Genomic DNA, 92,617 nt, shown 5'->3' with positions numbered 1-92,617 from the left:
TTTATTTGATGTAGTGGTCGGGAAACCAACTATATCTTATCACGAAGAGAGGCCTTTTTTAATTTTAATACCACGCTATAAGCTCTCCGGAACCCCCGGCATAGCCAGGGGTTTTCAAATGACACAAAAAAAGCAATCCCAATTTTTATAATTAGGATTGCTTTCTTCTTTTATTCTAAACTATCACTGATTTCATTTACCATTTCCTCAACAGAGACTAATCCGCCTCCAGATAAGTACCAGAAATCAGGATTTAAATAGACAATGTTATCATTTTGGTATGCTTTTGTATTTTCAACTAATTTATTTTCTACAAGTTGTTTTGCAGTACTATTACCTTCAACTGCTGCACTGCGGTCAATAACATACAGCATATCTGGATCCTTCTCCACTACATATTCAAAGGATACATTCATACCATGTGTAGAAGCTTCAATATTTTCATCAACAGGCTTAATACCGAATACATCATGAATTAAACCAAATCTTGAATTAGCACCATAGGCACTAATCTTATCATCATTCGCTAGAATAATTAAACCATTCACATCGCTAGCTTTTGCTTTTTCTTGTAAGCTTGCAATCGAATCTTCAATTGCTGCTAGTTGTGTTTGAATTTCCTCTTCTTTACCCCATATTTTGCCAATTACATCAAGGTTTTCTTTAAATGAATCCATGTAGCGAGTCGTATCTACACCAAGATAAATAGTTGGTGCTAATTCCGTTAATTGGTCATAAAGTTCAGCCTGACGACCAGAAATAATAATTAGGTCTGGATCAATTTCTGCAAGCTTATCAAAGTCTGGCTCTTTCAAAGAACCAACATTTTCATAGTCATCACTCTCAAACTTCGATAGATATTCAGGAATAGATCCTCCTTGAGGTACTCCCGTTACATCAATACCTAGCTTGTCTAAGCTATCTAAAGTACCAAAGTCAAATACTACTACTTTCTCCGGATTTACTGGTACATCCGTTGTATCCAGCTCATGCTTAATACTAATCGTTTCTGCTTCAGCAGATTGCTTCGACCCTGTATCCTCTGAATCACCACATGCTGCTAATACGGTAAACAATATACTAATACTAAATAGTATTAAAATTTTCTTCATAAGGTATTTCTCCTTTTATGTTTATATTTATTAAGCTAATGTTGTATTACTTAGAATGGAGAAGAATTACGTCCCCCAAAATTGTTTCTATTTTTTTACCGCTTCATTATGTAAATACGTGCATTCCAATAATTGGCAGATGAGCCACTAACGGAAATTGGAGCGCTCTACAATTTCCCAAAATAGAATCATTGGAATGAAACACGAAATCTGGGCATAATCATTTACCAACCAAAAAATATAAGGTATGATGAATTTGTGAGTTCCCTTTATAGTGGTTTGGTGATAAATGTTACCCTTCCATTATGAAGGGCTTTTTTATTTAGCGTAAAAAGATTCTCTCTATTCTTTTCACACAACATTAGATCTTAACCAATTAGTAATAGACACAGATTCGCTTATCGCCAACTTCTTGAATTTCAATATCCATGTCATATAGTTCCTTCAGGACACATGCGTCAATAACATCACACGCACGTCCCTGTTTCACAATCTTCCCATCCTTAAGTGCGACAATATTGTCTGAATAGCAGGATGCGAAGTTGATATCATGAATTACAATTAGAATCGTTTTTCCTAATTCATCTACTAACCTTCTTAAAATCTTCATGATTTGTGTCGAATGGCGCATATCTAGATTATTCAGTGGTTCATCCAGGAAGATATACTCTGTATCCTGAGCAATAACCATAGCAATATGAGCTCGCTGTCTTTGACCACCACTAAGTTCATCTAAATATTTATTTTCCAATTCCATAAGCTCCATATAGTTAAGAGCTTCGTCAATTTTCTCTTCATCTTCCTTCGTTAGTTTACCTTTTGAATACGGAAATCTTCCAAAAGAAACTAATTCACGAACCGTCAACTTCAGGTTAATGCTGTTCGATTGCTTTAATACAGAAATTTTCTTTGCTAGCTCGTTACTATCTGTTTTTAAAACATCTTGACCATCGATTTGAATGTTTCCGGAATCTTTTGCTATCAATCGAGTAATTATCGAAATCAAGGTACTTTTACCAGCACCGTTAGGACCGATAAACGATGTCATTGTACCCTTTTCAATTTTCAGGGTAACATCATCGACGACCTTTTTACGGTTGTATGTCTTTAACAGATTTTTAACCTCTACCATGATCGATTCTCCTTTAACAAAAGATATAGAAAGTACGCGCCACCAATAAAGTTAATAATGACACTAATAGTTGTTTGGAAGGTAAATATCTTTTCGACAATAAATTGCCCTCCAACAAGTGCAATAATACTAATGAATACAGATGCTAGTAAAATATATAAATGACGGTATGTCTTCAAGAATTCATATGTTATATTGACTACTAATAGTCCTAAGAATGTTATCGGGCCAATTAATGCAGTTGCAACAGCTGTTAGAATGGAAACAATGATTAGAAGCCGCTTAATGACATAATCATAGCTTACCCCTAAATTAACCGCATCATCTTTCCCAAGCGCTATAACATCTAAATATTTATAAAACCTTATAAAGTAAAGTAATACGAGAACAATAATCCCAATAGAGAGATAAACTAAATCTTTGTTAACGTTATTAATACTTGCAAATCCTCTATCCTGGGCTACCATAAATTCATTTGGATCAATCAAAACCTCAAAGAATGATGTAAAACTATTAAAGAACGTCCCCAAGATCATTCCGATTAGTAGGAGGAAGTATATATTATTTTTCTCTCCCTTGAAAAGGAACTGATACAGTAATAATGAGAATACAATCATTGCAGCAATAGAAACTAGGTAGTTAATACTGCTGTTCATCATAATAAGAGAATTAGATCCAAAGACAAAAATAATAAAGGTTTGGATTAGCATATATAATGAATCTAATCCTAGTACGCTTGGTGTGAGTATTCGGTTGTTTGTAATCGTCATAAATACAGTTGTGGCAAACGCAATAGCTCCACCCGTTAACACGATTGCCAAGACTTTTATAATTCTTCTTGGCAATATGTAACCTACATTGCCTTTTAAATCATAGAGAACATACAATACGGTTAATGCGATTGCTACGATAGCGAGAATGATTGTTTTTTTCTTATAGGCCATATTTCTTTCTCCTTAATAATAGGTAGATAAATATCGCACTACCTATTACACCAACCGTTAGGCTAATTGGAATTTCATATGGATAAATAATCGTTCGACCAACAATATCACAAATCAGTACAAAGATGGCACCAAGAAATGCCGTGTGTAGTAGTGTTTTCTTTAAATGATCACCTTGATAAATCGCCACGATATTCGGAATAATTAGTCCTAGAAATGGTATCACACCAACGGTTAGTACGACAGATGCTGTTACAAGTGCCACAACAACCAATCCAATATTAACTACTTGCCGATAATTAAGCCCTAGATTCTTTGAGAAATCCTCACCCATACCGGCTATAGTGAATTTATTAGCGTAAAGGAACGCTATCACTAAGATCGGAATACTAATATAAATAGCTTCATAATTCCCACTCATAATCATGGAAAAATCGCCTTGCATCCAAGAAGACATATTTTGTATCAAATCATTCTTATACGCAAGAAACGTAGCCATGGAGCTGATAATATTCCCAAACATTAACCCAACTAACGGAATAAAAATAGCATCCTTAAATTTGATTCGGTCTAGTAGCTTCATAAAGATGAATGTGCCAATTAATGCAAAAGCAAATGATACTAGAATTCTTTGTAGCGGACTAGCCGCAGTGAATACTAATAATGAAACTAGAACACCTAATCTAGCAGAATCCAATGTACCTGCAGTAGTTGGAGAAACAAACTTGTTTCTACTAAGCTGTTGCATAATAAGCCCTGCAACACTCATGCTCATACCCGCAATTAAGATACTTACTAACCTTGGCAGTCTGCTAACTAATAGAATTTGAGCCTGCTCTTCAGTCAGACTAAACAAGTCTAATGGCGTAACATCAGAAACTCCGATGAAAACCGATATAATAGACAAAACAATAAGCACGATAACCAAGTAACGTAATTTCATATGAAAAATCCTTTAATAATAATCATTATTATATTTAATTGATTCTAAATAAGAATGAGATTCATTATCAATTAAAAACCTCTATGTCGAGTATAGCACATATGGATAATCCGTCAATAAAAATAGAGCTACATTTTTCAACATTATATAGAAAAAAAGCCTGCTAGATCTTTAGCAAGCTATAAAACAAATATTAGTCTTCTACTTCACAACCCTCGCCTGTGCAATAAGAAGTCTTAGATCCTTTTGGATTGATATTTTGTAAGGTCGGTTGTTTACTTTCTTCTTCCCATACTTTTTCTAATACTTCTTGAAACACTTCTTTAGGTTGGGCACCAGAAATAGCATATTTTTCATTAAAAACAAAGAATGGTACTCCACTAACCCCAATTTTCTCTGCAAGTTCTTCATCATCGCGTACACGTTTGGCATAGCGATTGGTTAATAGCAACTCCTCGACCTCTTCCAAATCCAATCCAACTTCGGTTGCAAGCCTTTTCAATGTAGAATAATCACTAATTAATTCACCATCAGTAAAATACGCATGTAACAGCTTTTCGGTTATTTCTTTACCTAAATGCTTCGTGTCCGCATACTTAGCCAGTCGATGGGCATCAAATGTGTTCGCATGTTGCATCGTTTCAAAATTATAGGTTAAGCCAACAGACGCTGCTTGTTTACCTACATTTTCATTTAATTGCTTAGCTTGTTCTACAGGCATTCCTTTCTTCGCTGCTAAAAATTCATGAATACTTAACTCTGTCTTAGCATCTGCATCCGGATACAACTCGTAGCTTCTAAATACAATTTGCACATTCTCACGGTATTCAAACTCATGTAAGGCTAACTCCAGCCTTCGCTTTCCTATATAACAAAAAGGACAGACAAAATCTGACCAAATTTCTATCTTCATTTATTACCGCACCTCTTTCCACTTACCAGTATTTTAGCACAACATTATTTTACATCGTAATGTTGTGCTTATCGTACTTAAATGTATTTCCCATAATCTGGCACAGCAACCTGATCAAAATTCAGCACGAGCTCATGTAATCCCTCTGTTAATTCATCACCTTGTAGAGACACACCATGACCAGGGATAACCATTCTAGGGTTTAGCGATTGTAATCTTTCGACTGAGGTTTTAGCAGACAGCCAATCTGTTGTTAAATAGCGAGGTGGTCCACATACCTCAGGCTTTTGGGTAAGTACCTTATAAAAGGAATCCTGTCTAACACTAACAAATGCATCCCCAGAAATTAACAGGCCATCTCGTTCACGAAAGAGTGAAACATGACCAGGGCTATGTCCAGGAGTGTGAATCCATTTCCATTCCTCTAGCCCAGGTAGCTGACCCTCTTTTGGTAATGGTTTCAAGTAGGGTTTAATATTGATCGGCTCATTCGGGTAGATGGCAGATAGTTTAGCAAGCATTCCACCTTCTACTGTAGAATCTGGTTCTGGATAGCTTAGCTCCCCAGTCAAATACGGAAATTCCGCTTCATGTGCATATACCGGAACATGCCAGCCTTCTAATAATTCCACTAATCCTCCTACATGGTCAAAGTGGCCATGGGTTAAAATAATAGCTTCCGGTTGACTACCCTCACCAAACCGTTCCGCTGCTTGATTGATAATTTCCGGTGCGGATTTAGGCATTCCAGCATCAATTAAATACCATTTCCTATTGCCTGGATCGCCAAGGAAAATAATGTTTACAATTTGGTTGGTATAATAATAAACATCTGTCGCCATCTCATGACCAATCCTACTCTGTAGCGATGTCATCGGAATATACTTAGAGTCACTGCTTTCAAAAATATCCTTATCCATTCAAAAGCTCCTTTTATCTAGTTTAAGATTAGTATTTGTTCGAGAGCTAGAACTATATAGGAAATTGATGGAAAAGGGGAAATTCCTGAAAATGAGTAGTGAAGTCCTGAAGTTAACCTGTCAAATCCTGAAAGAACATCAAGAAATCCCAAAGAATATGTCAACCTTCCCTTTCAACATATAAAAAAAACAAGACTAAACGATCATAATCGCTCAGTCCTGTTCCTCCAATAAAGATTTACCCATAATCGTAACTCGTTTCGTGTTCTTAAGCTCATTTAGATTCTTAACTCCGATACCGAACATCGTAATTTTTAGCTCAAATTCTATTTGTTCCATTACCTTAACAACTGCTTCAACCGAATCTGTTGCCGCTTGTAGAAGAGATCTAGCAAATCCGATCATATCTGCACCAATCGTAATTGCTTTTGCAGCATCCAGCCCTGTTTTCATTCCGCCACTTGCAACTAATGGGACTTCAGCTAATTCACTTCGTACAGACACGATACAATCCTTCGTCGGAATTCCCCAGTTATTAAATGCTTCTGCTGCTGCCTTACGTAATGGATCTTTCGAACGAAGCTTTTCTACCTGGCTCCAGGAGGTTCCTCCAGCACCTGCGACATCCACGAATGCTACCCCAGCATCATGCAATTTCTTAGCAACGGTGCCATCTATCCCAAAACCTACTTCCTTTACACCAACCGGGACTGTTAGCGATTTACATACTGCTTCTATTTTGGGAAGTAACTGTTCAAAGTTTAAATCCCCTTCATCTTGTATCACTTCTTGTAGTGTATTTAAATGAAGATATAGCGCATCAGCTTCTGTCATGTCTACAATCCTTTGGGCATGCTCTACACCATATCCATAGTTAAGCTGTACTGCTCCAAGATTTGCAATCAACGGTACAGTTGGCGCTTGCTTTCGTATTAAAAAGGACTCTTGATGCTTATCACTTTCTAACAATGCCCTAGTAGATCCAAGTGCAATTGCCCATCCCCTCTGTTCTGCCGCTAGTGCTAAGTTCTGATTTATTTCAGTGGCAAGCTCCGAACCACCTGTCATTGAGCTTACAAGAAACGGTGCACGTATTTCCTTTTGTAAAAAGGACGTATTAATTTCTATATTAGAGAAGTTAATTTCTGGTAAAGCATTATGTATAAAAGAAATTCCTTCTAATCCGGTAGATTTATTCACACCTTCGACTTGATCGGTGAGACATAATCGAATGTGTTCTGTTTTACGTTTATTAATACCTTGTTCAGCCATATCCACACTTCCAATCCACGTTATCTATTTACAGTTTACTTGTTTCTTACTTTGAATGAAAGTAAAGTGATGATGATGTAAAATGCTCCTTCGATTCTTTATAATGAAGAAAAAGGGATTTTGAAAGGAGATATATTCATTGAAAAAGAAAGCAAGAGAATTCGCAACACTTGCCCATGCAGGACAAAAGCGGAAAAATTCTAATGCCGACTATATTACCCACCCAATCCGAGTTGCAGAAAGACTTGAAAAAGAAGGATTCTCTGATGAATTAGTATGTGCAGGTTACCTTCATGATGTTGTAGAAGACACCATTTATGAAATAGAGGATATTGAAAAGCATTTTGGTAAAAGGGTAGCCGAAATCGTGGCTGCTCATACTGAAAATAAATCAAAGTCATGGAAAGAACGTAAGCAGCATACAATTGATACAGTAAAGCATGCTGATAAGGAGATTAAATATTTGATAGTCGCTGATAAACTAGATAATTTACAAGGGTTAGAAAAAGACCTTAAGGAACAAGGACCAAAAGTGTGGGATAGCTTTAATGCAGGAATAGATGAGCAAAAATGGTATAACGAATCGATTGTCCAAAATATGCGTATCGGTCTAGCTAATCATGAAATCCCAGATTATTTCCAGGAATACGAGCAATTAGTCCGTCGCTTTTTCCAATAACACCCAACTTTATTACTACCAAGTAATGGTAATATTGAATCATTCTTCCATAAACCGACCAATTCCGACTAAATGTTTCGTATTATGAAGGTATAACAATTTATGGAGGCTAGATTTATTATGGAAAATGAAGTAAATACGGATAGTGTAGTAGATGAACAGAAAAAGAAACCAAAGTCGGGACAAGTCGATAATTATTTTCAATATGTCTTCAATACATTAAAAAATCCTGACTCTATTCTTACCGAGGAAGCAAAGGGAAAACATCAATTTGGACTTATTACGATAATTGCATTTCTTGTTCTAATTTTACTTAGTAATTTCTTAAGTATTTTCGAATACTTAGACCTGGCAAGATATTTTGGATTTAGTGATTACTTTGGCTACTTCCACCGTACTATATCTTATGCAATTGCTCTTGCCCTATTAATTTTAGTGTACCAAAATGTCGCTAGTAAAAAGGGGCTTAAATATGATTGGAACTTTTTCTTTGAAAAATTAGGAGCCTGGTTGATTTTACCAAGTATATTTTTGCTCCTATCCATACCATTCGATCTCTTAAATATTACCATTCACTCATGGATTAGTTCCTTAGCAACTATTTTCTTAAATATAGCTGTATTCATGATTTCATATCTTTATGTTGCACGTCATGATATCAAAACAGCTGTACTTTTCCTAACCGGATTCTATGTTGTGTACCGATTAATTTTACTTATTCTGTAGGAAAAATTACAAGGGCGCTGGCTACTTAGCCAACGCCCTTTATCACGATTACCGAGCTCTATGTTTATAAGAGTCCTTTTGCTGTTTGCTAATTTTCTTCCATTTACTCTTTTCTTCTAATTTCGCCTTTTGATTTTGTTTTCGTTTTTCAAAGGCAATTTCTCGCTGAAGCTTCAAATAACTGGCATATCGTTCTTCGGAAAGCTCTCCCGTTTCCAAAGCCTCTTGAATTCGACAACCTGGCTCTGTTTTATGTGCGCAATCGGAGAAGCGACATTCTTTTTCCAAGACTTCTACATCCTGAAAAGTCGTCTCCATTGCAGATTCCCCATCCCATAGCTGAATCTCGCGCATACCAGGAGTATCAATTAACATCGCACCATTAGGCAGCATAAACATTTCTCTGTGTGTCGTAGTGTGACGGCCTTTACTATCATCTTCGCGGATACCTTTCGTCTCTTGAACCTCATACCCGACGATAGCATTAATCAACGTAGACTTTCCAACACCGGAAGAACCTAATAAGGCACCTGTTTTTCCTGTTGATAAATGGTTCATCAATTCTTCTATACCCTCACCTGTTAGGCTGCTTATAGCAAGAATTGGTACTCCGATTGCCACTTCTTTAACAGAAGAAATAGCCTCTTCGATTTCATCTTCTGTTGCCTGATCTTTCTTCGTTAATAACATGATTGGCATTGCGCCACTATCATAAGCTAGCAAAATATAACGTTCTATTCTTCTTACATTCAAATCATGGTTCAGTGAATTCACTATAAAAGCGATATCAATATTTGCTGCCACAATCTGAGGGTCTGTTCGCTCACCGGCAGCTTGCCTAACAAATTGACTTGCCCTAGGTAAAACACGTTTGATTACCGCTTTTCTCTCTTCTGATAACTTCTGAACCTCTACCCAATCCCCGACTGCAGGAAAATCTAATGGACTTGTTGATTCATTTAAAAATTTCCCACTTAAATGGGCTTGATAGTCTAGTTCACCGTCAGAAGCTCGATAGCTATTTTTCTGCACGGTAAGAATACGAACCACGTTCTCTTGATCTACATTAAATTCATTCTTCCAACCTAGCGTTTCTAGATTATGCAATATAAAATTCCTCCTTGAAATAGACGGAGGATACGAGCATTACACCGACCGTTCCTCCAATTTAAAAGTTTTACTAAGATTTCGTTTAGGCATTTTCATTTCTCTCATAAAACATCACTCCTTTTAAAATGGATGAACCAAGTTATTTCTTTTTTAGTTTACTACATTATCTATAAAATAGTTACTATTATTTTAAAAATCTTATAATTTAAAATCCAACTACTTTATCTTACTTTCATAAAAGAAAACTATACTAGTATACAGCTGAGGCTATTACATGGTCCGTTCTGCTGAAAAAAAATAGAGATGCAAGGATGGTCTCCCTGCATCTCGTTCTTAATTATTTTACATGAAATTCAGCTGGATCTGCTCCGCTTCGAAAATCTTTATTTAAATCAGCAATTTTGTTCATATCAGCTTCACTTAACTCAAAATCAAACACATTAAAGTTTTCTTCAATTCGGGAAGGCGTTACAGACTTCGGAATCACGATATTATCATATTGTAGGTGCCAACGAAGAATAACTTGGGCTGGTGTTTTTCCATGTGCTTCCGCAATTCCCTTAATTACTTCATTTTCTAACACTTCTTTACCATTCATTAGTGGGCTCCAAGCCTCTACGAAGATATCATGCTCCTTACAGAAAGCCTTTAATTCTGCTTGCTGTAAATACGGATGGCATTCTACTTGGTTCAGAACTGGAACGACTTCACACTCATCTAAGAGACGTTGCAAGTGCTCAATATGGAAGTTACATACACCGATTGATTTCACTTTACCATCTTTGTATAACTTTTCTAATGCCTTATATGTTTCCACATATAAATCATCATTTGGCATTGGCCAGTGAATCAAATATAAATCCACATAATCAAGGCCTAATCTTTCTAGACTAGCTTCAAATGCTTTTATTGTACTATCATAGCCTTGATCGGAGTTCCACACTTTTGTTGTAATAAATAATTCCTCACGTGGAACACCTGCTTCAGCAATTGCTCGACCTACGCCTGCTTCATTTTGGTAGATCATTGCTGTATCAATAGAGCGATATCCGACTTTAATAGCTTCTTTTACAGCTTTTTCCGCTTCATCGTCTGATACCTTCCAAACCCCAAATCCGAGTTTCGGCATTTGTAAACCATTGTTTAATGTTACATAATCCATACTCATCGCTCCTTTATGTAGAAATATATACCATTTTAACATAACCAATTTTCCTAGAAAAATATCCTGATTTCAAAAAAGGATTTCATGAAATAATGTCGAATTTTTATTTAAAAGTGAAAAGATCTCATGGTAAGGTGACAATGGATGACGAACGAGAAAAAGAGAATAATCCTACAAGCAATCGAATATATGAATGATCATTTAGATGAGGAAATAACCTCAGAAAAATTAGCAAATCATGTCGGTTATAGCCCATTCCATTTCAGCAGAGTATTTAAAGAGGTTACAGGTGTTCCACCTCGTCATTATCTTTCTGCACTACGGATTGAAGCAGGAAAGGAAGCGCTAGTAAATCCTTCTGACTCCATCATCAAAGCTGTACTTGGTGCTGGATTTCGTAGTGCTGGATCTTTTAGCTCTAAGTTTAAACAATATGTTGGTTTATCACCAAAACAGTTTCAGAAAAATATAAAGCCACTCCATCGCTTCATGAACGAATACGACGTCTCAACTAATCTACTACCATTAGAAGCGTTAGAACCATCTGTTACATGTAGAATCATAGTACCACCTTCTTTTAACGGGCTTATCTTTATTGGACTTTTTTCTAAACCAATACCTGATCAAGCTCCCATTATCGGAACCGCCATAAACCATCAGCAGACAAGCTGTACATTCTCAAACGTCCCAAAGGGAAAATATTATGTCCTTGCTGTAGCGATAGCCAAAAGTTTAAATCCATTAAGCTATTTCTTATTGTCCAATGCGTTAAGAGGGATTGCAGAAAAACCTGTCGATACAGAACATCATCGTACTTCCTTTACAGAGGTCACCTTAAGAGAAGCCCTTCCATATGATCCACCCATTTTAATTAATTTGCCTAAACTTCTCTTTGATACAACAAAAGCAAACCAGGAGAAAAATAAATGATTACTTCATGTTAATGTTGTAGAAACACTTTTACTTTGTCATAGAAGACTGGTAATTAAATTGAAATTGTAGAATTTAAAGAGAAGGAGTAGATGTATAATGGAAACATTAGACTTACAATCATAGATTAAAGCATTGGAAAAGGAAATTCATGAAAAAAAGATTAAATTAATGGAACTAAGAAAAACAGTTCCTCGACATGAAGTGAAAGACTATCAATTCCTTGATTCCTTAAACCGAAAAGTTAGCTTACTAGAATTATTTGGTGAGAAGGATGAACTGATTGTTATTCAAAACATGGGGAAATCATGCTCTTACTGTACCATGTGGGCAGATGGCTTTAATGGTATATACCATCATATAATCGAAAAAGCAGCCTTTGTCGTAGCTACTCCTGATTCACCAGAGATTCAGAATGCTTATGCTGCAGAGCGTCAATGGCAATTTCCAATGGTGTCAACAAAGGATACGACCTTTAAGGAAGACTTAGGCTTTGTTAAAGATGGCTATCAATACCCAGGAGTTTCTACGTTCCAAAAGGATGAAGAAGGAAGAATCTATCATATTGCTGATGCACCGTTTGGACCTGGGGATGAGTTTTGCTCTGTATGGTATCTATTCGACCTACTTCCTTCTGGTCAAAAAGGGTATCATCCAAAAAGGAAAATTAATAAACGATCCAATTTTGATTTAACGAATAATATCGCCATCCAAGTAAATAGCCAATCAGAAGCCATAGCGTTTTATACAAATGTTTTGGGCATGGAAAAGGTCTACTCATCTAATTCCGAAACACAACTAACTTTTGGTGGATGGAATTTTTACCTGGAGGAGAATGAAGAAAATAAAGTCTTTTTCGAGTTAGCCGTTAAAGACTTCGAAAAAACGAAAGAACTTCTTGTATCAAATGGCTGTTCCATCACTAAAAATTATAATGAGAAAAGCCTATTGATGACCGATCCATATGGGTTACATTTTCACATTTTCGAACAAGTGTAATCTTTTTTAAAACTACTAGCGAGACTATAGGAGGATACCGATGACAAAACCTATTACGGAAGCAACTGTATTAGAATTACAAGAGGCAATGGAAAATGGCAGCTTAACAGCTAAAGAAATTACATTCGCTTTTTTAGAACAAATTGCTAAGTACAATCAAGATGGTCCTAAGTTAAACGCCATTATTGAGATAAACCCTGATGCCCTGCATATTGCCGAAGCACTTGATTTGGAGCGAAAGGAAAAAGGTAGCCGGGGCCCATTACACGGTATCCCTGTTTTAATTAAAGATAATATTGATACCGCAGACAACATGCACACAACTGCAGGTTCGATTGCTTTAGCTGACCATTTTGCAAAAGAGGACGCTTTTCTTGTGAAGCAATTAAGAAAATCTGGGGCAATCCTCCTGGGTAAAACGAATTTAACCGAATGGGCAAACTTCATGACAGTGGGGATGCCGAATGGCTATAGCTCAAGAGGGGGACAGGTTTTAAATCCATATGGTCCTGGAGAATTTGATACAGGTGGCTCTAGTGCTGGTACTGGTGCTGCTATTGCGGCTAACTTTGCTCCATTAGGTATAGGAACTGAAACGAGTGGTTCCATTCTAAGCCCGGCAAGCAGTAATTCTATCGTTGGAATCAAACCAACAGTTGGGTTAATTAGTCGGACAGGGATTATTCCAATATCCAGTTCTCAAGACACTGCAGGCCCAATGACAAGAACAGTCTCAGATGCTGCGTTACTACTTGGAGCATTAACAGCTTTCGATATAGAAGACCCAGCAACAGCAACCAATCCAAATCGCATCCAAGATTACACCGCTTATTTAAACCAAGATGGATTAAAAACTAAACGAATCGGCGTATCACGAGCTTATCTGGAAGGACTGCCAGAGGAAGAACTCCAATTAGTGGAAAAGGCGCTAGAAGATATACAGGCACTTGGCGCAACCGTTATTGACCAAGTAGAGCTACCAACAAAATTCCCTCCTATAACAGTTATGCTTCACGAATTTAAAAACGGCCTGAACGCCTACTTGAAAAATGTTAATCCGAGTTTACCAGTGCATAATTTACTGGATGTTATCCAATATAACCAAAAGCATGCAGATACGGCACTGAAATATGGTCAAAAGATTTTACTTGAATCCGAGGAAAAAACTGGAAGGTTAATCGAAACAGAATATATAAAAGATCGCTTAGAGGATCTTAGACTATCACAAGCAGATGGCATTGATAAAGCCATGATCGAACACGACTTGGATGCATTAATATTCGCAAATGATAATGGAGCCGGAATTGCGGCCAAGGCAGGCTACCCATCCATCACCGTTCCATGCGGCTATACCGATGCCGGCAAGCCAGTTGGTATTACTTTTACAAGCAAGGCCTATACGGAGGCAGAACTGATAGAACTTGCCTTTGCCTATGAGCAAGCAACGAATCATCGAAAATCACCACAGTTGAATTAAAATATGAAAAGCAATCCTATATTGGGTTGCTTTTATACTTGCTCCCAAAGAGTTACGTTATCTGGTTAGTGCACAACCTCGTTTAGTTTGGTATTGGGGATAGAGAGGTTACTCTTCTGTTACCTATTTTTCCTTGTTCTACTGAAAAGGGGCGCTGACTCCTTCTCTCTGTTACCTTTTTCTCATTGCTCAACCAAAAAAGGGCACTGATACTCTTCCTCTGTTACCTTTTTCGCATCTCTCAACCAAAAATGGGCACTGACACTCTCCCTCTGTTACCTTTTTCGCCTCACCCACCTGAAAATGGGCTCTGACTGCTCCTCTCTGTTTACCATTCTCTAATGATAAAAAAAATAAGACTACTATCCATTCTAAGTAGTCTCACATCTATTCTTCATTCCATACAATTTCTCCACATTCTTCTTCATGGTCAATTTTGACGTCAAAATTATGCTTTTCATAGAAATGCTGTAATCTGTCGACATGGTCAAAATCTCTCTTCACTAAATCACCAGTTATATACTGTACATTTTCTTTCTTCGCCATTTCTTTTAAGTGATCCATTAGCACTGATCCATATCCTTTGTTTTCCTCGCCTTTAATAGCTGCAATATGAATCGTACTGTCATCCTTTATTTCCGCTTGAAGTGCAGAGTTCCAACTTCCACGGTATGGACGCTTACAGCTGTGCAGCATAAGCTGCCATGTATCCTGTTCACGATCAGCATAAACAACTACCCATTCATCCTGTGGTGTTTGGTCTATGCTAATTACTTCTGACTTTTTGGCAATTTCTTTTATATTATGTTGCATACGAAATAACTGTAATTCTAAATTATCTAGCTCTTCCTGCAGTTCTTCCTTATCTTTTACTTCTTGTAAAAACGCAGATTCCATCATCCATCTCCACCTCCTGTTTTGTTATAACACGTAAAGAACACACAGTCTGCTATTTTACTAGAAAAGCTAATCGAATTCAACACGCGAAAAAAATTGTCGATTATTTTCTAATAATACTTTAGAGTTAGAAAATACAACCGATATAATGATATAAGAAAAGGGCGCACAGTTTTTACATACAAAAATCGAGTGGAGTAGTAGGAGAGGAAATCATTTTCAACTAAAATTTGCCTTTGGACTGTATAAGGCTAGATATCAATACGATATAATTTCTTTTTATATATTGGAACATATCTATAATTGGGGGATATATATGAAAAAAAATAAAAAGATAAAACTACCAAAAATAAAAAGAGAGAAAAAACAACATAAGCCAAAAACTAATAGGAAAACTCTTTTTAACTTCCAAAACGTTAACATTAGTCGTAAGTATTTATTAGTGTTTTTAACTACAGTGGTTCTTTTCTTATTCTCAAGTGTATTAATATACCTACAACTCCAAAAGAGTTCTGCCGATGTGGAAGCAATTGACGAATATAGTGCTCGTGTCAATGATATGGCAGACTTATCCGCATTGATTCAAGTGAAGGATGTTCAAATTGCGGATTACTTGCTTTCTGGTAGAAGCCGATTTGCTGACGCCTTTAAAGAATATGAAGCTCAGTTTGAGGAGTTAAAAGCAAAAATTGAACCTTCCTTAGTTACAACTGAACAAAAAGAATTATTCCAACAAATCTCCGATAACGATAAGAAAATAAATGAAATGTTCTACGGGGATATTACAGACGCTATAAATAGTAATCAGGAATACATGGCGATGTCGATTAGAACACGTTCATCCGAGCTTCGTTCCGAAACGGTAGAACTTGTCGACCTACTAATGGAAACAGTCATCGCTGACCAGCAAGAAGTGGTAACAACTTCTAAAGGTGGAATTAAAGCTAGTACCAACACCTTAATCATCTCAAACATAATAGCAATTATTCTTGGTGTTGTTCTGTTATTACTAGTAAGTAAGCGAATCGCTACTAACTTACAAAAAGTGGTTGACCTAACAACAGAAGTAGCAAATGGTAACCTACAAGCTAAATCGATTGATTATAACGGAAAAGATGAAATTGGACAACTTGCTACTGCAGTTAACCAAATGAAGGATAATATTCAAGGGATACTTTATAAAGTTGCATCAGCTGCCAATACTCTTTCGACTAGAAGTGAAGAATTATCCCAATCAGCGGATGAAGTGAAAGAAGGTAATGAACAAATTGCTTCCACGATGGAAGAGTTATCTTCTGGATCTGAGAACCAAGCAAATAGTGCATCAAACCTTGCTGAACAGATGAATGATTTCGTTCAAAAGGTACGAGTATCAGAACAGAACGGTCAGCAAATTTCCGGTACATCTCAAGATGTTCTTGTCTTAACGAACGAAGGACAGGAATTAATGAAGTCATCTGTTGTTCAAATGAAGCAAATTGATTCCATTGTATCGGAAGCAGTAGAAAAGGTTAGAGGTCTTGATAAGCAATCAACAGCCATTTCAAAACTAGTATCGGTAATTAAAGATATTGCTGATCAAACAAACCTTCTTTCCCTTAACGCGGCAATTGAGGCTGCAAGAGCTGGAGAACATGGTAAAGGTTTTGCGGTTGTAGCAGAAGAAGTTAGAAAGCTATCAGAGCAGGTTGCTAGTTCCGTAGGGGAAATTACTACTATCGTAAGTAAAATCCAAAGTGAAACAGCACATGTTGTTACCTCATTAAACAGTGGCTATACCGAGGTAAAAGAAGGTACTGCTCAAATTGAAGAAACAGGAAATAACTTTACAACGATTCATAACTCGGTAACAGATATGGTTAACAAAATCACGGATATCTCGGCAAACCTACGAGAAATTGCTAATAATAGTAGTGATATGAATAATTTAATTGAAGAAATCGCGGCAGTATCGGAGGAATCTGCAGCCGGTGTGGAACAAGCAGCAGCATCTGCACAACAAACGTCAGCTTCCATGGAGGAAGTTTCCCATAGCGCAGAAGAATTAGAAAAAATTGCTGAACAATTAAATAATGAACTAAAAGTGTTTAAACTATAAAAAGAAAAGCTACTTTCCAATAGGGTGAAAGTAGCTTTTCTTTTTATCCTTCATATAAATAACAATCCACTGTATGATCATGAACCATGCCTGTTGCTTGCATATAGGCATAACAAATCGTAGGTCCAACAAACTTAAATCCTCTACGCTTTAAATCCTTACTCATCGCTTGAGACTCCTTCGTCTCCGCCGGTACTTGGCTCGAGCTTTCCCATCTGTTTTTCAATGGTTCTCCTCCAACAAAGCTCCAAATATAAGAATCAAAGCTACCGAATTCCTTCTGTATAGCAAGAAAAGCCTTAGCATTTGAAATGACGGAACGGATCTTCCCTTCATGTCGAATAATCCCTTCATTTTCTCGTAATGACTGGATTTTTGCTTCATCATAAGTAGCAATAACCGTTGGATCGAATTGATCAAATGCCTGTCGGTAATTCTCCCGTCTACGTAGAATCGTAATCCAACTTAGACCAGCCTGTGCCCCTTCTAACGTAAGCATTTCAAATAGCTTTTGATCATCATGTACAGGTCTTCCCCATTCATAATCGTGATAATTGCAATATAATTCATCATTCTCAGGTGCCCATGCACATCGCCTTTTACTCATTGGTTTCATCCTTTGTTTCAATACTGTTTTCCTCATAAGAAATCCAATCACTATAACTACCAGGATATAGCTTCACATGTTCAAATCCCGCCATTTTAAGCGCCATAATATTTGGCGTCGCTGATACCCCTGAGCCACAGGAAACGATAATTTCTTTATTCTTATCTAACTTAGCGAATTGCTTTTCTAACGATTGCCTATCCTTCCAGTTACCATTTTCATCTAAAACATCCATCCAAAAATAATTCTTCGCACCTGGAATATGTCCGGCCTTTTGATATAATGGCTCTGTTTTTCCTAGATAGCGGTCTTTACTTCTAGAATCGATAAGGACAGCCTGTTTATTATCTTTTATCCCTCTGACAAATGCAATATCCACTACTTGATTTGGTCGAACATTAGGAATAAATGTTTTTTGTTTCTTCACAGGGATATCAGCAGTTACAGGTTGTCCTGCTTGAACCCAAGCTTCAAATCCCCCATCCAATACATAAACATCTTGATGACCAAGGTAATGTAAAAGCCACCAAAATCGCGGTGCAAACATATCATTTCCTTTATCATACACTACGACAGTTGTATCTTGGTCAATACCATTCTTCCCTAATTTTTCTGCTAGTGTGGTTATATCAGGAAGTGGATGGTTCCCACCATGTTCACCAGCCTCACTAGAAAGGTCCCGTTCTAAATCAAAATATACAGCCCCTGGTACATGGGACTCCTCATAAGCATTTCTTCCTGCTGTTGGGTCCCCTAATTGAAAACGTGCATCAACCAAAACTATTTCCTCAGGATTAGCAGTTAATTTATGTATTAATTCTTCCACTTTCATAATATAGGTCATGAATTGTCCTCCTTTATATACCCCATACTATATCATTCGCCACAATCTTAATATTTTCCTTTCTAACCAACTTTTTAAATTTCCTAATTATTTCGAGTTACGGTATAATTATTTCATATTTCAATTACTATTCACAATAAGGAGAGGCTAAGAATGAAGGAAGATATCATTAAACGATTTACTACATATGTAAAAATGGATACACAGTCCAATGAAGATAGTGAAACAACACCATCTACACCAGGACAATTAGAATTAGCCAACTTACTGGTTAACGAGCTAAACGAAATCGGAATGCAGGAAGTGACCATTGATGAGAATGGTTATGTATTCGCAACACTTCCTTCGAACACAGATAAGGAAGTACCAACTTTAGGCTTCCTTGCCCATTTGGATACAGCAACTGATTTTACGGGTAAACATGTTAATCCCCAACTAATTGAAAACTTTGACGGCAATGACATTATACTGAACAGTGAACGAAATGTTGTGTTATCTGGTAAAGAATTCCCTGAACTATCTAGCTATAAAGGACATACACTAATCACAACAGATGGTACAACCTTACTAGGTGCTGACAATAAAGCAGGTATCGCTGAAATTATGACCGCAATGGATTATCTGATCAAGCATCCAGAAATTAAACATGGCAAAATCCGTGTGGCCTTCACACCAGATGAAGAGATTGGTCGTGGCCCTCATAAATTTGATGTCCAAGCCTTTAACGCTGACTTTGCCTATACAATCGATGGTGGACCACTTGGTGAGCTTCAATATGAAAGCTTTAACGCTGCAGCTGCAAAAGTGACCTTCAAGGGAAACAGTGTGCATCCTGGGACAGCAAAGAATAAAATGGTCAACGCTGGTAAAATGGCAGCAGAATTTGTAAGTAAGTTTCCGGAGCAAGAATCACCAGAGCAAACGGAAGGGTACGAAGGCTTCTATCATTTAATCTCCATTACTGGTGACGTTGAAAAAACACGTGTTTATTACATCATTCGTGACTTTGACCGCGACAGCTTTGAAAATAAAAAAGCAACCATGACGAAATTCGTAGAAGAAATGAAAGCAAAATATGGGGAAGATAATGTTGTACTTGATATGAAGGATCAATATTACAACATGCGTGAAAAGATTGAGCCTGTTATGGAAATTGTCGACGTAGCAAAACAAGCTATGCGAAATCTGGATATTGAGCCTGTCATCGAACCAGTACGTGGTGGAACAGATGGTTCCCAACTGTCCTACATGGGATTACCAACACCAAACATTTTCACCGGTGGCGAGAACTTCCATGGAAAATTCGAGTATATTTCTGTCGATAACATGGAAAAAGCTACGAATGTAATTGTAGAAATTTGTAGACTATTTGAATCCAAATAACTAGTGTTTATACCAAAAGCAGCTTTCAAGGAGTTAATTTTCTCTTGATAGCTGCTTTTGGCATTAGTCGAAGCTCTAGGAATCCTAGCTTAGGCGATGAGACTTAAGACAAAGCTAAAAGTAATAGATGGGAACCTGAATAATGCATCACACTAGCTCCGGAAATATACGTAGACGAAAACGGGGAGGAAAGGGTATGGTTAAACCCCTGGATGCACCTGTGTCTAATAGCAAAGCTACGAAGCGGGCTTCCTCAGTGCAAGGAAGCAAGGAAGATTATCAAGTATCGTTGCTCTTTACCACTATACCCGTATAAAAATCGAAAAAATGAATGCCAGAACTAATAACAAAGACAGTGCTAACAATGTAACGAAGTAAGTAGTAAACGTCATGAATGAAATAGCAACAATTGGGCCTAGCATTGCACCAATAAAGAGAATAAAGGCATAGAAGGCATTAGCAAGCGCCCTTCTATCTCCACCTAACTCTCCAATTAATACCATGATAGCAGGAAATATTAACGAGATTCCAAACACATAGATAATGCTCATCACAATAACAAAGGTTATATTACTTCCAATTCCAAGTAGTAATAAGCCCACGGTAGCTAATGACAAGCCTACCCGAAGCGTAGTTAACACGCCTATTTTCCCAACAATCCTACCGACAAAAGGTGACACGAGCATCCCGATAATGCCAATAGCTCGAACACCTAATATTTCCCTATCATTCAAATAATAAGGCTCTCCCTTTAAGAAGCTTCCTAGCAAGGTATACATTCCCATAAACGTTAATAAGAGCATTATCGTAATGAGGTAAATGAACACAAAATTACGCTGCTTGAAAATAAGCTTGCTATGGTAAAGGTAAAAGCTAATACCCTCTTTATGCCCTGGCTTTTTGGGATTCGGAAGGAATAACAACACTGTTAGGAACGTAATAAAATATAAACCACCAAAGAATAGGAAGACCATCCGCCAGCTTCCCCATTGAGAAAATGCATCGCCAAGCACTTGCCCGAAAATGCCAGATGTTACATAGCCAAAACTGATAAAGCCAATCGTCGTAACAATTTTCTTAGATGGAATAACATCAAACGCATAAGCAAGTGCTGATGGGGCAAACGTTGACGCAACAAACCCTTGAATCCCTCTAAGTACAACAAGACTCCAGAAGCTGCTCGCCATCGCTATCAATGGGGTTACAATCGTTAATGAAATCATGCCAAATACAATGACTTGCTTTCTACCGATTCGATCCGCTAATGGTCCAAATAATAGAAAACCAACCGCATAAAAAAAAGAAAACGAGCTGCTAGTCCAAGCAGACATCGTTTTCGAGACGTCAAACGTAGTTTCAAAGATAGAAAAGAGAGGTGTCGTCACATAAGCACTGGAAACAACAATTAATGCACACCAAAATAACACAAAATTTATCCATCTGTGACGGACACGTACTGCTTGTTCCACCAATACCGTTTCAGCCATCTTCCCCACCCCTTCATACGATCTTCTAAAAAGATATGAAGAGATATGGGAATGTGTGCTTGCCTAGTCTAATAGTTCTTCAATCGCAACCATAATCGAATAAGCACCTTCACTCTTGTTTGAAGCAATTACGACCTCTACTCCATTCGCATAGACTGCAGCATGAAAGCTTACACCAGGATCATATCCCATTACATGGTACTTGGTAATCTCATCCGCCTGCTTATCCATCCAAATTCCATAGCCATAGAACTCGTCATCTTCTCCCTCAGCTTGAACGGATACCAGTCTTTCCGTTGTGCTCTTGGTCAATAGCTTTTTACTAAACAAGGCGTCAAATAAGCGTACCATATCATGGACGGTAATAAATGCTCCTCCATCAGCTCCACCTTTTATAGGGATAGAATACATATTACTCTTCCAAGTTCCAGCTGCCACATCATCTATATAGCCTACTGCTGTATTTGCTGGAAGCTGGTCAAGTGAGAAATAACCAGAATCCTTCATGCCCGCTCTTGCAAACACCTTTTGTTCTACGAAATCAGTAAAGCTCATCCCGGCTAGTTGCTCAATAACCAATCCTAGCACAATGAATCCTGCATTATTATAATGGAACTGACTCCCTGGCTGAAACATCATGTCCCGATGTTGAAACATAGGAAGGAAATCCTTTAACTCACGCATTGAATACATCGGCCTTGTTTTCCACAGCTCTTCGAAATCATCCATAACCGACTCATCGAAGTAATCCGGAATACCAGAAGTATGGGATAAAAGATGATGAATTGTTATTTCGTCTGAAAAATTAGAAAACGGAATATCCAAGCAATCACTCAATCTAGTGTCAAAGGTAATTTTTCCTTCGTCTACTAGTATCCCTATGCTAATCGCTGTAAATAGCTTACACCCGGACGCGATACCGAATCTAGTATGCACCGTGTTTATCAATTGATCCGAACGATTAGCATAACCATATGCGGATTCATGAATAACTTCCCCATTTTTCCGAACTAAAATTGCCCCTGAAAATCCTACCTCTGTGACCGCTTCCTTCACTTTACTATCTAATTGTTGCTTCATTCTGCCTCTTCCTTCCCTTTAGAAAAAGCACAATTAAATTCCCTGCAATTGTAGTATAATGTATATATACCAAAAATATCCAGTAGCACTAACGAACTATTTTTCTCATTTTATACTGCGTTCATTTTTCATCGTAGTATAATAAATAGGGTATTTAAGTTTCAAAAGGGAGAGAACACCAATGAAAAACTACAAATCTATTTATTTATTAACCCTTATAAGCCTTTTTCTATTACTTTCAGCTTGTAGTGACAGTACGCCTACAACAGGGGATACGTCTGAAAAAACAAGCGAAGAAAAGGTACAAGATAATTCTAACCCAACAAAAGAGGATGAACAGAATGCAGAAAGTCCTGAGGCTGAAGAAGGATTCGTTCTCCCAACAGAGGATCTCCAAAAAGGTGATCAAAATGATAATGTGATAGGACTACAAGAAGCCCTAATCAAAATTGGGTATGAGATTCCCACTACTGGTACGTATGACAAAGAAACCGTATGGGCAATTACCGATTTACAATTACAGTCAGAGGATCTGATGATAACAGGAAAATATGATGAAGCGACAAGGCTTGTTATAGAGGATTATCTAGATCAAGAGAGTAAAGTAACTTCCGGTGAAGGTTTAGCTTACTCGGAGGATACGTCTTTAGATGAGGAAACTGTTGAACTAAGCAATCCATTTGAAGTACTTGCCTTAATTAATAAGCAACACGCATTGCCTGCAGATTATGTGCCAGCGGACCTGGTTTTCCCAAATGTACCATTTCCATTTGTAGAAGATTTACCGAAAAAGCAAATACGTCAAGTTGCTGCTGATGCGCTTGAGGAATTGTTTGCCGCGGCAGAGCAAGAGGGGCTTGATTTATATGCACAATCCGGATTTCGTTCCTATGAAACCCAGGAATATCTGTTTGCATCCTATGTGAGCAATCATGGCGAGGAAGAAGCTAATAAATTCAGTGCACGACCAGGTGAAAGTGAACATCAATCTGGTCTTGCAATGGACGTTACAAGCCCACAAGTCAATTTTGACTTAGTTACAGAATTCGGAGATACAAAAGAAGGAAAATGGTTAAAGGATCATGCAGCGGAGCATGGCTTCATCATTCGCTACCCTAAAGGAAAAGAAGACATTACAGGATATCAGTATGAACCTTGGCACATACGGTATGTTGGTGTTAAAACAGCTACCGAAATCATGGAACGTGATATAACGTTAGAAGAATACCTTGAAGAATTACAAAGCTAAAGAGAAGCAGGATATCTCAGGGGACCCTTATGAGATATCCTGTTTCTTTATTTCCACAATCTAGTAATCTCTGGCTCTCCATTAGAATAGGCAATGACAAACACATCTGGATTGGTAAGATTCTCCCAATCCTTAAAACGAAAGCTAGGCTGGAAATATTTTAAAATCAATGAGGTTAGTCCTCCATGCGTAGCTAATAGAATATGCTCCTCATCATTTTCCAGTAATTCTTTAATGACTTCAATCCCACGCCTCATAGCTTGAGCACTAGATTCTCCTCCCTCAAATACAAGGTCCAAGTCATCAAAAGTCTGTTCTAGTCTTTCTCGCCAATCATGAAAGAACGTTGTGCTTAATACACGTTCAGATAGTCGATCATCAATCTCAATTGGAATATCCTTTTCTTTAGCAAGTGGCGTGACGGAATCAATGGCACGATGATATGGACTGGAGATAATCCGCTCAACTAGAACATCCGCAAAGAATTCTACTAACTCTAGAGACTGGTTTATACCCGCTTCAGTTAATGAAGCTGTCAATTCCTGACCATTCGCTTGGCAATGTCTTACAAGATAAATCTTCTTCCCCATCGTTATCCCCCTCCTTATCGCTTTCGGACCTCTTCTTCTGCAACTTGTTTTACCCGCTCTACAAATTGCACCACTACTTTATCGCTATTTACTAATTTAAGAAGTAATTTTGTGAACCATTTTAATGGATTATTCGTTGTTGTATATCGGAAGTATGTTTTATGATCTTCCAGCTTTTTCGCTTCATATGATGTCGTAATTTCAAACATATTCGCAAGGGTAAAGGTTACTTTTAACTTCTTAAAATCCGCTTCATTCTCATATTCAATGGTTTCGACATCATATTCTTGCATCCTCTTTCCCTCACGATACTTCTGACGATACACTGCTCCAACAGCATTTTCTGTTCCTTTAACCAATGTGTTTTCGACTACATTTGGCATTATTTTTTGCATATCCTCAAGTGTCCCATCTAGAAGTTTCCATACTTGATCAATTGGTGCATGAATTTCAATATCTCTTGTCCATGTTTTCATCATTTTCCCTCTTTGTTTGCATTTTTCTCTATTTTATCATAGGAATAAAGCAAACAGGATAGGCTCGCCAGTTAAAAATACGGGAGTTTACATATTCTTCAGGACTTCAGCACCTAACTTCTGGATTTACCCGCTGTCTTTCAGGATTGATCCAATCATAGAAAAAAGCGCCTCCACAAGAGAGCGCTTCACTAAAAAGGCTTTATGATCATTAAGGCAATAATAACGAGAAAAATGACATTTTCAATTCTCTCTACGAAGAATAGCTTCTTTGCCATTACATCGTATTCTGCTGGTATCTTCTCCCCTTCTGTATGCTTTAAAAGCTCCTTGATTGGTTTTGATCTTGGTGAAAGTAATAACGGCCCAAAGGCTAGTGCAATAAGGAAAAGGACAAGACTAGTAATATACCATCCCTGTTGGGATAGATACGTATTGATAGTCCCCATTAAAATACCTGTAATTAGCAGCAATGTACCACCAACCATCGTGTAACGATGCATTCTGTTTCGTATTACATAAGCATGTCTTAATTCTGTTAAATTGGTTGCCTTCGATACAATCATCATCATCATGAATCCTGGCCCCATGCCTAAAATTGCTGAAAATATATGTACAAAGACTAAAACATCATAAAATGACATGATATGACCCCCAATACTATATCTACCTCTATCATACACTTTTTCAGCAAAAATAGATGTGATATAAATCACTGACAAAATCCTATATGTTGATCAAGATAGGTTTGCTTTTCCTATTCAAATCATTTACTATTTAAATCAATGAAAACGATTATCAGTCGGAAGTATAATAACAACACAAAAGAGGTGTTAACGATGCAAGTGATAAAGCAACAATCGGAGCTAGCAAAGTTAATTCGGGAACGTCGCTCTATAAAAAAAGGATATAACAATAAAATGGTAAAGGAAGAAACCGTTACTCAATTATTAGAGGATGCTATATGGGCACCAACACATGGGATGAGGCAGCCTTGGAGATTTATCTTTGTTGGAGAAAATCAAAAGCGTGAATTCGCCAAGAAAATAGCAAGTACTTATCCAGAAGAAAAACAAGAAAACCGAGAGAGCTATTTAAATGAGCCGAACGCTATTCTTGTTGTCATTATGGAAAAAGGGGACAACCAAAAGAAGCAAGATGAGAACTTTGGTGCCACTGCTTGTTTGATTCAAAACTTCCAACTTCTCGCATGGGAACAAGGACTTGGTGTTGTTTGGAAAACCAATCCTCATATTTACGACCCAAATGTAGAGGAAATTCTTCAGGTTCAGGAAAACGAACGGATCGTTGGATTCCTGCATATGGGATACTTTGATGAGCAACCAGAGAAAAAAGAACGGATCCCATTAAGGGAAAAATTCACCACATTTCATGTCGAATAACAGATTAATTTTCGTTTTTATGAAAAAAATTGTCTACCTAGATTGTTCCAAGTAGACAATTTTTTTAATGAATGAAAATTTTCTACTAGAAATGCATCAAATAGACAACTTTCTCCATGTGTGGTGATTTTTGTCTGATAGGTGAAACGATTAGACAATATGATACAGCTTGATCATAATTTGTCTAATCGAATCAATCTTTGGCTTTGTCTTGTCCATCAGTCAGAAAAGTCTCGCCCACTGGACGAGACTTTTCTTCATTATTCCCAAACGGTATTCTTTAGCTTAGCATCATTCTCACTGCGTTCTAATGCCAAATCAATTAAGCGACTGATTAATTCCGAGTATGGAATACCACTAATCTCCCATAGCTTCGGATACATGCTAATCTTTGTGAAGCCCGGTAGCGTATTTATTTCATTAATGTACAATTCCCCATTTTCCGTTAAGAAAAAGTCAACTCGAGCTAATCCTTCACATTCTAATGCCTTAAACGCTTCAACTGCAGTCGTTTGTACCATTTTCACTTGCTCTTCAGTAAGCTCGGCTGGAATTGCTAGTTCTGCGCCTTTTTCATCAATATATTTAGACTCATAAGAATAGAATTCCGTATTCGGTAAAATTTCACCAGGAATTGAGGCGATTGGATCATCATTTCCAAGTACAGCACATTCAATTTCACGGCCAACAATATTTTCCTCGATGACCACCTTATGATCATATTGGAATGCTGCATGTAAGGCCGCATAGAATTCTTCTTCATTTTTCACTTTGCTAACACCTACAGAGGAGCCTTGGTTAGCCGGTTTAATAAACATTGGAGTCCCTAACAATTCTTTAACATCTTCAAAGTTTACCTTATCCTTATTCGGGCGCTTCACCGTAATCCCTTTGGCTACCTTTATTCCGGCAGCATTTAGTAGTCTTTTTGCAATATCTTTATCCATACATACAGAAGAACCTAGAACACTAGGTCCGACGAAAGGAAGATTTGCCATACGAAGCATTCCTTGTAAACTGCCATCCTCCCCAAGCGTACCATGTACAATTGGGAAGATGACATCCAATTGCTCTAAGCTTACGGCATTTTCAACATGGATTAATTGATTTGTTGCAGAACCTGGTACAATCGCAACATTATCATCCGATTTATTCAACGCAATTAATTTAGGATTCTCTGAATTTAATAAATAGGAAGATTGATCATTTAAATGCCATTTTCCCTCTTTATCAATTCCAATTAATGTAACATCATATTTTTCTTTATCGATTGCATCAACAATATTTTTAGCAGACTGAAGGGAAACTTCATGCTCTGCAGATTTACCACCAAAGATAATACCTACTTTTGTCTTCTTCAATTTAGACGTCCTTTCTAATAGAAGGTAAATAAAATTCCATACAATTAAAATAGCATAGTTTAGCTTGTTTGTAATAGTACTAACGTAAAAAAATATAGAGGCACCTGACCCACCCCTTAGGCAGCAATCATAATTCCTCCCTCAGTCGAATACATTCTAAAGGGACAATCAATCATCTTTTATAGGAGCTGGAAACATGTCATTTATATTAACTACGATATTAGTAATTTGTACATGTCAAATACTCAGTATCATTATCCTCAATGCCCTTCATCGAAAGCACTTATCTAATATGCATGGAATGCTTACATCGATGGCACTTGGAATGCTATCAGGCATCCTTTTTGGTACGGTCATTAGAATACTTCAAAATGGTGACTTATTTATGTCTACCTTTCTTGCGATTCTTATTGGACTTTCTATTGGTTTTATAGCTGGATTACCGTTCAACCTATTCGCCGTCATTGATGGTAGTATATCCGGCATGATGGGCGGTATGATGGGTGCGATGCTAGGCGAAATGATTCCGATGTTCAACCCAGATGCAACCATCAAATTATTGGCATTCTTTACGATTATGCTCCTACTTATTATGACCTATCTAACTGAAGAATCTATTAAGGGAAATCGGATGATATCTGTTCGTACGCATCCTTTTTTCTATACGATTACGATCGTCTTATTATTTTTTCTCATTAAAGATATCCCGATCATAAACATAGAGCAATATCATAATCACTCCTTCTTTGACTTCCGATAATAGAAGATGAACCAAATCGCTAGTAAGACAATGCCAATAATAACGACATCATATAGTGAGCCTGGTATCGAATTCTGTTTAAGCTCTGCTACCTTTAAATGATGGGACAAATTTATTTCCGTATCAGTAAATGATGGCCACTCCCTATCGATAAAGAATCGTTTATTGTTATTAGCTAGTTTCCTAAACGCTTCCCCATCTAAATAAATTGGTGATACTTCCTTACCATCGCTTTTGAAATGGTCAAATCCATAATCCAATAATGCAACCGTATCCTGGTAGGCACTTTCCTGGGTTGATGCATCAAGCGTAATCACAATTAGATCAAGATTTTTTCTACTTGCTGTAGTAGCTAACGTAAAGCCTGCTTCTGGAACATAACCCGTTTTACCACCATTTACACCAGGATATGGTGCTTCCCTAAGAAGCTTGTGATGTGTATATAATGTTGTCTGCCACTTCTTTCCTTTCCATTCTAGCTCTGTTAAGCCAAATATCTCTCGGAAATCCTCATTATTAATTGCATATTGGGTTATCATGGCAAGATCCTCTGCACTAGTAACATGCTCCGCATCATATAACCCATGAGGATTGCTGAAATGGGTGTTCTTAACACCAATTACTTGTTCCAAATATTTATTAAGCTCATCGGAGAAATGTTCCACATCTCCACTGAGATGCTCGGCAATTGCTACTCCTGCATCATTTGCTGAGTTAACTAATAACCCCTTTATTAATTGCCTTAAGCTAAGCTGTTCCCCTTCTTCCAGAAACACGGATGACCCTTCTGTACGATAAGCATGTTCACTCACCGTTACTACATCATCTAATTCACCTTGCTCAATAGCATAAATGGCCGTAGCAATTTTCGTTAAGCTTGCTGGATATAGCTTTTTTGACGAATTTTTCTCATATATCACGGTACTTGTATTCGCATCTCCTAAAATAGCTGCTCCACTATTAATACGTGGTGGTTGACGCTCTTCTGCTGCAGCAAATGTAGATCCAAAAAGTAAACTATGTAGACAAAATAGTATAAACATACTCAAACAGACTCGTATTCTCATAATCTTCCCTCACTTATTGCTTGTTCACTTTCTCTATTTTAAAAGAAATTATTAACATAGATGGCAAAATCAATGAATTGTAAAGTTTATTTAAAAGTTGTTATATCTATGTAATCTATTACCAAAAATAAAGAACCAGCTAGTTGAACTGGTTCCTTTTTCATGGGTAGGGCTAAAATCTATTAGCTCCCATGTGTAGAGTTAATTTATACATAATCCGCTAACCCCTTGTCGGTGTTGGCTTTTGACATGATGAACCAACACATATTCTTCCTTTTGTCAGGATATCTGAATCATTTTTAATAGAAATAGACTAGTAAACAACCATGATATCTGAATTAACATAGATTATAGTGTATAAAAAATTCATATGAAAAGGAGAGATAATAGCATGAGTTGTTGTTCACATGGAAAACACTCAAGTGAATGTGTCTGTGACGTGGTTCGTAAAATTGTTCTCGCTCAAAACGAAGTAGCCGCAGCTCAAGATGATTGCTGTACTACAGGGTGCGAGAATGCAATCGAACAATTACTTTCACCAACTACGGTTCCTGCTAACGGACCAACGACAATTCCGTTTTTGTTATATTGTAAAGGGGATTGTGATTTGTTCTTTGCAACAGGGATTGCGCAAAATAACTCTGGATTTGACTGTGTGGAAACTCCAGTGTTTAAGGCAAAGAAATTTAAAAAAGGTTGCTGTGTTGAATTAGAATTACTAGAATTCGATACACAAGGTAGCGGGAACTTATTATGTCATTCCAAAAAAGATTTGTGCCACTTCATCCCAAACAACGCTACTGGTGAATTCGTCGAGACTGGTATTTGTATAACCGTAGACTTGAATAACTTTACTGGAATTCAATGTCTAAACCCAGTTACACCAATTGTAGCTCCTGCTTCGAAAAGCTGTTAGAAAATATGCCTCGAGTCTAAACTTAGTAGACTCGAGGCATTCTTTTATGAAGAGGCTGGGACAAAAGAATTTATCTTAAAGGAAAAACCGAATGATGAGCAATGACCACGCTCCGGAAATATACTTGCGGTTGCTTCCAGTACAGGGGCGACATCTGCTCGAGAGAACCTCGCAGTGTCTTCTTTACACTTTATCACAGCATAAGTGCGACATCTGCTCGAAAAAACCTCGCAGTGTCTACTTTACCGCCGGGCGGCTGGTGAGACTCCTCGCGCTACTTCTTTAGGGGTCTCAACCTTGCCCTATCCTCCCCGCTTTCGTCTACGTATATTTCCGGAGCTAGTATCGTGTATCATTCGGTTTTACATTTAATTCTTTTTGTTATGTCCCAGCCTCTATCATTACTATACTTCCCTACGCATTGCTCGTAGTACGTCAATTTGAGTAGCACGTTTTGCTGGCCCTGTTCCTGACAGAATTGTAACCACTAAACAAATGGTAACCGCAATAACAACTAGACTCCACGGGATAGCAGAGAATTGTAATCCCTCAGGCATCTCTTGTGAAAATGCCATTTCCAAAATCATCGGTAATGCAATATTCACGACTATACTAATCACATATGCTACGATTGTCCCAATGATTGCACCGATGATACCGATATAACTACTTTCCAACAAGAAGATTTGTTTAATAGTCTTCGGATTGGCACCAATAGCCTTCATAATTCCAATATCCGGAGCTCTTTCGGTAACCGCCATCGTCATCGTATTATAAATTCCAATCGAAGCAATAACTAATGCAATTGTCCCAACAAGAATTAATCCTGCTTTTGCAATGGTGAACAGAGTATTAATTTGATTCATTTCACTAACAACCGAGTACGATGCATAATTCTCTTCATTAAGCGTATCCACGATTCCTTGTACCGCTTCAAGGTTATCCGCATAGACGTTTACTTCATCATAAGAAGTAAGAGAAGTAGTCTCTAATATCTCAGAATCCACGCCTAGCTCTCCACCTGGCGTTCCCGTATAAGCTTCCACCTGTTGGAATACTTCTTGAGAGATAAATACATCGGTATTTGTCAACCACTCTCTTCCAGGCTCCTTTAGGATACCTACAATCGTTAATGGAATCTCCTCCGCTTTGTCTTCTTCGGCACTTTTTTGAACGGACATCGTAATGGTCTTTCCAATAATACTACCAGAATAACGTAATTCCTCTTTTATTTCTCCCGTATCTTCATCGTATGGATTTTCTTCTGTTTCTAAATGTAAGTTATTCGCAAAATGATACCCGACTACTACTTCATTTGCTTTTTCAGGTAATCTTCCTTCATCTAACTCCAATCCAGCAGCTAACTCAGAAGGGAAGTGAGTCGACACTGCATTTGCACTTATTTCATAGTCATCAAGGGAATAAGTTGGATACTGTCTTAATTGCATTCTTCTAGTTACAGACCTAACATTATCTAATTTTTCCAAGGACTGTACATCTTCCATTGTTAGAGATTGATAATTACCATCTACTTCTTTAGCATAAATATCAATTTTTGTTACTGTTTGATCCTCCAGTGTATCTTTTACAACACTTTGCTGTAGCCCATATCCAATAGAGGCTAACACGATTAAGAATGCACATCCCATTGCCGTTGCTAAAATAGTCATATAAGTACGTGCTTTATTCTTTTTAATGTTTTGTCTTATAAAGCGAAACTTATCCTTTAATCTCATATCGTTTCCACCCCTTCCATTAAACTACCATCTTTAATCGTAATAGAACGATGGCCGATACGAGCAACCTCTTCATCATGCGTAATAATAAGGAACGTAATACCCAAATCTTGATTAAGATTTTGAATAATGTCTAGTATTTCCGCTTCTGTTTCACTATCTAGACTTCCTGTTGGTTCGTCAGCAAGGATTAGTGCTGGTTCCAGTACTAATGCCCTTGCTATACTAACTCGTTGTTGTTGACCACCTGACAATTCGCTAGGATAATGGTCCTGATATTCTATTAATCCTACTTTCTCTAACAATTGGTTAACCATTTTTCTTCTATTTGATTCATTTTCCCCTCTTAAAATCAGCGGAAGTTCAATATTTTGATACGCGGTCATACTAGGTATCAATTGAAAGCTTTGAAAAATAAAGCCTATATTTTCAAGACGAAAATCGGCAAATTTTGCCTCAGAATAATCAGATACTAGATTCCCATCAATCCAAATCTCTCCTTCTTTAGCACGGATAAATCCACTAATTAGATTTAGTAGCGTGGACTTTCCCGAACCACTCTTCCCAACAACAGAAACAATTTCTCCTTTGTGTACTTCCATTGAAATATTCTTTAATACTGGTACAATCGTTTTCTTTCCTTTTTTACCCAGTTCAAATTGGTGGCTTAGCTTCTCTACTTTTATCACAATATTTCCTCCATGTTTAATTCATTATTAATCGATAGAACCGCAATTCGTGTTCTTCGTTTTCTTCATCTGGGTTTTCCATACCTATTTCCCCTTCAAACAGTACCTCTCCATTGTGAATTGCACCAACGAATACTTTGCCAGAGTTAACATCATCCTTATTACCTATCGCATACATTTTATCGTTTACTATTGTAAGATTCGACAAACCCCGAAATCCTGAATCATCTAGGTTAAACTTTGCTTTGGATTGTACAGATAGATCCTGTTCATTAATCTCTAGTATGGTAACTGTATTTTCTAACTCATAGACCAGATACACTTGTCTATCCTGTACAAATCCCCACGTACGCGCATCTAATAATTCGTTCGCTATCTCTTTATCGAAGATAACTTCTTGGAGTTCTTTACTTTCCAAATCATATAAATAGAAGGACCTATTAACCACGCTGATTTCAGTTGGTTCATTATCTACTATCTCCGTTTCCAGTTCAGTACCCTCTACTTCTCGTCGGTTCTGATCCTTTTGCAAGAAGTAGAATTTCTGCTCTGAAATATCTTCTGAGTCATTTAAGAACATAATATCCTCCCAGTTATTAGCATCTTCAACGCTCTCACTTACTAGCAGGGGATCATCTGCACTAATCTTATGAGAGGAAATATCAATCGTGTATACCATTAACTCACGAACATAACGACCAGCATTTCCATAATGATTAGACTCTGTTAATACTTTTAATTCTCCATTAACTAATTGAACATCTGACACTACGATATCGTAATAAAGCCCTTGACCAGGTATCTTTATTTCAAATGAATTAGACTTGTTGGTCTCCTTGTTTAAAACATCTACGTAAAAATAGTTCTCAGCATCCTCGTAGTGTAATCTCGATGATGTTGACTTAACCGTGACATAAGCGACAAATTCGTCATTTTCAAAGAAATTTCCTGTATAAATCCATTTCCCTCTCATAAAGTTCCGATACTTTTCCTTTAACTTAGTCGCATTATTGATGGCAAAGGGGGATTCTAAATTCTCAAAGAAGGACATTTGCCCTCGATAAACAGATCCTTCTGTACTGACCGTGACAGTACTATAATTACTTTTTCCATCATATTCCCCTACTAGTAAGACGTCGTTCATGACTGATTTATCCCCGTCAATTGTCTTCAGTGTTAATTCAGGAAATTGTTTGGCAACCACTAATGATGTATAAATAAAGTACGTTACAAGTACTATAATAATCACGAGACTTAGCGCTATAAGCTTCCAAAATCGTTTCAATATCATTTCGTCACACCCTTATCTTCTTATTTAACAAGTAATGACTCATCCAAATGGCACCGCTAGTTACAATTAGAGCTGCTACTACCATTAGAATGAATATTTCAGTTGGATAGAAGAATCCCTCCACTAAAAACTCTTGAATCAATAATGGAGATATAAATACAAAGAATGAAAGAACCGCAAAAACCACACCTAATATAATTCCCTTCCAACGAAAACACCTTTCAAATAGCACACCAGTAAATGCAACCAATACCGTCATCAATCCAATTCCATAATGAATGAAGAACTGGATAAACGAAGTGGGATATAGCACTCGTAAAGAATCAAAGCCGTATAGTATTTCATTTAGTGTGAGATCTTCCCTCAACTGACTTGGGACAATTAGCTTCATTACTTCATTTTCTATCATGATGAAAATAAGCTGAATAGCAACGAGCCCAAGTACCATTAAAAAGATGGCAGTTGCCTTTGCAAAAAATACATTAATTCTAGCTGTCGGTAACATTAGTAATCGGTAGGCAAATGTGTTTTTTCCGAACCAATCCCGATACCATATGAAAAACACATAGATTAGCAAGGTAACAACACATAATGAGATAGGTGCTGTAAACCATAATGACCTTGAGATTATACTAAAAGAGAAAATCCCCCACCCCATTAAAGCCTGTTCTACAGAGTTACCTTCTGAAATAAGCTTCTCTATATCACCTATATAATTATTCGAGATAAACACTACACCTATTAGCTGCATAATGAGCGTAATTCCAATTAACACTACATATATTTTGAAGAAGCGATTCAGTTCAAAGTTAGTCAATTTTAAATAGCGCATCATGGCTGGTACACCTCTCTCATTACATCGATTATCGATTTTCCTTCTATTTCTCGTACTTCTTCCGCATTGAACTCTCGTAAGACAACTCCCTCATTTAAAATAACTGCCTTGTCGATTAAGTGTTCAATATCATTGATTTCATGTGTTGTTATAATGACGCCTCTGTCCTCTACTAGATGGCTAGTAAAAACATTGGCAATTTGTTCTCTACTAAATATGTCAATCCCCGAAAATGGCTCATCCATTAATAGATAATCAACATCCAATGCAAGACCAAGTAGCATATTCACTTTAGCTGTATTCCCTTTTGACAGAGAAGAAATGCGGTCATTCGCGTCCAACTTAAAGAAGGTTAGCAAATCCTCTGCTCGCTTTTGATTCCATGACTGATAAAAATCCGCCATAAATGTCATCGCATCGGAAATTTTCATGTTAGGAGGCATAGTAATTGCATCTGGAATAAAGGTCACCTTTTCAAAGCTACCTTTGTGAAGCTTCTCACCATCAATTAGTATTTCACCACTATTAATAGGTGTTAGATTCATAATCGCATTTAAGATAGTCGTTTTTCCGACACCATTTATTCCAATTAAACACGTAATCTCACCTTTATTTGCAGCAAAGCTAACCCCTTTTAACACCGGTTTTCTACCAAACTTTTTGGTAATACCCTTTATCTCAATCATGCTTCTCCCTCCTGTTCTTCCAATCTCTTTTCGTAATTTTCCTTCACTAGATGAAGCACTTCATCAAGTGGTACATTAATCGTTTGTACAGAAGCAATAAATGAATGGACTGCTTCTAGAATCAATTCCTCTCTAACTGCTTTAATCACATCTGCATTATTCGTAATACGACTTGGTAAATTTCTCTCCGTAAATATCAACCCTTGTTCCTCCATTTCCTTATACGCCCTTTGCGCTGTATTAGGATTAATTTTCATTTGATTTGCTAGTTCACGTCGAGATGGAATCTCCTGACCAGGTTCAAAAATACCGGTAGCAATTTGCTCCTTAAAATGTCGAATTACCTGAACATAGACAGGATCTCGGTTGTTAAACTTTATATTCATAGCTACAACTCCTATATTTACTTGGTAACTGTTCCCTTACTGTATTAACCCCTTAATACACACTTGGCAAAAAAAACATGTATTAAGGGCTTAATACACCACTCAAGTGTATTATACGATTAATACACCAATAGAGTCAACCTTATTTAAAAAATAGTTTTCCCAAAGACGCCTTTCATGAACATTTCTGCTGAAGGTGATATGATGAGTACAAACTAAAAAGGTTGTTTCTACTGAGGACTAGCTTACTTTGTTTCGAGCTAAAAAAACAACCACCCTACAAAACAAAGAAATTACGAGGAGATATTATGCGATTAGTATCATGGAATGTTAATGGATTGCGTGCCTGTGTTCGCAAAGGTTTTTTAGATTACTTTAATGAAATAGATGCTGATATTTTTTGTGTTCAAGAAACGAAGCTACAAGAGGGGCAAATTAAGTTAGAGCTAGATGGCTACTTTCAATATTGGAACTATGCAGAACGCAAAGGCTATTCTGGTACTGCTGTATTTACGAAACAGAAGCCTCTATCGGTGAAATACGGAATCGGGGAAGAAGATACACAACCAGAAGGTCGTATTATTACGATGGAGTTTGCGGATTTCTTTTTAATCAATGTTTATACCCCTAATTCACAGCGTGATTTAGCTCGATTGGATGTTCGATTAGAATGGGAGGATGCTTTGTTTCAACATATAATGGAACACGATAAAATTAAACCCGTTATATTATGTGGAGACCTGAATGTTGCCCATCAAGAGATCGATATTCGTAATTACAAAACAAACTATGGTAATTCCGGATTTACGGATGAAGAAAGAGAAAAGATGACACGCTTTCTGAATGCAGGTTTCATTGATACGCTTCGCCATTTCTATCCCGATGAGGAAGGTATTTACACTTGGTGGAGCTATATGAAAACGGTGCGCGAGAGGAATATTGGCTGGAGAATTGATTATTTTATTGTCTCCGAAAGGCTGAAGGACAACTTGATTGACTCTAATGCACATTCCGCTATCCTAGGTAGCGATCATTGTCCAATTATATTGGAAATCAAAATCTAACAGCAAATAGGGAATAATAGGTATCAAATAAAAAGAACGGAAGTAAAACTTTACCATTCATAGCTATTACACCCCGGAAATATACAAAAGCTAATCTTCCGTTACCTTACGTATATTTCCGGAGTGCGTTATACACCTAATTCTTATTGCTTTAACTTTTGGAAGTAATCAATAATTCCCAATGCACTAACCTGCATATCCAGATTGATTACTATATAAACAGGATGATCATCAGGCACACCAAGTTCCTTAAGGTGCTCTTTTACACGTGTAAACAGTCGTCCAGATAATACATCATAGCCTTTACCTTCTTTAAAAACTTTCTCGCCTTCCTCTACAAAAATATCTAACCACTCTGACACCTGATGCAATGCTGCAGTAGTTTTCAATGTCGCACCAAAATGCCCAAAGTAAATAAAGTCTACATTCATTTCCATAAAGCGATCAATGGACTCGTGCATGGCTGTCGGGTCAAAATGATTTGGTGATGTGGAAGGTAAGAAAAAATCAATCCCTAATGGATCCAGCTGTTCATATTTTACCCCAGCAGTATCTCCTGTGAATAACCCATTACTTACAGGGTCATAAATACTAATATGGTGTCGTGAATGACCGGGTGTATCTAAAAATTGCAATGTACAATTTGGTCCTATTGGTAGTGTATCTCCTTCACTCTTTTCTATGATTGCTTCTTCTGGGACTGGTTCAACAGGATCAAAGAATTCGGCAAAACTATCTCCATAAATTGCTCTAGCACCACTAGTTAACCTTTTTGGATCAATTAAATGCCTTTTACCGCGCGGATGGACAATTACCTTCGCATTTGGACATAATTTCAGTAGTACACCTACACCACCTGCATGGTCCAAATGAATATGCGTAACAATTATGTATTTCACTTCACTTAATGTGTGACCTAAATCCTCTAAGCCACGCTTAATATACTTAATGGACGGACTTGGTCCTGTTTCAATAATAGTTAATTCTTCTTCATCCAATACATACGTACCTGTTCGAGACGGTATTCCCATATCAAACCCATCAATTAAGTGAATTCGATCATGAAGACGAATTGGTAATCTTCCTTGCATGATTAATCCCCCCTATTCTAACTACCATCATCGTAGCACGTATTCTAAATAAATTCATGTTCTTCGCAATCGTTTTCTTCTTTTTAGTGTTCTCCATATCTCTCAAAAAAAGAATGCCAATCAAACGCATTTTAGCTAATTTATGGCTAGGATATTTCCAGTGAAACAGATAATAATAAACCTGATTCTTCTTAAGGAGGTTATTAATTTGAATATGAACATGAATAACCAAATGCAAAACCAACAATTAACTGGCACTTCACAAATGCCTGCAGAAGTAAGCCATGGTGGTCACGAGCTTTTTGATGCACATGAAGCCATCGGTGGTTTAGTTGGTGGTATGGAGCAATATATGATTTATGAGCAATATGCACAGGATCCGCAGCTGAAATCCATGATGAACCAACATAAAACATTCCTAACGCAGTTATATAATACTGTGGTAGAAACACTTAAAACAGGAAATGAGCCCACCGTTAAAACGCAAACGTACAATATGGCTGAGAGTAATGATGTGTTGTATGGAATGACACCATCACAACCGAAAAAACCTGCACAGTCTCCTCAAGAGATTAATGATGAATGTGTGACTGGCTTTCTGATGGGAGTTCTAAAGTCAAATGCATCTGCCTTTACAATGGCAGCTCTAGAAACCACTAACCCTGTCTTAAGAAGAGTATTTGCCGATAGTGTTCCAAATATGATTGAGATGGCATATGAAGTGTTCCTATATCAAAATAAACATCAATATTATCAAGTACCACAGTTAAAGCAAGAGGACATGCAAAACTATATAAACAGCTTTGCTCCTATTCAAGGAACCATGCCTCATTAATTTGGGGTGCTATCTATTAAAGGATGCTCATTACGGGCATCCTTTTGCTTTTGAATGATTCTATACATTAAGATGGAATAAAAATTAGCGGAATAATAAAAAGAAGCTGGGACAAAAGAATTTATCTTAAAGGAAAAACCGAATGATGAGCAATGACCACGCTCCGGAAATATACTTCGCTTTCACTTCCAGTACAGGGGCGACATCTGCTCGATAAAACCATCGCAGTGTCTACCTTGCCGCCGGGCGGCTGGTGAGCCTCCTCGTGCTTCGCACTGCGGGGTCTCACCGATGCCTTTCCTCCCGCAGGAGTCTACGTATATTTCCGGAGCTAGTATCCTGTATCATTCGGTTTTACATTTAATTCTTTTAGTTATGTCCCAGTCTCTTTATCGTTACAGCTTTTGCCCATAGTATTTATCTATCGAGAATCCTCTTCCTAATATTTCGGATGCATTTAGGAAAATGACGAATGATGTCGGAATTTCTTGCTGAAGCATCCCTTTTAATTTTACAGCCTCTTGCTGCTCGGCTACACATAATATTAATGTCTTATCCATATTGGAGTAGCCTCCAACAGACCTTACCTTTGTTAAGCCACGATCGATACCGGTTCGTATCAATTCCTGAACCTTTTCTTCCTCTTCTGTAATAATGACAATTAACTTAGTAGCAGAGGTTCGCAGTTGAACAAAATCGATTGTTTTACTCGAAATATAAATAGCCATTAGTGCAAAAAGTGTCAGTTCTAAACTAAAGACAAATATAGAAGATAACACTACCACTCCATCAACAATTAACTGTGTATAACCACTGGATTTTCCTGTGAATTTCTTCAGGATTTGTGCTATTGAGGCAGTTCCACCTGTCGAACCTTTTCCAATATAAACAATACCTAGTCCGATTCCTAATACAATTCCACCATAAATGGCACCTAGAATCGGATTGGTAATGGTGATTGGTGTATTTGCCGTTAAACCAATTATAAATGGCACCCAAAAAGTCCCAAGTAAGGTTTTCCCACCAAAGTCCTTTCCTAAGACTAACCAACCAATGATAAATATTGGTATATTTATCACAAATTGCGTCATTGCTGGACTAAATCCAAATAATTCATATAAAACAGTACTAATCCCAGAAATACCACCAGCAGCCAATTTTGATGGTAATAAAAATACATTATACGATAACGCGACTAATGTAGCACCAATTAAAACAAGTACATATTCTTTTAATACGGTTCTATGTTGTTGTTTCATCGTTTTGTGTCCTTTCTATAACAAACAAGCAAATATTATTCTATCATAGTTTCTATTTAATTGAATACAATCAATAATGTCTGAGCGCAATATGGACAAGCCTTCACCATACTTTCCCAATAGTAAATTTTGGAAATTCACTTGATTCATAGATTAATTTGAGTTAAAATCATAACTTGATAACTTTATTTTAGATTTCATCACAAAAAGAAATCTATCAGTTGAAGCAAAAAAAGATGGGGGAAATAAGATGAAAAAACTATTAACATCAAAAATGTCCTTCTTTTTTGTAGCCGTGTTACTAATCTGGTTAAAATCGTATCTGATTTACTTAACTGAATTCAACCTAGATATAAAAAATGGGACACAAGAATTTTTACTTTTCTTTAACCCGCTGAGCTCAGCCCTCATTTTCCTAGGAATAGCATTATTTGCTAAAGGAAAACGGGTAGGATTATGGATTATTGTAGTTGATACATTAATGACCATACTATTATATGCCAATGTCGTGTACTATCGTTTTAATAACGACTACATTACACTTCCAACCTTAACACAAACAAGCAACTTCGGAAGTTTAGGAAGCAGTATTGTAAGTCTTGTACAATGGACAGACATATTCTTTGTACTTGATCTAATAATCCTTATCGCCTTATTTATTTGGTTTAAAAAAGGCTGGAGCACAGAAAGAATTAGTCGTAAGAAGCCTATACTGGTGCTTATTATAGGACTAATTGCATTTTCATTGAATTTAGGTCTTGCTGAAGCAGATCGACCAGAACTACTAAAAAGGACATTTGACCGCAACTATATTGTAAAGTATATAGGACTTTATAACTTTGCAATTTATGATGCAGCACAAAATATTAAATCATCATCACAACGAGTACTTGCGGATAGTGATGATATTACAGAAGTTGAAAACTATACGAAGAATAAATATGCAGAGCCAAATCCAGAATTATTTGGTGTTGCTAAAGGTAAGAACATTATTAAAATTCACTTAGAGTCATTCCAAACGTTCTTAATCAATTATGAATTACATGGGGAAGAAGTTACTCCTTTCCTAAATTCATTAGTAAATGATCCTGAACAAGACTTTACGTATTTTGATAATATATTCCATCAAACCGAACAAGGTAAAACAGCTGATGCAGAGCTAATTACGGACAACTCTATTTATGGGTTACCACAAGGATCTGCATTCGTAACTAGAGGTACTAACACGTACCAATCATTAACTGCGATACTGAACCAACATCAAGATTATACTTCAGCCAATTTCCATGGTGATTATAAATCATTCTGGAATCGTGATGAAATTTATAAACAATTTGGTGTAGATGTATATTTCGATGCTAGTTATTATGACATGAGCGAAGAAAATGTTATCAACTATGGCCTAAAGGATAAGCCTTTCTTCGAACAATCTATGCCAATGTTGAAGTCATTAGATCAGCCATTTTATGCACATATGATGACTTTAACAAACCATCATCCGTATATTATAGATGATGAAGAAGCTTCACTTGCACCTGCGGAAACTGGAGATAAATCTGTTGATACGTATTTCCAAACCGCTCGTTATCTTGATGAATCGTTAGAGCAATTCTTTAATGATTTAAAAGAAGCTGGTCTATATGAGGATTCTGTGATTTTCCTATATGGAGATCACTATGGTATTTCTCAAAACCATAATCGTGCAATGAAAGAAATTACTGGTGAAGAAATTACACCATTTAAAAATGCTCAATTACAACGAGTTCCATTCATTATAAAAATTCCTGGTGTTGAAGGAATGGGAACTGTTCACAAATATGGTGGATTAATCGATGTAATGCCAACTTTATTACACTTAGTAGGAATTGATGCACAAGATTATATCCAATTTGGAACAGATCTATTCTCTGATGGCCATAAGGAATTCGTTCCATTCCGTAATGGTGATTTAATTACTCCGGAATACAGTGTTGTTTCTGGTACTTTCTATGATAATGACACTGGTGAGGAAATCGAGCCTACGGAAGAAATGATTCAAGTAAGAGATGAGGCTCTTCGTGAGCTTGAGCTCTCCGATAAATTGTTAAATGGTGACTTATTACGCTTCTATACACCAAATGAAGATTGGACACCTGTTGATCCGACTCAATATCGTTATGGAAATGAAACTGGTATTGTTCCTTTCCAACTAGAAGAACAACCAGAGAAACCAATTGATCCAAGAGAGCCTTCATTAGAAAAATAAACAAACGAGTAATCATTAGGAATTTTTTCCTTTTGATTACTCGTTTTTATTTGCCGTTTTCGTTCATACTATGACATGAATACTCCAGAAAGAGGTGAACGTTATGGGACGTGGTGACCATAATAGAGCAACAGGTAAGAACTTCTTTGCTCAGACTCCGAAAAATCAATTATCTGATGGTATTGATGTAGAGTATTCAGAGGAATTTGCCGATCACGATGATAAAGTAGCTCAAGCGAGAAGTAGAGCCGCTGACAGACGTGCAAAGGAAAAATAAATAGGTGGCCTTACACTAGGCCACCTATACTTATAGCACATAATAATGGTGCACCAAAGTAAGTACGCATCACTACATAACCTGCTAATGTAGGCTTTAATATGTATTTAACTAGCTTGTTTTGAAAGTAAATAGCCAGATAAGATATAACATAGTTGATATAATTATTACGCCAAGCAGTATTTCCTGCATGATGCGCTCCCTCCCTCTTACAAATTCTACAACTTAGTGAAAAACTCCTCTTTTCTTTGCCAGCAGTGCCTGTTCTCATTTACAATTAGGATGAAAAGCGAGGTATTCAAAATGAGTAAGAAAAACGTTGAGGACTATCTTACAGAAGGTATATATGGTACTCGATTACCCAAGCAGGAAGAAAGAGATTATTTCCTTGGTACATTACGGGAGCGAATTGTCATCGCCTTAACAATTGGTCAGGTAATGACGGATAAAGGGATACAAATCCTAGAAGAAAATATGAAACATAATCCCGATGCCAAGCTACTATTTAATGGAAAAATTGCATCCAGATTTCTTAAAGCTGAGAAGGAATTAGCAACTAAATATAATATTTCTTATACGGTCATCAATAACGAAGCAGTAGAAACTGATATTGGTGCTGTTCTAACCTATGACTATGCCATAGATAAAGAAGAAATTTTTATGAATGAAAATAATGAAGATACCCCTTCTGAAGAAGATACAGCTGAAAAGGAAAAGATTGGTTTTCTATCTAAGCTAAAACGATTTTTTTAGCTTTCCCCTCCTCGTATAAAAAAGCATGTTGGTTTCATACTAACAATGGGGGTGTGAAAGATGGCACAAAAATATCGATGCCCCAATTGCAAAACCAATCGTTCACGCTTTAATATCATTGAACAAATAGCAAAACCGGTTAAATTAGACCCGCAAACTGGTGCGGTAATAAACGATTATTCAACTAGTGAAGTCGAGCCATTTCATACTGTGTATAACGGACCAAAATACCGAATCCAATGTGGTTCATGTGGATTAGTAGAAGATGAAAATACATTTGCTAAGTTTGGAGAACGGCCGGTGTAAAACCACAGACGCATCTGTGGTTTTTCTATTTCATATAAGTACATATAATGCTCTTTTTTCTGTTAAACTAATCATGGAGGTGTTTTGATGCGGTTAGAAAATAAGAAGGTTATTGCTCTTATTGAAGATGATTTTGAAGATTTAGAGCTTTGGTATCCTGTGTTACGTTTACAGGAAGAAGGGGCAACTGTTCATCTAGTAGGAAAAGAAGCGAAGAAAAAATATATAGGCAAATATGGTGTTCCAGCAGAATCAGATTACGCATTTCACGATATAAAGACAGATGACTATGATGCCATCTTAGTCCCCGGTGGATGGGCTCCAGACAAGTTAAGACGCTACCCTGAGGTTCTACAGTTTGTAAAAGAGATGGATGAGGCAAAGAAACCTATTGGGCAAATTTGTCATGCAGGATGGGTGTTAATTTCAGCCAACATTCTTCAAGGTATAAAGGTTACAAGTACTCCTGGCATCAAGGACGATATGACAAATGCTGGTGCCACATGGTATGATGAAGCCGTTATCGTGGATGGACATATTATATCAAGTCGCCGTCCACCAGATTTACCACCTTACGTTAAGGAATTTGCGGATATACTAGCAGGAAATTAAGACAATCCCTACCCCGTCTGGTAACGTGAAATTTCACACCAAGACATCTGGGTAATTTGGGATTGCAATATTAACTGCTAGATAGAGATTTTCTTTTAAATACAGAGGTCGGGACAAAACTAAAACAAAGGGAATAAAAATCGAACCATCACTATCATTACCCAGAAATATACAGAGACTCCTGTGGGAGGAAAGGGCACTGCCTGAGACCGGAAGAGCTTTAGCTCTGAGGAGGCTCACCAGCCGCCCGGCGGCAAGGTAGACACTGCGATGGTCTTTTCGAGCAGATGTCACCCCTGTACTGGAAGTGAACGCGTAGTATATTTCCAGGGCGGGTCTGATGCACTAACTTTCATGTTCGGTTTATCCTATGTTAGAAATAGTTTCGTACCAGCCTCTTCTCTATGTTTGTACCATAACTGGTCCATTCTTTACACATAGAAACCGTTTTCATATAATGAAAGTAGTTATGAAAATCGGGGGAGGATTTACATGAAACAAGTTCAAGAAGGTACGTTACTTTGGAAGCCAACGAAAGAACGTATCGACCAAGCCAATATTATTACCTATATGAACTGGCTGAACGAGAATAAAGGCTTTTCAATGGCGGACTATACATCCCTTTGGGAATGGTCCGTTGAACATATAGAAGAATTTTGGGAAACCATCTGGGAGTACTTTCGTATCCAATCGTCTACGCCGTATCATCATGTACTATCTTCCCATGACATGCCTGGTGCTAAGTGGTTTAAAGGTGCTTCTATTAATTATGCAAAGCATATCTTTCGTAATTATAAGAAGGATAAAACCGCTATTATTCATACATCAGAAGTACGGCCTAACCGTGATGAGGTAACATGGGAAAAGCTATATGAAGATACAGCAGCACTACAACAAACATTAATCAATCTTGGTGTCAAACAAGGTGACCGCGTTGTAGGGTATATTCCAAACATATATGAATCAATCGTTTCCCTACTAGCAACAGTAAGCCTTGGTGCGGTTTGGTCAAGTGCTTCACCCGATTTCGGTAAACAAAGTGTCATTGACCGATTTAAACAAATTGAACCAAAGGTCATGATTACTGTAGATGGTTACCGTTATGGTGGAAAAGCATTTAATCGAATGGACGTTGTGAAGGAAGTACAGGCTGAACTCCCTACTTTAAAAGCAACGATTGCCATACCATATCTCCATACAACAGAGCCATTTTCAGATTTACTGTCCGTTACATTGTGGAATGATGCAACCCATTATACAGGGCAGGAGTTAATATATCATGATGTAGAGTTCAATGATCCGCTTTGGATATTATTTTCTTCCGGAACGACAGGCAAGCCAAAGCCAATCGTTCACAGCCAAGGTGGTATATTAATCGAGCACCTAAAAGCACTGACATTCCATACAGACTTACATGAAGAGGACCGTTTCTTCTGGTTTACCACGACTGGTTGGATGATGTGGAACTATTTAGTGAGCGGATTATTAACTGGAAGTACAATTATCCTTTATGATGGAAATCCTACTTATCCAGATAAACGAATGCTATGGAAGTTAGCAGAAGAAACGAAAATGACGATATTCGGAACATCTGCAAGCTATATTACAGCATGTATGAAAGAGGGTTTCTCTCCTTTAGAGGAATTTGATTTAAGTCATTTGAAGACGATTAGTTCCACAGGTTCTCCACTTCCACCAGAAGGGTTTAAATGGTGCTATGATCACGTTAAAGCAGATCTATCCATCGCTTCGATTAGTGGTGGAACCGATGTATGTACAGCCTTTATTTTAGGTGTACCAATACTACCTGTCTATGCTGGGGAATTACAATGCCTGGGGCTAGGGGCTAAAATCGAAAGCTTCGATGATGATGGTAATCCGAAGATAAATGAAGTTGGGGAATTGGTTTTAACGGAGCCTTTCCCGGCTATGCCAATCTACTTCTGGAATGATGAAGATGGTAGTAGGATGCATCATAGCTATTTTGATATGTATCCAGGAATTTGGCGACATGGTGACTATATTAAAATTACGGAGCGAGGTACATGTATCATATATGGTCGCTCTGATGCTACAATTAATCGTGGTGGGATACGAATTGGTACAAGTGAAATCTATCGCGCGGTAGACCAGATCAAAGAAATCAAGGATAGTTTAATAGTTGATATTCCACTTGAAAACGGCGACTCTCTTGTTCCATTATTTGTCATCATGACAGATCATCAACAGCTGACAGAGGAAATTATTGATGCCATTAAGTATCAAATTCGAACCCAGTGCTCACCAAGACATGTTCCAACGGAGGTCATTCCTGTTCGAGACATACCAAAAACATTAAACGGGAAGAAACTAGAGATACCAGTTAAAAAGATATTAATGGGTCAGCCACTGGAAAAGGTAGCTAATAAAGGTTCGTTAAGTAACCCTGAATCCCTTGTTTACTTTGAGAAATTTGCTAAGGAACGACTTTAAGCTATGACTTTTATACGTTACACAAAGATGATGAGAAGATTTCTCGTCATCTTTATTATCTTTATCACTTCTGTTTAGAAGGCTTTTGATACACTTCTTCTTATTTGCATCACGATGTTCATAATCCGAGAACTACATAAGAAATAATAAGGGAGGGATTAGATGAAAAAAAAGTATATTTATATAATAATAGTTATGGCAATAGTAATAGGTTTGTTTAATATAGTCTTTTATACTACTTCTACTTTTGGAAGTTTTGAAGTGATGGATAAACAAAGATCCGACAATAATTTTGAAGTAGTGATTGACCTAGTAGATGAAGGGCGAATTCAAGCAATTACAATAAATAATAATACTAAGTTTATTTATAAGGATAAAGAATACAAATTGACAAACGAAACTTGGGACAGAATAACTTCTAATACAGAATATCAAATGGAAATCCAAGAAAATAGATTTCCTTTATCAATGTCTAAGGGGGAATATAGTTTAAATCTCTTTTATCTAGATTAACGAGTTTGAACTTTATTATAAGGAAAAACCAACCATAGTAAATTATATCCAGTTAGAAAAAGTTTCCTATCATTGGATATCAAATGAATTCAAGCCCTCATACATTTTCAAGAGTTCCTAAGAATCGTTACGAGAATAACTAGCACTAAGTTATCCACCTAATCATGCACAAATCTTCCCCATCAAAAAAAGAAAGAGACAATTCTCTTCCTTTATGGATTCATAATTGATGATTTTTCTGTGTATAGTTCTGCATTTCCAGAACCAGTACGGATGCGAACCAGATTATCTCCATGACCAGATTTACCTATTATATGATGTTTCTCTCGTTGTTCTACCTGCATAGGGAGATTCGTAACAATACTACCTGACCCCGTTTTAATATCAAATACGGAATTTAGTTCATATTCGTGGAACCCTACGCGAATATTTCCACTTCCAGTTTTTAAATCTAAGCCAGCATTCTCCGAAACAGATAACATGATATTACCTGAATAAGCTTTAGCCTTTACCGCTCCACTAAAGTCACGAAAGCTGATTTTTCCAGAACCTACATGGGCATTAGTTGTCTCGCCATAGAAGTTTTTTGCTTCTATCATCCCGGAATTGGAACGAACCGTAGCTTGCTTCATATAGACTTCTCTTAGGATCAATTTTCCAGAACCCGCTTTTAATTCTAACTCTTCTCCCTTAGCTTCCGTTAACCGTATACTGCCTGAACCAACACTCCCATAGATATTCCCATAAGATGAATGAATTTCTGCTATACCAGAGTTTGCTACGAAGGATAGCTTCTCGGTTTTTAATTCTTTCGCTCTTATTTTCCCTGATGTTGTATTTAACGTCAGCTTACTAGCAGTTACCTTTGCTAGATTGACGGTACCAGAGGTTGCCATTACTCGAACTGTATTGGCAATTAGGTGGGTTAAAGCTATTTTTCCTGATGTCGCTGTAATGTCTACATTATCTGCTATATCAACAGGGATATGGAGTTGTAGTTTACACTTCGTTACATTTCCCCATAGAAAAACGATACCCTGTCGTTCTCTTTTTGCTGTAATCATTAATGTGTCATCTGTTTTAGTAGTCTGTAAAACCGGCCCACCTTCAAAGGTCTCAAGCTTTATATCTACTGACGGTGATTCATGTGGAATAACCTCCACATCTGCCGAATCAACCGAAATAATCAAGTCACTTAATTTGTGAATAGCAATGGATTCCTCTTGTACAACCGTTTGTTTCGTACTACCCCATATCCTACTGATAATATCCGTAACCATACCCGTATCCTCCTGTGAACGATTTACTATCTCTAGTTTAATACAGGGTGCAGATTACACAACGTACTAATGAAGTAGTGAAGCTCCGTCTCAAGGCTGAATTATCCATCTAAAAAACGTTCCCGCTGCTCAGGGGTTGGTATCATGCACGCCTCTCGTTTACCGAACCATTTATAGCGATTCTTAGCAATAACTCCATACACTAAATCCCTTATCGGTCTAGGTACGACTATCAATGCATACATGAACTTCCAAGGTCCCTTTAACCCTTTACATACTTTCAATGCTGCCGTCGATTTATAATAAACTGTATTTCCTTCTAAATAGATAAAGCTATCCAATTCATCTGGAATCTTATTCTCTTTTAATAGCTCTTGGCCAATGTGACTTTGTAATGAGGTAAACTTGTAGCTCCCTTTTGTATCTCTTTTAATAATAAATTGGACACTAGAATTGCAAAAATTACAAACCCCATCGAATAGGATGATTCTTCTCATTTACAAAACCTTCTTTCCCTTTAGAAAAAGACCGGGTTAAGGATATTGAAGAAAACCCAATAAAGACTTCATTCAGTCTTACATTTAGTTTTACTCTCTCCCCGGTCTATTCCTTTTAATAAGTTGGTTTTAATTCATTTGGTATCGATTTCTTTGTAATTAAGCTAACAATGACATAGGCAAAGAATGACACAACAACTGGGACTACTACAGCATGGATACCGAAAGGCTTGAATATGACCTCGAAGGTATCACTGTACGATGGTAATAGTGTTGGTAAAAGATCGGACAACAAATAAATTCCTACTCCAGTAATAATGGAGGCAATCGCACCATATTTATTTCCGTTTTTCCAGTAAAGACCTAGAACAATCGGCCAGATAAACGCCGCCTCTAGCCCTCCGAAGGCAAATAGGTTTAGCCAAATAATCAACTCAGGTGGATTAAGAGCCATTATAAAGACAATAACACCTAGTATCGCTGTAACCGATAGACTCATCCTTTTAACGGTCTGTTGTGATGCATCTGGTTTAACATAATTTATATATACATCTTTAATGACCGTAGAGCTAACTAGAATAAGCAATGAATCTACTGTTGACATAATGGCAGCCATTGGAGCGGCTAGTACAATTCCCGCTAACCATGCTGGCATCGTTTCTAAAGCAATTAACGGCATTACTTGATCTCCAATTTCTATCCCTGGAAGAATGGCTCTAGCAAATACACCAATTAAATGCATATTCAGCATGATGAAACCTACAACAATTGTGCCAATAATCAAAGCACGGTGCATCGATTTAGCACTTTTATACGACATCGCTCTAACAGCGATTTGTGGTAATGCCACTACCCCTACACCAACTAAAATCCAAAAAGATGATACATAGGCAGGTGATAAGGTTCCTTCTGCTCCAAAAGGAGAGATAAGATTTGGATTTTCAGCAGTTAAATCCGCAATAATGTTAGGAATGCCCCCACCTGCAATGATGGTTGCAATAAGCAGGATTAACGTCCCTACAAACATGAAGCTTCCTTGTATGGCATCCGTTAATGCCACGGCACGGAATCCTCCAATGGTTACGTAAACAAGTACGGAAACCGCAAAGATAAATAAGGCTGTGGTGTACGACATACCGGTTAACGACTCAATTAATCTAGCCCCACCAATCCACTGTGCGGCCATTGCAGAGAATAAAAAGACAACAATACTAATTGCCGAAAGTACGACGACAACTGGTGATTTATAACGTCCCTTTAAGAAATCTACCATTGTTATCGCTTTATATTTCCGCGTTACGATAGCAAACTTTTTCCCTAATACCATTAATACAAAATATCCAGTAACAACCTGGGACATTGCAAGTAGAACCCAGCCAAGCCCTTGTGTATAGGCTGTTCCTGGTCCACCAATAAAACTACTTGCACTTCCATATGTAGCTGTCATTGTCATCGCAAGGACAAATCCTCCTAGACTACGCTCCCCTAGAAAATACTCCTGCATAAACGAATTAGACGACTGCACAAATCGGCTAGCATACAACCCAATTAGAAAAATAAGTACTAAAAATATAAATAATGGTATGATTGCAACTAAATTCATCGTTCATTACCCCCCTCTTCATCTTCGTCCTCGAAGGGAACCTCTACAAAGAATGCCTTGACAACAATGATGACTAAAACTACCATTACAATAAATCCCACTACACAACTATAAAAAAACCAATCTGGTAAACCAAAAATAAACTTATATTCCGCAGGGTCCTTACTTCCTAAACCATATGCAAAAGCATACCACCAAATAAAATTAATGACGGCTAACCCAACACCTATTAATGCCTCTCGATTAGCAATTTTATTTAAATCATGTTTATTGTTCTGCATTGTAATCCCCCCTAATCTTATGTAAAGCTATATACTTCTTCAATTATATAGATAACTGCAATGAAATAGCAATACAGCGTCATTATATCAATAATAGGATAATCGTTAGCTAGCCTATTTTTTAAAAAGATCCGAGTAAAATGCAATTTATTTCTCTGTTCTACGTCTAATTTATTGAAAACCAGGAGGTGATGGATTGTGTCGCATAATGAGATTATATCGGATTGGTTTGAACAGTATGGAAATGATATCTATCATTTTTTACTATACAGGATCGGCCCAAGAGATGCTGAAGACTTGCTGCAGGAAGTCTTTATAAAAGCATTGAAGGGGTTTACGAGCTTTAAAGAAAATGCTACACCGAAAACATGGCTATTTAGTATCGCGCGAAATCTAGCCATTGATGAAACTAGGAAAAAGAAGGCCAAAAAATACGCTACTACCGTGCCACTTGATCAGGCCAATGAACCTAAAACAGAGAATTCTCCAGAAGCCATACTAGACTTAAATGAAGATACAAAGGCTATCTATGAATGCATTCAACTCTTAAAGCCTAATTACCAAGATGTGATTATTCTACGTGGAATAAAGGAACTTTCTGTACAAGAAACAGCCAATATATTGAAATGGAGTGAAAGTAAAGTAAAGTCGACACATCATCGGGCAAAAATAGCTTTACACGAAGAGTTAAGGAGGTGTTTCTCTTATGAAGAAACTAAATCACCTAGACCAGCTAGATGAACACTTACGTATGATGCCAAAGCCTAACTTAAATAAAGAAAAAGAAATGCAGATAAAGAGAACCATCTTAAATACTAGGGCAGCGAATATTAAACCGAAGAAAAAAAGAAATTATAAGGGTATAGCCGCTACAATCGGTGCATTAGCAGCAGCATTTATATTCAGCCTATTACTGTATGGAACCCTTGGGAAAGAACAGCAGTCCACCTTATTATTAACTAATTTTATAGAGGATGAGGTTTCTAAAATTAGTGGAGAGCTAAATGGTAATACCTACACCTCAGAAGAGCAAGCTATCATTAACTTGTTCTACGAGACGATGGAGGATACGGAACTAATAGAAACTCCAGCCAGCGATACTCAGTTTGCTGAAACACTAGAGGTATACAACAACCAGAATCAGCTATTAGAAGCCTTTCATTTCAGTGATTCCAATGTGGTTATGATAGATGGTAAACAGTATGAGATGGATAAAGCAGAATGGCAAAATTTCAAAGAAGTTTTCTACACCGATGAATATTTAGTAGTAGAAGAATCGGAACAGGAACCAGAAGAGCTGCCAGAGGAAAGTAAAAATGTAGAGGAATTACTAGATCAAGAGTTAGCAAAGGCACCTAGCGAACGAGATTGGGACACTATTTTAGAGCATATACAAGAAGGAGCAAATCCAGATCGTGCTCTACAGCTTGCTGCGAAAGAAAACCTAGATACAGTGGTGGAGTCATTACTTCTTGCTGGAGCTGATCCAAATAGTTTAGATGAAAATAAAGACACGCCACTAACATTGACAACTAGTACAGAAGTCGCTTCCCTGCTTATCGAACATGGAGCGAATATCGAACACCGCAATGCACGTGATTATAACGCACTAGTTCTAGCAGTTTATGGACATCAGACCGATATGGCGAAACTTTTATTAGAAGCTAATGCTAATCCTAATACAACCGTTACATCTAATAGTGATGTGACCGTGCTATGGATGGCTAGTAAATTTAATGATCAGTCCATTAAAGACCTGCTCATTCAACATGGGGCTGATTTAGTGGAAGGGTATGAATATGAAGGATGGATGGCGTCTGAGATTCCAACGCTTGAAGAAATGCTATCGGCTGATTTACTTTCTTATGCCTCGATAGGAAGATTGCCTAATTTAATGACCATTCAGCTTCCAGCGGATTCTTCCATCTTCCCGAATCAGTACGGGGAAGCGTTTGAATCATATACGGTAGATAATGGTGTGGCAGATGTTTATGGGGACCATTTATTTATTAAGTCCGACGGAGAAAATCTATATACGAAATACCGGTATGAATTAAATCCTGGTGATAATGTAACTGTAAATGATATCGAAGCGGCATTAGGGCAGCCAAGTTCCACCTATACGGATGAAGCAAACGGATTACGCTATCTATCCTATAGCTTAGATCATTATGAGCTCCGGTTTTCTTTTGATGGTACCGTAACCTATCCAAAGGAAGAAACAGCTATTTTATCACTGGAGCTACTTTACAAGCAGCCTGGTATTGTTGAACATGCAGAAACCGTATTTGATTTACTTGCAACAAGAAATATGACTGAGCTCGCTAATCATGTTCACCCTGAAAAAGGTGTTGTCCTTGCGCCATTCCTCCAGCTAAATTCAACACCAGTGACAGAAGAGCATGAACCAGTAATCTTCCAAGCTAATGAGATTCCTGGGTTATTACAGAATAAAACGGTTTATCACTGGGGAGACCATGGATCAAGCGGCTTACCGATTGATCTGTCACCTGCCGAGTACTTGGATAACTATGTTTATACCAAACAAGAGCCAGATTCTATCTTTGTCAATCAACAAAACCTAAGTGGTCCAGAGTTTTTTACCGACATTATACGAGGGAAATACCCTGATGCCCACATGGTCCAGTATTCATTCAATGAAACGATACCTGGAGATGATTTAAGCTGGCTTCAATTGACGTTAATCTTTGAACCATACAACAACGAATGGAAGTTAGTAGGAATATTGCACAATGAATGGACACCATGATGAAAATAGGAGGAAGGCTGTTGTGCCTTTCTCCTTTTCCAATTCCACATGCAACCATAATCTATCCCCACTCATTTTTAAGGTATAATGAAAGTACATCACTAGTATGGACATTGTTTTAAGTATGATAGGATTTTTTTACTTAGGAGGTAGTTATGTCCACATTCACAAATGAAGAATTGAAAAGTATTATTAAGGGAAATCCGGTTGGTGAATTTCATCCATATAACTTGGCGGAATATGACCATGAGGCAGTGAATGACTATATTTCTAGTGTAGTTGGATCAATCTCTGCAATTAAGAATCTAGCTATTGAGGCAAACTTTGATAGCTATGGAAGTGGTTATGCTTCTTATGTCGATGTATTCTGCTATAAAAAGGACGGTAGCTCTTCAGAACAAAAGGATTATGAGCTATGGATTGATGGAATTAGGGTATATATTAATCGACTTGCCCCGGTAGCTATATTCGGAGAAAGCGAGATAAAAAGAGTCTTAGAAAAGTTCCACTTCACCATTTTAGATAAGACCTATTTGAATGAACCACTTCCTTTTCAAGCAAAAATCCCAACCATTCTCGCCGATCCACCGTATAAGCTTTTTGACGCGCTATTTTATTGGGAGGACTAACAATAGGGACTTACCAGAAAGCCCCTATTGCAGTTCTTCTCTAATTTTCTTATTAATCTGTTCCAAGTCATCATATGCTACCTGCTCATCGGTAAGCTGATATTTTCCCTTTACAGCTAATATTCTTTGAACACTCTCATTTATTCGTTCTTCACTAATCTCACCATTTTCAACGGCAGACTTAATCGCCTCAATCGAACGAACGATATCGTCATATTCCTTACTAATTAAAATCACATCACTTCCAGCTTTTACAGATTGAACAGCAGCCTCTCCCGGTTCATAATGATCGACTATTGCATCCATATTCATATCATCGGTTACAATAACACCATCAAAATGTAGCTCCTCCCTTAGTAGATCCGTCATAATCGCTTTGGACATTGATGACGGAAATTCTGAGTCTAGTAAAGGAAAAAGTATATGAGCAACCATAACGACATCTACGCCTTCATCAATCGCATCGATAAATGGGATGAGCTCTAATGCATGTAACGCCTCTACACTCTTATTTATTTGAGGAAGTTCTAGATGTGAATCAACAGATGTATCCCCATGTCCTGGAAAATGCTTGACTACTGGTATAATATCATTCGCTTCCATACCCTTCATCGTCTGAATGCCAAGGGTACTTACTAAACTTGGATTATCTCCAAAGGAACGATCACCAATTACGGGATTTTTAGGATTGCTGTTCACATCGATTACTGGAGCATAGTTCATATTCATACCAAATGCGTGTAACGCTTCTGCTAATATACTTCCTATTTGGTACGACAATTTAGGATCATTCTGTAAACCAATCTCTTTATTAGTAGGCAGCTCTTCAAGGCCTGGAAGTCTAGTTACCCGGCCGCCCTCCTGATCGACAGATAAAAACAATGGAATTGGATTGCCCGAATTCGCTCGTTTAATTCCATTCACTAGCTGCAAAGACTGCGAATAGCTAGTTAAATTTTTACGAAAGAATATAATGCCACCAACCTTATAATTTTCGATTAAACGTATTGTTTCTGGTTCTGGCGTTGTCCCCTCCATCCCAGCCATAATCATCTGGCCAATTTTTTCATCAAGAGTCAACGTCTCTAATATGCTTGATTGATTACTGGTTAATTTAGTAGGGTCCATCGATAAGGAAATATGATGGAGTGCTGGATTATCCTCCTTATCTATTGGTCTTGGAAGCACCCATTTTAGTTGGTATGTATCGTTTACTTGATACACGAGAATTATTTGGTCTACTTGATCATCTTCATAATAACGTTGTTCATCTGCTTCACCTAACGAATCGATAATATCAGCAAAGCGTACGTCTGAGAGCCTATCTTCAAAGGAACGGATATCGAATATAATATCCCCACTATAGCCCAAGGCTACTTTCTTATCTGGATAATCGATATATACAGTCTCACCGGAAGGACTTGAATCAGCGGGATCTCCCCATTGATCGGTAACATCATCCAATAGTGTCTCCCCAGCAATGAAGGATACCCCGGGTAGTTTGCCTTCCTTCGCTTGTTCTTGTATTTCAGAAATGAATCGGTATATCGAACTTTGTGGATCAAGACTTTTTTCAACAGGATGATGCCTTGCCTGCTGCGCATCCTTCGCAGAAGAAGTACTTCGATTATCTGCATTATTTACGATAGCTAATGTTATGAGAAGGATTACGGTGATACCAATAATAACTAGAAATCTTTTCATTAAACACACTCCCTCTCCTTTATTCTATCCGTTGATTAGACGAAATATCCGAGAAGTGTCTTTTTCCTTTCACTATACTCGTAATCTAACAGTATTGAAATAAGGCGAAGGAATGATTATAATATTACTAGAACGTTTGGGGCATTAGCTCAGCTGGGAGAGCGTTGCAATCGACTGGGTATTTTAATAGTCCAGTTTGTTTATACCTAAACTAGTATAATTCCTTTATATATATTTTACATTTTTTTATTTCATTAGATATTCAATAGATATATTAACATTCGTTATTATTTCTATGTTTCTATCTACGAGACTCTATGAGAAGGACACAAATATCAAATTAATTCAAAAATAGTTTGGAACAATAGCTTAAATTAAAGTAAGAGAAAGATGACGTTAATTGTCGTCTTTCCCTTATATGTTTTCTACTCTCATTAACTTTAGTATACAATTCCTTAAATTCATTATTAAAGAAGAATGATGAATCAAAATCTTGATCTTTAATTTTAAGGACTAGATTTATTTGGAAATTCCCTTACCTTAGTAGTCAGGTGATCATTACATTCGTTTTTTATTAAAGAACGAGTGAACCACGCTTTTTGTACACTCCCCTTTATATCTTACTTAAATATTCTCTAATTACTGGTGCTGTTAACACTTCATCTATCGGGATGTTTAACACCACAGCAAATCTTCTTGATTCTAAATCTGATAATAATTTAGCTTCCAGATTATAGGTAAGAACTATTGTATTAGCAAGTTAAATATCGCAGCTGTTTCTATGATAGACTTCCCATTTTATCCATATACATTTTAGACCAAGAAGAGTTTAAGAGCTTATATTTCGATAGTAATTACCCATATTATTAGTTTATGTTTAATGGAATCGCCAATAAATATTGGATACAAAATTCAAATCTACTAACTATATTATTTAACCCCTTCTCTTGCTCCTTCGATATCAGCAAGTTGAGGAAAGTTTACCGTGCGGGCTTGTGTGCCAAACATTAATTTATTAGTATTACTAGAATTTTCTAAGTCTGCTAATCCAATAGTATGTCCAATTTCATGGGTAGCAATTCCATTTCTTTCTGTAAGACCATAGTTTGGCATTTTAGAATCATTATAACTTAAGTTCCACCTAGATTTGTGATTATTGAAAACATTACTGCTTACTCTTGCTATTACTGAGGTATTTGGGTCGTTATGGTGGAATATCAGGTTGTTGGAGTTACTAGAATAAGTAATATTCACTACACCTGTCATGTTCCATCTTGATACTCCGGTGCTTGTAATAGACTTATACTCAGACTTTAAATCAGATGAATATCTATATGTGTAGGATTGTGCCCCGATATGACCGTTAGAATAATTATTACAATGTACTTTCCATCCTCTTGACTCACTTCCTGAATTACAAGAACTACTTGAATGAGCAAAAACCGTATATGATTAAAGATCTTCACCTGTAATTATCTTAAATAAATCTGATGAGGTTTGTTCTGATAGCGATACATAATAACTATTATCTCGATTTATAATTTCTAATTTATCACCATTAGGTGTAACCCAAATATGATAAAATTCATTCAATTTATAATCTGGTTCATGTTCCATAGATATATCTGTATTTGTCTCCCATTTAACATTACGTAATATATCAATTATACTCTGTACGATGTCTTTGTCTTGAATTTGGTTTATTACTTCATAATTAATAGAGAATTCATCTCCCAGTCGTTCTTCAACTATAAGTGTAGAATTTTTATTGAAGTTAACAGCATTCTTCTGTTGACTACACCCAACCACTATGATTAATAAAACAATGATTAATATTATCTTTTTCAAAACAATTTCCTCCTTTGAAAGATTAATTTAACGTTACGCAAATATTCTAGCCCATTAGTTTTAACGCTTCTATGCATAATCTAAACAATTTTAATAAAGAATAAATATTCTGTAAATTAATTATAACATGAATCACCAAGAAATTTTAGAAATATTAATTCATTAATAGTAAATGCACAATTTTAAATAGCGGTTGACGTATTCTTTAAGACAAAAAATAAATATCTTGAATTTAATAACTAATCATTAGTATAGTCCTACCTCGATTCCCTAAATCTTTCAACAATTTTTAAACATCTTCAACTCCCTCTTTATCAAAACTATTGGTTGGCTCATCTAGTATTATTATGTTTGGTTTCTCCATTATTGCTTAAGCTATTCCCAATCTCTGCTTCATCCCGAGCCAGTAGTGCTTTACACATATATTTAATGCTTTTCCTCACCCTAGACTAGTAATAGTATCTACAATATCATCTTTTGATAATTCCCTTTGGATTTTAGCAAGAAATTCAAGATTCTGGAAACCAGTTGTATTTTGCAAAACGAAAATACACAAGATTGCAATTGCAATTACACAATGTTGCAACTTGACATTGAGCCTCTGCGGGCATGAGGACAAAGCCATGAAGCCAGCCGTGGCAAGGGCTGGCTTTGCCAATGAAGGTTATCATGCCCGCCTCTCAATGTAAAGTTGCAACACCAAATACCCTTGCAATACTCTGCACTTTTATTTTGCACTATACACCAGTATTATTCGGAAGGAAGCCTGGATTTTCTATTAAAGCACCAAAATTCTTTGGAAATGTCTTTTCTTTATATATATCTATGTACCATTTAACCCTTTTTGTGGTTATCAGTGTCTATAATTGAGATATTAGGAAAGTTCGACAGTCGTATTTATCAGAGAAGAAAACTAAATTAGGAATATCAATTAAAAAGATTGATAAAATGTTTGTAATAGAAAATTCGCTAACTAAAAAGGAAGCGTTAAAGGAAAAATATTGTTTATAAAGATAGGGATATTTGGATCATTTTCAAGAGATGAAGAGACACCAAAAAAAGTGACATTGATATACTTATTGAATTTCAGAGTGCAGTTGGATTTGAGTTTCTAAAAGTTAAGTTTATCATTGAAAATTTGATTGGAGTCAATGTTCATTTAGTAACTAAAGACATGTTACTACCAAGAATTCGTAAACGAGTTCTTAACAAGGTAATTTATATCGAGTAATTTAAAAACAGAATTAGTTCTAATAGGAACTTAGAATTTATAAATGTGGCTATAATTAACAGTACTGGGGAGCTCTTACTTAACTCTTTGAAACCATTAATACAGTATTTTAATTACTTTATTTTTGTCTCTTAAAGCAACGGCTTTTCATATTTCACGACCACGTGCAATACCTTAAAGGTTCACAAAAGTTCACAAAAATTTTTTCCAAAGGTAATTTTTGTATAATCATTTACCTTAAAAAGCACTATTTTAAACCATATTAACACATTTTATTAACCAAAGTTCACTGGCAGTGCAAAGGTCAGCCGTTCGAGCCCGCTATGCTCCATTACTTTTTTACTTCAAGAATCTCCCTCAGTTCCTTTAATACAAGAGTCTCCCTCACTATCCAATCATTCTTATCCAAATAAACCATCAAACTTTCATTCTGCTTAATAGCTTTATCTAGGGTTACCCACTTAAGTCTAAAAGCTTGTTCTGCCTCGTAATCATCCAATTGCTGAGCCACTTTATCATCTCGAAGTAAATCACATAGATAGTAATGAGAAGTCATTTGGAATACGGCTTCCCCATTATCGTTATCTAGTTTGCGCTCGATAACAGTACCAATTTTACGTTTAACCTGACAATGTACATAACCAGTCTCTTCTCTGACTTCCCGAATCAAGCCCTCTATGTGAATTTCTGACTTTCCAACACCACCACCAGGAAATTTATAATCCCCTAGAATTCGTATGTATTAGTAAAATCTTATTTCTTTCAACAATAACTCCTCTTAAAACGGTTCTTTTATGAATCAACTTATATTGTTCTGTTCCTTTCCCCGCTATTACTTTATGAAATACCAAAACTTCACCTCATTTTTCGTTAGAATGATGCTAAGCCCTACTATTCTATGGTATAATAGTATACAGAAAAATCAATTAATTAAAAGGAGCTATATTATGAGATAACGTACACATGCTTAACATTCCATTCGTGGCCCGCCTATATTTTCGTTCAAAACAGGCATTAAACATATAGGAGGGAAAAACAAAATGGAATTTCGTTCAATCACTTGGGACAATTTTGAGGAATGTATTCAGTTAGAACTTACAGAGGAACAGCAAGCGTATCTAGCGACTAATGTTTAGAGTCTTGCTCAGTCCTATGTTGCATTGCTACATGACACGCTTCCAGCCATGACGTATGCAATTTATAATCAGGAGAAGATGATAGGGTTTATCATGATGTATTACGATACTTCTGAAGAAAATGAGTATGGAGATGACCCTTGCTATGGCATACTGCGATTTATGATTGATCGCATTACCAAAATAAAGGTTATGGGAAAAGGGCAATCCAGAAAGCAATAGAATATCTGAAGACTTTTCCTCAGGGTGAAGCGAATGCTATTTTTATTTCTTATGGTCCAGAAAATAAGGTAGCAAGGCATCTCTATCAATCCGTTGGTTTTGTAGAGACAGGCATCATGGTAGATGGAGAAATTGTAGCAAAGCTTATCATGTAACACGAGAAAACGTTCAAGCAAATGAGCTTGAACGTTTTCTCCCTTTACTAATTATTAATAAAGCGAATAACCAATGGAATACGATATGTCTCCCCTTGATATGCTTTAACTGCAGCAATGATAGTTAGGATAAACCACACAATACCAACCACCACAATTAACAAGAATCCAATTAAGATGATCATTAAAATACTACTAACGATCGAGTAAATCGTAAAGGAAATAATAAAGTTAAAATACTCCTTCCCATGATAGTCGACAAAATCTGAACTATCCCGTTTAATTAGCCAAATTAATAAAGGACCAAGCACTGGAAACGGAAAACTTAACACGTACAATAACATGGCAAACAAGCGATCATCTTCAGTAGAACCCATCTTATCTCCTCCAACACTTTTAATTTAAACTGTTTATTATATCTTTATTTATATATAACGTGTATATACTTAATATGATTATTTTTATTTACGATACTCGAAGTTTTTTCCATAATAAAAAGGATTTAAGCCAACTTTCTCGAATATTACTTAAGAAGATATATTACAAGGGGGACAAATATGATAACAGTAAAAAAAGATTCGATTATAGAAGATTACCATGGTACAAAAGTAAGTGACCCATATAGATGGTTAGAGGATGCTAATTCTAGTGACACAGTGGAATGGAGTAACTGGATGGGAGAGCAATGTAACAACTATTTTGCCCCAATCCATACTCGCGATGCAGATAGAAAGAGATTAGAGGAACTGTGGAATTTTCCTAAATATTTTGTACCAAAGAAAATTAAGGACAAGCTATACTATCAAAAGAACGATGGACTACAAAATCAAGCCATCCTTTTCCGTAAAGACGCTGACAAGGAGACAGTCGTGCTAGATCCTAATAAACTAAGTGAAGACGGAACTGTCGCGATGACGAATTACGCCTTCAGTAAAGACGGCAAGTACTTAGCTTACGCAACCTCTACCCACGGAAGTGACTGGCAAGAGATTCGCGTCTTGGATTTAGCGACAGGTACTGATTTAGAGGACCATATCCAACATGTTAAATTTACTAGTATTATATGGTCTCCTGATAGCTCTGGATTCTTCTATAGCCGCTTTCCAGAACCAGGTAGTGTAGCACCTGAGGACGAAAGTAATTATAATAAAGTTTACTTCCATCGTATCGGGGATAAACAAGCAAGTGATCCATTAGTACATGAACAGCCAGAAGACAAAGAGCTTATGTTTTCATCCTTTATTAGTGATGATGATAAATACCTCTGTTTATATGTATTCCTAGGTACAGCTACAGAAAATCGTTTCTACTTACGACCAATTGACTCTGATGAACCTTTCACTAGGCTATTAGATAAATCAGATGCTGAATATCAATATGTGACGAATAAAGATACTACCTTTTATTTTAAAACAGATTTAAACACACCAAATGGCAAAATCATTGCCATTGATTTGGATAATCCTGACCCTTCTAACTGGGAAGAAGTAATACCCGAACAGTCTGATGTAATGGATTTTGTTATTGCTCTTCATGACAAGCTCGTAATTGGATTATTGCATAATGCTCATCATCAATTAAAGGTATATCATCTAGATGGAGCCTACGAAAATGACATCCCATTACCAATCCTTGGCTCTTTGACCGATATTTCACGTAGCAAAGAAGATAATGAGATTTACTTTGGCGTAACCTCCTTCTTAAGTCCAACCGTTGTCTATCAGTATAATCTTGATTCCGAGAAGCTTACTGTTTTTGCAGAATCAACATTGCCAATCGATACATCTGATTTTGAAACGCAGCAAATATTCTATACGTCAAAGGATGGGACAAAGGTTCCAATGTTCCTAACACATCGAAAGGACATAGAATTAAATGGTGATAATCCCGTCATTTTATACGGGTATGGTGGATTCAACATCAATATGACACCTTCTTTTAATCCTGCTATCTTACGCTGGTTAGAAAAAGGCGGCATTTACGCTGTAGCCAATCTTCGTGGAGGAACAGAATACGGAGAAGAATGGCACCGTGCTGGAATGTTAGAAAACAAGCAAAATGTATTTGATGATTTTATTGCAGCTGGTGAATGGTTAATTGAAAACAACTATACACGAAAAGAAAAGCTATCTATTATGGGTGGATCAAATGGTGGATTATTAGTTGCTGCATGTATGGTACAAAGACCAGACCTTTATGGCGCTGTTATTTGCCGTGTTCCTGTAATTGATATGCTTCGTTATCATAAATTTACTATTGGTCGCTATTGGATTCCAGAATACGGTAGTGCAGATAATCCAGAGCAGTTCCCATTCCTTTATAAATATTCACCACTTCATAATATTGAAGAGGGTGTTAAATATCCACCGGTTCTCATTGCCACTGCCGAAAGTGATGACCGTGTTGTACCAGCACATGCCAAAAAGTTTGCAGCAACCTTAATGGAAAAGGCAGACAAAGATTCTACCATTATCTTACGTCTAGAGGCTAAAGCTGGACATGGATTAGGGAAGCCAACTTCGAAGGTAATGGAAGAATGGGTAGATTTTTATGCGTTCTTAGATAAGGAATTACAGTAAAACTAAGACAAGTTAAGCTTCTTATTGGAATTAACTCCAGGAGACTCTATATCGCCACTTTGTAAGTAGCATACGTAAAAAGACTACTAGGAGCAGGGCTACTCAGAACTTTAATAGTAGCCCTCGCTAACCAGCAGTCTATAAAAAAGGATTCCTGTGCAGCTTTAGGGTATGAGCTAATCTTCTCTTCCTAAAAGGATTAAACCCCTAACACTTTAATCCATTTCCTTCTTCTTATAAACAAAGGCAGTTAAAAGCGAGAGAACGACAGCCCATGCTAGTAGAATTACTAAATTCAACCATACATCACCAAATCCTAATCCTGCTTCTACATCATAAGCGATTTCAACTAATTGGATATTGGGTAAGTACTCGATAAACGATAATGCAGGGTATTGTTCCACTAACAGTACTAACAGGGAACCAAAACCGAACAGAAAAATAATTGGTAAGAAAATAACCGATGCTTCTAAAACCGTTCTAGATAATAGCCCCATAATCGTTCCTAGCGCTAAATAAAATAACATAGAAATAACTAACGCCACAGCAATAACCGGTAGATTAGTAGGTTCATAGCCTGTAATCATAGCACATACTACAATCGCAATAATGGATAAAAAGAAGCTGACTAAGCTTTTTCCAGTAAGAATCTCTGTTAAGGAAGCCGGCGAGAGCATGAGTCCTCGCAATGTATGTTTTTCCTTTTCCTCCGCAATAACCGCACACTGAATAAACGCTGTTACGGATGCTAACGTCATGTTAATAACTAGGTAATGTAGCTCTATCGTTACTTCCCCCATATTACTATATAGAAAGGCCAAGACAATTGGCATGATAAGGACAGAACTAACATACATATTTTTAGATAGATCCTTTAAATCTTTGTTAAAAATCGCATAAATTCGTTTCCATGATAATGTCATACTAATTCCCTCCCAGTAATCTCTACGAAAATATCTCCTAATGTTGGCTCATTGGAATGAATAGAAGCAATTTCATTCTTAGACATGTAGCTATAAACCTCATCCGCCCCTTCTGCACCACCTGGAACTTGAAGGACCCTACCATCCTTTAATTCCACTATCAAGGTTCCATCTGCAAACTTCCTGCGTAATGCTTTCGGTTCATCTAATAGTTGGATTTTTCCTTTATTTAAGAATGCCACTCGATTACAAAGGGTTTCCGCTTCACTCATGTCATGTGTAGTCAAGAAGATGGTTATCCCCTTTTCATTTAAGCGACGTAACCCTTCATGAATTTGCTTAGAGTTTGCTGGATCTAATGCAGAAGTCGGCTCATCTAAGAATAACAATTCTGGTTCGTGTAATAATGTTCTTGCTAAAAGTACGCGCTGGGTCATCCCTTTGGATAGCTTGGAAACATTTTTCTTCTTTTCTTCTAGAAGGTTAACTAGATCTAACACTTCATCCATTCTTTTTTTCGGAACATCATATAATTCACAATAAAGCTTCATGTTATCTTCTATCGAAAGTCTTTGATATAAACCACTATTATCCGATAAAACGCCTATTCTTTTCCGGTAAGATCCTTTATTGAGTGCAGAATTCTTTACCCCAAAAACTTCCGCTTCACCAGAAGTTTGCAGTAGCTGACCAGTTAATATTTTTATCGTTGTAGTTTTTCCAGACCCACTTGGTCCCAAAAATCCAAACGTTTCCCCTTTTGCTACATTAAAATTTACATTTTCTAATGCCGTTTGATTCCCAAAAATCTTGGCTAAATTTTTCACTTGAATGATATTTTCCATTTTTCTCCTCCGTGATAGTTATTTTCTCTTGTACTCATAGATTATTGAAAAATAAGGGTTTCTGCACTATTTTTTCCGCGAAAAGAGCATATTTGGGATTGAATGGAGCTTATTTTAGGCCCAACATTTCATTCAGTAAGGCCATTTTTGCCTTCGAAAGTGGAATGGAGGACTTCGGTTTATCATCTAAAACTAAACTATAACTATTTCTTGTCCACGTAATAACCTCACGCACCTTTTGCAAGTTCACAATATAAGAACGATGACAACGGAAAAATCCAAACGGCTTTAACCGTTGTTCTAATTCATTCAATGTAAATACACTTGGGAATGATTCTCCTTTTATAAATACAATGGATTGACCATCATTACTTTCAATAAAATCAATCTCAGGTGGGTCAAAGAGAATGATCTTCTCATTCACCTTAGTAGGAATTTTATTAAAATTAAGAGCAACCTGACCCTCTTCTTTATCTTTAGCCTCTGATCCATCTTCCATTTGTACTTTACTTAAACCCGATTGACCTAATCGGTATACATCATTAGACATCGTAATAGCACTTTCCATATTATTGGTTAATACAAGTATCGCTTTGTCCTTTTCTTTTAATTCCTCAAGAATAGTTAGAAATACTCGTTTTGTTTCCATATCAACATTTAAATCTGGCTCTTCAAATATATACGCAATTGAATCTTGTATGAGGATAAGGGCAAAGTGAACCCGTCTTTTTTCAGAAAAAGTCAGCTGATTTATCTTTTTATTCTTTACAACCCCCAGCTGTACCACATCTAGAATGGTTTCATTGGAAAGCTCTGAACCATAAAGCTGCTTATAAAAATTAATATGATCCAATACCGTTAATCTAGGGTAAAGCCCCACTTCAAAGAAGCATATTCCTAACTTTAGCTCCGTCTCCTTCTTTTTTTTATAGATTTTCTCCCCTAATAGCGTTATTTCCCCTTTGAATATCGGCTCTTTACCAGCTAACATCTCTAATATAGCTACTCTAATATTAAGATTAGAGTGAATGACAACGACTTGTCCCTTCTCTATTTCAATTCCAAAAGCTGGAAATAGCAGCATATCCTTTTCTTGTTTTTCCAAATTATGTATAGTGAGAACACTCATGAAACCATTATCCCCCGTTTTTTCCTAGTAAAATTTCATAACAATCATCGACTTCGTTAACGAATGCACCGTCTTTTATTCTATCGGTCAAGACAGTCTTTAATTAATCTTAGCTTGACTAACCAGAATTTTCTAGTCTTTATTTGTTAATTCATGAAAAGAAGGAAGCATTTAGTAAACTAAGTGCTTCTTTTTATGTATAGTAATTAGCCCATTCTTCCCCAATAGACTCCCATCCTAGTTGTTTTCCCCATATATTAAATGGAAGACATTTTAAGGAGGAATACGAGTTGAATCAATTTTGGCCACCATATGATGATGAGAGGCAATTTAATTTACCTGGATATTTATTAGGACAATTTTTTGGCGGGTTTCCTGGAGGAGGGCAAACTGGAGGATTCTTCCCAGGTGGGCCATTCCCTGGTCAGCCTGGAGGACAATTCCCTGGTGGAGGTTTTCCCGGACAACCTGGTGGAGGGCAAGTAGGAGCTCCAACTACTCCGCCACCGGCGTTTATACCACAACAACCACAATTTCAAACATTTGCTATTGACCCTGGAGCAATTAGAGGCTGCTTATTTCGATTTACCTATATTTGGTTAGAGAACGGTAACGCCTTCTGGTTCTATCCAACATTTGTCGGAAGAAATTCCGTTGCCGGATTCAGATGGCAGTTTAATCGTTGGGTATACTTTGGCATTGACCTAGATCGTGTTGCGTCCTTCCAATGCTTCTAGGACAAATGTAATAAACAATGTCCCCTCCTTCTGCATAACCTATAGTGGAAGGAGGGATATGTATGTGGGATAGACTTGTAGGACTATATATTGCAGCAATTTTAGCAGGATTTGCGCTTGCTAACGTACCTACTTCGACCATCATTACAGAGCAAATTGCGGAAATCCTTCAACTAATAGGTGGACTTGTCATTGTTGTCTTTGCTATCGCAATAATCTACCTAGCACTTCGAGCACTCGTTAGTAAGAGTACGAATTAGTTATATTATTTATCTTATAATAAGTAAGAGGCCATATGGTCTCTTTTTCTATTTTTTATGAAACAATTACCACTTGAATTCGTAATAATAAGTGAGGGGGATTGGGATGGAATATGTATTATTACTTACTCTCATTGTAATTCTTATTGTTTATGGTCTTTTAGCTATCTTAAAGCCAGAGATTGGTTGGGAAAACTCAGAAAAATGGAAGACATTGGACGCAGAAGAAGCATCCGAGGCATATTTATGGCAGGTTCGTATTAGTGGTGTTATCAGTATATTTCTCGCGATAAGTGTACTGGCAGGCATCCTACTTAAAATATTTTACTTTTCATAAACCAAATATCTGTTTTCTTACAAAGAAAAAACCACGACCATTATGCCGTGGTTTTCTAGCTATTTTTTAGTATGTCATCTACGGTTGCTTCTACCTCTTGACGAGATATTTTTTCCTTGCCCATTTTCAACGCATGAAGGGTTCGATTAGCTAAAGCAAGTGGTATTCTGCAGAATAGAATGATGTTTTTCGTCTTAATAGACTTCATATATTCATCTGCTTTCGCTAGATTGGCAGATGCATATTCAAACATATCTTCTCTTGTCCAATTATCAGGGAAAAACTGTACACCGCGCTCTCTATCCTCATCTACATTACGCAATACATTTACAGCTTGAAGACCTCTTCCATAGCCAATTGCCAAGTCTTTATTTGTTTCCGTATTATCATACCATCGCCAAATGTCGGAAAGCATAACACCGACAAGTCCAGCAACATAGTATGTATAGTCATCTAAATCTTCTTTTGTTTTAATATTCCAGTTTTTCTCTACCCAGTCTGCCATTCCTCTCGCCATGATACTAGTTGATTCTAATACTTTATCCACAATATCTTTCGGACAGAAATGGATCCAATCCCCTAAACGCTTGGTTACCTCTGGTAAAATGGATTCATGAGGTTTAATTAATTGGTTATATGATTCGTTATTAAAGTCCCCTTTTAACAATTCACTAGTCGAACGTAATAAATATTGCTTTGAATCCGAGTCCAGCTCTTCATGATCTTCTATTTCATCAATTGCTCGCATACAAAGGTAAGCTGATGCAACCGTTTTTCGTAATGTTGGTTTCAAAATCTTTATAGGTATATAGAAAGTTCTACTAGTTTCTTTAAGCATATGCATTGCTTCTTTTTCTAATCTCGCCACGTCATTCAAGCTGGTAAATCCTCCTTAAAAAACTAAGCCTAAGTTTGTTTGTGTCAAAGGGATTCCTTGAAAGATTACACACTTTCTTAGAATCCCCATTTTTTATACGTTATATCAATCTATTCCCATTTTACTCTTAATATAACTAAAGTATAACAAACTTTTACAGAACTTGCTTCAATTTACGCGCCTACTCTACTGTGATTGATAGTCTTTGCACGACGTTTTTCCCATTTTCTGTATTTACAACTAAATCCCCTTCTAGCTCTTCACCGTTTTCACCGTATGCTTCTACCACATTGATACTTTGATTATTATCCGGTTCAAATGAAATAACTATCTCGTATTCTTCTAAGTCCTTGATTCTATCGTCTTTTTCTGGGTCTACTATATAAATAACAGCTGTTCCATCTGGATTTACTTCACTTGTCCCTTGGAATCCACTTGTAATATAATTTGGTATTTCGGCACGAGCATGAATGGTTGCCTCTTCTAGTAGATTGCTTTCAATATTAAGTACAATATAATCACCTTGTCTTTCTAATGTAGGCGTTATTCTAACATGCTTACTCCCTAAATCATCTGGAATGTTCCATTCAGGCTTTGTAATGGAGAAAGATTGTTTGGACCCATCAATTACTACAATCTGAGCAAAGGATGCCTTATCGAACATCGCTTCTTCAAAAGCGTCATAATAGATTTGAGCAAAATCACCCCTAATTCCTTCTATGTAATACTCTGCTAATTCTTCTGTATATTGGTCCCCCACCTTAAAGGTTAATTCAATATGTAATATACCTTCGTAATCGTCTGGAAGATTCGCTTCTAATTCAAAGGCACCAGATTCCTCTACTTTCCCTTGAGCGCCACCACCGATAAACGTTCCTGCCACTGGGGTTGTCATCAGTTGAAGTTTAGAACCCGGTAATAGATTAGTTGTTCCATTTACTCTCACTTTATCTCCAACAACATGGAAATCCCCTTCAAACCATACGTTTAAATCCCCTTGGTCTTCCGGAGCAGTTGTATCCTTAACTTCAAATGACACTTTTTCAGAATCTTGCTCTTCTTCCTCCTGCTCTTCTATTTTCTCCACTTCACTTGTCTTTATTTCTTCTTCACTTTCGTTACCATTTGTCTGTTCCTCTGAATTACTACATGCAGCTAAAATAACAAGTATTATAATAAGAACAATAAAGCCTTCTACTCTCATTTTCATTATCCCACTCCTATTTTGATCTTAACTATTATATAGACATAGGACATAATCATCATCAACAGGACTTTATACTTAATTTATCAACCTAGCATCATACCTTTTTACTATAAATAGAAATAAATTGTAAATCTTAAATGGCATCTTACTCTCGCTTCCTCTATAATAAAAAGAAAAAAGGAGTCCCAATTCTATGAATTCAGATAATCAATTCATCAAGTTCCTCGGGGGAAAAAACATAGTATTCGTCTTAGCTGTACTAATTTTGATTGGGATAACGGTTTTAATCTATAACAAGATTTCTTTTGTTTTTTATCCGTTAATCGTAATCTTATCGACCATAACACCGCCAATTATTCTAGCTTTTATTGCTTTTTACCTATTAAATCCTATTGTTGATTTACTAGAAAAGCTTAAGATACAACGAATTTGGGGCATTGTGATTATTATCATTGGGATCGGTGGATTAGCAACTGGATTAATCCTATTAATTGCTCCAGCTATCGAAAAACAAATTTCTGACTTAATCACTGCATTCCCAAATTATGTACAAACATTATGGTTGGATATAAACAATTGGATTCAGAATAATACACTTCTTGAACCTTATTATGACGAGGCTTATAACTGGGTTGTGTCTAATTTCAGTAATATTCCAGGTGTTATCGGTTCCTATGTATTAGATGCATTTGCAGGGGTAAGAAGCTTTGCGGGAACCGTTACGAATGTTGTTGTAGCCATGGTAACTTTCCCTTTCGTTCTCTTTTTCCTATTAAAGGATGGTAATCGCTTTAAGGAATATAGTTTAAAATTATTACCACCTAAATATCGAAGAGATGCGAATCAAGTATTAGTCAATATGGATGCACAAGTAGGATCGTATATTCAGGGGCAAATTATTGTTGCAACCTGTATAGGAATCCTATTATATATCGGCTACTTTATCATCGGATTAGATTACGCTATCACATTAGCAATTTTAGCAGGTATCTTAAGTGTCGTTCCATATTTAGGTCCAACCCTATCCATTATCCCAGCTGTCATTATTGCGATAGTTAATTCACCGTTAATGCTATTGAAGTTGGCAATCGTATGGGTTGTTGTTCAATTCTTAGAAGGGAACTTCATATCGCCTAATATTATGGGAAGAACGATGAAAATTCACCCATTAACGATTATGATCGTATTACTAGTAGCAGGTAATTTATTTGGACTAGTAGGTGTCGTTCTTGGTATACCAGGATATGCCATCTTAAAAGTCATTGTTTCATACATGTATCAAAAATTTAAAGAGCGATACAACCGATTTTATGGTGAAAAATACGGTCCTTATCAGATTGATGAAGAATAAATCAGAGGTAGAGTCATTGTTAGTTGGTTAATTAGTTATAAATAGTTAAATTGGCCTTTATTGTTCATTTTAGCTTCATTCTCGCTGCTGATGAATGATAAAGGCTTTCTATTGTTCGTTATCAATTGGATGTTTAACCAATTGATGATCCTTATCGGCCCCTAGTTTAGATTGATTAGTAAACCTACTTATAATTCTCAATATAAACAAGCAGGCTCTAAGGCATTAATCTCCCTCAAGCCTGTTTACTTTCTATCCTTATCTAGTGTTATAAAGAATTCCCCGGGGTACATTGTTTCCTTAATTATCTTTACGCAGCAGCACGATAGATAAAATTCCTAATCCGAACCCTACCGTTCCTCCAGCTTCCATATTATGAAAAAACAACCCAATTCCCATTCCGGTAATTAAAAACCCTAAAAAGGCTAGACCACTTTTTACATTGCTCATAGTGAGGACCCCCAAATATAATGTCATTGTCAGTATATTCGGGGGGATATATATTGGTTAATTGTTTACTTCTTCAGCTAAGATTTCAGTAGCATTTTCTATGTTCAAGTTCTCCGGGACACGGATATAGAAAAAGTAGGATCCAGCATATCCAATGCCTGAGTCATATTCTGATAAGAATTGTACCCTGGTAAACTCTGGATCAGTATAAGCAATTTTTACATTCGTTGTACCTATCACTCGAAGTACATTTTGCTCCACAGTGATATCAACCTCTGGTATATAATCACTAATGTCGACCTTTACCGAACCTGTTTCCATAACATGCCCATTGTCAATGTAATACACCTCTACTTTATCCTTTAGGTCCGAATTCCGCTCTATAATAAACGCTCCTTCATAGTTGGATGAATCGAAAGAAAGGGTATTACCTGTTAATGGGAATTCCCAGCTCTTTTTAATCTCCTTAGAGTCAATTGAGGAAAAATTACCATTAAGCGCTTGTTGATAGTAACTATTCTCCCAGTCTTCATTAAGATTATTATCAACTACTTTTGCCTTAGTTGATGGGAGAAACAAGGAACCAATCGCTGCAACTAACAGAATCGAAACATAACCAATGATAATCTATTTTGATTTCCGAAACGTTACAGGTTTCACTTGAAATCGTTTGTTGAGAAGCACAAAGAAGATGATTATTCCAATTACAATGACTATTGGAAGAACAGACACGATAGCCATCACCGCCTTACCTCCAATCGATTGGATAGTACTAGTATGAAGGCACTACCAATTAGTATAGTTGTTATTACTTTTACGACAAATACAAGAAAGGACTGTTCCAAGAAATAAAATCCGACTATCATTTCTAAACGCTCTAGATAAGTAAAGGTAATAAAGATAGCTGGGATTAATAATAGAAATAGTCTACTAATTTGAATCATCATGCCAATTACGTAGCCTGCTATTGCAAATAGTAAGACATACAAAAACGTAGAAATAAGTCCTACTCCATAATAGGAGATTCCCACTTCACTATTTAGAACCAGAAATACATCAACATCAGCAGTGAAGTATACGAATAAACGGATTATTCCATTGGATAGTAAGGCCGTTATTGCTCCAATGCCACTTATTGTGATGAGAAACAACATATTAGCGAGATTATACGATATTCGGGTTGATACAAACGTAAAGTCATCCTCACGATAAGCCTTTGTTGTAATTAAAATGGCATTCATAAATGCCCAAATAAAGGTGAGAATTATAACAGCGCTAGAGGAGTAACCTTCAAAGTAAATGCTATACAAATTATTCGATATCGACCCGAATGACGTCCCTAAAGTCGCAAGAAATATTCCTAGAACCTGAACAAGAATTAACGCAAGAAATACTCCTATATAAGCTTTCATTTATAACGGAATTGCGTAAGTACTATATTAGACAGACTTGCGCTTGTTAAAGACATCATCAATTCCCCCTTTTGTTTGATTCGTGAGATAGACACATAAATCATTAGGCGTAACCGGTAAAACCCCTATCCCTAATTGTTTCATTTCATCATGAGAAAAATCGTTCCGAACAACAGCATAGCAATTATCAGCGTCTATATTTTGTTTATATAGGACCTCTTTCTTCTCTATTGCTTGTAGAACCGCAACAGATTTCCCACTTAAAGCTACCGCATATTCTTTTAGATCATCGATTGGGAGATGTAAGATATTTTTACCCCCATCAATTAAAAGGACATCCTCTAGTAAATCTTCCATTTCCTCTAAATGGTGACTCGAAATAACAATTGTACGAGGAGAATTCAAATAATCCTTTAACAATGCACGGTAAAAATCCTTCCTTACTGCTGCATCCATCCCTGTAGTAGGTTCATCTAGAATCGTAAGCGGGCATTTGGCAGCAAGGCCCACTATCATATTAAAGGTACTCCGTTTCCCTTTTGATAGACTATGATGATTATGATTTAGATGGAATTGAAAATAATCCATCAATCCCAAGGCCAGTTCATGATCCCAGTTCGGGTAAAACTTCCCCGCTTCATCTAATATCTCTTTCAAGGTTAAGGTATTCGTAAAACTCATCATGTCATCAACAAATATAACGTTCATGGATACATCAAGAGTATTGAACGGACGTTTACCAAATACGCTAACCTCTCCAGCTGTTTCCCTCCAAAATCCTGCTAATATTTTTAGTAATGTAGTCTTACCTGCCCCATTTCGACCGATCAGTCCGGTAATGGTGTTCTCTTTTAAAGAAAAAGTTAATTCATCTAATGCCTTAAAGTTACCATACTGCTTCACAAGACGATTACATTCCACAACTACATTCACAACTAATCCCCCTTTTTCTCCTCCATCATATCTTTCAGCATTTGTAACAGATCATTTTCCGAGACCTGGAGCCGCTTTGCCTCTTGAACCGCTTCAACTAGCAGACCTTTTAATTTCTGATTTTTACGTTTTTCTAAAATAATCTCCATTGCTTCTTCGGAAACAAACTTACCTAATCCCCGCTTGTTATATAAAATCCCTTCTTCATAAAGGAGATTCAAGCCTTTAGCAGCAGTTGCAGGATTTATAGTAAACTTATCCGCAAGCTTATATTGGGAGAATACTTTATCACCTTTTTCGAGATTGCCATTTAAAATTTCATTCTCTAGCCATTCCGCAATCTGTACATAGATCGGAGTTGTACTACCCGAATTTAAAAGCATACCGTACCCCCTCACGAACATAGTGCATTAGTGTTGCAATGTAGTATATATGATTTGTGCTTTTTTGACAAGAAAAAATGCCCTCCATTGAGTGAGAGCATTTTCACTTAACTATTTAATTGGTAAATAACTTGATCTAATCCTGCTGTTAATGTATCTAGTTTCATGGGTACTTAAACGTTCAAAACAACCTACATGTCTCCCCATATCCCCTTTGTATACGCAATCCTTAACCCGAGTCGTTCCATGTTGTTTGAGCTAATACTTGCGAATTTAGCTTGACCCGTTATGTACTCTACATTTCTATCTCTTGCATCTTTTGCCCTTTCTAAAATGAGAGCACGATGAACCCCTTTCCTCCTCAATTCTGGGACAGTTGCTGATGCTGATAGCGTGGCGATTCCATTTTGAATGAATAAAACACCAATACCAGCTAGCTCGCCATCTACCATTGCAACATAAAAGCTCCAAGAATCGAGCGGATATAAGACCTGATTATTTTGAGCAATACCTTGTTTAATAAAGCTAGGTAAACCAAATCCTCTCACATATAAATCTGCAAATAAGTCAAACTCATCTGAATGCAGCTTTCGTACAGTTATGGTAGAATCTACCTCTCCAATTAAATCCATACTATCGCCATATAAAACACTATGAAATCCCTTTTGACAGAGTCCCTTATCGGCTAATGTTCGGAGCAAATCCTCACTACTAGATCCTGGTGCAATTTCAAGTTGAACTCTAATGTTATGTTCCTTGTAATAATCAAGAATTCCATCCAGCTCTTGAATATCTTCAGATGTGAGTCCTCTAATGGTATTAAATGCTGGTCCCGGAATCCCTTTTGCTATAAAAGCAGTTGCTTGACCAAACTGCCTTATATGTATCCCCATCGGATTACCTGGCAACGATTGAATAGCAGAAAGTCTTGATTTAAGTCCTTCAATCTCAGAAACTTCCATTCTTCTTGCTAACTCCTTCGTGAGCACATAAACCATCTCTATCCCCTCCTAATCTACTCCTACAACCTCACTTCTTCTTTCTAAAAATACAACATCTCGCCATACACCATGTAGCTTCCCAACGCGTTTTCTTGTTCCTACTATTTCAAATCCATAACGAGTATGTAGCTTAATGCTATTCGTATTTTCCGGGAAGATTAATGCCTGTAACGTCCAAAATCCTGCCTCCTCACTAGAGCGAATCAACTCCTCTAGTAATAACGAACCAATCCCCTGGCCAGCGCTTGTACTCGACACATAAATACTCACCTCTGCCACACCACGATAAGCTTCTTTATGAGCCGTTTGACTTAAGGCAGCCCATCCAACCACTTGTCCTTTATATCGGGCTACTAACCGACAATCTGTAATATGGCCATGATCCCATTCTTCAAAGCTAGGTGGCTTTATATCGAATGTTGCATTTCCTGTATGTATCCCCTCCATATAAATACTACGAACAAACTCCCAATCTTCCGCTTTCATTTCTTCAATTTCAATATGTGTATTTGTCATCTATCTATTCCACCCTAATTCTTTTAACTTATCCAAAACTTGATGCCTTCTTATCTTAAAAAAAAACAACGAATTAATTATTTTTATCATAATCAATTCGTTGCTTATTGAAAAGCATATTATTGTTTTCTTGCCTTGATATATCCATCTACTACATCCCATACTAATCCAATTAATAGTATGATGAGTACAATATTCGTACAATTAATCCAAATGGCTTCGACAACAGAATATCCATCCGTCCCCTCAGCAACAACTCCTGCTTGCGCCAAGTCACTCATAAATTGAGTATTCCAGAATGCATCTCCGGTGATTAAGAAAATAACAGCTACTATCCCAATCAGATTGATAATCAAAGTATAAGCTACCAGTTTCATCGTCCATTTACCGGAAATTAGCTTTAGACATTCTTTGACAATAAATAAAGCAAGTGATAGCAATATGAATGGTAGATAGTGTGAAAGTGTAGACTCATTTAAAAAAGGAATCACATGCTGAAATGAACCATCCTGAAAAACATATACACCAAAGAAATTACTAGAGAAAGTAAATAGCACCATCATCAAGACGTAAAAAACAATCGCAATTATTGGATCACAACGTTTAATTTGTCGTTTACGATTCGGAATCTCTGGTAGTAATGACGGGCTCCACGATTTATCCAGAGCTAAATCCTCTGCCTTATATCCACCATTGTACTCCACCAATGCAAAGATGAGGATAACCCACCCTACTGCCTGTGGTATTGCCGTAACTAACGAAACAATCAACCCTACAAAGGCATCTAATAAATCAATCGGATTAATCATAGTTTGAATCACGAAGACGATACCAAGTGCAGCTGTCAGCGATATTAATACAATCTTTAAAACAGTAAGAAATGGCTCAAAAAGCTCTGGACCTATTAAATACCTTTTCTTCCCTGTGTATTTTAGTGCCATCTCCCTTGGGCTGCCCAATTCTAATAAAACTTCTTCTACCACTTTTTCATCTGCAGTATCTCCAACACGTTCCTCCACCATGTCTTCAATTAATCCACGAAGCTCAACTGCAATATCTTCTCGTTGGGATTGCGGTAGCTTTTGGGTAACTGCATAAATGTACCGTTCAATCATCTCCATCTTCATTTGCTCCTTTCCTATGAATAAGACTATCCAGACTCTTGACCATACTTTCCCATTCTGTACATAGTTGTTTGTAAACCTTTTTACCCATTTCACTTAGCACATAATACTTCCTGGGCCTTGCTTCATTGGTATCCCAACTGCTAGCCAGTAAACCTTGCTTCTCCAATCTCCTAAGTAGTGGATACAAAGTTCCAGGCTCTACTTGAATTCCCCTATCGTTTAATCTCGTAACAAGTGAATAACCATACTGGGGATTAGATAGCTGGCTAAGAACACCAATGGTGATTGTACCTCTTCGTAATTCAAGCAATAACTTATCAATATGTTCTTGTTCGTTCATCTTGATCAACTCCTGTTTTCATTATAGTGTATGACGCACACTATTGTAAAGTGCATATTATTATAAAATAAAAAACATGATGGATTATACACAATCCAATCATGTTTTTGGATATTCTCCAAGCTAGTTCGATCGCCCTTATCGTCGTTAGGAGTCCATATTAACCTCAGCTATTTTTTCATTAGTACACTACTGAATACCGGTAAGCAAGCCAATCCAACATCTCCCACGAATAAAAAGCAAGAGTGATTGACAAATCATCAATAATTCGCTTTCATGGAAGTAGACACAAAGAAACGGAGAATTAACATGAAAATATATGTAGACGCAGATGCAAGCCCAGTGAAGGATATCGTCATCTCAGTTGCGAAACAATATCAGATACCAGTCGTATTAGTTAAAAGCATTAGTCACTACTCACATGATGAACTTGTGGATGGGGTACAGACGATTTATGTTGATACAGGAGCCGATGCAGCAGACTATCGGATCATGCAGCTGGCTAAACGATTAGATTTAATCATTACCCAAGACTATGGTCTTGCTTCTCTAGGACTGGGGAAGGGTTGTCTTGTATTACATCACAAGGGCTTTGCCTATACGAATGAAAACATCGACCAATTGCTACAAACAAGACACCTTAGTGCAAAGGCAAGAAGAAGTGGTCAAAAAACGAAAGGACCGAAACCATTTACCGATGAGGACCGTAAAAAGTTTAAAGAATTGCTGGAGAAAACAATTAAACAAATAAAAGGGAGCAATACTTAACTGCTCCCTTTCATCCGTTTTTTCGACGAATGTGATGAATGATAAATCCGCTTTTAGGCAAGCTTGGAAATCGTCTCATACTAAATCGTAAATCCTGCTTCGGTACTTCATATTCCACATGATGGATTAAAAAATCCATCGTTTCCTTCATTAACTCAATTGTTAACCATTCCCCTGGACAGCGATGACCTCGATAGTAGTCACCTCCACCTTGGGGTATAAAATCATACAGATTATCATCACGATCCTTAAAGCGTTCTGGGGCAAACATGTCTGGATGCTCCCAAATATCAGGGTCATGATTCGTACCGTAAATATCAAGTAACACGAGGTTTCCTTTACGAAAATCATGTCCATTCCATAGAAAATCATCACGAACTCTTGCAACTAATACTGGGAAAAATGGGTAATAACGTCTTACCTCCTGGACGAACAGTTCAAAATAAACACTAGGTTTTGTTTGAAGCTTCTCTTTTTCTGCTGGATGCTCATATAAAGCTAACGCACCAAAGGTAATGTAAACAGCTATCGCAACAATTGGTCGTAATATATTTAGCAATTCTACTGCAACGATCTGTTCATGTAAAAGCACACCATCTTTATCCTGATACCACGCCATTTTGTATAGCACCGTATTTTGAGGAACCTCTATAGCATTATTGCGGACATCTTGAACAAGACCCTTTAACCAACTTTCTGCACAATTTCTAGCATTTCTGCCTTTCCAATGCCTCCCCCCAAGTGCCCCTGCACTATCAAACATTGCCTCAAGCTCATTCGCTCTTTTGCTCCATTCATTCTCCTTAAGTGGTACACCAGCCCATTCACAGGCTACCTTTGTCAGCAGCTGGCACATTTCACTATATAGCACCACCTCTTGTTGCTTTACCCACTTTTCCGAAGCTCGTTCTAAATGTTTCCTCATAATGGTCTTGATATCGTCTAGACGTTCTCTTGTCATCAAAGACATAAATAATTCCTTACGATGTCGATGACTCTCCCCATCCATCGTCTGAATCGCATGCTCTCCAAATAAGGTTTGTCGAAGTCGCTTCGGCGCTGCCCCTTGCCGAATCAGCTTTTTCTCATCGTAGAACATGTTTACCGCTTCTTTCCCCGCCACACAGATTGCCTTTTGCCCACCAAGCAGCCTTGTTTCAAAAATATCCCTACCAAATTGATTTCTGCGATTCGTTATATAGTTATAGCCTTCCAGTAATAGCTTTACAGTGTTGTCGATACCTGTATCAATTGGAATCTGTTCCCGATATGGCATATGTATCACTCACTTCTCTTAAGTTCTGTTCCTTGTATAGTCTGTTTTCCTTCCAAAACTTTATACACCATTCATTTAATTTCATATAAGGAAGCTCTTAGGGTAATAAGAAACAAAAAAATAACCCGAAAGTAGCTTCAAGTTATTTCATTTGTTGTACTTCCTTTAGTACATTGCGTGCAAAGTGATAATAGGTCGTACGGGGATATTTTTTTAGTATAGCAACGCTTTCCTTGGCTGTTTTTTCCGCCTTCTCTTTGTCTCCTAATTCCATATAGCAGAGCGCTTGATAAGACTTATTCACTTCTCTAAGCGCTACATCCATTGGATGGACCCCTGCATGTGTATCATTCAATAATTCACGGAATAGTGGTAATGCTTTCTCTGTTTCCTTTAACTTCGTGTAGCATCTAGCCTTTAAATCACTAAGCATGTTTTGTAATCTTTGGTCTACCACTTCGTTATATAACGTTAGATTGGACAGTTTACCTTCCAGATTCTGTATCATGTCTAGCGAGAGCTTCGGTTCATCCTCGAAAAATTCCATATAATGAATCATGATAAATTCCTTTTCAATATATAGTTCTTCGTGATGTATGATCTCAAAGAACTTATTGATCTTTCCAACAAATTCTCTCGCCTTTTCAAACTCATTCTCCTGATAATATAGCATAGCTCCTAAATTATGAATCTCGAAGAAGTGATTTAACATCATATATTGATTAGAAAACGCAATCACCTCATGTAGGAGCGTAAACGTCTCATCTGTATGTCCTAGCGCTTCAAGGCAGTATACCTTCAAGAGCATCAGTCGAACCATGTTTGAGATAGTATCTAGGCTATTCATCGATTTAACGATATACAAACTATCATCCACTATTTCAATTGTCCGATGATAATTACCATTAACTGATTCCATTTCTGCTAGTCTGTGTCGGATACCGAGCACTTTACTCTCCATTTTCAAATCAGCATAAATACTTTCCGCCTTTTGCAAATAACGATTCCAATTCTTATCTTCATATAACTTGAATTCTTTTGGATAAAACACATATAAGGCGTACAAACATCGGACGTAACATTCATAAATTTTCGCAGACTCTACATTATGCCCTAAGTCCGGTATCAATTCTTGTATTTCCTGAAGGGTGATTTGCAGTGTGCTCAAGTCTAACTTAACTTCTATTCTTTTTGCTATTGATGTTGCTTTTTTCTGTAGTGATTCCCTGCTAATTCCACCTAATAGGTCCGAAATGTTTACATTCAATACATTAGCAATATGCTTGAGATTCTCTGCAGACGGATTTGACTTTCCATTTTCAATCAGACTTACCATGGCAGCTGACATTTTATCTTGTGCAAGCTGCGCTAAAGTCAGCTTGCGTTCTTTTCTTAACTGTTTGATTCTTTCTCCAACAGTACTCAAATCCATCACCTTTTCCGTGTAATTGCTACATCCATTATACACAAAGTTAAATATAATTAAAAATATATTCACAAAATTTAATATTCTCGTTGACAATTTTATTAAATATACTTAATATTTATTTTAGTTAATTTAATTTTATAGGAGTTGATGGAATGAGACCGATTATTGAGGTAGAAAAATTATGGAAGACATATCAAAAAAGAAAATCCTCCGACGTGATTACTGCTGTGGACGATATTTCTTTCTCAATTTATGAAGGAGAAATAGTCGGACTATTAGGTCCGAATGGTGCTGGTAAATCAACCACCATAAAAATGATCTGCGGATTAATTAAGCCGGATTCAGGAAAAATCTCGATTAATGGGATAGATAATCAACAGAAGCGTCTAAAAGCCTTAACTCACATTAGTGCGGTATTAGAAGGAAATCGAAATCTATACTGGCGACTAACGGTAAGAGAAAACTTAGAGTACTTTGCTGGAAATCGGGGGAAGTCACGAAAAGAAGTAGCGAGTCAGATTGATGATTTGCTAAAGAAATTCCATTTAAAACAGAAAGAACATGAACTAGTGAATCGTTTATCAAGGGGGATGCAGCAAAAACTTGCGATTGCAGTCGCCATGCTAGCAGATACAGAAATTATCCTTCTCGATGAGCCAACTCTAGGTATTGACGTGGAAACCGGATATGAGGTCAGACAGCTATTAAAAGAAATTGCTAAAGAATACAAGCGAACCATTATTATTAGCTCACATGACATGGATGTTATTCAGGACCTTTGCGAACGTACTATCATTATCAATAATGGAAAAATCATTACCAATGACCGAGTAGAGAACCTACTTCGTCTATTTGAAGTTAGAGCTTACACGATTACACTAGCCAATCATCTAAGTGAACAGCAGCAGCTACACTTACAAGAAAAATTCCCACAACTAGAATACACCTTAGACAATCACCAATCGAAAATAGAAGTAAACCTTCCAAATAGTAATGCTATCTATGAGTTATTTGAAATCCTAAATTTAGAAAAGACTCCAATTGAAACGATTGATCGAAAAACCATTAATTTTGAAGAAGTATTTTTGAAAATCATAAAGGGGGAATCGGAACATGAGTTGGTTCAATCTTATTAAGGCAAATACTAGGAAAGAAGTAATCGAGCTAAAACGCTATCTTCCAAACACCATTGCTATGCTCGTTACATTCTACTGTATCTTTTTAGGCTTATTTGCAGGAATTCAACTTATTGGTGATCCAGGATCAAAAGATTTAAATACACAGTTTGTGATTGTCAATTATGTATTTTGGTACTTAGCACTTATCGTAGTTCAGGATATTGGTTACCAGATTACTAACGAAGCTACACAAGGCACATTAGAACAGCTTTACATGTCACCATTAGGACAATGGAAGATTATGCTTTCTCGATTAATCGCCTTAGGTACTGCTCATTTCCTAATTGTTGTCATTCTTTTACTATTGGCGATGCTCACAACTGGTCAATGGCTAAACATTGATCTCCTAACAATCTTGCCAATTTTCATCCTTACTATTGTTAGTATGATGGGATTAGGATTTATCATTGCCGGGATGACACTTGTATTAAAGCAAATCGGCGCATTTTTACAAATACTACAATTCATATTAGCCGGATTAGTTTTTGTCCCTTTGTCCACTGCTCCATTCCTAGCCTTTCTTCCAATAGTCAAAGGTGTCGATCTAATTCGAGCTACGATGATTGATGGGTTATCTTTAGCGGACTTTACAGCTTTTGATTATTTCTCGCTCTTTTTTAATGCGATATTCTACTTCTTACTCGGGCTAATTTTCTTCTTATATTGTGAACGTATTGCTATGAAAAAGGGATTATTAGCACATTATTAATTAAACGAATGGCTAGAAGGTTCCCCCTTTGGTAGAATTGACTTACCTATAATAAAACCTAGGGGGATATTTCTATGAGGATTGTATCGATTGAACCAACACCAAGTCCATACTCCATGAAAATAATTGTCGACGAAGTGATGCCAGATGGTATAACAGAAAACTACAAACTTGGCGATGACTTATCAAATGCCCCTTTCTATATACAAGAATTATTTGCCATTAATGGGGTGAAAGGAATTTACCGCGTTATTGACTTTATTGCCCTTGAGCGTGATGCTCGGACACCTTGGGAGGAAGTTTTACCAGAGGTACGGAAAACGCTTGGTTCTGTAGAAGAAAATGAAAGCGACACAAAAACTTCCGAAGCATCCATTGATGACCATTACGGTGAAGTAAGAGTGTACATTCAAATGTTCCGCTACATTCCGATGCAAGTAAAGCTAGAAGACGGCGACATAGAACAACGATTCGGATTACCTGAGCGGTTTATGAATGCTGCAATGGAGGCATCCGCAGCATCCGATAATATGTTAATGGAGCGTAAATGGGTGGAACAAAGCCCACGTTACGGTGATGTAAAAGAAATCGGAAGTGAAGTAGTCGAGGAAATCTCTGCTTCCTATGATGATAACCGCTTAAAGGAGCTCGTGACGTATGCGTTAGACAATAAAACCGCTCCAACCCCATGGAAAAAAGTTACGCTAGAGATGCTTGAGAATTCGGATTGGCGAGCACGTTATGCCGAACTCGATCGAATGGATCCAACTATCGAAGATTTGCCCGTATTGGATAAAGCATTAGATGATAAAAAAGCCTCTATACGTAGACTTGCGACAGCATACTTAGGCATGATAGATGACAAAAAGGTATTACCATACTTATATAAAGCCTTACAAGATAAAGCAGTAAATGTACGACGAACAGCTGGTGATTGCTTATCAGACTTAAGCTTTACAGAAGCAATGCCCGAAATGATAAAAACATTAAAAGATAAAAGTAGATTAGTACGCTGGCGAGCTGCGATGTTCCTGTATGAGCTTGGTGACGAATCCGCTATCCCTGCCCTTCTCGAAGCACAAGACGATCCGGAATTTGAAGTGCGAATGCAGGTCAAAATGGCGTTAGCTAGAATCCAAGGGGGAGAAGAAGCGAAAGGGTCTATTTGGCATCAAATGACACAATTAATCAATAAAGACAAGCCATAGAGAAAACGGGGGAAAGAAATGAGAATTAGGGAAGTAATTCTAAGTGATGCGCCAAAATTAGCACAGCTGATCCTACAGGTAGATGCAAGCTCTGAGTACATGCTTTGGGAAGCTGGAGAGAGACAAATTTCTTCTGAAAGCCAAAAGAACATGATTGAACGCCTACAAAAATCGGAGAACTCCACTATACTTGTTGCAGAAGAGGAAAAAGAGCTAATCGGCTATCTTTTTGCAATTGGTGGCGAGGCTAAAAGAAAGAAGCACACAGCATATCTTGTAGTAGGCATTCACCATGCCTTTCGTGGTAAAGGTGTTGGTAGATTATTATTTGCCGCATTAAATGAATGGGCATTGGAGCATAACATTCACCGATTAGAATTAACGGTTGTCACCGATAATGAAGCTGGAGTCTCCCTTTATAAAAAAATGGGATTCGAAATCGAAGGCACCAAAACAGATTCTTTATATGTAAATGGTGACTATTTAAATGAATATTACATGGCAAAAATCCTTAGGTAAAATCAACCCCAACCTATTAATTACGGGTATTTAGAAATTTATTCACTAGAACACAATGGGATTTTTGAAGTATAATAGCGCAAAAAACAATCAAAAAGCTAATTATGCAACAAATTTGGTAAGTTTATCAATAGGCATAATTAGCTTTTTATTAGATTAGAGCCATATTATTATAAGACTCTATTGAAATGACCAGGTTGTTTAATTGCATTTTAAAGTGTGCTTTATTTGCAAAGCGATTGAAGATGATATTTTAATGTCTGAATCATTTCATCATGTGTAAAGTGCTCTGGATTTAATAAATGATGCATTGCCATTCCGTCAACTATCGCATGGAGTCGATTAACTTCTAATTCTAGATCAAGCCCGTCTTTTGCGTATTGTAATGATTGTAAGGCAAGAACGACATTTTTCAACCCTTGGTGCATGTCACTGTACACTTTATTGCTTAGCTCACGGAGCGTTGAGTCAACTAAAACTTTCGCCGAAAAAGCAAGCCACACCTCCATTTCTATTTTTCGCTCGTCATTGACGGGTAGTACTTCATATACACCTTCAGTCAAAAACTCTAACGGGCTTATATCCTCTGAATACTCCCTTGCTTTCGCACGCTCGATAACCCGTTCAGAAACCATTTCCATAGAAAAACGAAGCAATTCGGACTGCGATGAAAAATAATGTCTTAGCGATCCAGTAGAGAGTCCTGCAGCCTTAGCAATCTTTCTGACAGATGCTTGTTCGATTCCTTCGTCCACAATAACTTTCCATGTTGCTTCTGCTATTCGAACTTTACGTTTATGGTGATCAATTATTTTTGGCATATTTTTATTATATCACACTTGTGTTAAATAAACAGTTCTAATATTATTTAACACAAGTGTACTAAATAAAGCGAAGCGAAGGATGTGTTTCTTTTGATTGGTTGGTTGATCATAGCATGTGAGATAGGTTTTTGGATATTTGTTCTAGCAGGACTAACTGCTAGATATGTAATGAATAAGAAAAAACTGGGTACATTTTTGCTCATTTGTACGCCAATCGTTGATCTTATATTGCTTATTGTTACCGTATACGATTTGAAAAATGGAGCTGTTGCCTCTATAGTGCATGGAATTGCCGCGATTTATATAGGGGTAAGTATAGCCTTTGGGCATCAGATGATTAAATGGGCAGATGTCCGTTTTAAGTACCGATTTGGAAACGGTGAAAAACCGGTAAAAATTAAATATGGCAAAGAACACGCAAGAAAAGAACGTAAAGGGTGGTACCGTCATTTGTTGTCCTGGTTAATCGGCGGGGGGATATTAATGGGTATTGTTGTTTATATTAATAATCATTCACAGACTGAAGCATTAATACAAACCATTCAGTTTTGGTCTCTGATTTTAATCATAGATTTTATTATAAGCTTTAGTTATACGTTTTTCCCTAAACAACCGGATGAAAAGGTCAACTAAATCTCAAAGTTATAATGAGGAATTACAGTAAGAAGTATAAAGTTGGGTTCCCCGCCGAATAATAAAGGATACTATTGGAAGTTGGAAAATCCAATTTGGACAATGATTTAGAAAATGGCGTTTTTCTATTCTATTTCTTATGCTAAGCGAGGTTTTAACCATGAAGAAATTGATGATGATAATGTTAAGTGTTACTATTTTCAGCTTGGGAATAACCGCTTTTCAAACACCACTAGAGGCGATTTCTACTAAGGAACAAGAGCCCTCCTATGCGAAGTGGGGACGTCTAGCTATGCAAAAGGTAAAAGAAAAGTATCCTGATGCAAACATAGTGGATTACCTTCATGTCGGTAAAAAAAGAGGAATTGAGAATTCAACCGAAACGTTTAAGCTATGGCTTGAGGCGCCTACTAATGAGTTTGGTGTTTTTATTGATATAACCTTTAATAACAATACAGAAGAAATAGTTGATATTTCATTCAGAGAGGTTTCAAGTTAGATGATAAATAAATTCCTGCTCCGGAAATATACATACGGTTATCTCTAGTCAACCAGGACATCACTTAATATAATCGAATCGTATGCATCCGGAGCGGATAGGGATTTGAACCTCTTCTGTATCGCTTACGCTTATCGTATAGGACGGAAAAAATGTCCCTTAAAATTCTTGCTCGAGGTATAGCCACTTTAGGTAATTTATTCATTCAATTCCCATTTCATTTTGTCAAAAGCATAGCCGAGATTAACGCCTGTAATTTGATCATCAAAGTATACAAACGTTAATTGTAAATTGTTTGGATGATCAACATACCCAATTATCGATATCGATTGCTCTTTATCTTCATAGGTAAAATAGTTCTCACCGTAAGTTTCTATCAATTCATTAACAGACGAGCCTCTTTTTATTCCCCGTTCACTAGAAGATGTATTATTGTTTTCCATAATTCCAACTTGTAAAATTTCCTCTGTTTCTCTATTTACACTCACCATAATCTCTTTATTCCAATACTGGTCATAGTTTCTTTGCGCAGCGTAATGTTGATTATCTGGGTGTAATTGAAAATTACCGTGTTTCATTATAAAGCTTTCATCATGGATGTTCATCCCCACTTTAATACCATCAATACTTTCATCAGATAAATCCGTAGATTCAGCTTCTCTCATAACATCTTCCATAGTTTCTGAACTACAAGCCATCAACAAAATGGGGAATAAAGTAAAACAAAATAATAGACCAAAGCGCTTATTTGCCATTTTCTATACCTCACCCTTAAGAAAACCGTCATTTAATTGAATATTCCATCTTATCTATCATTAACAATACACCTGTACGAAAAACGCCTAACTTTATACCACCCATTCTTTCAAAGGGGCTTCTTTATTCGCATACACCTTTCTAATGGCATTAATATATAATTCTTTTTTAAAGTCCGGAAACAATTCATCCACAAAGCATAAATCAGCTGTAGCAGATTGCCACATTAAAAAGTTACTAATACGCTTCTCCCCACCAGTTCGAATGATAATATCAGGGTCTGGTAAGTTCTTCGTATAAAGATAGCTTTCAAACATTTGCTCATCTAATTGATCCATCGAAATTTTCTTGTCCTTCGCATCTTGAATAATACGAGCAATTGCTTGAACAATCTCACTCCTACTACTATAGTTCAGCGCAAAATTCACGATTAAGCCTGTATTATTCTTTGTTTTATCCATGGCCCGTAACACGGCATTCCTTGTTCCTTTTGGTAAATTCTCTACATCCCCTGAAATAAGAATTTTAATATTACGTTTCATAAACTCCGGTAATTTTTGATTAAAGAACTTAATGGGTAAATTCATCAAATAATTCACTTCATCCTTAGGCCTTTTCCAATTCTCAGTAGAAAAAGCATACAGTGTTAGTATCTTAATTCCCATTTCCGCACTCGCATCTATCAATTCTTCCATCGTTTGGGAACCTGCATAGTGCCCTTCACTTCTACTAAGCCCTCTGCGTTTTCCCCAACGACCATTTCCATCCATAATAATAGCGACATGATTAGGAATTGTATTCATAATTGCTCCTCCTTATCTCAATTCAAGCTCCTGAAGTCTTTCTACTACTTGCTCTTTCTTGAAATTAAACGACTGCCATGTGTTTAAACGAAGTTGTTCGATCATTTCTTTACGCTGCTCTAACACCGCTAATAAATCTGGATAATTTGGATCTTTTTCATATAGCGTGATTAAACCATCAATACCAGAATAAGAAAGTAAATCTAAGTAATAGATATCAATTTTTCCGGTTTCTTCATATCGTTCTAGATTTTTCTCCACAATGATTTCTTCTAAATTGACCATATTCAGTCCTGTATAAAATAGTAATCCCACTATTATATAAAAGTGTGCGATAGAAATTCCCTCTATCCATACGCGGACCAATGTATACGCAAAAATTATCATTAAAAACAACATAAAGACATGTGCAAGAATTCGGTCCAATGTAAATCCATAAGCTGCTTCATAGGCACTTAAACGAATAAATGCGGATGCAAGCATGACCCCACTAACTACAATTAACAATGTATACATCGCCTTCAAAAAGTAGCCGTATGCTTTCTTCCCAGCCTTTACTAGCTTCAAGCAAATTAACAATAAGGTCCAGTTAATCACGGTTACTAGTACAAGCTCGAAAAATCCTCTTCTTGCGTACTCTGCATACGTATAATCTGCATGAAGTGCATCACCAAAGAAATACGTAAATTGAATGGCGACAAATAGGACATAAATAATATTAAGCAAGACTAAGACCGTCCCTGCAATCACACTGTCCCAGGTTACCTTCTCTTTTTGAACCGCTTGCCTTCCTAGTGGTAGTACATACCGCTTCTTTAACGTCTGGAAGGCTCCAAAGAATAATAACGACAATAATAATGCAGCTACTACTCGGAAAAAATATTCCAGGAAATTCAGCTTCAACATAAATGCTGGTATTTCCAGCATCATAGCAGCAAATTTCTCATCCGCTGATATTAATAACACCGTTATAACGAAAAGCAACGGTCCCCCAATCAATAACCCCTTTACAATTCTCTTTATGGTTTGGCTGGTTTCCTTACTCACCTGTCGAAATAAGGTTCGTTTAAAAATAATCTTGAGCCATCTTTTTAAATAACTGAATGTTTGAGATACCTTAAAGAAAATTCGCTTAAAGAAGATTAGCGAAACCCAATCCACATGATTCGGTGTCGTAATTAACACAATATGGACAAACACTAAAACCGGAATTACAAAAAGATTTAACGCATAAAAAAACTCATTATCATAGAATACAAATGACGCTGATAAAACCCAGATCATGACCATTAATAATAAGCCAATTCGTCGATGAGATACTTTAAACCCTAGTCGGTAATACAGGATAGCATAAAATGCTGCAATAAAAATTGGGTACGATATCCCTATCACACCATGAAAAAAGCTAAGCTCTGCCAATATACCAAGCACTAAACAAATTACTAAAAATCCAAAAGTCTTTTGACGTTGCTTCAATTATTCCACCACCATTTAGTCATTCTATATACATAGGTTATCTAGGTATACAGACAAAGAAACGCATCGGCACTTGATATCGTAGGGTAAGGTGCTATACCGAAGCCTTCCTCCCCCAGCGATATCCAATCCAGCTTATCGGATACAACATAATTGTTAATAAAATACACACTAGAATAAATCGCCCACTTAGCAGAGGCTGAAACCATTCATGAGGAATCAATTTAAACACAATTAAATACATCAACACAAGATTGGGGATAACGGCATATGTAAATGTCCTACGAAGAATCGTTAAGCCGCCACTACCAAATTCTTTACCAATCTCATAGCCGAGCAGTCCCCAAAATGCCATATACACCATTATAATGATGGAAGGTACTGCAGTTATTCTTTTCCACAGTACTTCAATCCATTCGATATGGTAAACGTTATAAACAATCGTAAGGACTATTCCTCCAAGGAAAATAAGAACATTTAATACAACAAATAATAGTTGCATTTTTTTCGGCGTTACCTTTGCCTCATCTTTCCAAATCGCTGCAATTTCTTCAGGTGTTCCTAACCGTTTTACAATTTCATCATAGACGTTTGCGTCCTGAATATCCTCTTCACGAAGAAGTTCATATACATGGGACCTGTATTCTGCGATGATTTCCTGCTTTTCAGGGTGTTTCCCAAGAACTTGATCAAGCTCTTGGAAAAAACGTTTATCGCCAGTCGTCACGATTCACTTCTCCCGATTAGATTATTCATCACCTGAACATATCGATGCCATTCACTTGTTTTAGCTTCTAATATTTTCTTACCTTCAAGTGTGATACGATAGTATTTACGTGCAGGACCCTTTTCTTGATTTTGCCAATAGCACTCAATATATTCTTGCTTTTCTAGCTTATGAAGGGCAGGGTATAAGGTACCTTCCTTCATTTGCAAATTATGGTCACTGCGGTAATCCATTTCCTTAACAAGCTCATAACCGTACATATCCCGCTCATTTAATAACTGTAGGACAAGTAACGATGTACTCCCTTTTACCAGTTCTCGATCAAACATTTTTTCACCTACCTAGAATTATTAGGTAACTATACTATATAGAATTCCGAGGTATATGTAAAGCCCAAATTTAGATTATTTTACTTTTGCATATATACATGTGTCTCGAAGCTCTTGTCCATAAACATCTAAACTATCTTTATGCAATATCCCTTCTAATTCAAATCCGATTCGCTCGGCAATGGCACGACTCTTTACATTTTTCGCATCACATCGGATTTCAACACGGTTTGCCTCTAGCTCACGGAAGGCAAAATCAGCTATCCCTTTTACCGCCTCCGTCATATAACCTTTCCCACTATAACGGGTATCAATCCAGTATCCAATTTCAAATTTACGCGCATCCCAGTCAATTCGGTGCAATCCTGAATTAGCAATCAATACACCTGTCTCTTTGTGAAAAACTAACAGCCTTAAATCCTCCCTATTCAAGAAGGCTACATGGGCTTGTCGGATATTTATTTCTGTATCCTCTTCCTGCTCCTCATGCTGTGCCCAAGGCATCCAAGGCAAAAGCTCCTTTTTGGAAGCTTGTTTTGATTCGTGAACTGCTTTTCCATCACCAGGCATTGGCATACGGATATGTAATCTTTCTGTTTCAAATTCGCTCGGAAAATCAATTAATATTGGATTCATTATACGTTCCCCTTATAAGTTGTAGTATGGCTGATTTATAGCTATTAGTGCATTTTTCAAGTGTTCCCGGAACTCCTCTTTTTTTCCTATCACCTCTAAATGCAGCAGCAGACTTCTTAAAAATTGTTTGATGTTGTTCCTTTGAATGAACGGTTTCGAACTATGTTGTGAATAGCTTTGCTGCAGCTCCATCACAATTTTATCGATTTTTTCATATAGGAATAATGGATTCATTCCCCTTTCCAACAAGGAAATGAAAGGAACAACCATCCGTTCGTCCTCTTCAAACAAGAAGTAGGCTTTATCAAAGCACATTTTATCCAGAATGAGTAGTGCAATATCTTCTAATCTACTTTCCTTTAATTGTGGTTGCTTCACTAGTTCATCGAGCGCGTCTGCTATATGAGCTATACTATGCGCCCAACCTTTCCCTTCTACAAATCCCCGAACATCCTCTTCCTTCTTTACATAATGTATCATTTTGTTTGTAATGTGATCTATTTCCTCATCGGCTATAAAGGGTTTTTGTCTATTAACAAATAACAGGACAGCAAGGATTAAGGAAGAAAATGAACGCGTAAAGACAGCGTCCTCATCTGGTTCATTTATTTTGTAAAATAAGTGATGATCATCTAAACAAACTGTCACTATTCTGTTTAGCTCTGGGGGAGGAAAATGTCCATTTATTATAAGGTTAGTAAAGCATGGATAAATCAATGAATCCCGTAACTCCGGATCTGTACTACCAATATAATCTAGCATTGCCTTCACTAAGGTTGGTAAAGGTACAGGACCGAGTTGTTGGAAGTTGCTCTCCTTATATTGACTTAGTATCGATTTCAGTTCAGCTTCATTCAATAGTATCCCCTCCTCTTCTTATGGTGCCACGATTTCCACTTTTATCCGATCCGGATCCTCGAAGAACACTGCATAATGGTTAGGACCACCTGCATATGGATGCCTATCCTCATATAAGATTGGCACACCTTTTTCCTTTAAATGGAGCGTAATCACATCAACATCCTCCCTAGAATCCGCATAAAATGCAAGATGATTTAATCCGACTCTTTTCCGATGATATGTACCCTCTAAGAAATGCTCTTCCGTCTGTACAAAAACGATATACGTATCTCCTAACCTCCAGCTTCTTCCTGATTCCCAGGTTTGATAAGGTTGATAGCCTAATTCTTCTAAAAGCTCACCCCAAAAATCAGTAGACCTTTCCAAGTTTGAAACATTTAATTCGATATGATGTAATTTGCCTCGCATGAATAAATCCCCCAGTTTTGTATTAATCTTATATAATTCTATTCCCGAGTATGAAATTCCTTTATTTAAATTGGAATAGATGGTAATGATTTCTTATTTGAGTCAATTTCATAATTGCTCTTTTTAAAAATACAGAATCCTACAGAATTTCTAAAATGTATTTTTAAAAACAGAAATCATGCTACTTGTTGCTGATTTAATTGTACATTAATTCGGTCTGCGGCT

General features: G+C 37.0%; 98 protein-coding genes and 1 pseudogene. 38 read left to right on the top strand and 61 right to left on the bottom strand.

From position 1 onward, the window contains the following. Positions 1–170: 170 nt before the first annotated feature. The 7 genes from AAIB49_RS07560 to fni all read right to left on the bottom strand — a co-directional run bounded on the left by AAIB49_RS07560 (position 171) and on the right by fni (position 7,236). Complete coding sequence (locus AAIB49_RS07560; protein WP_343457672.1) at positions 171–1,112, bottom strand: siderophore ABC transporter substrate-binding protein; 942 nt, start codon at positions 1,110–1,112, stop codon at positions 171–173. A gap of 376 nt (positions 1,113–1,488) precedes the next feature. Next, positions 1,489–2,244, bottom strand: a complete 756-nt coding sequence (locus AAIB49_RS07555; protein ID WP_186869616.1) for an iron ABC transporter ATP-binding protein — start codon at positions 2,242–2,244, stop codon at positions 1,489–1,491. Next, entirely contained in the window at positions 2,238–3,188 is a 951-nt protein-coding gene (locus tag AAIB49_RS07550) for an iron chelate uptake ABC transporter family permease subunit (protein WP_186869615.1), read from the bottom strand. The genes AAIB49_RS07555 and AAIB49_RS07550 overlap by 7 nt, the downstream gene beginning before the upstream one ends. Next, positions 3,178–4,131, bottom strand: a complete 954-nt coding sequence (locus AAIB49_RS07545) for an ABC transporter permease (protein ID WP_343457671.1) — start codon at positions 4,129–4,131, stop codon at positions 3,178–3,180. Before AAIB49_RS07545 ends, AAIB49_RS07550 begins: the two co-directional genes overlap by 11 nt. A 193-nt stretch (positions 4,132–4,324) precedes the next feature. Then, positions 4,325–5,044 (bottom strand): DsbA family oxidoreductase, encoded by a 720-nt coding sequence (locus tag AAIB49_RS07540; RefSeq protein WP_343457670.1) that lies wholly within the window; start codon positions 5,042–5,044, stop codon positions 4,325–4,327. A 77-nt stretch (positions 5,045–5,121) separates the two neighbouring features. Further along, on the bottom strand, positions 5,122–5,964 hold the full coding sequence (locus AAIB49_RS07535; RefSeq protein WP_343457669.1) for an MBL fold metallo-hydrolase: 843 nt from the start codon (positions 5,962–5,964) through the stop codon (positions 5,122–5,124). A gap of 213 nt (positions 5,965–6,177) precedes the next feature. Then, positions 6,178–7,236, bottom strand: coding sequence for a type 2 isopentenyl-diphosphate Delta-isomerase (gene fni, locus AAIB49_RS07530; RefSeq protein ID WP_343457668.1), 1,059 nt, complete (start codon positions 7,234–7,236; stop codon positions 6,178–6,180). Positions 7,237–7,375: 139 nt separating this feature from the next. On the opposite strand from fni, the gene AAIB49_RS07525 reads away from it, so the two are divergent. Both AAIB49_RS07525 and AAIB49_RS07520 read left to right on the top strand, forming a co-directional pair. Beyond that, the gene (locus AAIB49_RS07525) at positions 7,376–7,915 is read left to right on the top strand and encodes an HD domain-containing protein (RefSeq protein ID WP_343457667.1); all 540 of its coding nucleotides are present in this window, start codon (positions 7,376–7,378) and stop codon (positions 7,913–7,915) included. A gap of 120 nt (positions 7,916–8,035) precedes the next feature. Next, complete coding sequence (locus AAIB49_RS07520; RefSeq protein WP_343457666.1) at positions 8,036–8,641, top strand: hypothetical protein; 606 nt, start codon at positions 8,036–8,038, stop codon at positions 8,639–8,641. 48 nt (positions 8,642–8,689) lie between these two features. On the opposite strand, the gene rsgA is transcribed toward AAIB49_RS07520, so the two are convergent. Further along, positions 8,690–9,748 (bottom strand): ribosome small subunit-dependent GTPase A, encoded by a 1,059-nt coding sequence (gene rsgA, locus AAIB49_RS07515; protein WP_343457665.1) that lies wholly within the window; start codon positions 9,746–9,748, stop codon positions 8,690–8,692. Between the two features lie 340 nt (positions 9,749–10,088). Further along, positions 10,089–10,913, bottom strand: coding sequence for an aldo/keto reductase (locus tag AAIB49_RS07510; protein ID WP_186869607.1), 825 nt, complete (start codon positions 10,911–10,913; stop codon positions 10,089–10,091). Positions 10,914–11,060: 147 nt separating this feature from the next. Between AAIB49_RS07510 and AAIB49_RS07505 the strand changes: the two genes are divergently transcribed. The 3 genes from AAIB49_RS07505 to AAIB49_RS07495 all read left to right on the top strand — a co-directional run bounded on the left by AAIB49_RS07505 (position 11,061) and on the right by AAIB49_RS07495 (position 14,322). Then, positions 11,061–11,846, top strand: a complete 786-nt coding sequence (locus AAIB49_RS07505; protein ID WP_343457664.1) for a helix-turn-helix domain-containing protein — start codon at positions 11,061–11,063, stop codon at positions 11,844–11,846. Between the two features lie 135 nt (positions 11,847–11,981). Then, complete coding sequence (locus AAIB49_RS07500; protein WP_343457663.1) at positions 11,982–12,845, top strand: DUF899 family protein; 864 nt, start codon at positions 11,982–11,984, stop codon at positions 12,843–12,845. A gap of 40 nt (positions 12,846–12,885) precedes the next feature. Further along, positions 12,886–14,322: an amidase gene (locus tag AAIB49_RS07495; protein ID WP_343457662.1), complete on the top strand. Its 1,437-nt coding sequence runs from the start codon at positions 12,886–12,888 to the stop codon at positions 14,320–14,322. A gap of 387 nt (positions 14,323–14,709) precedes the next feature. Here the strand turns inward: AAIB49_RS07495 and AAIB49_RS07490 are convergent, their stop codons facing one another. Continuing rightward, the gene (locus AAIB49_RS07490; protein ID WP_343457661.1) at positions 14,710–15,222 is read right to left on the bottom strand and encodes a GNAT family N-acetyltransferase; all 513 of its coding nucleotides are present in this window, start codon (positions 15,220–15,222) and stop codon (positions 14,710–14,712) included. A 313-nt stretch (positions 15,223–15,535) separates the two neighbouring features. Here AAIB49_RS07490 and AAIB49_RS07485 point away from each other — a divergent pair, with 313 nt between their 5' ends. After that, entirely contained in the window at positions 15,536–17,317 is a 1,782-nt protein-coding gene (locus AAIB49_RS07485; RefSeq protein ID WP_339217201.1) for a methyl-accepting chemotaxis protein, read from the top strand. A gap of 43 nt (positions 17,318–17,360) precedes the next feature. Here the strand turns inward: AAIB49_RS07485 and AAIB49_RS07480 are convergent, their stop codons facing one another. Together AAIB49_RS07480 and AAIB49_RS07475 are read right to left on the bottom strand one after the other, a co-directional pair. After that, positions 17,361–17,933, bottom strand: a complete 573-nt coding sequence (locus tag AAIB49_RS07480; RefSeq protein ID WP_445254539.1) for a DNA-3-methyladenine glycosylase I — start codon at positions 17,931–17,933, stop codon at positions 17,361–17,363. Next, positions 17,917–18,768 carry a sulfurtransferase gene (locus AAIB49_RS07475; RefSeq protein ID WP_343457660.1) on the bottom strand — a complete coding sequence of 284 codons (852 nt, stop codon included), beginning with the start codon at positions 18,766–18,768 and terminating at the stop codon, positions 17,917–17,919. Before AAIB49_RS07475 ends, AAIB49_RS07480 begins: the two co-directional genes overlap by 17 nt. Before the next feature lie 153 nt (positions 18,769–18,921). Between AAIB49_RS07475 and pepT the strand changes: the two genes are divergently transcribed. Further along, complete coding sequence (gene pepT / locus AAIB49_RS07470; protein WP_339217204.1) at positions 18,922–20,151, top strand: peptidase T; 1,230 nt, start codon at positions 18,922–18,924, stop codon at positions 20,149–20,151. Positions 20,152–20,453: 302 nt separating this feature from the next. On the opposite strand, the gene AAIB49_RS07465 is transcribed toward pepT, so the two are convergent. Both AAIB49_RS07465 and AAIB49_RS07460 read right to left on the bottom strand, forming a co-directional pair. Next, positions 20,454–21,638, bottom strand: coding sequence for an MFS transporter (locus tag AAIB49_RS07465; protein ID WP_339217205.1), 1,185 nt, complete (start codon positions 21,636–21,638; stop codon positions 20,454–20,456). Positions 21,639–21,701: 63 nt separating this feature from the next. Then, complete coding sequence (locus AAIB49_RS07460) at positions 21,702–22,718, bottom strand: serine hydrolase domain-containing protein (RefSeq protein WP_343457659.1); 1,017 nt, start codon at positions 22,716–22,718, stop codon at positions 21,702–21,704. A 181-nt stretch (positions 22,719–22,899) separates the two neighbouring features. Between AAIB49_RS07460 and AAIB49_RS07455 the strand changes: the two genes are divergently transcribed. Continuing rightward, on the top strand, positions 22,900–23,967 hold the full coding sequence (locus AAIB49_RS07455) for a D-alanyl-D-alanine carboxypeptidase family protein (protein WP_339217208.1): 1,068 nt from the start codon (positions 22,900–22,902) through the stop codon (positions 23,965–23,967). A gap of 47 nt (positions 23,968–24,014) precedes the next feature. On the opposite strand, the gene AAIB49_RS07450 is transcribed toward AAIB49_RS07455, so the two are convergent. The 3 genes from AAIB49_RS07450 to AAIB49_RS07440 form a co-directional block, all read right to left on the bottom strand. Next, complete coding sequence (locus AAIB49_RS07450; RefSeq protein ID WP_339217210.1) at positions 24,015–24,557, bottom strand: histidine phosphatase family protein; 543 nt, start codon at positions 24,555–24,557, stop codon at positions 24,015–24,017. A gap of 14 nt (positions 24,558–24,571) precedes the next feature. Further along, positions 24,572–25,033 carry an SRPBCC family protein gene (locus AAIB49_RS07445; RefSeq protein ID WP_186869594.1) on the bottom strand — a complete coding sequence of 154 codons (462 nt, stop codon included), beginning with the start codon at positions 25,031–25,033 and terminating at the stop codon, positions 24,572–24,574. A gap of 191 nt (positions 25,034–25,224) precedes the next feature. Beyond that, entirely contained in the window at positions 25,225–25,677 is a 453-nt protein-coding gene (locus tag AAIB49_RS07440) for a DUF2269 family protein (RefSeq protein WP_343457658.1), read from the bottom strand. 195 nt (positions 25,678–25,872) lie between these two features. On the opposite strand from AAIB49_RS07440, the gene AAIB49_RS07435 reads away from it, so the two are divergent. Then, a complete protein-coding gene (locus AAIB49_RS07435) occupies positions 25,873–26,436 on the top strand; it encodes a nitroreductase family protein (RefSeq protein WP_343457657.1) in 564 nt (187 codons plus the stop codon). Positions 26,437–26,696: 260 nt separating this feature from the next. Here AAIB49_RS07435 and ddlA read toward each other — a convergent pair whose 3' ends face one another. Further along, on the bottom strand, positions 26,697–27,797 hold the full coding sequence (gene ddlA, locus AAIB49_RS07430; protein WP_339217215.1) for a D-alanine--D-alanine ligase: 1,101 nt from the start codon (positions 27,795–27,797) through the stop codon (positions 26,697–26,699). Positions 27,798–27,993: 196 nt separating this feature from the next. Here ddlA and AAIB49_RS07425 point away from each other — a divergent pair, with 196 nt between their 5' ends. After that, a complete protein-coding gene (locus AAIB49_RS07425; protein ID WP_343457656.1) occupies positions 27,994–28,557 on the top strand; it encodes a hypothetical protein in 564 nt (187 codons plus the stop codon). On the opposite strand, the gene AAIB49_RS07420 is transcribed toward AAIB49_RS07425, so the two are convergent. Continuing rightward, positions 28,533–29,624, bottom strand: a complete 1,092-nt coding sequence (locus AAIB49_RS07420; protein WP_343457655.1) for a D-alanyl-D-alanine carboxypeptidase family protein — start codon at positions 29,622–29,624, stop codon at positions 28,533–28,535. The two genes, AAIB49_RS07425 and AAIB49_RS07420, sit on opposite strands and share 25 nt — an antisense overlap. Before the next feature lie 391 nt (positions 29,625–30,015). Between AAIB49_RS07420 and AAIB49_RS07415 the strand changes: the two genes are divergently transcribed. Continuing rightward, positions 30,016–30,540 (top strand): CotY/CotZ family spore coat protein, encoded by a 525-nt coding sequence (locus AAIB49_RS07415; protein WP_339217219.1) that lies wholly within the window; start codon positions 30,016–30,018, stop codon positions 30,538–30,540. Between the two features lie 404 nt (positions 30,541–30,944). On the opposite strand, the gene AAIB49_RS07410 is transcribed toward AAIB49_RS07415, so the two are convergent. From AAIB49_RS07410 to AAIB49_RS07385, 6 genes are read right to left on the bottom strand one after another with little or no spacing between them, the layout of a single operon-like run. Beyond that, positions 30,945–32,276 carry an ABC transporter permease gene (locus AAIB49_RS07410; protein ID WP_343457654.1) on the bottom strand — a complete coding sequence of 444 codons (1,332 nt, stop codon included), beginning with the start codon at positions 32,274–32,276 and terminating at the stop codon, positions 30,945–30,947. After that, positions 32,273–32,965: an ABC transporter ATP-binding protein gene (locus AAIB49_RS07405; protein ID WP_343457653.1), complete on the bottom strand. Its 693-nt coding sequence runs from the start codon at positions 32,963–32,965 to the stop codon at positions 32,273–32,275. Before AAIB49_RS07405 ends, AAIB49_RS07410 begins: the two co-directional genes overlap by 4 nt. Before the next feature lie 16 nt (positions 32,966–32,981). After that, positions 32,982–34,256, bottom strand: a complete 1,275-nt coding sequence (locus tag AAIB49_RS07400) for a hypothetical protein (protein ID WP_343457652.1) — start codon at positions 34,254–34,256, stop codon at positions 32,982–32,984. A 4-nt stretch (positions 34,257–34,260) separates the two neighbouring features. Further along, entirely contained in the window at positions 34,261–35,091 is an 831-nt protein-coding gene (locus AAIB49_RS07395) for a hypothetical protein (RefSeq protein ID WP_343457651.1), read from the bottom strand. Continuing rightward, positions 35,088–35,777: an ABC transporter ATP-binding protein gene (locus AAIB49_RS07390; RefSeq protein ID WP_211742318.1), complete on the bottom strand. Its 690-nt coding sequence runs from the start codon at positions 35,775–35,777 to the stop codon at positions 35,088–35,090. Before AAIB49_RS07390 ends, AAIB49_RS07395 begins: the two co-directional genes overlap by 4 nt. Next, positions 35,774–36,163, bottom strand: a complete 390-nt coding sequence (locus AAIB49_RS07385) for a GntR family transcriptional regulator (RefSeq protein WP_339217222.1) — start codon at positions 36,161–36,163, stop codon at positions 35,774–35,776. Before AAIB49_RS07385 ends, AAIB49_RS07390 begins: the two co-directional genes overlap by 4 nt. A gap of 308 nt (positions 36,164–36,471) precedes the next feature. Here AAIB49_RS07385 and AAIB49_RS07380 point away from each other — a divergent pair, with 308 nt between their 5' ends. Beyond that, on the top strand, positions 36,472–37,227 hold the full coding sequence (locus tag AAIB49_RS07380; protein WP_339217223.1) for an exodeoxyribonuclease III: 756 nt from the start codon (positions 36,472–36,474) through the stop codon (positions 37,225–37,227). Between the two features lie 143 nt (positions 37,228–37,370). Here AAIB49_RS07380 and AAIB49_RS07375 read toward each other — a convergent pair whose 3' ends face one another. Further along, positions 37,371–38,318, bottom strand: coding sequence for an MBL fold metallo-hydrolase (locus AAIB49_RS07375; protein ID WP_339217224.1), 948 nt, complete (start codon positions 38,316–38,318; stop codon positions 37,371–37,373). A gap of 214 nt (positions 38,319–38,532) precedes the next feature. Between AAIB49_RS07375 and AAIB49_RS07370 the strand changes: the two genes are divergently transcribed. Beyond that, positions 38,533–39,153: a spore coat protein gene (locus AAIB49_RS07370; RefSeq protein ID WP_339217867.1), complete on the top strand. Its 621-nt coding sequence runs from the start codon at positions 38,533–38,535 to the stop codon at positions 39,151–39,153. 395 nt (positions 39,154–39,548) lie between these two features. Here AAIB49_RS07370 and AAIB49_RS07365 read toward each other — a convergent pair whose 3' ends face one another. Beyond that, complete coding sequence (locus AAIB49_RS07365) at positions 39,549–40,412, bottom strand: YitT family protein (protein WP_339217226.1); 864 nt, start codon at positions 40,410–40,412, stop codon at positions 39,549–39,551. A gap of 250 nt (positions 40,413–40,662) precedes the next feature. Between AAIB49_RS07365 and ltaS the strand changes: the two genes are divergently transcribed. From ltaS to AAIB49_RS07330, 7 genes are all read left to right on the top strand, one after another. Then, positions 40,663–42,657 carry a lipoteichoic acid synthase gene (gene ltaS, locus AAIB49_RS07360; protein ID WP_343457650.1) on the top strand — a complete coding sequence of 665 codons (1,995 nt, stop codon included), beginning with the start codon at positions 40,663–40,665 and terminating at the stop codon, positions 42,655–42,657. A gap of 103 nt (positions 42,658–42,760) precedes the next feature. Further along, positions 42,761–42,934: a YfhD family protein gene (locus AAIB49_RS07355; protein WP_186869578.1), complete on the top strand. Its 174-nt coding sequence runs from the start codon at positions 42,761–42,763 to the stop codon at positions 42,932–42,934. Between the two features lie 303 nt (positions 42,935–43,237). Further along, complete coding sequence (locus tag AAIB49_RS07350) at positions 43,238–43,687, top strand: YueI family protein (protein WP_339217230.1); 450 nt, start codon at positions 43,238–43,240, stop codon at positions 43,685–43,687. Between the two features lie 60 nt (positions 43,688–43,747). Beyond that, the gene (locus AAIB49_RS07345) at positions 43,748–43,993 is read left to right on the top strand and encodes a DNA alkylation repair protein (protein WP_339217232.1); all 246 of its coding nucleotides are present in this window, start codon (positions 43,748–43,750) and stop codon (positions 43,991–43,993) included. Positions 43,994–44,080: 87 nt separating this feature from the next. Continuing rightward, on the top strand, positions 44,081–44,605 hold the full coding sequence (locus AAIB49_RS07340; RefSeq protein ID WP_343457649.1) for a type 1 glutamine amidotransferase domain-containing protein: 525 nt from the start codon (positions 44,081–44,083) through the stop codon (positions 44,603–44,605). A gap of 492 nt (positions 44,606–45,097) precedes the next feature. Next, positions 45,098–47,077, top strand: coding sequence for an acetoacetate--CoA ligase (locus AAIB49_RS07335; RefSeq protein WP_339217235.1), 1,980 nt, complete (start codon positions 45,098–45,100; stop codon positions 47,075–47,077). Positions 47,078–47,239: 162 nt separating this feature from the next. Then, positions 47,240–47,590 (top strand): hypothetical protein, encoded by a 351-nt coding sequence (locus AAIB49_RS07330; protein ID WP_339217237.1) that lies wholly within the window; start codon positions 47,240–47,242, stop codon positions 47,588–47,590. Positions 47,591–47,802: 212 nt separating this feature from the next. Here the strand turns inward: AAIB49_RS07330 and AAIB49_RS07325 are convergent, their stop codons facing one another. The 4 genes from AAIB49_RS07325 to AAIB49_RS07310 all read right to left on the bottom strand — a co-directional run bounded on the left by AAIB49_RS07325 (position 47,803) and on the right by AAIB49_RS07310 (position 51,251). Next, entirely contained in the window at positions 47,803–48,870 is a 1,068-nt protein-coding gene (locus AAIB49_RS07325; protein WP_343457648.1) for a DUF4097 family beta strand repeat-containing protein, read from the bottom strand. 101 nt (positions 48,871–48,971) lie between these two features. Beyond that, positions 48,972–49,367, bottom strand: a complete 396-nt coding sequence (locus AAIB49_RS07320) for a thiol-disulfide oxidoreductase DCC family protein (RefSeq protein WP_343457647.1) — start codon at positions 49,365–49,367, stop codon at positions 48,972–48,974. Between the two features lie 115 nt (positions 49,368–49,482). Then, positions 49,483–50,970: a sodium/pantothenate symporter gene (panF, locus tag AAIB49_RS07315; RefSeq protein ID WP_343457646.1), complete on the bottom strand. Its 1,488-nt coding sequence runs from the start codon at positions 50,968–50,970 to the stop codon at positions 49,483–49,485. Further along, the gene (locus AAIB49_RS07310) at positions 50,967–51,251 is read right to left on the bottom strand and encodes a YhdT family protein (protein ID WP_343457645.1); all 285 of its coding nucleotides are present in this window, start codon (positions 51,249–51,251) and stop codon (positions 50,967–50,969) included. The genes panF and AAIB49_RS07310 overlap by 4 nt, the downstream gene beginning before the upstream one ends. A gap of 198 nt (positions 51,252–51,449) precedes the next feature. Between AAIB49_RS07310 and AAIB49_RS07305 the strand changes: the two genes are divergently transcribed. The 3 genes from AAIB49_RS07305 (at position 51,450) to AAIB49_RS07295 (ending at position 54,650) form a co-directional block, all read left to right on the top strand. Continuing rightward, complete coding sequence (locus AAIB49_RS07305) at positions 51,450–51,992, top strand: RNA polymerase sigma factor (protein ID WP_339217241.1); 543 nt, start codon at positions 51,450–51,452, stop codon at positions 51,990–51,992. Beyond that, complete coding sequence (locus AAIB49_RS07300; RefSeq protein ID WP_343457644.1) at positions 51,958–54,021, top strand: ankyrin repeat domain-containing protein; 2,064 nt, start codon at positions 51,958–51,960, stop codon at positions 54,019–54,021. The genes AAIB49_RS07305 and AAIB49_RS07300 overlap by 35 nt, the downstream gene beginning before the upstream one ends. A gap of 155 nt (positions 54,022–54,176) precedes the next feature. Beyond that, the gene (locus AAIB49_RS07295; RefSeq protein WP_343457643.1) at positions 54,177–54,650 is read left to right on the top strand and encodes a hypothetical protein; all 474 of its coding nucleotides are present in this window, start codon (positions 54,177–54,179) and stop codon (positions 54,648–54,650) included. A 24-nt stretch (positions 54,651–54,674) separates the two neighbouring features. Here the strand turns inward: AAIB49_RS07295 and nagZ are convergent, their stop codons facing one another. The 3 genes from nagZ to AAIB49_RS07280 all read right to left on the bottom strand — a co-directional run bounded on the left by nagZ (position 54,675) and on the right by AAIB49_RS07280 (position 58,202). After that, the gene (nagZ, locus tag AAIB49_RS07290) at positions 54,675–56,354 is read right to left on the bottom strand and encodes a beta-N-acetylhexosaminidase (protein WP_343457642.1); all 1,680 of its coding nucleotides are present in this window, start codon (positions 56,352–56,354) and stop codon (positions 54,675–54,677) included. A 930-nt stretch (positions 56,355–57,284) separates the two neighbouring features. Beyond that, entirely contained in the window at positions 57,285–57,620 is a 336-nt protein-coding gene (locus AAIB49_RS07285) for a zinc metalloprotease (RefSeq protein WP_343457641.1), read from the bottom strand. A gap of 186 nt (positions 57,621–57,806) precedes the next feature. Then, entirely contained in the window at positions 57,807–58,202 is a 396-nt protein-coding gene (locus AAIB49_RS07280) for a hypothetical protein (protein WP_343457640.1), read from the bottom strand. A 1,063-nt stretch (positions 58,203–59,265) separates the two neighbouring features. Between AAIB49_RS07280 and AAIB49_RS19975 the strand changes: the two are divergent. Then, positions 59,266–59,433 (top strand): annotated as a pseudogene (locus AAIB49_RS19975) (nucleotidyltransferase family protein); the annotation flags it as partial. A 331-nt stretch (positions 59,434–59,764) separates the two neighbouring features. Here the strand turns inward: AAIB49_RS19975 and AAIB49_RS07275 are convergent. Further along, positions 59,765–60,103: an NUDIX hydrolase gene (locus AAIB49_RS07275; RefSeq protein ID WP_343457639.1), complete on the bottom strand. Its 339-nt coding sequence runs from the start codon at positions 60,101–60,103 to the stop codon at positions 59,765–59,767. 544 nt (positions 60,104–60,647) lie between these two features. On the opposite strand from AAIB49_RS07275, the gene AAIB49_RS07270 reads away from it, so the two are divergent. Further along, positions 60,648–60,791: a hypothetical protein gene (locus AAIB49_RS07270; protein WP_343457638.1), complete on the top strand. Its 144-nt coding sequence runs from the start codon at positions 60,648–60,650 to the stop codon at positions 60,789–60,791. After that, positions 60,776–60,946, top strand: coding sequence for an N-acetyltransferase (locus AAIB49_RS19970; RefSeq protein WP_481857850.1), 171 nt, complete (start codon positions 60,776–60,778; stop codon positions 60,944–60,946). The genes AAIB49_RS07270 and AAIB49_RS19970 overlap by 16 nt, the downstream gene beginning before the upstream one ends. A gap of 47 nt (positions 60,947–60,993) precedes the next feature. Here the strand turns inward: AAIB49_RS19970 and AAIB49_RS07265 are convergent, their stop codons facing one another. Then, on the bottom strand, positions 60,994–61,323 hold the full coding sequence (locus tag AAIB49_RS07265) for a DUF4870 domain-containing protein (RefSeq protein ID WP_339217245.1): 330 nt from the start codon (positions 61,321–61,323) through the stop codon (positions 60,994–60,996). Positions 61,324–61,503: 180 nt separating this feature from the next. Here AAIB49_RS07265 and AAIB49_RS07260 point away from each other — a divergent pair, with 180 nt between their 5' ends. Then, positions 61,504–63,525 (top strand): prolyl oligopeptidase family serine peptidase, encoded by a 2,022-nt coding sequence (locus tag AAIB49_RS07260; protein WP_339217247.1) that lies wholly within the window; start codon positions 61,504–61,506, stop codon positions 63,523–63,525. A gap of 215 nt (positions 63,526–63,740) precedes the next feature. Here the strand turns inward: AAIB49_RS07260 and AAIB49_RS07255 are convergent, their stop codons facing one another. The 3 genes from AAIB49_RS07255 to AAIB49_RS07245 form a co-directional block, all read right to left on the bottom strand. Beyond that, the gene (locus AAIB49_RS07255) at positions 63,741–64,448 is read right to left on the bottom strand and encodes an ABC transporter permease (protein WP_186869561.1); all 708 of its coding nucleotides are present in this window, start codon (positions 64,446–64,448) and stop codon (positions 63,741–63,743) included. Beyond that, on the bottom strand, positions 64,445–65,293 hold the full coding sequence (locus AAIB49_RS07250; protein ID WP_343457637.1) for an ABC transporter ATP-binding protein: 849 nt from the start codon (positions 65,291–65,293) through the stop codon (positions 64,445–64,447). Before AAIB49_RS07250 ends, AAIB49_RS07255 begins: the two co-directional genes overlap by 4 nt. A 109-nt stretch (positions 65,294–65,402) precedes the next feature. Continuing rightward, on the bottom strand, positions 65,403–66,422 hold the full coding sequence (locus tag AAIB49_RS07245) for a LytTR family transcriptional regulator DNA-binding domain-containing protein (protein WP_343457636.1): 1,020 nt from the start codon (positions 66,420–66,422) through the stop codon (positions 65,403–65,405). A gap of 290 nt (positions 66,423–66,712) precedes the next feature. Here AAIB49_RS07245 and AAIB49_RS07240 point away from each other — a divergent pair, with 290 nt between their 5' ends. The 3 genes from AAIB49_RS07240 (at position 66,713) to AAIB49_RS07230 (ending at position 67,756) form a co-directional block, all read left to right on the top strand. Beyond that, positions 66,713–67,159, top strand: coding sequence for a hypothetical protein (locus AAIB49_RS07240; protein WP_343457635.1), 447 nt, complete (start codon positions 66,713–66,715; stop codon positions 67,157–67,159). 62 nt (positions 67,160–67,221) lie between these two features. Further along, complete coding sequence (locus AAIB49_RS07235; RefSeq protein WP_186869557.1) at positions 67,222–67,419, top strand: hypothetical protein; 198 nt, start codon at positions 67,222–67,224, stop codon at positions 67,417–67,419. A gap of 106 nt (positions 67,420–67,525) precedes the next feature. Then, positions 67,526–67,756, top strand: a complete 231-nt coding sequence (locus AAIB49_RS07230) for a DUF6199 family natural product biosynthesis protein (RefSeq protein ID WP_186869556.1) — start codon at positions 67,526–67,528, stop codon at positions 67,754–67,756. Positions 67,757–67,811: 55 nt separating this feature from the next. Here the strand turns inward: AAIB49_RS07230 and AAIB49_RS07225 are convergent, their stop codons facing one another. Continuing rightward, positions 67,812–68,600 carry a squalene/phytoene synthase family protein gene (locus AAIB49_RS07225; RefSeq protein ID WP_425516496.1) on the bottom strand — a complete coding sequence of 263 codons (789 nt, stop codon included), beginning with the start codon at positions 68,598–68,600 and terminating at the stop codon, positions 67,812–67,814. A gap of 214 nt (positions 68,601–68,814) precedes the next feature. Further along, entirely contained in the window at positions 68,815–69,843 is a 1,029-nt protein-coding gene (locus tag AAIB49_RS07220) for a hypothetical protein (RefSeq protein WP_186869554.1), read from the bottom strand. A 190-nt stretch (positions 69,844–70,033) separates the two neighbouring features. Here AAIB49_RS07220 and AAIB49_RS07215 point away from each other — a divergent pair, with 190 nt between their 5' ends. After that, on the top strand, positions 70,034–71,191 hold the full coding sequence (locus AAIB49_RS07215) for an AI-2E family transporter (RefSeq protein WP_343457634.1): 1,158 nt from the start codon (positions 70,034–70,036) through the stop codon (positions 71,189–71,191). Between the two features lie 300 nt (positions 71,192–71,491). Here AAIB49_RS07215 and AAIB49_RS07210 read toward each other — a convergent pair whose 3' ends face one another. From AAIB49_RS07210 to AAIB49_RS07170, 9 genes are all read right to left on the bottom strand, one after another. Further along, positions 71,492–71,641, bottom strand: coding sequence for a hypothetical protein (locus AAIB49_RS07210; RefSeq protein WP_343457633.1), 150 nt, complete (start codon positions 71,639–71,641; stop codon positions 71,492–71,494). Between the two features lie 57 nt (positions 71,642–71,698). Continuing rightward, positions 71,699–72,220: a hypothetical protein gene (locus tag AAIB49_RS07205; RefSeq protein WP_343457632.1), complete on the bottom strand. Its 522-nt coding sequence runs from the start codon at positions 72,218–72,220 to the stop codon at positions 71,699–71,701. Positions 72,221–72,381: 161 nt separating this feature from the next. Then, a complete protein-coding gene (locus AAIB49_RS07200) occupies positions 72,382–72,882 on the bottom strand; it encodes a hypothetical protein (RefSeq protein ID WP_343457631.1) in 501 nt (166 codons plus the stop codon). A gap of 198 nt (positions 72,883–73,080) precedes the next feature. Continuing rightward, positions 73,081–73,986: an ATP-binding cassette domain-containing protein gene (locus AAIB49_RS07195; RefSeq protein ID WP_343457630.1), complete on the bottom strand. Its 906-nt coding sequence runs from the start codon at positions 73,984–73,986 to the stop codon at positions 73,081–73,083. A 2-nt stretch (positions 73,987–73,988) separates the two neighbouring features. Beyond that, positions 73,989–74,369 carry a GntR family transcriptional regulator gene (locus AAIB49_RS07190; protein ID WP_186869548.1) on the bottom strand — a complete coding sequence of 127 codons (381 nt, stop codon included), beginning with the start codon at positions 74,367–74,369 and terminating at the stop codon, positions 73,989–73,991. 191 nt (positions 74,370–74,560) lie between these two features. Then, positions 74,561–75,367, bottom strand: a complete 807-nt coding sequence (locus AAIB49_RS07185; RefSeq protein ID WP_343457629.1) for a GNAT family N-acetyltransferase — start codon at positions 75,365–75,367, stop codon at positions 74,561–74,563. Positions 75,368–75,379: 12 nt separating this feature from the next. Beyond that, positions 75,380–75,886, bottom strand: coding sequence for a GNAT family N-acetyltransferase (locus tag AAIB49_RS07180; protein WP_339217273.1), 507 nt, complete (start codon positions 75,884–75,886; stop codon positions 75,380–75,382). A gap of 119 nt (positions 75,887–76,005) precedes the next feature. After that, positions 76,006–77,007, bottom strand: coding sequence for an HAAS signaling domain-containing protein (locus AAIB49_RS07175; protein ID WP_339217275.1), 1,002 nt, complete (start codon positions 77,005–77,007; stop codon positions 76,006–76,008). Continuing rightward, positions 76,994–77,353: a PadR family transcriptional regulator gene (locus tag AAIB49_RS07170; protein ID WP_339217276.1), complete on the bottom strand. Its 360-nt coding sequence runs from the start codon at positions 77,351–77,353 to the stop codon at positions 76,994–76,996. The genes AAIB49_RS07175 and AAIB49_RS07170 overlap by 14 nt, the downstream gene beginning before the upstream one ends. Positions 77,354–77,662: 309 nt before the next feature. On the opposite strand from AAIB49_RS07170, the gene AAIB49_RS07165 reads away from it, so the two are divergent. Then, positions 77,663–78,121 carry a YaiI/YqxD family protein gene (locus AAIB49_RS07165; protein WP_186869543.1) on the top strand — a complete coding sequence of 153 codons (459 nt, stop codon included), beginning with the start codon at positions 77,663–77,665 and terminating at the stop codon, positions 78,119–78,121. A 10-nt stretch (positions 78,122–78,131) separates the two neighbouring features. Here the strand turns inward: AAIB49_RS07165 and cypC are convergent, their stop codons facing one another. Further along, positions 78,132–79,397 (bottom strand): CYP152 family fatty-acid peroxygenase CypC, encoded by a 1,266-nt coding sequence (gene cypC, locus AAIB49_RS07160; protein ID WP_343457628.1) that lies wholly within the window; start codon positions 79,395–79,397, stop codon positions 78,132–78,134. 142 nt (positions 79,398–79,539) lie between these two features. Then, complete coding sequence (locus AAIB49_RS07155; RefSeq protein ID WP_343457627.1) at positions 79,540–80,823, bottom strand: helix-turn-helix domain-containing protein; 1,284 nt, start codon at positions 80,821–80,823, stop codon at positions 79,540–79,542. A 155-nt stretch (positions 80,824–80,978) separates the two neighbouring features. Between AAIB49_RS07155 and AAIB49_RS07150 the strand changes: the two genes are divergently transcribed. The 4 genes from AAIB49_RS07150 to AAIB49_RS07135 all read left to right on the top strand — a co-directional run bounded on the left by AAIB49_RS07150 (position 80,979) and on the right by AAIB49_RS07135 (position 84,440). After that, complete coding sequence (locus AAIB49_RS07150) at positions 80,979–81,962, top strand: ABC transporter ATP-binding protein (RefSeq protein WP_343457626.1); 984 nt, start codon at positions 80,979–80,981, stop codon at positions 81,960–81,962. Then, positions 81,940–82,713, top strand: a complete 774-nt coding sequence (locus tag AAIB49_RS07145; protein ID WP_343457625.1) for an ABC transporter permease — start codon at positions 81,940–81,942, stop codon at positions 82,711–82,713. The genes AAIB49_RS07150 and AAIB49_RS07145 overlap by 23 nt, the downstream gene beginning before the upstream one ends. A gap of 74 nt (positions 82,714–82,787) precedes the next feature. Next, entirely contained in the window at positions 82,788–83,921 is a 1,134-nt protein-coding gene (locus tag AAIB49_RS07140) for a virulence factor (RefSeq protein ID WP_343457624.1), read from the top strand. 18 nt (positions 83,922–83,939) lie between these two features. Continuing rightward, positions 83,940–84,440, top strand: coding sequence for a GNAT family N-acetyltransferase (locus AAIB49_RS07135; protein ID WP_343457623.1), 501 nt, complete (start codon positions 83,940–83,942; stop codon positions 84,438–84,440). 224 nt (positions 84,441–84,664) lie between these two features. Here the strand turns inward: AAIB49_RS07135 and AAIB49_RS07130 are convergent, their stop codons facing one another. Continuing rightward, positions 84,665–85,261, bottom strand: a complete 597-nt coding sequence (locus AAIB49_RS07130; RefSeq protein ID WP_339217285.1) for a TetR/AcrR family transcriptional regulator — start codon at positions 85,259–85,261, stop codon at positions 84,665–84,667. A 93-nt stretch (positions 85,262–85,354) separates the two neighbouring features. Between AAIB49_RS07130 and AAIB49_RS07125 the strand changes: the two genes are divergently transcribed. Beyond that, positions 85,355–85,897, top strand: a complete 543-nt coding sequence (locus AAIB49_RS07125) for a 2TM domain-containing protein (RefSeq protein WP_343457622.1) — start codon at positions 85,355–85,357, stop codon at positions 85,895–85,897. Between the two features lie 160 nt (positions 85,898–86,057). Next, positions 86,058–86,396 carry a YqzG/YhdC family protein gene (locus AAIB49_RS07120; RefSeq protein ID WP_339217289.1) on the top strand — a complete coding sequence of 113 codons (339 nt, stop codon included), beginning with the start codon at positions 86,058–86,060 and terminating at the stop codon, positions 86,394–86,396. A 197-nt stretch (positions 86,397–86,593) separates the two neighbouring features. On the opposite strand, the gene AAIB49_RS07115 is transcribed toward AAIB49_RS07120, so the two are convergent. The 8 genes from AAIB49_RS07115 to AAIB49_RS07080 form a co-directional block, all read right to left on the bottom strand. Next, positions 86,594–87,151, bottom strand: a complete 558-nt coding sequence (locus tag AAIB49_RS07115; protein ID WP_343457621.1) for a hypothetical protein — start codon at positions 87,149–87,151, stop codon at positions 86,594–86,596. A gap of 93 nt (positions 87,152–87,244) precedes the next feature. Continuing rightward, positions 87,245–87,955: an isoprenyl transferase gene (locus tag AAIB49_RS07110; protein ID WP_339217293.1), complete on the bottom strand. Its 711-nt coding sequence runs from the start codon at positions 87,953–87,955 to the stop codon at positions 87,245–87,247. 12 nt (positions 87,956–87,967) lie between these two features. Continuing rightward, positions 87,968–89,431: a DUF4153 domain-containing protein gene (locus AAIB49_RS07105; protein ID WP_339217295.1), complete on the bottom strand. Its 1,464-nt coding sequence runs from the start codon at positions 89,429–89,431 to the stop codon at positions 87,968–87,970. Between the two features lie 94 nt (positions 89,432–89,525). Beyond that, complete coding sequence (locus tag AAIB49_RS07100) at positions 89,526–90,158, bottom strand: HAAS signaling domain-containing protein (RefSeq protein WP_211742296.1); 633 nt, start codon at positions 90,156–90,158, stop codon at positions 89,526–89,528. Then, positions 90,155–90,487, bottom strand: a complete 333-nt coding sequence (locus AAIB49_RS07095; protein WP_186869531.1) for a PadR family transcriptional regulator — start codon at positions 90,485–90,487, stop codon at positions 90,155–90,157. The genes AAIB49_RS07100 and AAIB49_RS07095 overlap by 4 nt, the downstream gene beginning before the upstream one ends. A gap of 75 nt (positions 90,488–90,562) precedes the next feature. Next, positions 90,563–91,123 (bottom strand): GNAT family N-acetyltransferase, encoded by a 561-nt coding sequence (locus AAIB49_RS07090; RefSeq protein ID WP_186869530.1) that lies wholly within the window; start codon positions 91,121–91,123, stop codon positions 90,563–90,565. Between the two features lie 12 nt (positions 91,124–91,135). Beyond that, positions 91,136–91,981 (bottom strand): DUF2785 domain-containing protein, encoded by an 846-nt coding sequence (locus AAIB49_RS07085; RefSeq protein WP_343457620.1) that lies wholly within the window; start codon positions 91,979–91,981, stop codon positions 91,136–91,138. 18 nt (positions 91,982–91,999) lie between these two features. Further along, complete coding sequence (locus AAIB49_RS07080) at positions 92,000–92,392, bottom strand: VOC family protein (RefSeq protein WP_186869528.1); 393 nt, start codon at positions 92,390–92,392, stop codon at positions 92,000–92,002. Positions 92,393–92,617 lie beyond the last annotated feature (225 nt).

The organism is Ornithinibacillus proteolyticus (assembly GCF_039581225.1).
In the GTDB taxonomy this organism is placed as follows: domain Bacteria; phylum Bacillota; class Bacilli; order Bacillales; family Amphibacillaceae; genus Ornithinibacillus; species Ornithinibacillus massiliensis.
This window is presented reverse-complemented; position numbering and strand designations above follow the sequence as displayed.

What these genes read in the sequence shown, in the direction of transcription:
- AAIB49_RS07560 (WP_343457672.1), bottom strand. Translation starts at nt 1,112, where the DNA reads ATGAAGAAAATTTTAATACTATTTAGTATTAGTATATTGTTTACCGTA.
- AAIB49_RS07555 (WP_186869616.1), bottom strand. Translation starts at nt 2,244, where the DNA reads ATGGTAGAGGTTAAAAATCTGTTAAAGACATACAACCGTAAAAAGGTC.
- AAIB49_RS07550 (WP_186869615.1), bottom strand. Translation starts at nt 3,188, where the DNA reads ATGGCCTATAAGAAAAAAACAATCATTCTCGCTATCGTAGCAATCGCA.
- AAIB49_RS07545 (WP_343457671.1), bottom strand. Translation starts at nt 4,131, where the DNA reads ATGAAATTACGTTACTTGGTTATCGTGCTTATTGTTTTGTCTATTATA.
- AAIB49_RS07540 (WP_343457670.1), bottom strand. Translation starts at nt 5,044, where the DNA reads ATGAAGATAGAAATTTGGTCAGATTTTGTCTGTCCTTTTTGTTATATA.
- AAIB49_RS07535 (WP_343457669.1), bottom strand. Translation starts at nt 5,964, where the DNA reads ATGGATAAGGATATTTTTGAAAGCAGTGACTCTAAGTATATTCCGATG.
- fni (WP_343457668.1), bottom strand. Translation starts at nt 7,236, where the DNA reads ATGGCTGAACAAGGTATTAATAAACGTAAAACAGAACACATTCGATTA.
- AAIB49_RS07520 (WP_343457666.1), top strand. Translation starts at nt 8,036, where the DNA reads ATGGAAAATGAAGTAAATACGGATAGTGTAGTAGATGAACAGAAAAAG.
- AAIB49_RS07510 (WP_186869607.1), bottom strand. Translation starts at nt 10,913, where the DNA reads ATGGATTATGTAACATTAAACAATGGTTTACAAATGCCGAAACTCGGA.
- AAIB49_RS07505 (WP_343457664.1), top strand. Translation starts at nt 11,061, where the DNA reads ATGACGAACGAGAAAAAGAGAATAATCCTACAAGCAATCGAATATATG.
- AAIB49_RS07495 (WP_343457662.1), top strand. Translation starts at nt 12,886, where the DNA reads ATGACAAAACCTATTACGGAAGCAACTGTATTAGAATTACAAGAGGCA.
- AAIB49_RS07490 (WP_343457661.1), bottom strand. Translation starts at nt 15,222, where the DNA reads ATGATGGAATCTGCGTTTTTACAAGAAGTAAAAGATAAGGAAGAACTG.
- AAIB49_RS07485 (WP_339217201.1), top strand. Translation starts at nt 15,536, where the DNA reads ATGAAAAAAAATAAAAAGATAAAACTACCAAAAATAAAAAGAGAGAAA.
- AAIB49_RS07480 (WP_445254539.1), bottom strand. Translation starts at nt 17,933, where the DNA reads ATGAAACCAATGAGTAAAAGGCGATGTGCATGGGCACCTGAGAATGAT.
- AAIB49_RS07475 (WP_343457660.1), bottom strand. Translation starts at nt 18,768, where the DNA reads ATGACCTATATTATGAAAGTGGAAGAATTAATACATAAATTAACTGCT.
- pepT (WP_339217204.1), top strand. Translation starts at nt 18,922, where the DNA reads ATGAAGGAAGATATCATTAAACGATTTACTACATATGTAAAAATGGAT.
- AAIB49_RS07465 (WP_339217205.1), bottom strand. Translation starts at nt 21,638, where the DNA reads ATGGCTGAAACGGTATTGGTGGAACAAGCAGTACGTGTCCGTCACAGA.
- AAIB49_RS07460 (WP_343457659.1), bottom strand. Translation starts at nt 22,718, where the DNA reads ATGAAGCAACAATTAGATAGTAAAGTGAAGGAAGCGGTCACAGAGGTA.
- AAIB49_RS07455 (WP_339217208.1), top strand. Translation starts at nt 22,900, where the DNA reads ATGAAAAACTACAAATCTATTTATTTATTAACCCTTATAAGCCTTTTT.
- AAIB49_RS07450 (WP_339217210.1), bottom strand. Translation starts at nt 24,557, where the DNA reads ATGGGGAAGAAGATTTATCTTGTAAGACATTGCCAAGCGAATGGTCAG.
- AAIB49_RS07445 (WP_186869594.1), bottom strand. Translation starts at nt 25,033, where the DNA reads ATGAAAACATGGACAAGAGATATTGAAATTCATGCACCAATTGATCAA.
- AAIB49_RS07440 (WP_343457658.1), bottom strand. Translation starts at nt 25,677, where the DNA reads ATGTCATTTTATGATGTTTTAGTCTTTGTACATATATTTTCAGCAATT.
- AAIB49_RS07435 (WP_343457657.1), top strand. Translation starts at nt 25,873, where the DNA reads ATGCAAGTGATAAAGCAACAATCGGAGCTAGCAAAGTTAATTCGGGAA.
- AAIB49_RS07425 (WP_343457656.1), top strand. Translation starts at nt 27,994, where the DNA reads ATGTCATTTATATTAACTACGATATTAGTAATTTGTACATGTCAAATA.
- AAIB49_RS07420 (WP_343457655.1), bottom strand. Translation starts at nt 29,624, where the DNA reads ATGAGAATACGAGTCTGTTTGAGTATGTTTATACTATTTTGTCTACAT.
- AAIB49_RS07415 (WP_339217219.1), top strand. Translation starts at nt 30,016, where the DNA reads ATGAGTTGTTGTTCACATGGAAAACACTCAAGTGAATGTGTCTGTGAC.
- AAIB49_RS07410 (WP_343457654.1), bottom strand. Translation starts at nt 32,276, where the DNA reads ATGAGATTAAAGGATAAGTTTCGCTTTATAAGACAAAACATTAAAAAG.
- AAIB49_RS07400 (WP_343457652.1), bottom strand. Translation starts at nt 34,256, where the DNA reads ATGATATTGAAACGATTTTGGAAGCTTATAGCGCTAAGTCTCGTGATT.
- AAIB49_RS07395 (WP_343457651.1), bottom strand. Translation starts at nt 35,091, where the DNA reads ATGATGCGCTATTTAAAATTGACTAACTTTGAACTGAATCGCTTCTTC.
- AAIB49_RS07390 (WP_211742318.1), bottom strand. Translation starts at nt 35,777, where the DNA reads ATGATTGAGATAAAGGGTATTACCAAAAAGTTTGGTAGAAAACCGGTG.
- AAIB49_RS07385 (WP_339217222.1), bottom strand. Translation starts at nt 36,163, where the DNA reads ATGAATATAAAGTTTAACAACCGAGATCCTGTCTATGTTCAGGTAATT.
- AAIB49_RS07380 (WP_339217223.1), top strand. Translation starts at nt 36,472, where the DNA reads ATGCGATTAGTATCATGGAATGTTAATGGATTGCGTGCCTGTGTTCGC.
- AAIB49_RS07375 (WP_339217224.1), bottom strand. Translation starts at nt 38,318, where the DNA reads ATGCAAGGAAGATTACCAATTCGTCTTCATGATCGAATTCACTTAATT.
- AAIB49_RS07370 (WP_339217867.1), top strand. Translation starts at nt 38,533, where the DNA reads ATGAACATGAATAACCAAATGCAAAACCAACAATTAACTGGCACTTCA.
- AAIB49_RS07365 (WP_339217226.1), bottom strand. Translation starts at nt 40,412, where the DNA reads ATGAAACAACAACATAGAACCGTATTAAAAGAATATGTACTTGTTTTA.
- ltaS (WP_343457650.1), top strand. Translation starts at nt 40,663, where the DNA reads ATGAAAAAACTATTAACATCAAAAATGTCCTTCTTTTTTGTAGCCGTG.
- AAIB49_RS07355 (WP_186869578.1), top strand. Translation starts at nt 42,761, where the DNA reads ATGGGACGTGGTGACCATAATAGAGCAACAGGTAAGAACTTCTTTGCT.
- AAIB49_RS07350 (WP_339217230.1), top strand. Translation starts at nt 43,238, where the DNA reads ATGAGTAAGAAAAACGTTGAGGACTATCTTACAGAAGGTATATATGGT.
- AAIB49_RS07345 (WP_339217232.1), top strand. Translation starts at nt 43,748, where the DNA reads ATGGCACAAAAATATCGATGCCCCAATTGCAAAACCAATCGTTCACGC.
- AAIB49_RS07340 (WP_343457649.1), top strand. Translation starts at nt 44,081, where the DNA reads ATGCGGTTAGAAAATAAGAAGGTTATTGCTCTTATTGAAGATGATTTT.
- AAIB49_RS07335 (WP_339217235.1), top strand. Translation starts at nt 45,098, where the DNA reads ATGAAACAAGTTCAAGAAGGTACGTTACTTTGGAAGCCAACGAAAGAA.
- AAIB49_RS07330 (WP_339217237.1), top strand. Translation starts at nt 47,240, where the DNA reads ATGAAAAAAAAGTATATTTATATAATAATAGTTATGGCAATAGTAATA.
- AAIB49_RS07325 (WP_343457648.1), bottom strand. Translation starts at nt 48,870, where the DNA reads ATGGTTACGGATATTATCAGTAGGATATGGGGTAGTACGAAACAAACG.
- AAIB49_RS07320 (WP_343457647.1), bottom strand. Translation starts at nt 49,367, where the DNA reads ATGAGAAGAATCATCCTATTCGATGGGGTTTGTAATTTTTGCAATTCT.
- panF (WP_343457646.1), bottom strand. Translation starts at nt 50,970, where the DNA reads ATGAATTTAGTTGCAATCATACCATTATTTATATTTTTAGTACTTATT.
- AAIB49_RS07310 (WP_343457645.1), bottom strand. Translation starts at nt 51,251, where the DNA reads ATGCAGAACAATAAACATGATTTAAATAAAATTGCTAATCGAGAGGCA.
- AAIB49_RS07300 (WP_343457644.1), top strand. Translation starts at nt 51,958, where the DNA reads ATGAAGAAACTAAATCACCTAGACCAGCTAGATGAACACTTACGTATG.
- AAIB49_RS07295 (WP_343457643.1), top strand. Translation starts at nt 54,177, where the DNA reads ATGTCCACATTCACAAATGAAGAATTGAAAAGTATTATTAAGGGAAAT.
- nagZ (WP_343457642.1), bottom strand. Translation starts at nt 56,354, where the DNA reads ATGAAAAGATTTCTAGTTATTATTGGTATCACCGTAATCCTTCTCATA.
- AAIB49_RS07285 (WP_343457641.1), bottom strand. Translation starts at nt 57,620, where the DNA reads ATGACAGGTGTAGTGAATATTACTTATTCTAGTAACTCCAACAACCTG.
- AAIB49_RS07270 (WP_343457638.1), top strand. Translation starts at nt 60,648, where the DNA reads ATGATAGGGTTTATCATGATGTATTACGATACTTCTGAAGAAAATGAG.
- AAIB49_RS07265 (WP_339217245.1), bottom strand. Translation starts at nt 61,323, where the DNA reads ATGGGTTCTACTGAAGATGATCGCTTGTTTGCCATGTTATTGTACGTG.
- AAIB49_RS07260 (WP_339217247.1), top strand. Translation starts at nt 61,504, where the DNA reads ATGATAACAGTAAAAAAAGATTCGATTATAGAAGATTACCATGGTACA.
- AAIB49_RS07255 (WP_186869561.1), bottom strand. Translation starts at nt 64,448, where the DNA reads ATGACATTATCATGGAAACGAATTTATGCGATTTTTAACAAAGATTTA.
- AAIB49_RS07250 (WP_343457637.1), bottom strand. Translation starts at nt 65,293, where the DNA reads ATGGAAAATATCATTCAAGTGAAAAATTTAGCCAAGATTTTTGGGAAT.
- AAIB49_RS07245 (WP_343457636.1), bottom strand. Translation starts at nt 66,422, where the DNA reads ATGAGTGTTCTCACTATACATAATTTGGAAAAACAAGAAAAGGATATG.
- AAIB49_RS07235 (WP_186869557.1), top strand. Translation starts at nt 67,222, where the DNA reads ATGTGGGATAGACTTGTAGGACTATATATTGCAGCAATTTTAGCAGGA.
- AAIB49_RS07230 (WP_186869556.1), top strand. Translation starts at nt 67,526, where the DNA reads ATGGAATATGTATTATTACTTACTCTCATTGTAATTCTTATTGTTTAT.
- AAIB49_RS07225 (WP_425516496.1), bottom strand. Translation starts at nt 68,600, where the DNA reads ATGCATATGCTTAAAGAAACTAGTAGAACTTTCTATATACCTATAAAG.
- AAIB49_RS07220 (WP_186869554.1), bottom strand. Translation starts at nt 69,843, where the DNA reads ATGAAAATGAGAGTAGAAGGCTTTATTGTTCTTATTATAATACTTGTT.
- AAIB49_RS07215 (WP_343457634.1), top strand. Translation starts at nt 70,034, where the DNA reads ATGAATTCAGATAATCAATTCATCAAGTTCCTCGGGGGAAAAAACATA.
- AAIB49_RS07210 (WP_343457633.1), bottom strand. Translation starts at nt 71,641, where the DNA reads ATGAGCAATGTAAAAAGTGGTCTAGCCTTTTTAGGGTTTTTAATTACC.
- AAIB49_RS07200 (WP_343457631.1), bottom strand. Translation starts at nt 72,882, where the DNA reads ATGAATGCCATTTTAATTACAACAAAGGCTTATCGTGAGGATGACTTT.
- AAIB49_RS07190 (WP_186869548.1), bottom strand. Translation starts at nt 74,369, where the DNA reads ATGCTTTTAAATTCGGGTAGTACAACTCCGATCTATGTACAGATTGCG.
- AAIB49_RS07185 (WP_343457629.1), bottom strand. Translation starts at nt 75,367, where the DNA reads ATGGTTTATGTGCTCACGAAGGAGTTAGCAAGAAGAATGGAAGTTTCT.
- AAIB49_RS07180 (WP_339217273.1), bottom strand. Translation starts at nt 75,886, where the DNA reads ATGACAAATACACATATTGAAATTGAAGAAATGAAAGCGGAAGATTGG.
- AAIB49_RS07175 (WP_339217275.1), bottom strand. Translation starts at nt 77,007, where the DNA reads ATGGAGATGATTGAACGGTACATTTATGCAGTTACCCAAAAGCTACCG.
- AAIB49_RS07170 (WP_339217276.1), bottom strand. Translation starts at nt 77,353, where the DNA reads ATGAACGAACAAGAACATATTGATAAGTTATTGCTTGAATTACGAAGA.
- AAIB49_RS07165 (WP_186869543.1), top strand. Translation starts at nt 77,663, where the DNA reads ATGAAAATATATGTAGACGCAGATGCAAGCCCAGTGAAGGATATCGTC.
- cypC (WP_343457628.1), bottom strand. Translation starts at nt 79,397, where the DNA reads ATGCCATATCGGGAACAGATTCCAATTGATACAGGTATCGACAACACT.
- AAIB49_RS07150 (WP_343457626.1), top strand. Translation starts at nt 80,979, where the DNA reads ATGAGACCGATTATTGAGGTAGAAAAATTATGGAAGACATATCAAAAA.
- AAIB49_RS07145 (WP_343457625.1), top strand. Translation starts at nt 81,940, where the DNA reads ATGAGTTGGTTCAATCTTATTAAGGCAAATACTAGGAAAGAAGTAATC.
- AAIB49_RS07140 (WP_343457624.1), top strand. Translation starts at nt 82,788, where the DNA reads ATGAGGATTGTATCGATTGAACCAACACCAAGTCCATACTCCATGAAA.
- AAIB49_RS07135 (WP_343457623.1), top strand. Translation starts at nt 83,940, where the DNA reads ATGAGAATTAGGGAAGTAATTCTAAGTGATGCGCCAAAATTAGCACAG.
- AAIB49_RS07130 (WP_339217285.1), bottom strand. Translation starts at nt 85,261, where the DNA reads ATGCCAAAAATAATTGATCACCATAAACGTAAAGTTCGAATAGCAGAA.
- AAIB49_RS07120 (WP_339217289.1), top strand. Translation starts at nt 86,058, where the DNA reads ATGAAGAAATTGATGATGATAATGTTAAGTGTTACTATTTTCAGCTTG.
- AAIB49_RS07115 (WP_343457621.1), bottom strand. Translation starts at nt 87,151, where the DNA reads ATGGCAAATAAGCGCTTTGGTCTATTATTTTGTTTTACTTTATTCCCC.
- AAIB49_RS07110 (WP_339217293.1), bottom strand. Translation starts at nt 87,955, where the DNA reads ATGAATACAATTCCTAATCATGTCGCTATTATTATGGATGGAAATGGT.
- AAIB49_RS07095 (WP_186869531.1), bottom strand. Translation starts at nt 90,487, where the DNA reads ATGTTTGATCGAGAACTGGTAAAAGGGAGTACATCGTTACTTGTCCTA.
- AAIB49_RS07090 (WP_186869530.1), bottom strand. Translation starts at nt 91,123, where the DNA reads ATGAATCCAATATTAATTGATTTTCCGAGCGAATTTGAAACAGAAAGA.
- AAIB49_RS07080 (WP_186869528.1), bottom strand. Translation starts at nt 92,392, where the DNA reads ATGCGAGGCAAATTACATCATATCGAATTAAATGTTTCAAACTTGGAA.